The following is a 115,343-nucleotide window of genomic DNA, read 5'->3' as shown; positions in this document are numbered from 1 at the left end:
AAAGTTAATTATTTAAATATCCTAAAATATATTTACAATAAAATTTTTTATTTACTAATCAAGCCTCACTCTATTAACTATTTCCCTAAATATTGCCATCATTTTCTCTTTATCTTTTATCACAATATCTATTCCCTTTTGAATATCTGCATCATTATTCATTTTATCAAAAATCTTATAAAAATCTTCTGCTGTAATTTCATCTCCCTCATGTACACTCTGAATTACCTCATACACATTAGAGGTCACAACACTTACAACATTCTTCATTTTGTTCATATATTGCACAAAATGCTTATTTAATTCGCTCAAATCCTCAAGTGTTGCTTTAGTTTCAAAATTTTTTTTATCTATCTTACTACCATTGCTATAAGGCAAATCATGATTAAAATTTAAATAATAATAACTACCGGTTGTCATATCCGATAATCTATCTACAAATTTTTTACAAGCTTCTTTATATTCATAATATTTATGATACTTTGATTCTTTATAAACACTATATATTTTATGTGCCGCCAATGCCAACCAATACATCCTATCACCATTATACCACAAAGCCAAATAAACATATCTAATTGGATGACGAAGATTAAATAGATTAGGGTTTATAAGAAAAAATCTCAGAAAAAACTAAATTGGGAAAAGACATGCCATAATTATAAGGTTTAGAATCAAAATCTTTATTGTAATAAAATTCATGAAAAAGCGATTTTATGTCTTTAAATTTTTTCAAAGCATCTTCCCGTGTTTTTAATTCCTCATATACAAATTCCTCCCGATCAACAATAGTAAAATCAAATTTATTCTCATATTTCCCGTCTTGTTCATAATATTTTTTTACACGTTTTTTTACATGTGTCTCTTCTGGTTGAACAACTTCTTCTGCTGCAGGAACTTCTGGTTGAATAATACCTTCTGCTACCTCAGGAACTGCTGGTTGAATAACAACTTCTTCTGCTGCAGGAACTGCTGGTTGAATAACACCCAACAAATCTTGTGGTTTATTTCTTGTGTCTAAAACACCTTCTTCTAAACTACCCGATGGTCTAGAGACTTCCTCAGAAGAACCACCTAATAGTAAAGTAGCACCCAATAAAGCTGCTGATGTTTTACCTATAATAACTCTTGGTTTTTGATTATATTTTAATTTTGATAATGTTCGAATACCACTTTCTGTAAAACGTGATTGCCTGCAACTAAAAAACAATACACTCAATACACAATATGTTGCACATATCCTCATACCTAATTTCATCATAAATTCTCCCTTTTTATAAATCATATCATCAAGATCACTCAATATCAAATATAAATTAAACTACTAAGCTCAAATGTCAATTGTACTTATCTTATATTTGACATATCACTTGAATTAAAAATTCAAATACATAAACAGATAAAATACACAACTTATCAAGAAACAAATTCATCTAATGATAGTTATTATATATAACAAGTTATAATAAATGTTTTTAACAGTTTCGCATAATCCTATATACGAAGTCCTTAAAATCAATATAATAATAAAAAGAACATCAAATTCATCATCACTATATGTCTTACAACCTTAAGTCTTAACAATTTCAGGATCAATTACTACGGATTTTATATAATCAAACCCTTTCTACACATTATCAGAAAGGGTTAAATAATAATTTATTGGATGCTCAGTTCCTAGAATACTTGCTTAATGCATCAATTTTCATATTAATAAAATCATCAATATAAGAACTATCATAACTGATAATTTGATTATATAGCTCATCAAGAACAGATGCACTAAATACTTTTTTTAGATCTAATTTATAAGCTTTATTTTTAAGATCAAATCTAATTTGCATTTCTCTCTTTAAATCTCCATCACTAACTTTACTAATAGCAAGTTCAGCTTCTCTCAATGCATTAAAAGTTCCAAGCAAATGGTTCACAATTTCAATGATTTTATCTGCTCCCAAATTATTTAATAACTCATAAAACTGAATATAGTCATATATCTCACACTGACCCTGCGCATCTACAATATCAGAATCACACAATGCTTCTTTTATATAAAAAATTAACATTTTGCCATTTTTTGACACCCCAAATAAATCAAGTAACTCATAAAGTTCAAGGTCTATAGAATCAATACCACCCTCTTCATACTTTTCTAATAATCTACTTCCTTTGTCTAATGTTTGATCAATCAAAGAATTCACAACAAGTGAAGTACCATCAAAATCAGAAACATCTTTAGATGTTAAGTTACAATTCATTATCAATACTAATAATAACAATAAAGCATAAAATACTTGCCTAATCACTAAATATCTCCTCTTACAATTTAAATATATTTTTTATATTTTTTACTTAATAGTTGTTACCTATACCTAAATTCTTGTTAAATTAACAATATTATAAATATAGTACAAACCATATTATAACAGAAATTATATTAATAACCATTATTAATATCAATTAATTAAAAAAGAGTTTAATAATAATTAAACTATTTACTTATAAAGTAAATATATTTTTATACAAATTACAAATAATGTATAATAAAAAATAAAGCCTCAAGAACACCTTGAAAGCTTTATTTAATCATTCTGATTTATTAAATGGAAACTATAAAATATCTCTCAATTACAAACCTTCAACAGCAATATTATCAAAAAAGCTTTCAAAATCAAGTTGAATGTCCCATACTTCACTATAATTTTTCCGTGAAGAATCATCAAATTCAAAAGTAGCCTCATTAACACCATGAAAGAATTTTTTCAAACTAACATGATATTTTTTTACTAGCTCATCTCTCTTTTGTAAAAGTTTGTTCTTTCTAACAGGGTTTTCCTTAATCTCATTAATATACTCTTCAATATAAGATTGACAAGTAGCAAAGTTCAATTGACGCTGTACTAGTTCTGAAAAATAATAATCACTGCTTGCAAAGATAAGATAAAATTTATAATCATCTGTATATGTTTTATAACCCTTATCGGCAGCAATATTAGCATTAAATACTATGTTTCTTATAAATTCAACTGCTACTTTTTCTGCATAAGATAATTTATTATACTTGGAAATAAATTCGTTACGAATAGAATAATATCTATCAATATCCAAAAAATATGCATCATTAAAAGGAAAATAAAAGTTATAATCATTAATATCATACTTTGAAGAAAATGGAATATTGTCATAAATTTCAACAGCAGTAGACTTGTTAAATATTTGTTTTAAATACTCTGGATAACCGCTGTCTTTTTGAGACAATGTATCTTCTAATTTTAGCTTCCATGTTGTCAAACTCGTAACTAGTCTATATTTTAACTCTGTTCTGATATCTATATTTTTCATATCATCAAAATAACCAATTTGAACTTTAACATCTCTTGCCCTTCTCATATATCCCAAATGCATTCTAACAACTCTTTTAAGTTGATAATTACTCCAACTACTAAATAAAATATCAAACTCATCATCACTATATGTCTTCAAATTTTGACCTCTAGCAATATTAGCAGAAGTTAATATGTTTCTTATCTCTTGAATTCTTTTTTGGTCATCATCAACAAATGCCGAATAACGATCTCTCACATCTGTTAAATCTTTAAAATTTGATGCATCAATTTCAATAAGTCCGAATTTTCCATAATAAGGATTGTGATACTCAAGAGAAACTTTAATAATCGAAAAATCAGAACTATCAAATACTTTCTTAAGATAACGTTCATACTCTTTCTTTACAAACATCAATCTATTCAATAAACCTTGCTTAAGAATATTGTTCCTACAATCACCAATCAATACCCGTAATGCTTTTAATGAAGTAAAAACTCTAATTAACTTTGACCTAATAACTGAAACTTGCCCTGCTCCCCAACTATCCAACAAATCATGAAACTCAGAAACTGTATATGTCTTATAAACACCTTGATCATCCGTAATAGTAGGATCACATAATACTTTTTTTAGATAAACAAATACATCTCTATCTTCTTTTTGTATATTAAGTCTAGTAAGCAAATTATCAAGCTCAACATCCATATCACCAATATCTATACCCATACCCATTTCTTCAACACCCTTTCTTACAGCTGGTGTATCATATTCCACTCTTGGACTAAAAGGCTCATCTACAAACCTATTAACTTCATATAAAGGACCAACAACAACAGATTTACCAAAAGAATTTTCCAATCCCTTACCATCTTTAGCAAGATCCGAAGATTTTAAATTACAACTTATTATTAATACCAATGATACTAATAAAACACAAATTTTTTCCCCAAACATAAATATCTCCTTTTACATTTATATCAAATATTAACTAATTTTTATTGTTCACTACAAATCATGATCCAGATTTTTTCAATTCCTAAGCCTTTTTAATATTATAAATTTCCCCAATTTTATTCATAATTTTCTCAAATTCATTCTTATAATCATGTTGATACAAATTACTATCAGTAAAGTCAAAAAAATTTTTACTATCTTTTTTTAATCGCAAAAACAATTGTTTCAAATATGCAGGATAATTAAGTACAAACTTATCAAAATCATCACTTATTATTGATAACATATCAAAATCTTTAAGCTCAATGTTAATCATATCTACAAAATCATCTTTCTCTCTAATAATCTTCATAACTTTAATATGAGCATAAAGTGCTGGAAGAAAAAATCTACCATCACCTAATAAAGAATAAAATTCATAATCAACAACAGTATTTTCAGATGATAAATTATTAACAGAAGAATCAACTACTTTTAATCTCATATCCTCAACTTCTTTTTTTTCTGAATCAGACAACTTATTATATATAACTGGAAAGTCCTGCATAGCATTATAATAATAATTCATTACATAATTAAAAATTAAAAAATCTTTTGTAAACTTAGGATCAAAAAGAAAATCGAGAGATGGAATACTCTCATAAACTTCAGCAGCAGTAGACTTACTAAATAAACTTTGTAAATATTGTGGATACTTATCCTTAAAAATAGACCAAGAAAAAATAAAAGAATCCTTTAATAAAGTTAAAACCGATTTTATTCTATCTTGCACCTCTTTAGTAGCTTCTATTTCTTCTATCTTATCAAGATTATTAATTTTATATTCAATATCATCTCTCATTTCAAGATATTTTAAACACATTCTTGCAAGTCTCTGAATTTGACTGAAAGTCCAATTGCCTAGCAAAGCATCAAAACCATCATCACTATATTCAATACAAAATTGACATGCACTAGTATTAGAATCAACTATTATTTGTTTGATATACTTAATTGCCTTCTGTTCATCAACAGAAAGCCCCTCTGCAAGTTTTACAAAAGATTTTACATCAGGATTTACATCAGGATTTACATCAGGATTTACATCAGGATTTACATCAGGATTTACATCAGGATTTACATCAGGATTTACATCAGGATTTACATCAGGATTTTCGGAATCAATCATCCCCAATGCACTTTGTTGAATATCAACAAAACTCTTAACAAAACGATTTTCATAATTGACAATGTTGTCATATATATCGCCAATATTTGATTCACTAAATATTTTTCCTAAATCTAAATGATAAGCATTTTTGTTAAGATCTAATTTCAATTATAATTCTGCTCTTTTTACATTGTTATTAATACCTTTAACAGCTGCCTCTGCTTTTTTTAACAAACTATAAGACCACCATAAATGCTTCCTTAATTCATAAACCCCATCAGACCCCAAATTATTTAACAAATTACAAAATTCAGATTTTGTATATATCTTATAATCACTTTTATTATCTACAACATCAGGATCACACAATATTTTTTTTATATACGAAACTAATTCTTTGCCTTCATCTGAAATTTTAAATTTATTAAGTAACTTATTAACATCAATATCTCTAATCTCAACACTATTTTCCAAAAAGTCTTCAAACGTATTAAATAAACTATTTTGTTCCAATGATTTTCTAGACACAAAGCCCATATTTGATGGTATTTCAGAATTCAAAACTTTTGGAGATTTTAAATTACAATCTATTACCATTAACACTAGTAATAACAATAAAAAAAAATCTTTTCCCCTAACCATTAAACATCTCCAAGTTAAATTCAAACTTTATTATATCATAATATAATAATGTATCTTAAATATTTTAATTTATGCTATGCATCATAATTATAAATATCATCTTATCATTTCTCATCACCATTCATATAATCAAAATGCCTTTTAAGAGAAATAAATTGAACACTATAAGGATTATTATACTGCAAAGAACTATTATATATATCTGCAAAACAAGGCTTATTAAACATACTCTTCAAATCCCTTGCAAATCCATTATATGCCATATTAAAAGTCATTTGAAAATGATTTTTATTCCTCTCTTTAAGCTTATCAAAAGCAATCTGAGCATTATTTAATACAATAAAAGTTGGTTTTAAGGATTTAACAATCCTTTTCACAAAAGTTGCACCCAGCTTTTCCAACAAATTATAAAATTCACTATTACTATATGTTTTATAACCCATATTTAATCCAACATTAACATCGGTTACAAATTTTTTTATAATTCCAATAAACATTTTCTCATCATCAGACAAACCAAATCTATTGATCAAAGAAAAAAACCTTGCTTCCTCTTTTTCTGGAGATTCTTCAACTTCTACAACTTTATCTTTTAATGTAGAAATTGAACTATCGTCACATGTTATTCCAGAAGCCTCAGAATCATCGGGTTTCAAATCTTCTTCTCTTCCTTCATAATTCACAGGTTTGTGCTCCCTATTTTCTGTTGTCGGGGAAGCTACTGATTGCTCAAATCTAGTTAAGGATGTAAAATTAGTATCCGGTTGTTTTGCAACAACTTTACTAGGAATATATACCCCACTATCAGTTGCCAAACCTTGCTTTTTTTGAGTATCTACTCCACAACCCCCAAATAATAATAATAATAAAAACAATACATCACAACTTTTTTTCTCATTCATTATTCAAATCTCCTTTTTCTTAAAAATTAAAGCAATAAAAATTAAATTAATAAAAAAATATCAAATAATAAATAATATTAATTAACCAATATAAATCTTTTATAGCCAAAACAAAATTTATAAGCTCTAATAATTAAATTTTTTAAGAAATTAACTAAAAAAAGCCTTGGATTATACTAATCCAAGGCTTAATACCATCTAAAAATGAATAAATTTATATTAATTTGGAGGGAAACATCCTTTTAATTCTATCTAGCATATTATTAAGTCTACTTACAAATGAATTATCAATTTTAAGTACAGGGGGTATGTATATTATCAGCATTAATCATATGAAACAACCCCTTTAAATGAACTTTATACTCTAATACAAGCTTATCAAACTGCCCTTTAAAATACTGCTTTTGATCTTCATTATCAATTTTATTAATTTCTATTTCAACTTCTTTTTGTAAATCACTAAACTGCAAATGCATATTTATAGATTTAACAATCTCAAAACGATCATCACCAAATAAACTATAAACCTCATAATCTTTATATGTTTTATAACCTTCAGTAACACCAATATGAAGATTAGTAATTATAGCTGAAATTTCCATAAACATCTCATGTTCCTTTACTGATAATTTTTCTTGCATTTTTTTTACAAATTCCAAATGCGTAATATTAGATTTCAAATTGACAAAACGTTCTGCATAGTCATGATTTATATTATTAACAAGAACAAAGATGGGATCAAAGTTATGAAATAACCCTCGCAAGTATTTTGGATAATTTCTCACAAGAACATCAAAATCTTTCTGTACTGCCTCTTTTTTAGATATATATCTCTAATACCCTCAATCAACTCCCCAGTTTCATCTCTCTCTTTCAAAGTATCTATATGAGCATCTAAAAAAGATTGAAAATCAAAGTTTGCATTACCAAATAAAGCTTCAAACTCATAAACTTCATATCTTTTATAAGAATCAATACCATTTGACTGAGTTAATATACCTTTCAGATAATCAATGGCATTACGATACTGAGGTTTACACATGTTATACACAAACCTGTAGGCATTAATATAAAAAGCATAGTTACTAACTGAATTAAACAAATCATATACTGCAACATTAGAATTAGAATCAAGCTCAGTAATAGACATAGATTTAAATTTAGAATAAATATCATCAACAATATCCGAATTAAATACCTTTTTAATAGTTAAATAATAATTAGATTTATAAGCATTCAACTTTTGTTGTAAAATGCCTCTTCTATCTGACATATGAATAAGGTCAATGTTAATTTGAGCAGTTTCAATTATTTGTAAATTTTTCAAAAATATTTCTACAATATCTTTAATTGTAGTGTTACCCAATTTTCCAAATAAAACATCAAATTCATAATTATCATATGTCCTATAACCCTCAGTACGACCAATATCAGCATCAGTTAGTATTTTACGCATATCATCAATCATTTTTTGCCTCTCACTAGGCAATTTCTCATAACAAGATTCAAAAATTAAAATATATCTGGCTTCCTTATAAAGGGTATCAAAATTAAAAGTATGATCACCAACTATACTACCATTGTATATTTCATTATCATCAACAAATGCATTAAAAGCTTTTCTCAAATCAATAAAATAGAGACGCTTATAATTATCCAACTGAGATCGTAATTTTTCTAAAGCATAAACACTCTTTACAGACTTAATAGCTGCTCTAACTCTAGAGAAAGCACTAAAATTTGACTTGGGTCCTATTAATTTTCGAACATTTACTACTCCCAAATTTTTCAAAATATCACGAAAATCATCTTGACTCCATGTCTTGTTAGTGTCAGAAGTCATATCAGAATTAGTTACAGCTCCTTTTATCAAAAAAACAAATTCCTTTTCCGATTCATCCATTTCAAACGTATTTAAGAGCTCATTGAGTTGCTTATCATACAAAGCAAAATCAACACCTGTTTGCAAAGGAATGTCTACTTCTTCAAACTCTTTGTCCACAAATACTTCTTCAAGTGATTTTTTGTAAAGCACAACATCATGTCGTGGAGATTTTAAATTACAACCTATTATTAATATCAATATAATCATGGCATTAACAAACAATATCAATAATAAATTAAATTTCTTTCCTTTAACCATCAAAATATCTCCTCAAATATATTTATTTAAATTTAGTACAATTACTATTTAATTTATGATAAATTATTATATCATTTTAAATATTATATGATAATTAAAATTATATAATAACAATATTATTATATAATTTTAAATTTAATACAACTTAATATCTATTTTAGATTGAAATTATTTATTACATTTTAAGGTAAATAACTAATGAAATATAAAGAAAATAAAGTATAATAAAAAGCACTGGTGAATTATTATTATATTGTATTATACTGAATATAACGCTAATTCATTAAAATTTATACATAATTAGCAACAACTATTCTAATCAAACAATATAATTTACAATTATTTATTACAAATAATTTATCGATAAATAAAAATTAAGCCTTAAATCATAATAATCTAAGGCTTAATTATCATTTTTATTAACTAAAATCAACTAAAATCTATTTTACCTAACTAATCAAATTCCGATTTAGTACCAAACCACTATCTTTTGTAGATTTTAATATTACAACCTATAACAACTACAAATAAAAAATACATTTACCAACTCTAACCATTAAATATCTCCTCTCATAATAAAAATTAAATACTTAATCTCTATCTTGAATAACAACTTAAATCCAAATTAAATTAAGTCAAATATAAATATTCTCTATACAATACCCATATCTCTAAGAAAATACCATATCCTATCTTCAAATCCTTCCATATAAATACTAAAAGAGGTAGAAAGTTTCATAATACTAGAATATATATCATCAATATCATCAGAATTAAACACACTTTTAATATTAAAAAAATATACTAATTTTACATCACGATGAAATGAATACAAAAACTCACTTTTAGCATTTCGAAAATTCTCTTTCCTCTTATCATCTTTCTCTGCGGCTATATAACCATCAAAAGCATTAATTGAATCAAATAGCAAGTCCATTTTTTTATTTAAATCTGCAAAAATCCCTGCCACTTTCACCATCCTATCAGCACCAAGCTTACCTAATATACGATAAAATTCATAATCATCATATATCTTATAATCTTTAACATTAAAAACACTAGGAGGATCCATTAGCATATCTTGTACCAGTAAATCTCTAACACAAAGAATTGCATCTCTATCATCTTCGCACAGTTTGTCATAACAACGATCAAAAGCTCTAATATACAAAATCTCTACTGAAACACTACTCAGTTCATAAATATACGCTACAATTAAATTAGGACTAAAAACCTTATCTTTATCTTTAACAACAACAAATTCATTGAAACTTCTCTTTAAAAATTGAAAATAACTAAAAACTGCAACACAAAAATTGGATTTTAATTCAAACAGTACATCATCAAACTTAATCTTTGGATTAACAACTCTAAAATAAGATATCATTTCGTTGTAAGCTTTCCAAACTTCAATAAATACTGACAATTTGCGAATATTATCAGCACCCAAATTTTTTAAGAGATTATAAAATTCATCTTTTGTATATGTCTCATTATATTCAGAAATCTCTATATTAGAAGAAGTCATAATACTCTCTAGATGCAAAATAAACTTTATAAACTCTTTATCACCTGAAGACATTCCAAATTCACTTAAAAGCTTGACAAGTGGCAAATTTCAATCTAAACCATCAACTTTGCCATTAGCAGAAAGTTTTACAGAAGACACACTTGACTCAATATCTTGTTTTACTTTATCAAAATGTTCTACATTATCAAAACGTCCCACTCTAGCAAAATGTTTTACTTTATCAATAGTTTCCACTCTTTTAACACTTTTCATTTTGCCAAAATGTTTTGATTTATCAATACTTTCTGTGGATTCTAAATCACAACTTATAACAACGATAAATAAAAAAAACAACAAGAAACCTTTTCTTACTCTAAACACTAAATATCTCCTTTTCAAATAACATAATATTAACTTAAATAAGCTATTAATATCAATTAATATTAATACATTTATAACCAATACTTCAAAATAAATAAAGAGCTTAGATAAAAATCTGCAGCCCAAAATTGAATCCTCAAATTAATTTTGATCTATTTTATATCAAATTGTAATTTAAAATTATCAATAAAAACAAAAATATCAGCTTTAAGTTGATCTAAATGACTGAAAGCAACAATATTAAAATTTACAAGACTATTATATATGGCATTAATGTCTTTATTATTAAAAATAATCTTTAAAGATAAATCATATGTAGTTTTCATGGTATTAAATGTTCTACGCAAAGAATATTTTGCATTTCGAAAAGCAAATGTCTCCTTTTGATCCATAATGTTATCATAAAGATAATCAGAATATAATTTTTCAATTTCAAATATCTTGCCAATAATATCTAAATGGATTTTTATTATATTTTTAATCCCATTACTACCAAAGTTTCCTAACATTGAATAAAACTCATAACCACAATGTAAAACAGGCTTATCAAAAGCAAGACTCATATTGCTCATAAGATTACACATATAATAAATAACTCTTTTCTCATTATCACACAACTCTATAAAACAAGAATCAAAAACTTTAATATTCTCTACATCTTTAACAAATTTATTCAAAATCAAAGAATGATGCTCAAGCATATCATTAGGATGAATTATATTTTTACCAGCACTAAACATACCAAAGATTCTCTTTAAAGATAAAAAATAAATATTTTTATAATTTTGAAAATTAAAATTCAAATTATATCTTAACTTATACCATTTAAGATCAAAAATCATTTTTTCAACTTTCTTTAAATCCTTATAAATCACATTAAATTCCATAATTTTGTCAATATCATCTCTATTCATATTTTTTAATAAATGATAAAATTCATCTTTTGTATATGTTCTATCTGTCTTAGAAACCATTATATCAGGATCTCCTACAACTCTCTCCAAACACATAACAAATTCCTGATTTTCACTAGATATTTTAAATTCATTTAAATCATCAAAAATAAAATTTACAAAACCTATTCTATCTTCAAAAGAAATCTTCTTGGACAAACCTTGTTTATACATTTCACTATTTTTGATAGATTTAAAATTACAACCTATTATTAATATTAAAAATAATAATAAAATAAAACCTCTTCCTTTAACCACTAAATATTCCTCTGTGAACTGCTATTTCTAAATCAAAGATTATAGAAATAGCTTCTTGTTTCATCCCATGATAGCTTTTTAGGTTCTATAAGAACGGTCATCCACTAGAGCATGGTCCACAAGCTTTACTTCAGGCAGTTCCTGCCTTAGTTTTTATTTCCTTATAATAATAAGCTTTAAGATTTAGAGCTGCATTTATATCTCTATCGTGCAAAATATTACAACCGCTACAAGTCCACCTAATATCACTTAATTTTAGAGTTGTATTTTTAATACTACAATTGTTGCATAGCTTGCTTGATGGAAAATATCTATCAACTTTATGCAAATAGACTCCGCACCACTCTGATTTATATGATAATTGTTTTACAAACTCATGCCATCCTAAATCATTAACACTTTTGCCAAACATTCCTTTTTGCATGCCTTTAATTGATAAGTTTTCTATTGCTATATTTTTATAATTAGCTACAAAATAATAAGATAATTTATGTAAAAAATCTTTTCTTTGATTTTAAATTTTCCTATGCAACTTGGCAACTCTTAATCTAGATTTAGCTCTATTCCTAGAGCCCTTTTGTTTTTTTGATAGTTTTATTTGGCATTTCTTAAGTTTGCGTTCATTTTTTAGTAAATATTTGGGATGATTGATTTTCTCACCTTCACTACTTACTAAAAAATGCCTCATGCTCATATCAATACCAACTATCTCTTTTTTATTGCATTTAGTTTTATCGTTATTTTTAACATCTAAGCACTCAACTGCTACTGAAATATAATATTTATCATCAGTATCTTTTTCTACTACTACATTTTTAATAAGTTCATTGCTTTTAATTTTCCTATGTAGAGCTAATTTTACAAATCCTATTTTAGGTAGCTTTATATAATCATTTTCTATTCTTATTGAGTTTTTTTGATTATTAGTTCTAAAAGTTTGCCTATTTTTCTTACTTTTATATTTAGGAAATCCTTGAGTTCTATTTCCTTTTTTAATTTCCCTAAAAAAATTACTATACGCAGAATTTAAGTCAATCCATGCGCTACAAAGAGCCAAACTATCAACTTCCTTTAAGAATGGAAATTCTTCTTTATATTTGCTTGGATAAGTAATAAGACTTTGTTTATTTTTTTCATAATAATCTTTCTTATCACTTAACATTTTGTTATACAAAAATCTTACACATGCAAATACTTTTGAAAAATATTTCTTTTGATTGGCGTTGGGATATATTCTGTACTTATAAGCTTTATTAACACTCATTATTTTTTAAAATTATTATATTATATTTTAACTTACGTTACAAATTCATCTCCACCTAAATTTCATAGAAATTATAGGTGGAGTATTCTTTTTAATTTTTTGACAAAATCAAACAATCCTCAAATTTTCTTATTGAATATTTTAAACTATCTTTTATTGCATGATAATTTAATATCCAAAATCCATTAATATCTAAATATTAATGTTACAACTCAATAGTCCATTACCCTTGCTTTCAAATTTTCAAAATCGGTTTCATAACTATCCAAACCTTCAAAAGACATATCATCAGAAACAATCCTAGGAAACACTTCTTTTAAATATAATTTAAACCTATCTTCAAGCTCATTAAAAACTTCAGTAAATTGACTTACTACAGCATCATCTTCAATCTCAAACTTAATTTCTTCTCGAAGTGACGACATTAATTCAAAAATCGGCTCAAATTTTTCAACAAATTGCAAATAGCGATTATTACCAGTCTCATCTCCAAACAAAACACAAAAGTCATAATAAAAATACATCTTAGATTGTGACTCATCTTCAACATTAAAGTCAGTTAACTCATTGCTTATATAATCAAAAGATGAACGTAATTTTACAGAAAAACCAGAATGTATACGTTTAAAAATTCTAAGACGTTCATAATCACTCTCAAAAACATCTAAATTCTCCTCATAAGCCTTCATCACAGAAACAATACCATCATAGATTGTATTAAAATCATCTTTTTGAAAAGCACCTCTAAATTCTAATGCATAATTACGATCGCAATCATTTAACTTATTATTAAAATGTTCTTTTATCTTTCTAATATCAAAATTCATCATCATCCATTGAATGTCACTTCTTTTCTTATTAAGACGAGAATATTCTGACATAATATGTGAAAGTTTATTAATACCCAAATTACCCCATACACGATAAAATCTAGGTTGATCATCTTTATATTCCTCACTATCACTATAACCCTCAAAACCACTGGCCATTTTTTGCACAGAATGAAATACTACCTTATCATTATACATAAGAGCTGAATAAAAATTTTTAATTGACTCAATCTCTTCTGGTTTCTCTTCTCGTATCCCTCCTTGCCTTCCCCCTGCTTCCACTCTTCTTTCTTTCAAATCAAATTTTGATTCTAAATCTTGACTATTAAAACCTGGTTTCGCAGCATCTACATTCTCACTAGTAAACTTTTTTAAAGGCAATTTTTCATCGGGGAATTTAGAACTACTTGTAGAAGTACTTAAACCACAACTCATATCTGTAAGTAACAATAAAAACAAAACTGAATTATAAAAATCCTTTTCCATAAATATATCTCCTTCTAGATTAAAATTAATCCACTACCACATGCCAATATTACCACACAATAGAGAGTATAATTAACATTCTATATAAAAACAATTTAACCCACAAATTATTTACTCGAAAGTACTCAATATATCAACACTAATTAATATTGATTTTATAATCATAGAATTACTTGTATTTCACAAGTTTAACTCCCTTAAAATTGATTTTTATCATTGTATATCTATCTTTAAAGATTACAATTATCTTTTAATTAATATTATTAAATTTTAATAAATTAAAATTTTTATATTAAATTAATGCAAATATAAACTGAACTTTAAATTTTGATTTTATCTTTAGAAAAATTACTTTTAACAAATTACCAGGAAATACTTATTTCCTGGTAATTCACTTATAAAATTTACAATGAATAGTAATAAATAATCTAATAGATAATCTATACAGGTTACCATTCCAAAAAATCAACCATCACATCTAAACAAATGTTAACTTTCAGGCTGTTCTTCGCTCAACTCTTCACTTTGCTCACTTTGAAGTTCTGAAGAAGAATCTTGAGATTTCTGTTTTTCAGGCATAAAAAGCGACATTAAAACCTCTATAGTTGCTTCCAATTTCAAACAATAATCATCGGCTTTCTTTACAATCCTCACGAGTCCTCTCTTCCTCTGCAACAGCTTTTTGATAATCATCCCATTTCCTATCAACTTCCTTTGTAAGTTCAAAATGTTTATTATCGGTATCACTAATGCCATTTTTACCATTTTCATCTTTAGCATTAACAAATTCACCCAATGCAACAAGAGCCTTACTATAAAATTCATAAGCAACATTCCTTGCAGAACAAGCTTTATCCCAAATATCATATGCATACTGAACTCTTTGCTGTGCTTTGTCTAATTTTTTAAACAAAATGCGAAAAGATTTAGGACTACTATCCCAAGGGTAGGTATAATCATTAATTTTATCAACATCAATATTATCAATATCATTAATATCAATATCACCTGGCTCCAAATATTTTTCCTCAGCAACATTAGGTACAAGCCCTTCAACATTAGGTACAAGCTCTTCTCTTTTTACTAAATTTCCTTTATCTTTTCCATTAATTACATTAATATCATCATTCTTAAAATCAATCATTCCATCACTACTTATAGACTTTCCATCCAATTTATCAAGAACACCTCTTAACAAACCAATACCAGAATCTAAATCACAACCTATAAATAGCATTAAAATAACAGCTAATAATATATTATTTCTCTGCATTCTTCACCTCGCATTTTTCCCAACAAGAATACTACAAACATATCACTAATTTTATTATTTACAATGTTAATTTATAATTTCTATTTTAAAACCACAATGTCAACAAAACAAAATCTAAACATCACAAAAAAATAAATAATAAAACAAAAATGCTTTTTAATACTACTTATTATCTCATCATATAAATATTGGGCATAAATATTTAAACAAAAAACTTTAAACTCTAGACTTTCATAATACATTTTGATAGCATTTAAATTGTACTAAATATATCTTGATATTTGGTATAAATTCAAAATAGAGGATAAAAGATGAAAAAATATTTATTTATGTTGTTACTCACTATGCTTTCATGTTCATCTTTAGATGAAGAAGATTCCAGCAACAATGAATATTACCAAGATGAGTATAATAGAGAAGAGGAATGGTAAGCTTTATAATCAATATGTGAAAGCAATAATAAAATTAAAAATTATAATCATTAGCAACCTTTTTAAAGTTTTTGCAACTTCTTTTTAGAACTTATATATTAACAATATCACTAGCTATTTGCTAGTGATTATATTAGCAATATGTATTTTTATACATATTGCTAAAAGAAATTATAATTCTATTTAACTATAAATACTCAAAATTGCAATTATGAAAATTAAAGTGCCAATGATATGCTCCAATGATTTTTAAAATTTATGACAAGCAAATCTCACTATCAATTATTAACAATTAGATTAAAATCATTAATTTGGTTTTATATAAAAATTAATAAGTTTTCAATCAAAATAATTTATACTTTATAAGTTAAACCAAATAATAAAAAATATAAAAAAACCATCAATTTTTATATTCTTCTTATTGAAGATCATTAATTAAAAATGTATAATACAAGACATATAATAAAAACAATTATATAAGGTTAAAGTGTTATAAAGTGTATGAAATAATATTATCTTCGTTTATTCTCTTAAAATTTTTCTGTGATGCACTTACAAAAGAAAAGTACTACAGAAAATTTCAACTAAAAAATGTCAACAACTACAGATATCAATTTACATCACAAGAAAAAGAATTATTTCTTATTTAAAGATTGTGTGCTCTAAATGAAGAAATTAAAGCAAGAAAATTAAATTTTATTTAAAATATCAACGAATCTCATTTTTATATTCTTCTCACCTTGGAGACTCTTTAAAGTAAAGAGTCTCTTTTTTATACCAAATCTAAATTAATATTTAAATTTGTTTAAATAAAATGTTTAAATAAATTGATTTTTTTTAAATAAAAAATATATTATTTTTGCTAAAAATGTTATAATTATTACCTAGGCAGTAACCTAAGGTAATTAAAAATGGATATTAAAATAGATAATGAATTTAAAATAATTTTTAATAACGATTTAAAAATAGTAGATGGCCTTGATGAGCGAAAACAAAGACTGCTTTTATATCTAAAAACACCTATTGGCAGTCTTTATGACAAAAATTATGGTCTTGATTTTAATTTCTTCATAAAACTTTTAAAGAACCAAAAAGAAGAAGAAATTAAAATCTTTTTTGCAAATGCACTAAAAACCCTAGACATAGACATATTAAATATCAAGATAAAAAAAAAGAATAATATTACAATTTTTTTTAGCTGGAGATACTGTAAATATGGAATATAACTTATGAGAATAGTATTTGACAAAGAAACTGGAATCATTACAAAATCAATAGAAGAAATACAAAATATAAAAAAAGAAATACTAAAGAGAGAATATAATATTCTTATCAAAGACAATTCCATTTTTGACATAATCAATTACCCAAGTTCTGCCATTGACATGGAAATAATTCAAGCATTAAATGAATTATTTGAAACACTCAAAGAAGGAGGAAAATATTTCAAAAAACTACAACATTCCCTAAGTATATACAAAAGCTCAACTTACAAGGCAGTCAAACAAACATTACTAGCAATTCCACAAATAGAATACGCAAATATTATAAGTTCTGCAGGAACAATACAAATTTACATAATATTTACGAAAGAATATAGAACACTATCAGCCATTACACAAGATATAAAAATACAAATTTGGAAAGCAATATATAATACTGCTCCATGTGGAACAGCATTTAGAGGAAAAATAAAACTTGAATTTTTCAATAAAAACGGACAACAAAAAACATATAAGTTTAGCTTGGGAATAATTAAATATGCATATTTAAAAGTATTATATAAAACCGAAACAGAATCTATCCACAAAGAAATAGATGAAAACATAAGAGAAATTTATAAAAAAATATTTCAAAACAAATACAAAGATATGGGTATCTCTTTTTGCTATCAAGACTTGTTAGGTCCTGTAAGTTTACTACAAGGAATTAGAAAAATGAAAATTGGTATTCATACAAAAGAAAATTTAAATACCAAAATAACAGAAATCAAAGAAAGTGAATTTCAATTCAACAATGACATTGAAATTAAAGCAAACGAACTTATTTCTTTTGATGAAAATTCAAGGCTCATAATAGAAAGAGAATAAGAAATGAAAACAATTCCACACTTTTTACAAAATACACAGATTGCAAAAATTATACAAAGCGAACTTGATTTTAAAAAATAATTATTAAAAGAGCTTAATCAATTACTTGAGAATTTTGCTTCTATTAATGTAGATGAAAGTATCAATTCAAGATACATTGCATTACTAATGCTATCACTATTTAATGCATCTCATTTAAAAAAAAGGACTTAAAAAAGATCTAATCAATTATATCAAAGCATTAACATTTGCAATAAAATCAATAGGCACAGATGAAAGTTTTCATTTAATATTTAAAGCATTTTTACATGCAAGAATCGAAATTAATGTTAATCCAAATATACCTGGCGAGATTATCATAAAATTACTTGAACATATAAGATCACCAATTAAATTTAAAATAGCCGGTAAAATTAAAGGAAAATTAAAAACTATTATGATTAAACATAAAGGCAAACTTAAAAAACTTGTATCCAACTATATTCCAAAGGATTTTCAAAATTCAACTTATGGATTTATAAAATCTCTAATTCCTGCAGGGAGAACCATTAAAATTTTTGATATTAATAACAAAGAAATAAAATAAATTCATGTCATAAAAAACAAAATAACAAGGAGGGTATATGGAAAATGAACAAGACAATACAGAAGAAAGCATACAAATAAAAGATTTTAACAGAAAAATCAGAGTCAATGAAAATGATTTAATTCCCATTGACGATATTGTTGAAGAGACTTATGCAATTATATATAAAAATTTACTTATACAAATTCAAGAAGATACCTTTTATAGAGGTATTGAATATTTTAAACAAGTAATTAGAGAAATAATATCTAAAGAATTACTTGAATACGAATCTCATGTAGACGAAATGTATATAAAAACAATATCTAAACTAATAGGCCTTAAGAACGAAACAAACAAAATTACACTTGATGATGTTTTAAAAAAAATCAAGGAAATATTGATTCAAAATATAAATCAAGCTGGAGATAACATAAATTCAAGCAAAATATCAATCTACAATCCACAAAGACAGGATTTTGAATTAATTGGATTTCAAACATTTATAGACAAATTAAAACAAATTTTTGCAGAAATCACTAATTTAAACAACCTAAAAAACCAGACAGACAAAATTCTTGAACAAATAAAACAAATTACAAGCATTACTAACAATATCAATACTTCTTATCTCAAAAATCACGAACTAGAGTCAAAATTAAAATCTATAATACCAGAAATGCCAGAATACAAATATCCTAACATGGAATTAGAATTTCTTGCTTTTCATCCTACAAACAAACAACTATATAGATTAGGAATAGAATATCGTTATTTAAAAGGAATTCCTAATGATTTTCAATATTGGAACATACAACCTACACACGATGCTTATTATACTTTAAAAGAATTTTATGACAAATTATTAAAAATAGAGATAACAGGCGAAAAAGTAGAGTTAAGGTTTCCAAGAAATTATAAAGAACAAAATATATATCTTCAAATAATGCTTGCCCTTACAAGGGATAAATATCCAAATAATACCATGACTAAAATAATTTACTTGAGATTTTCAGAGAATAGTAATGCATCACAATACAATATTATATATTCCTACACCGGGAAACAACATAACACAACTATCACTCTTCTTGACGGATGGTACAAACTAAAGAGCTATATATATAACAACGATGAAAATCAAGATGTTCCTCATCTTCTTAAATCATAATTTTTGCATATATTTAATTTTTGTTAAAAATATGTTAACATATAAACATAACAAAATTGATGGTTTACTCTTTCTAAAAAAAATACATCTAACTTAAATTTAAAATGGAGGAAAATATGAATACAGTATTTGACTTTTTATCAAATATTGCCGAGACAAAACTCATAATTATTGGAATCATTACGTTATTTATACTAATCCCTTTGGCTTTATTCTTAAAACCTGTATTAGCTGAAATAGTTAAAATTATTAAGCATTTACTCAAGTATTTAATTGATAAACAAAGTAAAAATAAAAAGTAAAAAATTTATTTAAATAAGAAGATTTAAGGAATATTTATGTTAAATAAAACTAATACCGAACTTGGACTAATTGTCTTAAAAAACCTAATAGAATTTTTTGTATACAGTGATACACAAGATGACGAACTTTTTCAAACTGGTATCAAAAAAGTAATCGATATTTACAAATATATGAATAATATTTACACGAGATCGCTACAAAAAATGGAAATGAAAGAAAGTAAACAAATTGTACTAGAGCTTGAAACTATATTAAGCAAAATAGCAAAACTCATAGATGCAATTAACACCGATGCTGATACAACTTTAATTGAAGACTTGCGATTTGAACGCAATAATCTTATTGAAATTAAAACAAAATTGCTACAAGAAGAATTGGACAAAATAAACAGTAAAAATAAAAAAGGAGGGCAAAAATGAATAAGAAATCAATAGTAAACCTAATCATTTTATTACAATTTATTACATTTAGTTGCAAATCAATAGCATCGCTTACAAATGAACCTGAGCCACCTATTGAACCTACACTTAAAAACTTAAGCATATATGAAACACAACTAACAAGTTATGTATTATATTTTGAAACTTTTTTAATTAGAGCTAAACAAAAATTTCCAAATTATAATTTCCCACCATTTACACTATTTGATCCGAAAAATTTAAAAGAAGAACATACATTGCAAACAATAAAAGAAAATATCAAACATTTAAAGCATTATATCAACACAACAAAACCCATAGCTATTGATGTATATAAAAAATGTAGCAAGTTAAAAAAGTAAATTTAAAAATACACTAATATCCTTCTTACTCTTTTTTTAAAATCCCACATTGGGACTTTAAATTATATTAATTATATTTCTAAGCTTTATTGCAAATAATATAATTAATTTAAATACTGAAGGATAAAGGTTAATTCAAAATTTAATAAAACACAAAATTGATGATTTCATCCATGAAATTTTTTTACATGACTTGCCTTAACAAGGCTCGTCCATTTCTCATTAATTTTAAATAAAAAATTATTAGTACTTATTTGCTCTTAATACAAGTGTTTAATTCTATAATATAGCAAAAACACAAGTTTGTAAAGCATTTTTTAAAGGAATAAAGCACAATTAAAAAAATATAAACAATATTTAATCTTATAAAAAAATAAATATTAATTTATTTTCATATTTGCTAAAACAAGTATTTACTTTTAAGATAAATTGTATTATTAATTAACTTAAGACTTATAAATACTTATATTAGGAGTAAACAATGGAAATCAAAAAAATAAAAGGCAAAACCAACAGATACCAATACAACTTGATTGTACTTATATCAACACTTAATTTTATGAATTTAAAATTAAAGCAATATACACAAACAAACATTTTATATTTTTTTAATGGAAACTTAACTAGAAACAAACAACAAAAAGTCAAGATAAAAACACTACAAAATTATCTATATGAACTTGAGAAAAAATACAAAATCACACTCAACTATTGCAAACATCTAGGTAAGCAATGCGGCAGCGAAATTTATTATAAGCTAAAATATCCAAAAAAAACATGTCATACCAAGATAAATCAATATTTCCGAAACATAAAAAAAGAAAAGATAGACAAATTCACAAAGAGGATAGAAACTTATATTCAAGAAAATGGGAGTCCAAAATGGGAGTGTATTAATAATATAAATAATAATAAAAAGATAGAAGAGAGAATACTAAAAAAGTATATAAGCAAATGCCACTTTAAAATTGATCTTCCTCTTGTTTTATTAAATTCAAAAATAGAAAAAGATTTAAAGATAGAACTTATAAAGGAAATCAAAAAGTATGAAAGAGCCATAGAAGCACTATCTTTAGACGAAATAAATTTACTCAAAGGAAAGTTAATAGAGGGTACTCCCAACTGCGTTAAGGGCTTTTTAGAAGGGATGGGATATTTGAAAAATATTGAAAGCAAAATTAAAAGACAGGAGATTAAGCAAAAGGAACTTAAAGAAATATTGGACTTAAAACGAAAGGAGCTGGAAAGTCAAAATTATAAAGAAGATGTCCTAAATCAAGAAATAAACAAAATATATGAAAGATACAAAAATAAGCCCCATTTTATTATAGAACAAGACAAATATAGGGATCTAGATTTGTTAATTCAAAAAATAAAAAAGAATACTGAAAAATGCAAATCAAAAACAAAAGAAAGAGATGATATAAAAAACAATATTTTTAGTATATTATTAGAACAGTTGAGGCATAAATTTGATATTGGCATATTGGTACCAACTTTAAAGAAATTTATTAATGCTCAAGACGAATTGAAATATAGTAAAGTAGTTGATAATACGTATTATTACGAACTGCTTGATACAATAAAGTAAAATTTATTATACCAAGGAAAAGAAAGGATGGTGGCTTTACTAGAGTTATTGAAGCAGAAGAAAAAGGAAATAGATCCCAAGAATCAAAAAAAGGGTAAAAATATCTTTTCTAAAGTAGAAGAGATTAATAATCGTAAGATATATCATACTAAAATATTTAATGATTTTTATGCGTTTGGAATAAGCAAGAACGAACCTACTAAATTTTTTATATCCCTTAGGGGAATTTTTAACATAGAAGATATCAGTATGTTTCATTTATTTTCCATACGAGATGATGATAATTTTTTGGGTATTTACTATGGGATTAAAAAATTAGACAAAGCATTTTTGGTAAAAAACTTCAATAAAAGAGAAACTTATACTTTAAGAAAGTGTGAATATATTGAATTCAGATTTAAGAAAGGTGGTGTTTTTTGTTATCTAAGTGGGCTACATAATTTATTAAAAAAGGGTAAGATTGGAAGTTCCTATTATCAGACTTTACTGAGTATACTCCTAGAATTAGAGAGGAAACTTTATGCGTTTTATGGAAAAAAATTACCGGAAGGGGGTATTGTTCCGAGATGGATAGAAAAGAGACAAAAGTAATTACAGTGGCATCAATTAAGGGTGGAGTAGGCAAGAGCACAACTAGTTTAATATTTGCTACTCTCCTATCTCAATCTTTTAAGGTATTAATTATTGATATAGATACCCAAGCATCGACCACTAGTTATTATTTTAAGATAATAAAGGAAAGAGGAGTAGATTTATTTAATCGAAATATATATGAGGTTTTAATATCTAATTTGCATATTGATAATGCTGTTGTAAATGTTAATAGCAACTTGGATTTGATACCAAGTTATTTAACTTTGCATAAATTTAATTCTGAATCTATTCCGTATAAAGAATTTAGATTAAAAGAACAATTAAAATTATTAGAATTTGAATACGATTATATAATACTTGATACTAATCCTAGTTTAGATTTTACGCTAACTAATGCTTTAGTATGTAGCAGTTACATTATAGTGCCAATTACAGCAGAAAAGTGGGCAGTTGAAAGTTTGGATTTGTTTAATTTTTTTATAGACAAGTTATCCATCAAAGCTCCTATTTATTTGATTAATACTAAATTCAAAAGAAATAATACGCATAAAGAGTTATTAAATATTTTAAAGGAAAATGACAATTTTTTGGGTACAATATCAGAGAGGGAAGATTTAAATAGAAAAATAGCTAGGAATGATGTTTTTGATTTAAATAAAGATTATATAAGAGAGTATCAAAACACACTCTCAGTTTTGATGGACAAGATTAAGAATTTTGTTGTTTAAGCTTACATTATAACTTACGTACACTTAGTGTACGTAAAAGCAAAGGAGGGTTGGAAATGGGAATAGAGGTTAATAAGAGGAATTTAACTCAAAATATTTCGTCAGAAGAACAAGTATCTATTCACTATAATAAGCTTAAAGAGAGATTGAAAATTAACTTTCAAAAAGAAATTTTTTGTAAAATTGAAGCGATGAAAGTATTAAAAGAAATTAAAGATAATGAATATTATAAACTTGATAATTATGCTAGTTTTGATGATTTTGCAAAAGATTATAGACTTGCTAGAACTCAGACATATAAATATTTAAAAATAGCCACTGCTATTGAAGAAGGAATTGTTGAAGAGAAGTATGTTATTAACAATGGTATTAATGGGACTATGTTTTTGCTAAGAAATAAAGAGGGCGTTAATATAAAACGATCTAAGCAGAATCCATTGCGACCTTTAAGATTTCAGCTTAAATGTCCTGATGCTTATGCATTTTATAAAAAAAATGCCAAACTTACGAGTTTTCTTTTAGAGAGAGTTTTCTCAGATGAAAAAGAATTTTTAGCAAAAATAGTGACTCAGTTTGAATCTTCAAAAAGAGTGAAAAATTAATTGATTGTATTTTGATGGGATTATATTTAGATTTATTTTTAAAAGTCTTTGAATTTTATATAAATAAATTTATTACATATTTATTATATGGATAGAGCAGAGATTTTAGAAATAAATCTAATAAATTATAAAAATTATTAAGATGGAATTTATATTTTTTGTAATAAATTAGATTTTTTGTATTATTTATCAATAAATTAGATTGTTTTGCTTTTTTTTTGATGAAAATAAAGAGTTTTTTTGTTTTTTTTTCAATTTTTTTAAAAAAATTGAAAAAATTTTAAGAAAATGTTTGCAAAATGTTTTAAATTGTTATATATTATAGTTAGTATAGATTGACATGCAATGTGTCACTCTTAATATAAGGACCTGTTACCTTAAAGGGTTTATTGGGGTACTTTGAGGCCAGAGTTTCCAATAAACCCTTTAATATTTAAGAGTTGTTATGAATATTTTTGTGAGTTCTCTCACGTCAAGACAAAAATTCTTGACGTGAAAGGATTGTGATTAATGTTTTTGTATGTTTTTTTGACTTTATAATTTAATACATTATTATATTAATATATCAAAAAATATTAAATTTTGTTTATTTAAATTGTTTTTTATGTTAGACTGTATTTAAAGTTGAGTTGTTTGTTAATGATGAAGCTTGGCATTAGAATGATTTTTAACTATGCTTTTCTCCTTTTCTTAAGATATTGGACTAATCCAATATCTATTTTGTGATTTTATTTTTTTTGATAAAGTTAGTGTTTTGATGTATTAGAATTAAATTACTCTTGTTTTTTTTATAAAAATTTGTTTACAATTTATTTAAATGGTATTTAAAAATAAAGAATTAAAATATAGTATTTTGTTTAAATCAAATTTAAGTATATCTGATATAGCAAAGGTTTTAGGGGTTAGAGAATCTACTGTTTTAAAAGCTAAGATTAATATTTTGGGTGAAGTTGCAAGTGATTTAAATAATTTTGATACTAATGCTTGCGTGAATTTTGATTTAGATGCTCTTGCTCGTGATGCAACATGTCAAGCTTATATGCTTGAGAAGGAACGTGATAGTTTTTATAAATCATTTTATAAAGTTGCAAATTCTTATATAAATTCTCATTTTAAATATAAGCAAATTATTATTAATTCTGATTTAAAAAGGCTTATTACTCTCAATGAAGAGATTTTAAAATTAACTAAAGATATCAATAATAATGATAAAGACTTATGTAAAAAATTGAAGTTAGATTTAAGATATAAGATTTATAAAAAAAATCGACTATCTAAAAAGATTATCTTAAATGAAATGAAAGAAGATTATGGATGTTTACTTAAATTAAAGAAAATTTTTAATTCCAAGGGATTAAAGTTGGAGTAGTTGTACAATTAAATAATTTGCCTGTTTTTATTAAATTACAAAAAAAATTTAAACAAAAAATTTAATATTGATATTAGTTCTTTTTTACAAAATAAAGATAATAAAATTGATTTTAAGTTGTTTGAAAATAAATATTTAACCTTAAAACAAAAAGAAGTGCTTAGAGATATTGATAATAATTTTTGTTCCAAAATAATCTTTAATGGAGGAATATCTAGTGGTAAGACATTCTTGGCATCATATTTGCTTATTAAGCTTTTAATTATTAATAGAGATAATTATCACAAAGATACTAATAATTTTATTTTTGGAAGTTCAATTGGTACTTTACTTGCAAATACATTAAAACAGATAGAAAAAATATGTAGTCTTTTAAATATAGAATATCTTTTAAAAGATTCAAGACAAGTTACATGTACTATTGCAGGTCTTACACTTAATATTTATGGTGGTAAAAATATTGATTCTTTTACAAAAATTAGGGGTAGTAATTCTGCTTTGGTTTATGTTAATGAAGCAACTTTAATGCATAAAGAAACTTTGCTTGAGATTATGAAAAGACTAAGACAAAAACCAGGTATAATTATTTTTGATACAAATCCAGATCATCCTGCGCATTACTTTAAGGTTGATTATATTGATAATAGAGATGTGTATAGGACATATAATTTTAGTATTTATGATAATCCTTTAAATTCAAAAGATTTTATTAAAACACAAGAGGCAATTTATAAAAATTTGTCCGCATATAAGGCTCGTGTGCTTCTTGGGGAATGGACTGCCAGTATTGATTCATGTTTTAATGAAGTAATTTTAAATTGTGAATATACATTTAAAAGTCCAATTATGTATATTGATCCTGCATTTTCTGTTGGTATGGATAATACTGCTATTTGTGTGTTTGAGAAGATGGGTGATAAATATTATGCTTATATTTATCAAGATAAAAAGCCAATAAGTGATGAATCAATTCTTCATGCAATTAGTGTGTTTGCAGAGGATTTTAATATCAATACCCTTTATATTGAAGATAGGGATAATACTGATAGGTATGAATTTTTAACAAAAATTATGACGTCTTTAAGACTAAATATGAATCATTATTTTAAAATATCAGCCGTTAAACCTTTAAGTAATAAATTTGTAAGAATATGTACTCTCATACCCTTATTTAATGCCCGTAGTATCGAGTTTTTAAAAATAACAGATAAAAATGTAATAAATGATATTTATAGTTATAATGGCCTCTCTAGATGCAGAGATGATGCTCTTGATGCACTTAGTGCTTGTTATTTGCTCTTAAGTCTTAAATATCATGATAAAATTAAGCATTTTAGTATGAGCAGATATATTTAATATTTGTATTATATGTTATATACAATTAAGTATTATGTGAAGCAATGTAAAAACATTAAAATAAAAGCTAGAGTACAATGACTTTAGCTTTTATTATTTAAAGTAATTTAATGGAATAACCATTGTGAACACAACCTATAACATTATAGTTCAGTCTTTTTAAGATTTCTATATTTTTATTATATTTTTAATTGTTAATAATTGTTTAAGTTTTATGGATGTTATTAATATATTTAAGTGTGTCAATAGAGTTTAAAATAAATCAGATGTACTACTGGTAGTACATCTGTTATTAATCTATCTGAAGTGTTATAGATTATATTTTGTTACAAATAAATTAATAATTTATTTGTAAAGCAAAAACTTTGCTTAGAATTTTATTTTACTAATTCATCTGTAAATTTTTTCATGACACTTGCGTAACTTCCATCTACATTAGCATCACCCTTAGCAAACTTTAAATTCTCTGTCAAGTATGTTTCAAATTCTTTGTCTATTTCTGTTGAGTTTGCATTTTCATTTTCTTTTGCACTTTTCCTTGCTTTTTCTAGAGCTAATGCTTTTAGGAATTTAGCTTCATGTGCAGAAATGGCAGTAAATGCTGCAGTTAAGTTTGCTTCTTTGTAAGGTTTATCTGTTGTTTCTTTAGGCAATGCATCTTTAATATCATTAAAGTTTTTAGCAAGAGCTACTACTTTGTCTGGATCTTGTATAAACTTAACATAATTAATACCTGTTCCTGTGCCGTATTTTGATGGGTCTACTTTTTTGTCACCACAACTGATTAAAGTGAATAATGCCACGAAGGCGCTTAAAATAATTTTTTTCATTAAACATTCTCCTTTTACCGATTTTGACGGTAATGTTATTTTATAATTCATGTTATCATTTTTGACTAAAAAGTACAAGCCATTGATATTTGATGTAGTTGGTTAGGTATATTTGTTTAAATTTTATTGTTTTTATTTTCAGTAATACTTGTTTTATTTGAATATTGCTATATGCTTCTTTAGAGAAAATAAGATAATGCATGGGTTAAGAAATGTGCAGGTATAATCTAATCTTTTATTTCTTTTTCACATTATGTGAAAAAACCTAAGTACTTAAGGGAGTAGGGACTATGATATTAATCTTGGACATTTTGAGAATTAACTTCTTGACTTGTGTTGAGGTAGGTGCATATATCTTATTTAAGATTTTTGTTTGTTGTGTTTGTTGTAGACTTATAAATTAATTAAGGATGTTTGAAGGGTTTAAAAGATTTTGCTTTGTTCTTAAATTATAATGATTTAAGCGAATGGTAACTTTGTTTTATGATTAAGTTAATGCTATAACGTTATTATGATACAAGATCCTACACTATTGTTTGCTTAAGCTGTAGTGTAGAATCTTGTTTTTAAATAATTAATTTAATGATTGACTTTTTAATTCACTTAAGGTTAAAATTAGGCGCTACTTTGCTTAACCCTGGATTCTTTTGTAGTACGTCTGTTATTAGTAATATCAAATACTGTGTGTCTAGTTCTATATTGTATTCCTCAGCAAATCTAGTTTTAGGATTTTTAACTTTTATTTTAGCTCTAATTAATCTACTTTGTGTTAGTGCTTTTATTACTTCATTATTTTTATTTGCTATCCAGAATGGATATGCATTAACATATCCACTCTCTTGTGATTTTTCAGTTTTTGGTGGCGTGTAGAAAAGAGAAGATACTGCTGAATATTTTCTTGTATTAAAGTCTAAATTTGGTGCATCTATTAAAGTGAAGCTTGTAACCTCAAAATCTTGCCCATTTTGTGTTGTTTCAAATAGAACAATAGGCATAATTTTATTACTTAATGCTCCATCTTCTTTAATAGGTGATATTGAATAGGAATATCTTATTTTATTTTGAAGTTCGCTTATGGGTTTGCTGTCTAGTCCGTTAATAGTTAATGCTTTGTTTTTAATCCATGTTATATTTATTGTTTTATGCATGAAAAGGATAGGAATTGTAATTGATTTATTTCCCTCAATTGTTTCATATGGTTCTTTGAGAGTTTTATTTAATTCTTCTGTGGGATTTGTTGTTCTACTTTGAAGGTCTTCAAATTTTTCAATGTATTCTTTACGTCTACTAATAATTTCTCTTGATAAATTCTCTTCATATTGTAATTTTTCATTTGTTGTATTATTGCATTGAGTGCAAATTACAACTGTAGGTATTGATAATAAAATTTTTGTGTTCATAAGGTTTTTCTCCTTAGTTTTTATTTATAAATTACTTTATGTCATCCATCAAACGAATTGATTTTTCATGAGTTTTCATTATCGCATAAGTTTAAAATTTTATCACCTTAGTAATTATGAATGTTGTAATTTATTATGATATTGGTAATTATGTAATAGTAGATAAAAATTAATAGGTATAAATAATATTATTATTTATACGTTCAATATTATTTATGTAATCATTTTATATAATATTTGTTTTTTAAAAATTTTTTAAAACTTTATAAAAGTTTAAATTTCGGAGCAATAGTATTTATTTCTGGATATTTTTGAAGTGTATCTTTTATTAATTGAGACAGATAATGGCTTTCTAGCATTATATTGTATTTTGTAGTGACTTTACTATTTTTATTTTGAACTTTTATTTTAGCTTTGATTGATTGATTTTTTGTTAGTGCTTTTATTACTTCGTTATTTTTATTTGCTATCCAGAATGGATGTGCATTAACATATCCACTCTCTTGTGATGTTTCAGTTTTTGGTGGGGTGTAGAAAAGAGAAGTTAGTGATGAATATTGTCTTGTATTAAAGTCTAAATTTGGTTCATCTGTTAAAGTAAAACTTGTAACTTCTAGATCCTGACCATTTTGTGTTGTTTCAAATAGAACAATAGGCATAATATTACTACTTAATTTTTCATTTTCTTTAATAGGTGATATTGAATAGGAATATCTTATTTTATTGATAAGTTCATTTAAAGGTTTCCCATCTTCTCCTTTAATACTTATGGCTTTGTTTTTAATCCATGTTACTGTGAGTTTTGTACTTAAGAAGAGAAGAGGAATTGTAATTAATTTATTTCTTTCCAATGTTTCATATGGTTTTTGAATAAGTTGTGTTAATATTGATTTAGAGTTTATTTGTTTATTGCTTGTGTTTGAAGTGAGATTGTTAATGTTGCTTAAAAATTTATCATGTATAGTATTAGACTCTTTTGGTATTTTTATTTTATATTGTATTTGTTCATCTGTTGCGTTATTGCATTGAATGAAGAACATAGTGGTAATTATTGGTAATAATGTTTTTGTATGCATAAAGTATTTCCTTTATTAAATTGATTTGTTTTTCATAAGTGTTTATTATCGCATAAGTTTAAAATTTTATCATCTTGATTGTTATAATGTTAATTATGACGTACTATTAGTCATAGTATAATAAGTTAATACGTATAATAATCCTATCTATTTTATATATTATCTATTTATTTTTTTGGATTTAAAAATATTGTAAAAGTTTAATCGCTATTTTATAATGGAGGGCAGATAATTTATGATATTAAATATTATTTTGATGTTAACAACATTTGTTTTTAGTTGTTCACGTTTATCCGCTTCAGAGAAAATTACTATTCATCATAATGTTGATGATAGCACTGTTAAGGTAGAGATGGTTTTAGGGAATGATTTAGGTGGTGTTCATGTTGTATATCCTTATGTGAGTGATAAATATAAGGGTAATTATATTCTTTTTAATTTTGACATTAAGACTAAAAAAGCTCTTAATCTTTTAAGGGTTTCTTTTAATGGCATTGAAGTTGCTAGCAAAAATTTGTGGAGATTTTATGATGCTCCATTAGAATTAACCGGTAAAGAGTATTTGTTGCCTTTTGATGATTCAATAGAGCTTACAGGATTTTATATTTATTTTGATCCTGCATTGGGAGAGCATTTACAACTTGGTGACATGTCAAGAACTTAAGGTCTTAAATTTAATGTTGAGTGTGTTGAACGTGGTAGTCATGGAAAGAATAAGGTTGACTTTAGTTTTAATTTTAGTGTTGATAGTTCTAAGCAATTTTTTGATCTTTTTGATAAGTTTTTAGTCAATTAGAAATTTTGTTTTATATTTTTAGGTAAATATTTAGTGAGGAAATATAATGAGTAAGGTTAAGGTAATTATATTTAAAGTATATGTTGTTATAGTTATATGTTTTTTTATAGCATTTTTGTTTTTTTTTTTTTTTTTTGAATGTTTATTAGAAGTAAAATGTTAAATGAAGTTTTGAAAAAAAAGAGCGGACGTTATTATCATAGTGGTTCTGATAGGGATATGGTGAGAAAGATTACTTATTATGAAAATCTTAATTTAAATAGAGTACAGAAGTTTTCGTTTGCTGCTTATTATATTAATGAAGATTCTGATGAATTTAAGTCTTTGCAAAACGAAGAGAGAGAAAAAATACTAGCTCCCTATCCATATTTTGAGTTTCATTTTGCTGTAGCTGATAATGGATATTTGATGGATTTTAAAGATGTTTTTTTTAGTTGGCTTGATGGTGATAGGGTTTTTATGTATGACAACAAATTAGATGTAGATTTTAAATCGTCTGATGTTCCGTATTTTAAGTTTAATAAAAGTAATGACTTAGATAGTAAAATTGTGGGAGAATATCCTGTTAATGTAATTAATTATTTTTCTATTTCAATTAATGAGGCTTTATTTAAATTGTTACTTAAGCAAAAAACATTAACAATTACTTTGATATCTGCTGATGATGCAAAATATAACATTTCAGTTACTAACTTTTTATCTTCTGATGATTTTAGTGTATTCAATAAAGATGAAGATAAAGTTGAAGATATAGGTATAGATGAGTTTTAGATTTATTTTAATTTATGTTATTTTATAATTTATATTTAAAATATGTTTAACTTTTAATTTTGGTCAAATCACAAAATAGCCGTTGATATATTATTTACTTTAGTTTTTATAAGTTTTTTATTTTATTTTGATTTTATTGTTATACACTTTTTTTATTTACAAGCTAATTTTTAACTTTGGATTATAGAAAAATGTGAAATTACAAATTTATTTGGAGGTAAGAATGGGATTTATTAATAAAATCGGTGTTTTAAATATTTTTTTTATATTTTTGAATGTTTTGCCATTTAGTTATCAGTTTTGTGGTGCTATGGTATTGGGTGATTTTTCCCCTAATAATAAAATCTGTAATTTAATTGATTCTGTTTTTAAAAGTGCAACAACTACTGGTGCAGATAGGATGGTAATGTCGTCTGTTGTGAATTTTGGCTTTAAAATTAAAGGGGCAATTTATTATTTGGGTAGTGATGATGTTGCAGAAGTAATTTCAGATATTGATGTTAATACAAATAGAGAAGTTGTTGGAGAAGTTGTTGGTTCTGGTGTTGTAGGTATGCAAGATGAAAATGGTGTTTTTAATTTTAAAGATTATGGAATAGATATTGATGAAGTTACTAGTGAGAAGAGTAATTCTGATGTAATACAAAATTCTAATATTATTAAGCCTAAACTTGTTAAGAAAACGCAGAACAATAAGGACTTAGGTGATGATGCAAATGATACTGATGAGAGTTTTGGGAATATATCTGATAATATTGTTAAATTTAGTAGTAGAGTTGATAAATTTTTGGGTTGGATGAGAGATGATTCTGTTAAGTGGAAAGAGCTGATAACATTGATGCAAAAATTTTATAATAAAAAGAGACAAGAGATTAGAAAAAAAATGGCAGGTTGGCATTTAAGAGAGCCTTTTTTTGTAGATCAAAATAAAGGTACAGTACATCTTTGTGATACTTATGTTGTAGATATGAAAGGCGATAATATTAAAATCTTTTTAGATGATTATTCTGAAGAAAATTCTAGTGATTGGAGTTGGGCTTGCATTAGATTTTTTGCAAGAGAATTTTTATTTGCATTAACTGCATTTGGTAATAATTATGATAAGATTTATGAACATTTAAAAACTTTTTTTGAAGGAAGTATTTTAGAGAGTGCATTAAAAGATTCTTTTAAAAAATGAGATTATTGATGTGGTTATATTTTAAATACTGCTTTTGATACTTAGGTTGATTATATAGTGTTAATTTATGATTTCAAAAATTGATATTTGTCATTTAAAGGGTTATCTTTAAGATTATAGAAATTTTAAAGATAACCCTTTTATTATTTATTTTCCTTGTTTTAAGGTATCTAATGATTTTGGAGAGAATTGCTTTGTAAATTTCATTTATTGCTGTATATTTTTATTTCAATGTCTATAAATCTTTTAAGGAGGTTAGATATGAGGTATTTTGGTATTATTGTTTTATTTTTAAGTATCTCTATACTTTGTTGTAAGTTTTATGATATTGGAGATCAAAAATCATTATGGAATGATAATACTGGGCGTGCTCAAGATGTTAAGGATTTCTTTTCTTCTGATGTTGGCAAAATGAGTAGTGATATTGTTGGTATGAAATTTGATAATAAGAGGGCAAATAAAGGTGATATGGGTAAGGTGCAAGATTCTCTTAATGGAGTTGTTGGAAAAAGTAAAGGGGATGATAAGAAGGAAAAGGTAGATGGAGATGCAGCAGGAAGAGAGGCTGGTAAGCAAGATGCAGTAGCTGATGGTCAACAAAAAGATGAACAAAAAAAAGATGATCAAAAGGGTGATAAGGAGCAAGTAGCATCAGTTGATGAACAGCAAAAAGTGAATGTTGAGAAAATACAAGATGATAGTCAAGGTGTAGAAGCTAGAGAAGAAGGTAAACAAGTATTAAATAGTGAAGGTTTAAGTAGTGAAGGTCAAAATTTAGATGGTGCTGAACAAGTAAAAGATGGTAAGCAAGTAGAAGATAGTAAAGAAGAATTACAACCTAATAATAGTAATGATAGTTCTGTTGATAGTTCGGGTAGTGGCAGTTCTAATGGTGGATCTGGTGGTGATGTTGGTTCTGGTACTTTGTTGGGAAGTGCTGCTGAGGGAAGTGTTGATGTGCAAGGTTTAGATGTTGTTTCTAGTGAACAGCAGCAAAATCAGGTGCAAGAACAAATTCAACCTCAGACTCAAAGTCAGAATGATTTAACTGCTGATTTGGTAACTACTGATTTGGTAACTGATTCTTTAGAGAAATTAAGTTTAAGTGGTGTAGAAGATGGGTCTAGAAAAGTATTATCTGTAAGTATGCCTGAAGTTACATCTAATTTAGGTCTTAAAGATAATTCTATATCTACTGAATCTATTGATAAGGATGAGCATAGAGATGTAAAAGGTGTTAACTTGGGTTCTTCTTTAATAGATAATAGAGTGACAGAAGGTATTGTATCTGGTGAGAGTTTACATTTTAATTTGGTTTCTCAGTCTAATATGCTTGATAGTAATGTGGTTGAAGAGGAGAGAAAGATTAATGTTCCTACTTCTAATCCTACTTCTAATATTCCTGTTGCTAAGGAAAATAAGCCTGTTGTGTCATTGAAGGAAACATCAGCTTCTAAGGTACAAGATATAGAAGTTAAAGGAGGACAAGTTTCAACTTCTAAATCATCAACTTCTAAATCATCAACTTCTAAAGCATCAACTTCTCAAACACAAAATGTAAAAACACAAAATGTAAAAACACAAAATGTAAAAACACGAAGTGGAAAAGCACGAAGTAATGTCGAATCCAATAGTAACTTTAAGTCTGCAGATAAATCTTTGGGTAAATCTGTTTCAGTATCAGGAAATAAAATTGTTGATAATGTTGTTGATGGAATTGTTCATGGAATTGGCGATGGAGTTGAAGCTGTTATTAATAAAGCAGATACTTTAGTGACAGCTGCTGTACAAGGTGCAGAAGCTGCTATTGGTGTTATTCACGATGCTGGAACTTTTGTTATAGATACTCTGCAAAATATGGGTTCTAGTATACTTGTTGGCATTGATCCTACTTCTTATTTTTCAAATTCAGGAAACGGCATGTATTTAGGTTTAACTTCTAGTGAGTCACAGGCATTTGCTCGTTTGGAAGGATATTTAAAGAGTGCTATTAAAGTTAATGGAAGAGCAGAGGATGAGAGTAAATTAGAAGCTGGTCATAAAAAGTTATTTGATTGGTTAAAGAAAAATGATTCTGATTTTGTAAAGCGAAAAGAATTGGTACGAGCTATTGAGGGAATATATCAGTTTATTAGAGAGAAAATTTCTTATTCTTTTGAGCTTCGAAATTGGGTTGAAAATATTATTTGGGATATGAAAGCTAGAAATATTATTTTTGATATTAATATTAAAGATCAGTTAAATAACGATGAGATTGACGTTTTAATAAGCAATACTCTTAGATCTGATAAATATAGAGGAACTATTGTGAGTTTGTTGTTTCAGGCACTAACCGATACTCTTTATGATAGTGTTGGGGATAATTATAAATCTGAATTACAGATGTTTGAAGATTTAAAAGATGCATTTTCTGATAGTTCTCCTAAAGGAAAAAATGTTAGAGAATTAAAGTCTGTAATTGAGTCTAGGACACAAATTGTGAATTAATATTTAAAAATTGATAAGCATATAATAAAAATTTACCCTGTAATATAAATAAGGACTTGCCTGAGGTTTGCATATTAGGTAGGTTCTTATTTTATTTATTCTATTTTATTTAAAATTAAATGAGAATCTCCATCTTATATAAAACTAAATGGAGATTTTATTTTTGTATTATTTATTGAAGCTTATAAAAGTTGCTAAGAGCAAATTGTTAGTAGTTTTGTTTTATATTTAAATTTATGGATTAGTTGTATCATCTTTTTTATCCTATGGATTTTGTGTTGCGGATTGTTCATCTTTAATCTTTTTTGCTTGAGCTTTAATTTTTTGCAATTCGTTATTAGGGTTGGTGTTTGTAATGTATTTTTGTGTCTCATCAAAATCATGCAGAGTAATAATAGGTTTGTCAAATGTAGCTAAATAATTTTTAATATAAGCAGTTTGTACTTGAGCTTGTATTTGTTCTACTTTTTTCTTATCTTGGATTTGTGTTATGAGTATATCTATCTCTGCTTTAAGTTGCATTGCTTGTGCAAGATTTTTTATCATATCTCTAGTTCCCTGTAGCTTTATATTTATTATAAATTTCATAAAATCCTCATGTGTATAATAAGCCATCGCTTTTAAAAGGGTTTGCAATAATGAGAGTGCCTTTTTTTCCTGGAGAGTTAGATGTTGTATTATGTCTTTTACAATAGTTGTAAGAAGATATAATTGGTCTTGTATTTCTTTGATACTATTATTTGATATTTTTTTTAATATCATGTCTTATGGCATTATTAGATGAATTTTCAACAATAGCTTTTGCAATTTCTTTATGGTAATTATTTATTGTGACTGTTAATTGTGTTTCGAGATTTTTTGTTATTTCCTCTGTCCAAGACTTTATTTGATAACAATTCTCTTTTATCTTGTTATTTTGAGTAAGTAGATTGTCTATGTTTTTTTTGATTTTTAATATTGTTATTATATTTTTAAGCATTGTGCTAATTTGTTGTTGGTTTAAGTCTTTGGTCAATCCATTAATTTTTGCATCTGCATCAATTTTGCGATTTTGACTTGTAGCTTGATTTAAAGCTTCTTTTATAAAATTTAATGCCTCCTCAATGTCTTGAGGTCCTCTGGTATTAGTGTTTATAATAGCACTAGGTTTTATAATCGTTCTTCTCTCTTGTGGAGTTTCTTCGAATTCTGTTAGAGTTGACATTAAATGTTTCTTAATCTCGGTACTAGTAATTTTTGGACTTGTTTGCGTTTTATAGCTTATTAAAAAGCATAAAGCCATAAATATTTTTAATGTTTTTTGCATAAATATTCTCCATTATAAATATCGTTAATTTTTTTTAATATGTTTTATGATATATCACAATTACGAATATATAACAATATTATTATTATTTAAATTTACTTTTGCCTAAGAAGTTGTCTATTTTTTAATCTGTGAATTTTCCTCTCTGTAAATTTGGAGTACTTTAGTTTTTATTTCTTCAAATTTGTGAAAATTAACATTTTGAAAGTTTTGTTTAATAGTATCTAAAGGAGGTGTACCATTACCAAAAGCTGTTCTCATTGATTGTTGTAAATCTTTGAGGGCTTGTTGTATAACAAAATTTAATTTAGATTTGTGTGAAGTATTTTTAATACGATTAACTATCTTTACTGTATTGTTTATCATAGTAAATTCTTTTGTGAAATGTGTAAGTAGGTATTTAGCTTTATCTAAATGTATATTTAGTATAAATTTGTTAAATGTATCATATGTATAAGAGTTTCCTTCTGGAAAAATTTCCTTTAAGTAAAATATTGTATCCTCATATTGTAAATCAGGACCAGGAAGATGTGCTATTATTGTATTTTGAACATCAACAGCGCGTTTTGCTTCATCTTTAATTTTTGTAATGTTGGTGATAGGTATGTTTTGAATGTTGATTTTTGTAACATCAAAAGACTTATGATCAGCAGCTATTTTAATAGCTATTTTGTAATTATTTATTTCTTTTTCTAATTTGTGAAATAATTCATATGAGTGATTTTGCTGGCTCATATAGACAATCATTTTGATATTGGCTTTTGCATTTTCTATCTCTTCTAATGCTTTTAGAGTATTTGCGACCATTTCTTTAATTTGTTGCTCTCTTAAATAGTTTATAAACTTATAAATTTTATTATTTGTATAGATTGTGTTATTTGTGTTTATAGTTGTATCTTGTAGAGTTTTTTTTATAAACTGTAATGCATTTCTTTCGCTAGGATCTAGATTGTTTTCTATAATTTGTGCATTCGTAATCATTGTAATTTCATTTTTTAAATCAACAGCGCGTTTTGATTCATCTTGGATTTCTATAATTTTAGTGATAGATATGTTTTGAATATTAATTTTTGCAACATCAAAGGACTCGTGGTTAGCAGCTATTTTAATAGCTAGTTTGTAATTGTTTATTTCTTTTTCTAATTTTTCATTTAATTGATTTATTAATGACATTTTGAGATGTGTTGGCATATGATTATCATCATTATTTAGTATTTTGATATTGTCTTTTATATTTTTTTTAATTTCTATTACTTTTATAATATTTGTAACCATTTCATCAATTTGTTGCGGGGTAAAATACATTATAAACGCATTAATTTTTTCATCTGTATAAATTTTAATATTGTTGGCTACAGTATTTTCTGTTAAAATGTTGATTAAAAAAATTAATGCTTCACTTGCATCAATATGGAAATTTTCTGTTTTTATTTTGTCTTTTATGTTTAACTTCATTGAATTGAAGTTAGTTATATTAGTTGGTTTATTTCCTTGTGTATTACAGCTTATAAGTGAACATAAAATAATTATTGACTTTAACCATTTTTGCATAAATACTTTTTCTTCTCAATCTTATTTGCGTGTAACACATTTATCATGTTATCACAGATGAGCAAACATTCCAAATTTATAGATTTGAGATATAGGACAATTGTTTATTTTATTGACACAAATAATATTGATTTTTAGTATTTGTTATGGAAATTGATTTTTAAGTATTAGGTCTGCTTGAGCTTTTATTTCTTCAAATTTGTGAAAATTGATTTTTTTAAAGTTTTGTTTAATAGCGTCCAAAGGCAGTGTACCATTGCTAAAAGCTGTTCTAATTGATTTTTGTAAATCTTTGTGGGCTTCTTGTAGATCAGCATTTAATTTAGACTTCTGTGAAATATCTTTAATATAACTCATAACAGCGTTTTCTGTAGTTGATACCTTAGGAAATTCTTTTGCAAGATGTGTAAGCATGTCTTTAGTTTTATCTAAACCTATGTTTAATATAAATATGTTAAATTTATCATATGTGTAAGAGTTTCCTTCTGGCAAAGTTTTAGTTAAATAAATTAATGCATATGCATACTTTTCATTATTGTTAGGAAGATGTGCTGTTATTGTATTTTGAACATCAACAGCGCGTTTTGCTTCATCTTTAATTTTTGTAATGTTGGTGATAGGTATGTTTTGAATGTTGATTTTTGTAATATCAAAAGACTCATGATCAGCAGCTATTTTAATAGCTATTTTGTAATTATTTATTTCTTCTGTTAATTGCTTACTTAATTCAGCTTTCTGTTGTTTATAGTCATGTAGTATTTTGATGTTGGCTTTTGCATTTTCTATTTCTTCTAATGCTTTTAGAGTATTTTCGACCATTTCTTTAATTTGTTGCTCTCTTAAATAGTTTATAAATTTATTAATTTGAGTATCTGTATAGATTGTGTTATTTTTGTTTATAGTTGTATCTTGTAGAGTTTCTATTATAAACTTTAATGCATCTTTTTCGCTAGGATTTAGCTTTGCTTCTATAGCTTTTGCATTTGCCTTTATTATAATTGTATTTTGAACATCAACAGCGCGTTTTGCTTCATCTTTAATTTTTGTAATGTTGGTGATAGGTATGTTTTGAATGTTGATTTTTGTAATATCAAAAGACTCATGATCAGCAGCTATTTTAATAGCTATTTTGTAATTATTTATTTCTTCTGTTAATTGCTTACTTAATTCAGCTTTCTGTTGTTTATAGTCATGTAGTATTTTGATGTTGGCTTTTGCATTTTCTATTTCTTCTAATGCTTTTAGAGTATTTTCGACCATTTCTTTAATTTGTTGCTCTCTTAAATAGTTTATAAATTTATTAATTTGAGTATCTGTATAGATTGTGTTATTTTTGTTTATAGTTGTATCTTGTAGAGTTTCTGTTATAAACTTTAATGCATCTTTTTCGCTAGGATTTAGCTTTGCTTCTATAGCTTTTGCATTTGCCTTTATTATAATTGTATTTTGAACATCAACAGCGCGTTTTGCTTCATCTTTAATTTTTGTAATGTTGGTGATAGGTATGTTTTGAATATTGATTTTTGCAACATCAAAGGACTCGTGGTTAGCAGCTATTTTAATAGCTATTTTGTAATTATTTATTTCTTTTTCTAATTTTTCATTTAATTGATTTATTAATGACATTTTGAGATGTGTTGGCATATGATTATCATCATCATTTAGTATTTTGATATTGTCTTTTATATTTTTTTTAATTTCTATTACTTTTATAATATTTGTAACCATTTCATCAATTTGTTGCGGGGTAAAATACATTATAAACGCATTAATTTTTTCATCTGTATAAATTTTGATATTGTTGGCTATAGTATTGTTTGTTAAAATATTTATTAAAAAAATTAATGCTTCATTTACATCAAGATTGAGTTTTTTTGTTGTTGCTTTAGCTTTTGTATTTGGCATTATTAAATTGAAGTTAGTTTTATTATCTGGCTTATTTCCTTGTGTATTACAGCTTAGAAGTGAACATAAAATAATTATTGACTTTAACCATTTTTGCATAAATATTCTCTCATCTTTAAATTTATTATATACTATACTAAAGTTTATTTAAAATTTGATTGAATGTAAATTTAATTAGATAAGATAATTAAAATCCCTATTTTGTATAATCAGGTAGGGATTTTAATTTTACATTGTGTCAATTGGATATGCTTATATATTTGTTTTTGGCAATTTTAAGCATATTGATCATATAGTATTTGTTATCCTGTTTGACTTCTATAAATTTGGAGTGCTTGTTCATCGATTTTTTTAAATATATCAAAAGAAATTGCTTGGAGTTTTTGATTAATATTATTAAAATAAGGCTTATTATCTTGAAAGATATTTTTAATTGACTTTTTTAGGATTTGATGGGCGTTTTCTAATTCGCTTTTTAACCTGTCTTTTGTATTTCGATCTCTTATATGGTTAATATATATTTTTGTATATCCTATTGCTTTCATTTTTTTTGCAAAGGGTATAATTAGTTCTTTGGTTTTTTCTGGACCTATTTGCAATATAAATTGATTAAATTCGTCATGTCTAGAATTATTTTGTTCTGCTACGGCGTTTTTTAGGTAATTAAATGTATTTTGAGCATACTCATCATAAGGAGTTATATGATCTACTATTGTATTTTGAATTTCTGCAGCCCGTCTTATTTCTATAATATAAGTAATAGGTATGTTTTGAATATTAATTTTTGCAAGATCATAAGACATATAATTGGCAGCTTCTTTAATATCTTGTTGATAATTTTTTATTTCTTCATTTAATTGTTTGTTTAATTGAATTTTTTGTGGATTATTATCATTGATTTTTTGAATATTGAGCTCTGCCTTTTCTATTTCTTCTAATGCTTTTACAGTATTTACGACCATTTCTTTAATTTGTTGCTCTCCTAAATATATTATCAAGTTATCAGTTTCTTCACTTGTATAAGTTTTTTGATATGGGTATATTTTTTCGTTTTGTAAGATGTCTATTATAAATTCTAGTGCTTTCTTTTGTTGAGTGTCTAGTAATTTTGTTATTGCAGATAGAGAGCCTTGATTATCTATGGCCTGTTTTGCTTTGTTTTTGATTGCTATAAAGTTATTAGGAGGAATTTTTTTAATGTTTTGTTTAGTAACATGAGGAGAAGGTATGCAATAATTAAAGGCTATTTTAAGTAAGTCTTTGAAATTTTTGTCAGCGTTTTCTATTTCATTATTTAAGTTAGTTTTTTGTGTAGTATCATTAATTTGAGTAATATAATTTATTGCATTTATTTTATGTTCAAGTTCCATTGCAATATTTGTAAGCATGTCTTTAATTTCATCTAGAACGAGATTTGATATTAAGTAATTAAATTGTTTGTGTGTATAAGCATTGTTTTCTGTTAAGGCACTTCGCAAATAACGTAATGCATTTTTATGATCGTCTTTTAGGGCATTTTCTTTTGTTTGAGCATCTATGGCTTGTGTTGCTTCATTTTGTATGTCTATTATTTCAATAATGTCAATAGTTGCGTTTTGAGTGTCGTCTTTTGTAATATCAAAAGATTTGTAATTAACAGCATTTTTAATGATTACTTTATGTTTATTTATTTCTTTTTCCAATCGATTATTTAATTCAGTTTTATGGGGATTATTGTCATTAATTTCTTGAATTTTGATTTTTGCGTTTTTGATGGCTTTTAATACTTGGTTAATATTTCCTACCATATCTTTAATTTTTTGTGTTCCTAAATATATTATCATGTCATTAATTTTTTGATCTGTATGAATTTCAATGTTTTTGGCTATGGTGTCATCTTGTAAAATATCTATCATAAAATCCAATGTTTCATTTTCTTCAATAGTTAGATGTTTTGTTATTTTTTGAGCTTCTGTATTTAGTATTGTTTTTAACTTTCTTTTTGTGCGTGTTGTTTGTATTAAATCCTGGTCATCTTTGTCTTGAGCAAGAGTGGGAGTTTTAGTTTGTTGATTGCAGCTTGTGATTAAATGAGAAATAATTAGTATCAGTAGTAGTTTTTGCATAAATAAATATCCTCCTGTTTTTAAACGCATTTTATTTTGTGCGCAGTATCCAACAATATATAACAATATTTTTAATTTAAAATTTTAAAAAATTTATTTTGGTTAAATAAAAAAAACTTTAATTTTAATCTACAATCATAGTTAAAATTAAAGTTTAAAAATTTTACACTTAAATAAATAATATATTAAAAATCAATCTTAACGGAGTCATAATCGATTTTCATGGGGGTAGATGTTAATAGGCTGTTGAAAATTCTTTTTGCCTCAGTTTCTATTTGCTCAAATTCATCTAGATAAGAAACATTATTAATGCTTTGCTCAATAATATCAAAATCATCATGCTCAAAAGCTTCTCTTAGTGATTTTTTGAAATTTGTGTGAATTTTTGATAGTTGATTATTTAAGTTAGTTTTGTGTGTTTCATCTTTGATGATACCAGATTTTCTTGCTGCACTTTCTGCACAGATAATATGTTTTTTAATGTTTATAAGCATGTCTGATACTTTCTTTACGCCTATATATAATAAGAATTTATTAAATTTATTATAGTTATCATATTTATTAGTGTTTTCATTTATTATAGCTTTTATTAAGTAATTTAATGGTCTATGTTTATACTCTGCAAGCTTTTTTATTATTTTTTCTTGAGCATCTATAGCTCGTTTTACTTTTTTTGCATATCTATAATTTCAGTAATAGGTGTGTTTTGAATGTTGATTTTTGCAATATCAAAAAATTCTTGATTGGCAACTCTTTTAAGAGCTATTTTGTACTTATTTATTTCATTTTTTAGCTCATCAATTAATACATTTTTGTTTAGATTATTTACATTTATTTCTTGAATTTTGGCTTCTATATTTTTTATGATTTTTAATGCTAGTACAATATTTATAACCATATCTTTAATTTTTTGTGGTCCTAAATGTATGATGAAATTGTTCATTTTCTCATCTGTGTAGATGCTGATGTTTGGTTCTATAGTGTTATTATTTAAAATGTTTGTTAAAAAGATTAGTGCTTCCTGTGTTTCAAGAGGCAATTGTTTTGTTATTTTTGCAACTTCTTCATTTACTTTTGTTTGATCCTTTGCTGGGGCTAATCTGGAATCTTTATTATTGGTCTTTTTATTATTGGTATTTTGTCCTGCCTGTGGATTACAGCTCATTAGTAAGTATGAAATAATTGTTAAGAGTAATAATTTTTGCATAAATAAATATCTTCCAGTTTTAAAATTATTTTTGTGTTTGCTACTTTAAATATATATCAATATTTTTTAAATAAAAAAAATATCAAAAAATTGATATTTTTAAAATAATATAATCAATTTTTTAAGTCTATAATGGTAATTACTTTTAATTTAAGAATAATAAATTTATATTTTATTATTTATATAGTTGGTTTTTGATAATACCTATTGCTTTCTGTCTGATTTTGTCAAACTTATCAAAAGAGATTTTTTTAATGTTTTGTCTAATAACATCAGGAGAAATTGTACTATTGTCAAAAGCTTCTAGAAGCAATCTTTTGTAATCTTGTTTGATGAATTCTAAGTAATTATTCAAATTATTTTTGGGGTTTCTATTCTTGATGATTTTCTTAATGTAGTATGTTACAGCTTTTTCTTTATGAAATTCTTTTACAATATTTTTAAGCATATCTTTAACTTTATCTATTCCTAAATATAATATAAATTGATTAAATTGGTCATATGTATAATGTTTATTAGATGTTTTGTAATTTATTTCTTGTAAAGGTTCTACGAAGAAAAATAATGCACAAAGTTCATCATCAGTTAGATTTAAAGATATCTCTTGAACGTCAATAGCTCGTTTTGCTTCATTTTGTATATTTGTAATTTCGGTTAGATTAATAGATGTATTTTGAATATTGGTCTTTATAGTATCGAAAGATTCTTGATTGGCAGCTAGTTTAAGGGCTATTTTATAATTATTTATTTCGTCTTTTAATCGATTATTTAGTTCGGTTTTTTTTATAATCATAGACCTTTTTTATATTGCTTTCTATATTTTCTATCTCTTTTAATGCTTGTTGAATATTTGCAATCATTTTTTTAATTTGTTGTGGTTTTAAATATATTATAAAATCATTAATTTCTTTATCCATATAAGTTTTGCTATTTTTAGCTATATTATTGTCTTTTAAAGTTTCTGTTAAAAAATTTAATGCTTCATTTTCTTCAGGATTTAGTTGTGCTGTTGAATTTGATATAAAATCTGGTGTTAAAGATTGAGAGTCTGCAATTTGTTTTGCAGTGGTCTTATGAATATTTTTGTTTGCAATATTTTGGTTGTCAAATTTTTTTACAATATTTTTAAATGTATATTTAGTTTTTTTTTGAGTTGTATTTAATATCAATTTATTGAATTGACTATTTTGATCATAAATGTTGTTTGCTATTTGGTCTTTGTTTGTTGTTTTTGGTTTTGTCGTTGATATTGCTGTTTGTTTTAAATGATAATCATTGTTGGATGTGGCAATTTTTGTATTCTTTTGGGGATTATTACAACTTATTAATAAATATGAAATAATAAATAATATTAACCATTTTTGCATTATGCATCCTCGCTTTTAATTTATTTTATCATGTATAGAAATATTCAAGATGTACATAAATGTAAAATATAATTTATGTATTGTTTTTTAGTTTAATTTTTAAGTTGGGTAGTCAAGAAGATTATAAATTAAATAGTTGTTTAAGCAGTATGATTTTCTTTTTTTAGACTTAATTAGTTTATTTAGAGTTTGTTTTTAGATTTAATTAAATATGAATTAATATTAATCTCCATCGTATATTGATGGAGATTGTTTCTTTTAATTTTGTATTATATGTATAGCTTTGCTAAAGCTTGCTAAGCATGATTTTTATTGGTTTTATTCATTTAGTTTCTTCTTTTTGATCTTTTAAAATATCTTTTGCTTGTTTTTGAAGTGCTTTAATTTGATCTAAGTAAGAAGGAAGTTGCATCAAATTTGCCTCAATTTGATCAAAGTCAAGATTACCATTAGCAATAGCTTGTATCATTGCTTTGCGTGAATTTATAGCATATGAGCATAGTGTCGAATATAGTTTATCTTGTTGACACTTATCAGCAATTTGGAAAATCGTTTTCTTTGCACTTTTTTCAGCTTTTAGAGCTGGTGTCAATTTTTTAAATATGGTTTTTATTTTATTTGGTCCCCTATTTAATATAAACTGGTTGAATTGGTCATGTGTGCAACTTTTTTCAGGTATTATTACAAAATGTAGGAAGGCATAATATGGATACCATGAATCTTTGTCTTCTTTTTTTGCTCTGTCGTGCATTTTTTGAACCTCTATGGCTCGGTTTTCCTCATCATATATTTTTTTTATTTCATCATTATCTATAAGTGTGTTTTGGATATTAATTTTTGCAATATCAAAAGAAACTTGATTAGCAGCTTGTTGAATATCTTCCATATATTTATTTATTATTTTCTTTAGTCGTTTATTTAGCTCTTTGCCGTGGGGGTAATGCCTAATGCTTTCAAATCCTTCATTTGTCTCTTTTTTATCTTTTAATACTTTTATATTTGTTTCTTTTAATACTTTTATAGTATTTGCAATCATCTCTCTAATTTGTTCTGCATCCAAATGTATTATAAAGTCATTAATTTGTTTAATTGTATAAGCTTTGTTGTCTTTATCTGTTTTTTTATTGTATAAAGCATTGATTACAAACATTAATGCTTCATTCTCTTCAGGATTTAGTTTTTGTATTATTTTTTGAGCTTCTTGATTAAATGTTATTTCTGGATCTGTTGGCTCTGTTTGTTGTTGTGTTGATTTAGGATTTTGCTCATCAACCCCCCTATCATCAACCCTTTGTTTTGTTTTAAGATCGCAGTTTGTTAATAAACATAAAATAATAAATATTTGTGATAATTTTTGCATAAACATTCTCCATTTATTTAAACGTATTTTAAAAACTAACATAATTAAATTAATATAACAATATTGTTTTAATTATATTGGGATAAATATATTTATATTTTTATCTGTATTTGCGATTGGCATTAATTGAAATGTAGAGCATGTTTGCTTTTATGTAAACAGTTTCAAAATAATTGTTATAGTGGATTGCTGACAATCATTTTTACATATTTGTTCTTTAAATTTTAATTTATTGGTGTATATTTGTTAAACTTAGTATTTAAAAATTTATTTAACTTATGTAAGGAGGAAAATAATGAAGATTTATAAAATTTTTATTACTCTCTTAATCATCTTATCATTTGGTTGTGATTTGACTGGATTGCTTGGTAAAGATGATGAAGGGAAAGATAGGTTGCAAACTATTATTGAAGGTGCAGAACGTTTCTTGGGTGATCTTGTCGAGGAACATGTTGAATATGAATATTATTATGTTGATGATCAGGGTAATTATTTTGATGAACATGGTAATGTTGTTGTTCTAAATGAAGATGGTACTTTTGTTTATAAAGATAAAGATGTTGTTATTGGTGCTGAAGGTAAAGGCTCAATTTCTGTTAATGTTGATAGAGATGGTAAGATTGATGTTTCTGCTGTTGGGGAGGCAATGGTTGTTGCTCTTGATGGTGCTAAGAAATTGGTTGCTGATGTTAAGGCAGAAGTTTTTGGTAAGCCAGGTGAGGTGCAAGGAGATTTAGTTGCTAAAGTATCAGATGTTGTTGCTAAGGGTTCAGATTTTAAATCTTTGGTTGCTAAATTAGAAGGAGATGTTAATGGTGAAATTAAACAAGTAGTTGCTTCTCCTGTTGTAAAAACCAGAAAACCTGTTTCTGTTTCTACTAAGCAAAATACATATAAAAAGCCTACAAATTATTCTGGACACAAAATGAGTAATGAATCACGTTCTAAAGTTTACTGTCAAACTTACAAGGTTCGTCCAGGAGAAAGAGCTACAAAAGTGTATATTTCTGATGATGAGAAAAAGATGTTTAATTTTTTAGAAAAACATCTTAAAGATGTTATTTCTCTTATAGATAAAAATTCCTATTCTAGTAGACTTAAAAATCGTCACGATTATAAAGAGAAAATTAAAACAAAATATGAAAAATTAATGGGTATGTCCAAAGAAGATACTGTTGCTGGTGATATAAGAAGATTGGAACTTGGACGCTCTGTGAAAAAATTTTATGACTTTATGAAGGAAAATGCTGCAAATTCAGCAGAAGTTAAATCTTTAATTGAGAATGGTGTCAGAGATAAAAGTGATATTTTAGAGAAAGCTGGAATTAAGTCTTCTAGTGATATTAAAAATTATTATCATGTTGCAGCTTTGATTGATTTAGCTCTTTGTTATAAGGATTATTCTAGTTCTATAAGAGTATTCTTTGAAAATGTGGCAGATACTTTGTGGTACTATGCTGATTCTTCTGATAAATCTGCAGATACTCAAGACTTAATATGGATGATGGAAGCTAAATTTCACGCTTCTAATAGTTCTGATTTGGCTCAACTAAAACAAGGTATTCTTGGACAATAATAAATAAGAGCAGTTATTTTGGTTATTGTTTAGATTTATAAATATTTATAAATTTAGTTACTTACCTTAAGACTTTTGGGTCTTAAGGTAAATTTATTTATATTTTTGATAATGTTTATTGTTGATAAATTTTATTTAAAGTCTTAAATAAATTAAGACTCAAAAAATAGATGTATATGTATAATTATTTGTAAATTTGATTGATATTTTTGATATTTAATTTACAAAGTTAAATATCAATGATATAATTAATTTATGATATTTAAAAAACCCATGAATGATTTTGAACATGCGTTATTTAAAAGATATTCAATAGATCCATTAAAGCTTTATAAATATTCGTTATTTTTTAGGAATTATATAGAAAATTCAGCAGAAGATGCATTGAAGTGTGGAATTAAATTAGAATATTTGAAAGATTCTTTTGATTATAGTAGTTTAAAATTTTTAAATTTAGAACTTTCAAATGCACTTCTTGAAGCAATTATAAGTTATAGATTTAATGGTGCTGGATATATTTTAATTAGACCTAAAGATTTGTATGAAGATTTAAGTAAAAGTGTTAATGATGAATTGCCATTTGGATTTAAGTATTTAGATTATAATCGAATAAAAGATGATCACAATAGTGATTATTTAAAGTATTTTCAAGATGATGGTACTTTTATTATTGTGCATAAAAGTAGAGTTGTAATTTATGAGAATTTTGATTATGTATTGAATGAACATACACTAGTTTACACTCAAAGTTTACTTTTAGATATTTGTTTGTTAGAGCAGATATATACAAAAATAGAAAAACGTATTGGGCAATATAATTTTTTATTTTACAAGGACGAACAATTGGTTGGTCTTATGGATGCTTTACAGGATGCTAAGAATCAAATAAGTCATTTTAGTAGTAAGGGCAGAGGTTTATTTTCTACATTTTTTAAAAATGATGATAATCAAAAAAATTTGGAAACAGTCGATTATGAGCTTAGCCGTATGATTGAGAGATTAAAGAGTGGATTGAGTAATGATGGAGTATTTTATAGTGCTGATGAGGGAGCAAGTTTGCAGGTTATAAAATATGATCTCTCTTTTTTAAAGGATGCATTTGAACTTGTAAAAGCAAAAATAGGTGCTGATAGTAAAGAACCATTGACGAGAAATTTTATGAGTAGGTAAAGGGTTTGGGGAGTGATGGTAAGGGAGATAGGACTAACTATATTGACTTTTTACATACCGTTCAGGAAGCAGCAGCACTCTCAGTTAATATTAAGCTTAATAAGTATTACAGGCTTAATATGTATTTTAATGATCTAATTGTACTTAGTGATAAAGAAAGATTGGAGGAAGATAAGATGTTTCTTGATGTTTATTCTAAGTATTTAGATATTGTAAGATCAAATTCTTTAAGTGATGATGAGATAGAAATATTAAATAGTAAATTACATTTTAATTTTAGGTGGTTTAGTGAATGATAAAGGCTTCTGGTGTTAATCTAAAGAATGACATTGAAGATGGTGATAAAACTGTTGATGTAAATCAAGATTTAAATTAAATTTGAGCATAATATCAGTAATGATATTAATAATAATGAATTGTTAACTAGAGCTGTTTGGATTACTAGGCTTGCTGATGATAACTTGAGTTTAAGTTATAATACAAAAGAACTTATTAATTCAGGTCATGCACTTGGTGAAGTTTTAGATATTCAAGTGTGTGAACTCATTAAAAAATATGTTGATGAGAAGCAAATATTGGCAGTTGCAGGTAGTCTTGATATTTTAAATTTAAATAGTCAGATTAAAGATATATTGCTAAGACTTGCAAGTGTGAGTATTGATTCATTTAAAAATAGTAATAATTCATATGGTCTTATGACTTTTACTAAAGGCAATGTTCAGGAGGTGTTAAATTTAAGAAATGCAAGTCATAAAATAAAAGATTATAAAGATTTAAAACAGGCAATGCTTAATGAGTGGATGCAAATTAGGTAAGATTTTTATAATGTTTAAATCTTTAAGTTAAGTTAATTTAAGTTTAATATAAATTTAAAATAGGAGAGTATTTATGGCAGATAAGAGTGCATTAGAGGCCAGTGTCGAGAGACTTACTAGGGAAAAGGATAGACTTGAGAGTGAACTTGCATATTTAAAATTGGGCAAGCAATCAGAAGTTTTGATGCGACTAAAAGATCATACCACATATCCAGCAGTTTTTGATAGAGAGGTTCAGTTTGGATCTCTAGATATTTATTTTGCTCATAGAGGGGGCTTGCAGTATTCTTTGGCAGATAAATTTGAAAATTATCAAGATATTGGGTTTTGCTATAAACGTGGAGTTAAACTTGTTGTGCAAAATGGTATGTCAACTTGCGTGACACGTGGTGGTGGGAGTGATCTTTATGGAATTTGCATAGATTATGATGATTTGACACGAACAGCAACAGTCATCTCAATTGCAAATAGTTTTGAATGTATTTTGTTGTGAGATATGAATGTTAAGTCTGGTGATAAATTGGTTTTTGATGATATGGGAGTACTTTCAAAGGTGAAGGCCAATGGTACTTATATGCAAGCTTTGGCTTTAAGTGATGCTTTAGAGTTTAAAGATAAGTCAGGATTTTATGGTGCAAAGGTAATGCTTATCAGTAAGCCTTTATAAGTAAATGATATGGTAATTTAAATAGTAATTGAATTAATAATTCAATTTTAAAAATAAATTTGAAAAAATTAGTTAAAATTAAGGAGATATTAAACATTGAGTGAAAGTTTATTTAATAATGAAGAATTTGTAAATACTCTTAGAGATTCTCTTTTTGTTGATAGGCCAATCCCTGAATATTATCATTTTTTTGATAATGAACAAATAGAAACTAATGATGCATCACTTACAAGTGAGCGAGTTATTAAATGGAATTCTAGTATCGTGGATTTACCAACACTGAAAGTAAATGATTTTAGTACGGTTGCTACTATTAAGTTTAAAAGACAAGTTGTTCTTGTTAATTATTTACCTTTTCAATATGCATTTACATATTATGCACCTGATGGCAGATTGGATATTCAAGCAGTTAATAATATTAATATGAGAGAAGGACTTAGGTATTCCTTATCACAAATACATAAACTTTTAAGTTCACATTATTTAAGGGGTGGTTTGTGTTTTTCTGGTTCTAAAGAGAGAACACTTTTGGTTGATGATTCTAATAGAGAAACTATGTATGGATTACTTAATATTCCAGGACAAATAGATAAAAATATTAAAATTACTAAAGCTTCTGATTTAATAAAGGCTTGTAATGATGAGATTGGTAATATTAATGTAGAAGATGAGCGAGGAGTGCCTTTTAGAGTACTTACAACTCCTAAAATTAAAGCGATATTGCTTGAGAGATTGAGTAATAATAATTATTCATATAAAGATGTGTTGTTTGATTCTCTAAGAGCAATAAATAATGATGCTGATATTGAGTTTGAGACTACCAATTTATTGGATGATGAGATGTTAATTTATCCAAAAAGTTCTAAGCTTTTATTGCTAAAAGATGGACATCCTCCAATTTTAAATGCATATACACAAATGTCAAGTAGTAATTTTAGAACTAGTTTTTTGGATTTTTCTATTGGAAGCATTCTTGCAAGTGAAAAATCAATACTTAGATTTAAGATAAGTTGGACATAATAATGGATAGTAATGAGGATTTAGATAAAATTTATTCTAAAATATTGAATTTACTTATGATTAAGAGTTTAGATTTTAATTTTGAAGAATTTAATTTGTATATAGGGTTACTTGAGGATGTTTTACTTAGCAGAGGTTTAGGACTTAAAGATTTAAATTCAAGTAATGTGTTTTTGCTTATTTATTATTTTATTGGATGTGAACTTAAAAAGCGAGGAAAACTTTTGTATTTTGATTTGGGTAAAATTAAATCAGAAAGATTAGGTGAAGTATCAGTTGAGTATTTTGATGATGCATTGCATGGTGAAGTTTTGGTTAATGATTTTTGTTCTGCTTTTAATAATCTTGTAGAGGATATTAAGACTAATAGGAAAGTTTTAATAGGGGTTGTATGATGGATGCTATTAATTTAGCCATAGTTCGAAATATGAAAAGGTATACACAACCAATGTTTTTATTTAAGAAAAATTTAATTAAAAACAGGACCAATTTTTCTTATGAAATTAAGATTGATAAGACAACTCCTATTAAATTTGATGGAGTGTTTTTACCAAGTGGTGAGAGTAATATTGAGCTTTTTGATTCTAATATATTTGTTAAAGAAATTCATGCAAAGACTTATACTTTAGATATTCTTGATTTTAATTCAGGAGAGCAATTATTAGTGGGTAATGATATTATGGAAATTTTAAGTGTAAGTAGGCATTTAAATTTTTCTTTAAATCAAAGATTTAGATATATTGTTTTGATGCTTAGAAAACTTTAACTTAAATTTTTACGTTTATTTGGAGAATATTTGTGTTACTGAGTTTATATGAATCTCAAACTTTTTTAGTAAAAATATTGTTTGAGTTTAAAGATTATTTAAAGAAACATTCTTTAAAAGTGAAGATTATCAATTCTTATAATCCTTTATATTTAAATGATCTAGAAATTAATGGTTCTTATCTTTTAGTAATAAGGCCTGAAGGTTTTGATTCTTTGGATGTTAGGAATTTTAGAAGTGGGAGTTTTTATGAGAATGTTAATGAGTTTGGATTTAAATTTATACTTTTCTTTTTGGGATTTGTGGGAGAGGTTGGGGAACTTAAGATATATGTTGGATTGCATACTATTTATGAATATTTTTTAGAATTTTTGCATGAGAATGCATTTAAATTTAAGTTTTTAAAACAAAATCCTTTAGAAAAGGAATATGATTTATCTTTGAATTATTATTTAAAATCCACAAGTGATTTAAGAAATGGAGGGTTTGTTAAGACTTCTTGTAATGGATTAAAAGGTGTTTTGGGACTTAGTCAGAATTACAGGGCAAATATACAAATTGTTGAAAATAAAATAGATTAAAAAATAAATTAAACTTAAAAGTTAAATTTAAAAATAGGAGATAATATGCCACAAGATACAATTAATGTCAATTTAATTGAAGATAAAGTGAAGTTGAATAATATTGGTTATTATAATCCTTTGCTTATTTATAAGAGTGATGTTTTAGAAAAAGGGCATTTCGTCTTGACTAGTGGAAGTTTTAGAGATTTTTTAACTTCTATGAGTGTAAGAGATGATGTTAAAACAGATGTAGGAAAGGTTAAATTAGCTGCCGATCAGATTGAGTTTTTAATAAAGAGTAGCAATGATTTTTTTAATGAGGAGGGGCTTAGGTCTTTTGATTTTTATATCTACGAAAATATAGAAGATGTTGTTAAGTTTTTAAAGAAAAATATACATGTAGTTGTTATATTTGTTGCTAATCTAGAAGAAAATTTTGGAGCAGAATGGAATATGATTAAAGGTCTTGTTAAATTTGTAGTATTCTCAACAAATCTTAATAGACTGCCTGAATTTTTGGAAGCGTTAGCAGTAAGTCAGAGGGATGGTGTTATTTTGGTTTATGATAATGGTGCTGATAATTTACATCTTAAATTTGTAGCTAAATATTTATATGAAGCTAGCATGTTTCATTCTGTAAATCCTTATGGAATTACATTACGAGCAAGTCCAATTTATGATGCAACTTTGATTAATAATTTAAGACGTAATAATATTAATTTTTATTCGCTTTTAAATGAAACCGGTAGAGATGGTGTTTTGGCATTTAAGGAAGCGGTAGATTGTTCATCAATGCCAATTGATGAGGCATTCACTTATTGTCTTTTAAAGAATGAATCAACACATGAACTTATTCGTATTTGGAATCGAAATCATAGGCAAAATAGTAAGCTTAGTGAATTAAAATTTGCTGATGGGAAACCAAATGCTTATACAGCAGGACTTGAGTGTTTATTTAAAGAATTTAAAGAGAGGGGACTTATTGTGTCTTTTGGTGATATTAAGTTTGGACTTAAGAGAGATAATATTTTGGGTTTAGATTTGTCTATTCGTGTTAAATATAATGATAGTTTTAAGAGTGTTGTGTTAAACATAAGTAGTGATGATATTAATGATTATTTAAGACGGGAGGTTGATTGATGAAGGATTATTATTCATTAGATTTAGTGTTCTTTAGTTTCTCAGGTGTGCTTATTGATAGGGGCAAATTGCAATATTCAACTTCTCCAAATGTTATGGCAACTGCCAGTACTGAGGAGCGAAATGTTCCAATTCCAAGTTTTAGAGATCCTAGAACTATTATTCACATATTTAATTTAGAGATTACCAAAGGATCATTTGATTATAAGGTGTTAACTAAACTTAGTAATGAGCAATTTTATGGTTCTAGCTATAAGAGAGACAAATTAAAATCATTGGTTTTTAATGACCAGATGGGACTTAAGATTATTTCTAATAGTGCATTTTTTTCTGAAATTCCAAGTAGAACTTATGCAAGTGGCAGTGATACTGTAAATTTTGTAATTCATGCAATTAATTGTGAAGTTGAGAGGAGTTGATGAATGAGATATAAACTTAAAATTTTAACTAAGCATAAAGCTTATGAATATGTTATAAGAGATATTCCTATGTATGATTGGGATTCTATTTTAGGTTTTGATTCAAGTCAAGAAACTTTAAGACGAGAATTAAATAATTTATCTACTTTGAAAAAAATAAGCTCTTTAATGATATCTGCATCTTTTTTTGATGAATTTTATGACATTATTAATGATAATAAAGAGTATTCATTTTTGTATAAATATCCACTTCCTACTATTTTGTTTGCTATTGAGTATTCTTTAGTTGAAAAAATATCGGGATTGCAAAAGCCTAGTCTGGTTTATATTGAGAGTTTTCAAGATTCTGATGGGACTTTTGTTAAGTATTCATATATTGATGAGAGGTGGAATTATGATGATTTAGTGTTAAGAGAAGTTGGTTAGATTTAAAAAATTTAAGGAAAATTTATGAATCGCAGTGAAATTTTAAATGAATATTTAAATTATTTAAAGTATTTAAGAAGTGAAACTTGTAAGTATTATTTCCCCGTTTTAATGGAGGTTTGTACATTTAATGATGTTAAGAAGTTTAAATATGATGAACTTATGGAAATTAACAAAATTGCTAATTTTAAACTTAAGAAAAAAGTGTATGAAAAATTTTTGGTTTCAAAGTTATTAGGTTAATGGGAGATTTTTTATGGGTTTGGGCATTGATGCTACAAAGAAAGATTTAACCTATCTTTCTAATTTTAATATTGAGTTAGATGAATATTTAAAATCAAAATTTAAATCAAAGTTTATGGGTAGTAATGATTTTTTTAAAAAACAAATAGCTTCTCTTTTTTCTATATCTAACTCTAATGATTTTAAATCTAAAGATTTTGGTAAAGTCTTTGCCAAAGATTTTAGTGATGATTTTATAAGTTATTTGCCCAAATTATCAAAATCTAAATTACCAAATATTGATTTTGACTTAATTGAATCACCAAAATCTATGAAAAATTTAAATTTTAAAGATTTAAGTATGAAACCTTTTAGGTCTAGAGAAAAGAATGACAATCAAGAAAATAATTTTAATTTAATTAAACCTTTAGTTTCAAATTCTTTTTTAATACCTTTAGTACCTATGGAGTCTAATAATTTATATGATAATTTGCCACGCTTAAATTCAAATTTAGATTTGGTTTCAAATGCAAATATAAAGTCAAATATGTTATATTCAGATATTTTTAAATATTTAAATGTAAATGCAGCTTCTAAGACACGTTTAAATATGCTTCCTGGTGATTTTGATTTTAAAACCAAAGGTGGTTCTGTATTGGGAATTAATGATGTGACTTATAACAAATCTGAAACTCAAAAAATTAAAAGCATGCTTGCAAGTACGGGCAAATTTGATACTCAGGTGGATATTAATGATTTTATTCGCAAAACGGCTGGTTTTAAATCTCTATTGTTTAATGATCAACAGAAAAGTGTAACAGATATACCCAAAATGTTTTTTGAAATGGTTAATTTGGCAAGTAATTTTAAGGGTAAACAGAAACCAAATGATAATGATGATGCTGTTTCTGTTGTTTATAAATTATTTAATGATAATATTTTGTCTCCTTTTAAGAATCAATTAACAAAAAGTTTTGCTACTATTAAAGAAAAGAGAACAGATTATATCAAAGGTTCTCTTGGTAATTCTCTTGGAGCACCTTTGGGAGGTTTAGCCTCAGATCTTTTTTCTAATTTGATGTCACAATTTGGTACGAAGTTAGATGTAATGTTAAAAGATTTCAATTTAAAGAAAATTATTGGTTGGAATAGTGATGAAGAGAAATCTGAAGATGCAGAGCAAGATGTAGTGGATAAAACCAGTTTAAAAATAGAACCAGAAGCTAATTTGGGAACCAATTTAGACTTGGATAGTTTAAAATTTAATGATGTTTGTAATGATTTAAATGTAATTTTAATAGAAATTAGAGATTCAATAAAGCAGGTTTGTGGTATGGATTTTGAGAGGAATGTTTTAGATCCTTTAAGTGTTTATTTTAATAATGTTGAGAATGCTATTAATGCTTTGTCGGATGCAATAACTCGTAATTCTCAAGGTGGGTCTTTTGGGAGTAATATAAATGATAGTAAGATTGGTAATGCAATCTCGCGTATTCCTTAAAATTTTATTTATGAGGATATTTATATGTTAGATAAAAAAAATGTAACATCAATGATTTTGGATATTGTAAATCATATTTTAAGTCTCTCAGCTTCATCTAATTTTATTGTCCTTTTTCCTCGTCCCGATTTTAAGGGATTTGTGTATGTGCCACAGTTGTTTTTTATATTTCCAAAATCAAAACCAACCGAGGAGAGTTTTAGCAATGCCAGTAGTGAGCAGGGAACTGTTAATGTTAATTTAAAGGAAGGTGAAATTTTAAGTTATAATGTTGTGTCAAATCCAGAGATAATTAATGTTTCTAATGGAATTTTGTCTTCCATACATGATAAGTTTTTGATCGAACATTTTAAAAAAACATCTTATGCAAATAGTGTTTTAGAGTTTAATGTTAATTTTGTTAAAGTGCACTTTAGAGAACGATTTAAGATGGGTTCTTATTATTCTGTTTATGGTCCTATGATTGGATTTCATGAATTGGCTATTATTAATTCTTTAAAATTTAGAGATGCTGCATTTATTGAAGAGATTAATGTTAGTTTGCAAATTAAAATATTAAAAACTTTTAATATTTCTACTTATAAAGGTTAAAATATAATTATATAATATAATTATATTTATTTAGGAGAATGTTTATGGTTAAAGTTCGGTATATTGTATTTTTATTCATTTTATTTTCAAATCTTAATTCAGTTGTAAGTCCATCATCACCTTTAGTTAGACCTTTTGATTTTAGTAGTTGGAATTTTGAACGAGATATTGAGGAAGCTTATGAGGCAAGTTATAAAGTTGTAGATGGTATTTTGGTAAATGTTGATGATCCAAATAAAAATGTTAAATCAAAGCATATTTTATCTAGAATATCAGAGCTTGAAGGTTATTATAAATGTCTTGTAAATGTGATACGAGATAATATTTTTTTACAAGTAGAAGATGAGTTTTTAAGAGAATATGGTCAATATTTTGATGATGATGTTTTTACAGAAACTGATAATAGATTTAAGCAATTGATAGAAATTCCTATGGAAGATACATTTGGGATGTATAGACATAGAGTTTTAACTTTTAGCAATAAAACTTGGATTAAAAATCCAGACTATACCAAGTTATTTATTAAATTGCAACTTAAAGAGATTGAGTTTGTTGAAGATTATATTAAACAAAGACTTGGTATTAAATTGGGTGCAAATGGTCAGAAGGTAAATCATCAATTAAATGATCAAAGATATGGTAATAATTCTATGGAAAATGAATATGATGATGCTTCGCAGGAAAGAAGAGGTGCGGTAGTGCCAGGTTATGATCGTGGAAGTCGTCCTGTAAGTAGAGTACAAAGACCAAATTATGATCGTGAAAGTCGTGTGCAACAATCTGTTCCAAGACAAGAAATGCCAAGATCTGTTGTTTCAAGACAGTCAAGTGGAAGGCCAAATGTTTCAGGGTCAAAAGTTGTAAAACCAAGTAGTATTAAGAGAGGCAACCTTAGACCAAGTAGCATAAGACCTAGTCTTAGGAGACCTGGTAGTGATATTAGACCAAATTTTGTAAGACCTATTGTAAGGCCACTTGGTGAGAAACCTGTGACTTATAAGAGAGGCAGTAAAGATAGTGGTGATGAGTAATTGCAATTTGGCGATTGATTTGGATGTTGAATTTTTTAGTTAAATTGAATTTTTAAATTTTGTAGGTCTTTGTAAGTATTGATTTAATTGGAGATTAATTATAGGTTGTAATTGATAATTTTGGTTGCAATGATAAGGAATTGTATGTTGTTATTTCAGTATGACTTTAAAATAGAATTTTATGATGATGTTGCATTTAGAGATCAAAGACCTAAATTGGTAGTAGAAACAAAAAATGGAGGGCCTGTTGTTAATATTATAATTAGTAATGAATATTCTTGTGTAGGTTCTTTGCAGTGGGAAAAAGCACAAATTAGATTGTTTAATGTACCTTTGAATTTTAGCAAATCTTTAGGACAGGGAGGGAGATATTGTTAGAATATATTATAAGAAATTTGCTAGTGATGATGATTTAGGTTATAAATTTATTATTTCTGGGTATTTAGGTGCTCCTGTTGATTTTGAGTGTCAGAATGGCGATTTTATTTCTCAATATGAAGTTTATCTTTTATCTCAAGATACGTTTTTCAATAAAAAACTTGATATTAAAGATTATACTGGTAAATCTCTTAAAGATGCAATTAATTTGGCATGTCCAGGGCAAGCAATTATTTATATGAGTGAACAAGATAGGGAGAGTATCATATATCAGAGTTTTTATGCCTCTACTTTAAGAGAATTTATAGAAAGACTTATTGGGAAATATGTTCAATTAATTTTTGTTGATATTGGGGATTTAGATTATAAAGTTGATACTAAATTTGTATTTATTAATTTTAATGGATTTAGCAGTAATCAAAATTATAACAAACTTGAAAATTTTGTACCTCTCTCTAGTCCTCAAAGAGAGGTTAGGTTTGTGGGTAAATCTACTATTAATTTTTGGGATGCTACACTTCTCTTTACAGATAAAATTAAGGTAGGAGATCCGTTTCAGTTTATTGATAGGTATGGTAATATTGTTAAGACTGTTGTTCACAGAACCAGTGCTGAGTTAAATAATGTAGGTAAGTGTGTATTAAGGTTAAGTCTTTATGACAAATCTAATGTTTTATAAGTATTTGTAATTTATATTTTATAGGTAGGATTTATGCAAAGCAATTATGAAATTTCAAGAAGGCTTGGAAATTTGAGTGAAGGTTTGGCATTTGAGGATGCTAAGAGATATTTGCAAGATAATGTATTTATCTGTAGGATTGGAATTGTTAAGAAATTTGATTTTGAAAAACAAGAGGGAATTGTTGTAATTGAAGAATATGAAGATTTAAATATTATAAGTCGTAATATTTCAAATTTAAAACTTGAGCTTGTAGAAGGTGATAGGGTGGTTTTGCTTCAAAGCAGCATAAATATTTTTAATGAGAGTGATAATAATTATTTTGATAAGCATTATTTTTATATTTTAAATGCTCTAACTCTTAGAAATGTGGGAATAAGTGTAGAGAAATTTAAAATTGATACAAAGGAACTTGATGTTACTAGTGAGGATTCTTCTTTGAATTTAAAGAACATAATTTGTGATGGTGAACATTCCAAAATTTCTCTTAAGTCTTTAGTTATTGAAGCTGGTAATATTGAACTTAAAGGTAATGTGTATATTAATGGCAAATTGTTTGAAAGTCATACACATTCTTCTGGAACCATAACTTATATAAATGCCAGTGGAGCTCCTACTCTTGCAAGTGGCAGTACTGCAGGTGTATCTTGAGTATTATAGATAGTATTTAATTAGGTATTATATTGTATTATTTTCTTTCCTGAATTTAATTTGTAGTCAAAGTTATCTAAAATTAAGTCTTTTTATTGTCAGTTTACATATTTATACATTATATATTGAAGTTTAATTAATTAATTTTATTAAATTTTGTTTAAATGAATATTAATGAGATATCTTTTTCAATTAGAAGGAGATATTAAAAATATGAAAGTTCTTGGTAATTTGCTCTTGTTTTTTGTTTTATTTTTTTGTTGTAAGGATGAAAAGTATTCTGGTAATTTTGATTTAGTTTATGATTCTGATGATGTTGCTTTTCGTGATATTATTGATAGTGATTTTGATATTGGTGTTAATTTTGATAATGTTTCATTAGAAAAGTTAATTTCAGATTTTGACTTATCAAATGAAGAAAAGCAGGCAGTTAGATTTTTAAGGAGTGCATTAACAGATTCTACTATTTTAGACGATATGTCTCATATACGTACTTATAGTGATGATGAGTTTTATGAATTTTTAGTTATTCTTAATGCTGATAAGGTAAAAGAGGCAGTTGCTGATATAGTTTTGACATTAAAAGTTAGAGATGAAATACTTGATGCTATATATGAATTTGCAGATGGTAAAATCCTAAAAAAGATACATTTGAAATACAACTTAATGTAAAAGAAAAAGAATATCTAAAAACTTTAAAAGTTGCTTGTTGTGGTGATAGTGGTTATAATGGGGCTTATTTAGCGCTTAAATTGGCCAATCATGCAGGGATATTTGCGTCATTAAAGAGGCAGGTGTATGATGTTTTGCATTCGTATTAGTTTGGATATTTCATTTTAAAGTTTTTAAAAACTGTTGATATTTAAAATCTGATCATTAGGAATGATCAGATTAATCAACAGGTGCCCTAAATTGATTATTTGCCTCTTTTATGTCAGGATGCTTTTTTATAACTAATTTTAAAAATTCGTTAAACATTATGCTGTCTAAAAGTATTGATTGAGTGGTTGTTTTGTGATCAAGTGTGTCTTTAATGGTTATTTCTGCTTCCATAAAGCTCCAATTACCATTTTTATACTGACTTTTAAATGCATTTATTAAGTCTTTTCCACCTTCTGGGTAGAGCATATTTATTGTTCCATAAAGATATGCTTTTTTATAACCTTGGGCTTTAACTGCTTTATTTACTTGATCAGCTACCCGATTTCTAAGATTTTGCATGGAACCTTTTTCAAAATCCAGATTTAAATTTGGACGACATTTTAATTTAAATGAAATTATTTCAATGTAGTCAACCAGGCTTGCAAATAATATTAAAGGCATAACATATTTAGTATATTCATTATGGCTTTTAATTGGTGCTACTATATATGTGTAATGCAATTTACCTTGCAATAGTTTTGATTCTTTTTGTGTATCTGTTTCAATAATTTTTTGAAAATTGTTTTTTATCCAAGTAATTTTGCAATTGTTTGAAGAAAAAGGCCACCACGAATGAGGTGTTACTTGTAGGCATACATCTAAGCTTCCTTCTTCTATTTGTAATTGTTCTGATTGATATTTAGTTATATCGTTGTCAGGGTCTATGTTTCCTGGAGTTCTCTTGTGTTTAAATTTGTTATATGTAGGCTGAATAAATCGTTTATGTTGTTTTTCTAAGTTGTGGTTTTGTTGGACACTGCATGATACGATGGCTAATAATGCTATTATGATTCTTATCACTTTTTACCCCCTTTAATTGTTTGTTTTTTTAAATTTTGTATTTGATATAGTGGTTTTTTTAATTAGTATAATATAAATTATATCAATAAAAATTTTTTTCATTGTTTAAGTATATTAAATATTATGAATTGAAATATAAATTAAGGGTCATTATCAAAATGATACTTTAAAAAAATGTTGAGAATTGTGTATCTAGGGTTATTTGCTTTTGTTTGAGGTTGTTTAATAAGTCTGAGTAATTCTACAATTAATATAAGAATTACTGAAATTTTAAGTATTAATTGTATAATTTTTTATATTTTTAATTGTTAATGGGAACTTGGAATTTGGTATTTGCAGTAGTTGTGCCTTGATGGTTATTTATTACTGTTTTTATAAATTCATTAAATAATTTCCCATCAAGCAGTATATTATGTGTTGATTCTTGATTCTTTGTCTTGTCTTTTACTTTAATTTCTGCCTTCATGAAATCCCATTTTCCGTTTTTGTATAGAGATTTAAAAGCAGATATCAATTCTTCCCCACCAGTTGGAGCTGTTGCATTTAGTATTCCATAAGGGTATACATTTTGATATCCTTCTTCAGATGATTTTTCTACCTTTGGTATTCCTTGAATCAAACCACCAAGAACTCTCTTATTATTAAAGTCTAAGTTTTTATGGTCTGTTAAATTAAATGATGTAACTTCAATATTTTCGTCCATACTTTCAAATAGGATTAAAGGCATAACGTATTTGCTGTAATCATTATTATATTTGATGGGCGATACTGAATATGAATATCTAAGTTTGTCTTTAAGCGCTGCTATTACCTTTTTATCCTGGTCAACAATTTCTTTGGCTTTAATTTTCATCCAAGTAATATAACATTTAGGTTTTGGGCAACTACACCAGAACCAACAGCCTATGCACATGCATTGTTCTTTTTGCCCTTCAATCACTTCAAATGTGGTTTGTTCTTCTTCTTCAACCTTTTCTTTTTGTAAATCTTTTAATTTATTATGATTGTATTTATTTATAATATTACTTAATGCTTGATCAAGTTGAACTTTTGAGTAATCTATTTGATCATCTAAAAAACAAGATGCCATAGATAGTATTATTATAAATAAAGCTAATAAAATAATTATTTTTTTCAATTTTTAATCCTCCCAAAAATTGTATTGTATCATAAAAATATGGTTTTATAGCAATTTTATTATTTTTAAATTTAATTTATATTTTATATGTTATTATTTTCAAGTTTATTCTTGTCTTAATTGTGTATAAATTAAATGTGCGTTTTTGGGCAAAATAGCTTGTTTAATATTGAATAGTTTTGTGTTAACATTTATTTATTAATTTTTACTTTGATTGTAGTGATTAAGTTTTTTATAAATCGTTAAGGTGTTTGGGGTGTATTGTGGTATTTAAAGGTAAGATATATCGTGTGATGGGTGATTCATAAGGTGTTTGTAGAGTCATTTATTAGTTTTTTTATATTTTGATGTTTGTTTTTGTGGCTTTGATACGCAGACGATAATTTGTTTTTTGAAAAAAATTTTTAATTAAGTAGGATGGTTTTATGCATGATCATGTAGATGCAGCAGAAGAAGTATTGGACAGAGAATATAAAGTATTAGATAAAGGGTTCTTGAGACTTATTGATTATATGGGCAGTGATGAGAGAATAGTTAATTCTGCTAGAGTTTCTTATAGAGATTCTAAAGCAAAAAGAGATAGTGCTGCTCTTATTGACTATTTAATCAGGAATGAGCATACAAGTCCTTTTGAGCAAGTGGTTTTTACTTTTCATGTTAAGGCTCCAATATTTGTTGCAAGACAGTGGATGAGACATAGAACTTCAAGAATTAATGAAGTCTCAGGACGTTATAGTCTTATGAGAGAAGAGTTTTATGTGCCTTTAAGAGAAGATATTAAGACACAAAGTTTGATAAATAAACAGGGTAGATCGGATGAGGAGATTGACATTGATGTTGCTATATCTTTTTTAGATGGTCTTGATGAGAGTTATAAAAATGCTTATAAAATTTATGATGATATGATTAAAAAAGATGTCTCCAGGGAGCTTGCAAGAATAACTTTGCCTTTAAGTTTATATACCGAATGGTATTGGCAGATTGATCTTAATAATTTATTTCGTTTCATTAAACTAAGATCATCAGGCCATGCACAAAAAGAGATAAGAGAATATGCTAATGTTTTATTGGATATTGTTAATTTGGTGGTACCATTGGCAACTAGTAGTTTTAAAAAGCATGTTTTAGAAGGTGTAATGCTTTCAAGTGAAGAGGTATGTGAGATTAGAAAGGCATTAGATTTAACAAAACTTAATTTATCACAAAAAAGTTTAGATAGGTTAAAAGAAAAACTTAATTTATAGTTAATTTGGTTATAATATTTATGAATTATTTTTTTATCAATATTGTAATCTTTACAAAGAGGTGAGTATATTTTAGTGGTTTATGCTTCAAAAACAGGAAACATAGGGCGTTTTATCTCAAAGACAGGACTTGGTAATATTTTTCGTATTGTTACAGGTGATGAGATTGTTGAGGAACCTTATGTTTTGCTTACTTATACTATTGCATTTGGGAAAGTGCCATCTGAAGTTGATAAATTTTTAGAGCATAATTTTAAATTGATGATTGGTGTTGCTGGTAGTGGAAATAAAAATTGGGGTGATTCATTTTGCAATGCTGTTAATTTAATAAAAGATAAATATGGTGTTCCTGAAATATTGAAATTTGAGTTATCTGGAACATCACATGATGTTAAGAATTTTATGGAAAGGATTAGTGATGAGACACTTAGAGTTAAATAATGAGATGATGGTTTTAAGAGACGGGTTTTATAGGTTAGAGAAAGATCTTGAGGCTTTGAGTGTTTTTTTGGAAGAAATTAAAAGTAAATCTTTAAAATTTGAAAATCCAAATAAAAGAATGCATTATTTGATTGATAACAATTTATATGAAGATTTTTATCAAAAATATTCTGAAGATCAAATACTTGAAATATATAAAGCTGTTGAGGGAGAGGAATTTAAATTTAAGTCTTATATGAGTGCTTCAAAATTTTATAAGGATTATGCACTTAAAGTAAAAGATACTTATTTTGAGTCTTATGAAGATAGAATTATTGCAGTTAGTTTGTTTCTTGCTGATGGATGTTTTGATTTTGCATTGAGACTTGCTTTAGATATGATAAAACAGCGATATCAGCCTGCAACCCCCACTTTTTTAAATGCTGGTAAGTATGTTAGAGGTGAACTTGTATCTTGTTTTTTATTAGAGGTAGGTGATTCATTAAATAGCATTACTTTTAATATTTCTTCTGCTATGCAGCTTTCTAAAATTGGTGGAGGTGTTGCTTTAAATCTTTCAAATATTAGAGCTAGGGGTGAAGAGATACGGGGAATTTGTAATGTTGCAAAAGGTGTTATTCCCGTTATGAAGCTTTTAGAAGATGGGTTTAATTATGCAGATCAGATGGGGCAGAGAAAGGGTGCTGGTGCTGTATATTTAAATATTTTTCATTATGATATAGAAGATTTTTTGGATACAAAAAAGATTAATGCTGATGAGAAGAGTCGTGTTCAGACATTGTCATTGGGAGTAATAATTCCAGATAAATTTTTTGAACTTGCAAAGCAAGATAAAAATTATTATGCATTAGCCCCATATTCAGTTTATAAAGAGACTGGGCTTATGATGAATGATATTGATTTTGATAAAGATTATGATTTACTTGCAAGTAATCCTCGTATTATAAAAAAAGAAATATCGGCTAGAGATATGCTTGTTCGTATTGCAAAGCTTCAGTTTGAATCAGGATACCCTTATATTATGTATCAAACTTCATGTAATTTAAATCATCCATTAAAAGAAGTTGGACGTGTTAAGATGTCTAATCTTTGTACAGAAATTTTTCAGATTCAAACACCTTCTGTTATTGGCAATTATGGTGAGGGTGATGTTATTGGATATGATGTTAGTTGTATTTTGGGTTCATTAAATATTGTTAATGTCATTAATAGTGATTTTGAATTTATTGTTGACTTGGCTATGAGAGCTTTGACATCTGTTGTTGACAAGTCTTGTATTAATAATGCTCCAAGTGTACGTAAAGCTAATGATGATTATCGTGCTGTTGGTCTTGGTGTTATGAATTTGCATGGTTTTTTAATTAAAAATAAAATTCCTTATGAGAGTGATGAGGCTTTGGATTTTGTTCGCACATTTTTTATGTTGTTAAATTTTTATTCTCTAAAGAGCAGCATGAATATAGCAAAAGAGAGAAATTCTGTTTTTAAAGATTTTAAGCAGAGTGAATATTATAATGGTAATTATTTTAATATGTATCTTAATGAAGATTTCTCTCCAAGAAGTGAAGTTGTAAGGGAAATATTTAGCTGTCTTCAAATTCCTTCTAAGAGTGATTGGAACAATCTGAAAGGAGATATTCAACGATATGGACTTTACCATGCTTATAGACTAGCTGTAGCTCCAACTCAGAGTATATCTTATATTCAGAATGCGACAACATCTCTTATGCCTATTGTTGAGCCTGTTGAGGCTAGAGTTTATGGAAATTCTACAACTTATTATCCAATGCCATATCTTAGCAGAGAAAATGCTATTTTCTTTAAGTCTGCATATTATATGGATATGAGAAAATTGATTGATCTTGTAAGTGAAGCACAAAGACATGTTGATCAAGGAATTAGTACTTTGCTTTATGTTACAAATGAAACTAGTACTAGAGAACTTGTAAAACTTTATATTTATGCAAAGAATAAGGGGCTTAAAAGCTTGTATTATACACGTAATAAAAATCTCTCAGTAGATGAGTGTATTCTTTGTGCAATATAGATGTTTAACTTTTTAAGTGTACTTTAAGTTGAGGAGTATTATTAATGAGAAAAAATAGAGAAGCCATCAATTGGAATAGGCTTAATAATGGCTATACTAAGATGTTTTGGGATCAAAATATAAGACAATTTTGGGTAGATGAGGAGATTCCAATTTCTGATGATAAGTTGGTTTGGAATACATTGTCTGTTGATGAGAGAGATGTTTATGAGAAGGTTTTAGGTGGACTTACATTATTAGACACAGAACAAGGTTCTGTTGGTATGCCACGTATAGCTTTAGCTATAGATAATCTAGATTATAAGCCAATTCTTGGATTTATGGGTGCTATGGAGCATATGCATGCTAAGAGCTATAGTAGCATTTTCTCAAGTCTTTCTAATATCGATCGCATAGATTATATATTTGATTGGGTTAAAACTTATAGAAATTATCAAGAAAAGTTAGAATTGATTTTGGGTAAATATAATAACATACACGATAGAATGAGTTTATATCAAGCATTGTGTACTTCCGTATTTCTTGAGACATTTTTATTTTATTCAGGCTTTTTTTATCCATTGTATCTTGCAGGACAAGGTAAGATGGTTAATAGTGGTGAGATTATTAATTTAATATTGCGTGATGAATCTGTTCATGGTGTATTTGTGGGTCTTTTGGCTCAAGAAGAATTTGATAAAATGACAATGAAAGAACAAGAGCTTGCATATAAAGAAATGTTATTAATTTTAGAAAAACTTTATTCTCTTGAGAGAGAATATACTAAAGAGCTTTATTCTTGTGTGGGGCTTGAATCTGCTGTTGATGTTTTTGTGAGGTATAATGCTGATAAAGCATTGATGAATTTGGGTTTTGATACTAAATTTAATATTAAAGATACTGATGTTAATCCTTTAGTTTTAAATGGTCTTAGAACTGATACTAAAACTCATGATTTTTTCTCTACTAAAGGTAATGGTTATATAAAGCCTATGCGTGTTGAGCCTTTGCATGATGATGATTTTATGTGAATATTTTGATAATTCTATTGATTGTTTATATAAATTTATATAAACAATTGTTTATTTTTTTTAAAATTTTTTAATTTATTTTATTTTTTTTTCAATTTGTTTGGTAATTTTTTTTATTTTTTCGTTATTAAAAATTTCTTTAAAATATTGCTTTTTTGAAGTTTTATTAATATGTTAAAAAATAATAGCATTATATTTTATTTTTTAATAATATTTTTAAATTAAATTGATTTATCAATATAATTTTATTATATAATAATAGATATTAATATTGAATAATATTTTAAGTAATATTAATGTTTGTATTTTAATTGATCTTGGGGAAGGGGGATTTTTTTGAAAAGAATAGCTTTAATGTTTAGTATGTGTGTTATGTCCCTTATTTTTATTATCTTAGCTTGTGATCCAATGGTGTTTATTAAAGAGATGGAGTCAAGGGATAGGGCTTATGCAATTTTGAGAGACACTGTACTAACATATAAAAAAAGAGTTATTAGTTTATTTGATGATTTTCAAAAATTAAGTTATGAATTTAATATTCCTTTTGAGAAATTTATTCCAGTTTTTTCTCTTCCGGATTCTCGCAATAATGTTTATGCTGCTTTTGAGTATGATGTTGCATCTCTAGAAAGATTGGTCAAGATTTGTGAAAAGTTTGATATCACTTCTGATATGATGGATGCAGATACAAAACTTATTTATGATTTATTGTATCTTTTAAAAGAGATTGCAGAGCCAATTGATGAAATTATTAATGTACATCTGCGAGATGAACATTTAAGTAGAATTAGCACCACTAGGAGTGCAAGTTCTATTTCTGTAATTACCGTTGCTTTACGAGATTCAATAACTAAGGAGAGAGAACTTGTATTTAAGATTAAGGAACGAATATTGGCAATAGATCCAGCTGGTATAAAGCAAGTGATTGTGATACAGATAAGGGATATTCTTGATGATGGAAATATTAATGCAAATATTCGCTTTATAAAAGAAATGGCTAGAAGAATTTCAAGGGCAGTTAGATGATTTTGATTTGATTATTAAGAAAATCTAACTCTTTGATGTTTTATAAAGTCCTTTCAAGCACATTAGTGTTTGATTGAAGTACTTTGTCCTTTACTTTGTTGTTTTCCTTTAGTTTATATATGCCTAGAAGAAGCATACTAAAATTTGTATCTTTTAGGTATTTTTTTAGGCATATTTTTTCCAAAATTTACATTCTAATTTTTTTCAAGTTTTTTGTTTAGAGATATTGAAAAAATGTAATTTTTATTGTATAAAATATATTATCAAAATATAATTATTCTTATTTGAGATTCAGAGATTTTGAGAAATTTTTAAAAGGTGAGAAATTATATGAGAAAAAGTAATTTTATATTTTATGTGTTGTTGTTTGGTGTTATGTCTTGTAATTTAGATTCTAAAGTTGATTTAAGTCAGCTACAGGCTTCTTTGAAAACTTTAATGCCTCAAGATGCTAGTTTTGTTGAGGATGGTAAAAATTTAAGTGATTTTAAGGTTTTATTACAAGAATATAAAGATAAAGTTAAAGATTCAAAAGATAAGTTTGAAAAATCTGGGCATAAATTTGATTTTTGTAATAAAGTAGTTGAAGGTTTAGAGATAGAAAATGAGTTTAATGAAGATTATGTTTATGAGGCAGTGAGTTATAATGTTGATGTTTTAAAACATATAGATGCTATTGTAAAGAAGTTTGATGCAAAAGTTGTTCCTAAGGAAGATGTTGTTCAGAATAATGATAAAGATGCTGATAAAGATGATAAGGGTGATGATAAAAAGTATTTACTATCTGTTTATTTGTTATTATATAATCTAAATTCAGATGCAAGATTTTTGAGTGATTTTGTAAAGCAAAATTTTAGTGATGAGAATTTAGATAAACTTGCAAAAATAGAGGATGTTGAGAAATTTACTTCTTCTTTAAGGGAATTTTTAGATTCAAAAGAAAAACTAATGTCTGTTAACAATAAGGTTATATTAGAGATTGATTTAAATGGCAATAATGATGAAATTTTAGATCAATTGAATAAGATTAATGAGAAAAATTTTGTTGATAAAAATGAAGTTGAACGTTCTTTAAATAATGGAACATATATTAACGATGTCGTAAAAAATTTATAGATTAAAGGACCTTTATGGGCCTTTAATTGTTATTAAAAGGTATAAGTGTATGTGTAAATACAGTTTTGAATTGGGTAATGTGTATTTTATTAAATATTTCTTTGTTTCTTTGATGCATATAACTTGAATTTTGGGAAAGGAGAATATTTATGAGAATAGTTTTTATTTTGTGTGTGCTTTTTAGCATACTTTCTTGCTATTCGGGAGATTTTGGACAAGTTGAGACTTTAACAAAGTTTGAAGTTGTCTTGAGAGAGCCTCTCTATAGTCAGTTGTCAGAAAAAGTGGCTAAGTATAAAATGTCGTTATCTGATAAAGAGATTAAGTTTCAAAAGGCTGCTTATCAATTTAATATTCCTTTTTTTAAAGTATCTGCAGCTTTTGATAGTGAAAATGGAGATGTACAAGATAGTATTTATGCAAGCCTTGGGTATGATTTTGATACTATTAAGATATTAGAAATGTTATTTGGTAAATTGCTATTAGAAGATCCTCCTGCTGAGAATGAGGATACTGCTGTTGCTATTTATTTGTTGGCGCTCTTAAGGGATACTACAGATTCAGTTAAAGTAATATTAAATGAGTATTTAAATGAAGCATTTTTTGCAAGACTTGGAAGGAGCAAAAAGGGGATAAATATTGTTTTTAAGATTGAATTACTCTTAGATAATGTGATGAGGATGAGAAAGGATGTGATTTTAAAGATTATGAAAGCGATGAAAAAGATTCAATCAGAAATAAATAATGATCCAGATATACTAAGTAGACTTAGTGATATTTTTGATGAGAATAGAGATATTAAACGATCAGTTAATCTGATCAGTAATATATCTAAGCAAATTGAAATATTATCTAGTCAATTTGCTTAAATTGAGTTTTGATATTAATAATATTTAATTTTAAATATTAATTTAATCATATTTATATAATTATATTGATTAATATAATAGTTGTGTTATAATTTCTAATTGTCGAATTTCAATAATTCTTGAAATTTCAAAAGTTTGGTTAATAGAATATTGATTTTTTTAATTTTTTTAAATAAAGAAGATATAGCGTGCAAAAAATGGGATTTAATATTTTTAATATTGTTGTTGCTGTCGGTTTGATATCTTGTAATCATTCAGGTAAGACTGGTCTTGCAGAAGGAGGAGGGAGATATAGTTCTGATTGCAAGAGCGGTTTTCCTTTGAATGAATTGTTTAGATCTGTTCATGGTGCAGGGGCTAAGAAAGGTTTTTCTGGAATATCAGATATATTATTGATATTAGAAAATTATAAAATGGATGATAGAAATCGTAAATTAAATTTGAAGAGGCTAGTTAAAAATATAGATGTTTTTAAGTTTCCTTTTCATAAAATGTCTTTGTTAAAAGATAGTATAGCTACACGTGATAATGTTATTGCTTCCTTGCAATATAAACGTAAACTTTTATATTCCTTGATAGATATATTAAAGATGTTAAATTTAGATGATTCTAGTTCTAATGAAGCAATGCTTGCAAACAACTTTGTATTGCTTTTAGAGAAAGTATCAGATCTGACTTTGCAATTGATTTATGAAGATTTTAATGGAGCTTGCTTAGACAGACTTAAGAATTCTACAGACCGAGAATTAGTTTTTGTTATTTATAAGCGTTTAATGAGTAGAAAACTGCTTTTAAATTCATTTGAATTTATTATTAATGATCTTGTAGAAAATATGGATAGTCTTAAAGCTAAGTCTGTAGATAAAGAATATGTTTTAAATACATTTAATAAGCTTGTTGGAAATGATAATGTACTTTTGAGTGTTTTTGAAGGCATGCAAGATCGTGTATAAAATCTTAGAAGTTTGTTAAAGGCCCTTTAAGTATTAATTGAAATAGATAGAAATAGAGACTTGTTAAGTCTTTATTTCTCATTTGTATTTTATATTTAACTGTTTTTGAGTGTTGTAGTTTTGCATGTATAATTGCTCTTGTGGTTTTAGGAAAGGAGATAGCATAGAAAATAAAAATACAATTATTATAAATAATAATCTTAATTTGTTGTTTAGTATAAATAATCTATATTCTCTTTTGTGTTTTACAATGCAGCTTGCTTTAACTTATGTTATTGTGGTTGCATTTTTTATATATGTATTGTTTATTTTAGTTTTGTTTTAAGATAGATGTTTGTTTATTAAATTATAATTTTCTTAAATTAATTTTATTATTTGTATATAAGCATTATTTATTAGTATAATTATTGTTAATAGAAATAAACATTAATTTTTTATACAAGGAGGTATATTTAAAAAGTCATATTTTAATGCCTTTGTTATTTGATTGATCGTATTGATGAATGATTTGTAATCATTTAGTTACAAGTGGTCAATAAGAAACAATAATTGGTTTTGATTCAATTAGATGGTTTTTAAAAGCAAAATAGCATGTGGGGATGTTTGTTTTTGCTTAAGAGGCAAGTTATAAATTTAGGTGACTTAATTTTTAAATAAAATACTTTTGTTAGTAAATAGTTAGTCATATATCGAAATATTATTCAAAATTTTTTATAACTTGATGAATATTTAGTAATATTAAATAATTTCTTAAATATAAACCTTATTAATTAATTCAACTTGATTTTTGATTTCTCTTTTACGTGATAGAAAATGTTATAAAGTTTTTTGTGGTAATGGTTGTTGGGTTATTAAAAAATGTTTAGATAAAAAATTGACGATTTGCAAATAAAGAATGAAAAAATTTATTTTAATAGTAGATAGAAGTTTTTTATTTTTCTTTTGGTTGTTCTTTATTTAGTTTAGAAATTGTATTAATATTTTTGCATTTAAAATATTACTTAAAAATAAATATTTTTAAGTAATCATATTTTTAAATATATGATGGGTAAATATTGATTTGCATGCATGGAGTACAAAATAAAGCTTGTGTAATAAATTTATTTTTAATTTTTTAGAGGAGAATGTATGAAAAATTTTAGCATGACATTGGTATGTGTATTATGTTTATTATTGATTTTGTTCATAATGTTTGGTTGGGATTCAGGAGTTAAGTATCATTCAGAATTTCAAAGAGAATTAGAACGTTCAGGAATACGTCCCCTAAATCCAGGTGAGATAAAAGATTCATCTATAGAAGATAAAATTTCAAAGTATGAGCGATCAACTGTGCAAGATAATAGCGATGAGACTTTGGATGATGAAAATTTGTTGTCGGAAGTGCCAGATTCTCATGAAACGAGAGAACAAGCTTATGATGAACTTGAAAATAAAGTTAGAGAGTTTAAGAATGAGTTTTTAGATAGAAGTTTACGTTTTGCTAGTGGTAAGCATCAATTTAGTATGCCTTTTTTTGAACGATTTGCTAAATTTGATGGTGATGATAAAAAGGATATCGTTTATTCATCTTTGGGGTATGATGTTGATGTTATTAGAAAATTAGAAACATTGATAAATAAGGTAGATCCAAATGTTCCATCTTATTTAAGTCGACTAGATAAGGGAATTGCTTCTGGATTATTGGATGTTTTATATAATGTTACTTATTATGTTAGAGAAGTTGTGATAAATAATCATTTAAATTTGTTTAATTTAGGTAATATTAAGACTAGTAGTTTAATAACAGCAGATGATATTGCTTCTATTAATGTTCTTATTGATACGTTAATGCATCTGAGGAGAAATTTAACATTGAAATTGGGTAGATATATTGTATTAGCAGAATCAAAAACAGATAAATTGGAAATGGAAGCTGTACTGAGAAAAATTATTGAGCAAAATGGAGATATTAGGAGATTGATTGCAAAAATAATGTTTATTTCACAATCAATTGGAAATTTGGTTAATGTGCAAACTAATCCGTAATATTTTAATAATTTCAGTATTCTAAGAAAAAGTTATGGAGTATTTACTTTAAATGTAGCATCTTGTATAGAAATTGTGGTTTTGTTATTATGATGTAACAAATAATAACAAAGAATTCTCCACCTATAATTTCTATGAGATTTAGGTGGAGATGAATTTGTTAATAAATGGATTTATTTTGATTTTGAATATATTTTTTGATGATATCAATAGAGGCTCCTCCAGTAGAAATAAGACAATAACTTCTAGACCAAAAATAAGGTTTCCAATAATATTTATCTAAATGAGTAGAATATTTTTTCCTTATAAGCCTTGAAGATACTGTTTTTAGATTATTGATAAATGTAGAAGGTTGAATATTGGGGATAAATTCTAGTAATAAATGAATATGATCCTTGTCATGGTTGAATTCATTAAGGGTTATTTTCCATAAAGAACATATATTAAGTATTATTTGGTAAAAAGAAGATGAAAGCTCGGCATTTATGCATTTATGCCTATATTTAGTAACTAATACTAGGTGATAATTAATAGAATATACGCAGTGATTATTAAAAGTTAGCTTGTGTGACATATACACTTAAGTATAAAATATTATAAAATAATAAAACATATGAGTGCTAATAAAGCTTATAAGTACAGAATATATCCTGACGCTAATCAAAAGAAATATTTTTCAAAAGTATTTGGGTGCGTAAGATTTTTGTATAACAAAATGTTAAGTGATAAGAAAGATTATTATGAAAAAAATAAACAAAGTCTTATTACTTATCCAAGCAAATATAAAGAAGAATTTCTATTCTTAAAGGAAGTTGATAGTTTAGCTCTTTGCAATGCCCAACTTGACTTAAATTCTGCGTATAGTAATTTTTTTAGAGAAATTAAAAAAGGAAATAGAACACAAGGATTTCCTAAATATAAAAGTAAGAAAAATAGACAAACCTTTAGAACTAATAATCAAAAAAACTCAATAAGAATAGAAAATGATTATATAAAGCTACCTAAAATAGGATTTGTAAAGTTGGCTCTACATAGGAAAATTAAAAGCAATGAACTTATTAAAAATGTAGTAGTAGAAAAAGATACTGATGATAAATATTACATTTCAGTAGCAGTTGAGTGCTTAGATGTTAAAAATAACGATAAAACTAAATGCAATAAAAAAGAGATAGTTGGTATTGATATGAGTATGAGGCATTTTCTAGTAAGTAGTGAAGATGAGAAAATCAATTATCCTAAATATTTACTAAAAAATGAACGCAAACTTAAGAAATGCCAAAGAAAACTATCAAAAAAACAAAAGGGCTCTAGGAATAGAGCTAAATCTAGATTAAGAGTTACCAAGTTGCATAGGAAAATTTCAAATCAAAGAAAAGATTTTTTACATAAATTATCTTATTATTTTGTAGCTAATTATAAAAATATAGCAATAGAAAACTTATCAATTAAAGGCATGCAAAAAGGAATGTTTGGCAAAAGTGTTAATGATTTGGGATGGCATGAGTTTGTAAGACAATTATCATATAAATCAGAGTGGTCTAAATCTTATTTGCATAAAGTTGATAGATATTTTCCATCAAGCAAGCTATGCAACAATTGCGGTATTAAAAATACAACTCTGAAATTAAGTAATACTAGGTGGACTTGTAGCGGTTGTAATATTTTGCATGATAGAGATATAAATGCAGCTCTAAATCTTAAAGCTTATTATTATAAGGAAATAAAAACTAAGGCAGGAACTGCCTGAAGTAAAGCTTGTGGACCATGCTCTAGTGGATGACCGTTCTTATAGAACCTAAAAAGCTATCATGGGATGAAACAAGAAGCTATTTTTATAATCTTTGATTTAGAAATAGCAGTTCACTTTTTACTTGAGTTAAATATATTAGTTGTAGTAGTATTATCTTATTTAACTTTTATGTAAGTGTTGCTTTATTGTAAAAAGGGGAATATATGAAGAGAGTTATTATGGTATTTTTAAGGGTGAATATTGTATTTTTGCTTTTAATGATATTCATATCTTGTGTATCAGAATATTCGGGATTCTTAGATCCAGACGCAAGAAAAGTTTATAAGGCTTTTAAAAATAAGGTTGAAAATTATAAAATAATATTTTTATCGAGATCTGATAGTCTTCTCAATTTTATTGATTCAAAAATTTCTTTTTTTACTGGTGATAAAGAAGCTTATTCAGATAAATTGTTGTACTTTAATGAAGATACTACCAAACGTGTTATTTTTGCTACATTGGGAGATGATTTGGGAGTTGTTAAAAGACTTATAGATATATTACATCAGATTTACGTTTTAATAAGGATGTTGGTAATTTAAATGATAATGATGTTAATGTTGCTATTAGGTTTTTAAAAGAATTGGAAAATGTTACAAAATACGGAATTATATTATTAAATAGGCATTTAAACAATGAGAATCTGGCTAAAATTAAAGACTATTTTAAGTTTGAAGAAGGTTTAGTGACTTTTATTGATAATATTATGTTTCATTTAGATTACTTTATGAAGGCAAGGGAAGAGTTAATCTCAGATATTAAGCATTTTGTTAATGAGGCAGCTGCAAGAAGAGGTGATAAATTGATGATGATAAATTATTTAGAGAGTTTAATTGATGATGGTATTTTGTTAAATAGAATTTTGATTGGCATTGTAGATAATGTGTTTAAAATTGAAGATAAACTGAATGAAATATTTAAATCATAATTTTAATTTGAAAAATTTCATTTTTTAAAGTCAATTTCATTTTATTTTTAATATAAGCTAAAGAGTAAAAATTTTTTTAATAAATTAGTGATATTGTTATTATATTATATTGTTTTTACAATGTGATTGGTAGTATAATGTATGCGTTCTAATAATAGATAGCTTGCACAAAGGAGTATAAATATATGGATTTAAGGGAGCAAAATTTTGATGAGCTTAAAGAAATATTGATTGGTTTTAGAGAAGAACTTGAAAATGAACGTTATGCATTTATTTCTAAACAGTCTCAATTGGATATTAATTTTAAGGGGGTATTAGATGATATTATTTATTATCAATCAGATAGAGATAAAATTTATACTATGTTAGGGTATGATGTTGAAATTATTGGTAGGTTAGGTTTGATTTTTAGTAAATTGAATTTTAAGCATGTTTATGATAGAGACACAAGACTTGTGATGAATTTATTAAATGGTTTAATGCGGGTCGCACATTCAATTCAGACTCTCTTTAAAGATATTTTTAATCAAACAAAATTGGATTTGCTCCAGTTAAGAGATAATGAGGATATTAAAAAAATTGTTATTTATCTAGAACAGTTTATAGAAATAATAAAAGATTTGATGTTGCAAGTTAAGGCTATCATTGTATCTGTTGCATCAAAAATTAATGAAGATAGCATATTAAAAGAGTTGAGTAGAGTGGTTGCTAAGTTAGATTCAAAATTTAATAAAGGTGTTCGTAATATTCATTATCTTTTATTTGATATTATAGAGTTAGTTGATTTTTTGTAAAAGTAGTAAATTATTAAATAATATTGTGTTTTTTTGTTTTGAATATGAAATTAAAAAATTTTAAATAATAGTTATTTATTAATTCATCTTAATTAATTGATGTTTATGTATGTATACTGTAAATATTGGTAAATAGTGTTATAAAAGGAGTAATATATAGATGAAATGAAATCTTCTTTTGGTATTTTGAGTAACTTATTGATGAAATTTAAGCAAGAGCTTGAAAGTAAGCGAGTTGCATTTTTTTCCAAAGAAGAGAGGATAAGTATTAATTTTAAAGGGATTTTAAATGACATTTATTATCCTTCAGATTTGGATGAGGTTTATGAAGCATTAAGATATGATATTGAGATTATTCTTAGTTTGGGTAGAGTATTTCAAATGTTGAATTTTAAGAATATGGGAGATAGAGATACAAGAATTGTTACTAATTTGCTAAATGGTTTAATGTACGTTGCTCATTCAATTCAAATTTTCTTTGAAGATGTTTTAAATAAAGCTAAATTAGAAATGCTTAAATTTAGAGATGAAGATGATCTTGAAAAAATTACTAAGTATTTAGTTCAATTTATAGATGCTGTTAAAGATTTAATGTCTAAGTTTAGAGATGTTATTGTTGTTGTTGCATCAAAGACCAATGAGGATGATATATTAAATGAACTACAGAAAGTTATAGCTAGTTCAGATTCAAATTTTAATAAGGAAATGCGCAATATCCATTATATTTTATTTGATATTATAGAGTTGGTTGATCTTTTATAATTGGTTTGATGTTATAAATTTAGGTATTTCTAATCTATATATTTATATATATAGTAATTTGACATATCGTTATAGAGTATATTACTATTTGTTAAAATATTGATAATATTAGGGGAGAAATTTATGATAAGGTTTTTTATTTTCTTATGTGTGTTAAATTTTGTATTAGGATGCAGATCTGATGCTGTTTTGAATGATGGAGAGAAGATTAATAATGATAAATTCGCATTTTCAACATTTGAATTGATTCCATTTTTTAGAAGTTCAGTAAGTAGAACTTATAATGATTTAGAATCTTTAGTTTCTTTTTTTAAATTGTTGATTGATTATGAATATAGAAATAGTGGTTTGAGCAAGAGTTCTATTTCTGTTATTGATCAATATAGCAAGGATATTGTTAAAGAGTTGTCATGTTATGGTAAGATGTCAGCTCTTCAAAAGGGAAATTTGGAATTTGATACTTATTGTGATGGAGTTAATAAGAGTCGCAATATTTATATGGTTTTAGGATATGATCTTGATTGCATTAATGCATTAAGAGAGATACTCAATACATTAAATGTGGGATTAACTTTTATTGATATACCGCTTTCAGAGAGAAATATAGATAAGGTGGATGTAAGAATTGCATCTCTTTTTTATTATTTAATTTAGAGCAACTTGCATATCATATTAATTTTGTTGTTAATCTCTTTAGTGATGAAGTATTAGAAAAAATTAAGATGAGTAAAGAGATTACAGTGGAAAATGTTTCGAGTATCACCAATTTATTATTATTGTTTATGCAATTAAGAGATGAATTGATAGCGGATTTTAAAAATGTTATAAATAGTGTGGCAAACTTAAAACGTTACAGAAGGTTAATGGAGGCGGAACTTGGTAAGATTATTAGAGATGGAGGGATTCAGAAGAAAATTGCTGATAGTTCTGATTTTGCAAAAACTATTCAAGAATTAGTTATTGGAATCATAAAGGATTTGCCCAAGGTAGATATGTATATAAATGCAAGGAGAATATGATTGTTTATTCAAATATAATTATATTTTTTGAATATTATTGTTGAAATTTGTGTATATATATTTATATATGAAAAAGGGAATATTTATGAGAAGAATTAATATTATATTATGTATATTGTTCATCTTATCTTGTAGTGAAAAGAATGTTGATAAGTCAAGTGAAAATGTGAATGATGCAGATGATAAAGATGTGTGTTCTAATTTATCATTTATAAGACTTGTTGGCATTGATCCTCGTTATGTGACTTTTTATAAGATTCATAGGTTAGTCAAAGAGTATAGAAATAAACTTAATGGTAGGACATTTAAATTAAAAGAGGGTGAGTCTAAGCCTGAGTTTAAGTTTCCCTTATCAAAGATATTTCCAGTTTATAGTGATGCAAATTTTATTTTTGAAAGTTTAAACTATAATGTTAAAGCTATTTATGGTTTGGAATATATGTTTCATACATTAATATTACCGACTTATAGTAGTATTTTGGGAGATGCATCGCGTTTTTCTATTTTTTTATCTTATTTAGACGAAAATTCAAAAGTTTTAAAAAGGCTTGTTAATGATGATTTTAATGATGAAACTTTAGAGCGACTTAAGACTACTAAGACAGATAAAGAACTTGCTTTAATTTATTATTATTTAGTTGATTTTATAAAGAAAAAAGCAAGTTTGGATCAGGATCTTGAAGCCATATTAATTAAATTGGTAGCTGAAGGAGCTGATAGAGAGACTATGTTAAATGTTTTTAATAATAGTATTGTGAATATTTTTTTAAAATTTCCTAACGGTGAATTAACGATAGGTCTATCAAATACTAGACTTATTAGAGATTTTGAGGACCTAAAAAGTGGACCATTAACCATAATTAAATGTTTGATTAAATAAATGTGATTTATTCTTTACTATAGGTATTGTCTTTAATTATCAAACTTATTTAATAACATTTGAAATTTTGTAATAATAAGTAATTTTTAAATATTTTTACATGAGAGAGACTATTTTTTGTTTACATGTTGGTTAATATTTGAGTTTTTATTTGTCTTAGTGTTATTAACTTGGTGTGATTTTAATTCATTTGATAAGAATGTTTTAAAGTTGTGATGTGATTTATAACATCTTCTTGAATAAATATAATTATATTATATAATAATAAGTATTAAATTGTATTGGTATTATTAAATATTGAGTTTAAAGATATACAATCTTAAGGAAGGAGAAGCATATGAAAATATTAGGTTTAATATTTTATTTGTTGTGTGTAATGAATATGATTTCTTGTAGATATTGGTCTTTAGAGGAGAGAATGGATAAAGATTTTAACCAAAAAGATGAGGTTGGTGGTACACGTAATTTAAAAAAATTGGATAAATTAAACCAGTCAGAAGTGACAAATCTGTCATTTATAAGTTCAGATTTATGGGATGAAATTTTTAATCATCCGGAAGATAGTGTTAAGAGTAGTGATTATGGGGAGCAGATAGTATTTCCAGAAAATGAATTTGATTTTCAGTTAGATATAGAAAAACAACAAAGGATAGATGATTTTCAAACTAATGATGCTAGAGAGGGTGTTAATGGTGGAGATGAAATTGATAAAGATAATTTAGAGAAGACAGATAGGGTTGATGGAAATAAAATTTTGGAAGAAAGGGAAGTTGAATTTAGAGATAATTTTGAGAATGATGATAGCGATTTGGGTGGTGAGGGAAAAGTTTATGATTTTCTTTTGGAGAAGGTACAAACTTACAAGGCAAAGTTTTTAAATGAACGTGATCAGTTTTATTTAACTAAATTATTTTTTAATATTCCTTTTGATAAAATCTCTTCAGATTTTAGTTTTGAGGAGGAACAGGATAAAGTTTATTCAGGATTAAGATATAATGTTGGTCTTATTGCAAGGTTGGGTAACTTATTTGATAAGTTATTGTTAACAAATATTTCTAATGGAATTTTAGAGGTCTTTGATGATGTGTTATCAGTTTTAAGTGAACTATCACAATATCCCAAAGATTCTTTAGAGCTTTTAAATGAAGAAATTCTAGCAAATATTAGAGAACGAGATATTGACATTAAGCGTATTAGTGATGCTTTGGATAATATTGTTCAATTAAAAGAAGAACTTGTTGAGGATATTAGGGATAATATAGAATCATTGGGCTCTATTGATGATGAGAGTGAAATAATATCTTTATTACAAAAGGATTTTGGTGAGGGTAAATATAAGATGAAAATTAGTGTTTTAAGAGAGTTTGCTATGCTAATTTCAAATTTGGTTATAAATTAAACATTAAATGGGCTTATAAGCCCATTTAATGTTTTTGTTTGTTATTTATTATTTAAGGAATGTTAAAAATTTTCTTTAGTTTTTTACATTAAAAGTGAATAGTATTCCTTGAATTGTGATGAAATTATGCATGAACTGAGTTGTTACAATATTGTTTTATATATAAATATATATTGTGTATTTTATTATATTGATTACTATATAGTATATTAATTGTAATAGGGAGAAGAGACTTATGAAATTATTTGGTTTATTGACAGGTACTTTGGTTTATAGTGTGGGAAGTATTGTAAAAAATCGACCTGTTAGAAAGGTATTTGATTTAAAACGTAATACAAGTAGTGGTAATGTACGTGTACAAGGGTCTTTTAATATTAGTGATAAAGAGCAGGTTTTTTATACTCTAAAGACAAGAGTGATTGCTTACAGAGAAGAAATTAATGGTTTATATTCTCAATTTAATTCAGGTAAATTTTTGTTAAATATTCCTTTTAAGAAAATCTCATCAGATTTTGCCGATTCAGATAAGCAGTATAAAATTTATTCTAGTTTGGGATACGATATGGAGGTTATTAAACAATTAGGAAATGTATTAAATAAGCTTGATTTTAATAGTCCTCATTTCATTAATATTGATGCTGATGTTGCTTATAAATTATTAAAATTTTTAAATAATATTACAGATTATGCTAAGACACTTGTTAATTATTATTTGAGTGATGAAACTTTACTTCATATTAAATCTAGCAAAGATAAATTGCGCATTACTGAGATTTATAATCATTTGGAGGACTTTATTACTTTAAGGGAAAATTGTATGTCTAAAATCAAGTTACAAATAACATACTTAGAATCAAAAATTACTAGAGAGTCCGTATTGACAGGGATGAAGGAAATGGTTGCTTATGAGGGTGAAATTGGGCAGGATATAAATTTAATGAGCACAATTGCAATTACGATTTGGAGTCTTAGTTAAAACTTTTATTTGTTGATATTTAAAGTTAGTATTTATTTAATATAAATTTTATGTAATGAATATCGTGTATATCATACATTTTATTTGTTATTCTGTTAATTTTTAATCTTTTTTTGTTATTATGTGATAATTTTATACTTATTATTTTTTTTGTAATTTATGTTATATTGTAGATGATGTTATATTATATTAATTACAATATAATAATCCTTAAGAAAAGGGGGATGATTTATGAGAGTAATAAGAATTTATTTTTTGTTTTGCTTTATTATGGTATCTTGTGGTAAAGATCTCTTAGATACTTTAAGGAAAAATCCGGGGGTTGAGGGGCAATTGAATGTTGGAGGTAGATCTGTTTATGTTTTGGGGAAAGTAGATAATAACGGTAGTGTTGCTAGATCAGGTAGTACAACAGTTAATGGGTCAACAAATGGTGGCAATCCTGGTCCAGTAGAGGTTACGATTAATGGTTCAGAACAAAGCGTAATAGATGAGCTTTATAATGTGCTTGTAAATAAAACGGATCGTTATAAAGCTACACTTGTAGATGAGGCTTCTTTAAGTAATTTAGCTGGTAATCCATACAATATTCCTTTTAGAAAAATAGATTTACAATATGATAATTTGAAACGACAATCAAATTTTTATGCTGGATTAGGATATGATGTTCAGGCTATTAAGGATGTGGGTTTGATATTCAATAATTTGAATTTAGAAAAAGCAATGCCTTCGCATGACAGATCTGCTGAAGGTAAAAATGATGAGTGGATGCTTGCTAATAATTTACTTATTCTTGTGTGGCAAGTTGGGCATTATTCTGAAAAATTTATGAATCATTTAGATAATGCAAGTCTTAGTAAAATTTATAGGGATAAAAATAAAGAAAAGCTTTTGTCAATTAGTAAGTGTTTCGATGAGTTTGTTAAAGTTAGATCTCGTGCTGTAGAAACTATGAAAAAAGAATTGACATTATTAAAATCATTAGTGAAGACAGAAAAATTTTTAAATAAATTGCGAGCAACACTTGGTTTAGTTGACGGTTATGACAACAATATTAAGTCATTATCTTATGAAATCGTCTCATTAGAAGAACAATTATTAAGATTGAAGAATAGTTAAATTAAAGAAAAATCTTGAGGTTTTGAATTGGAATCTCAAGATTTTTTTAAATATTATAATTAAAAACCATATAACAAAAAGAAAAAAAATATTAGCAAAATTTTCTTTTTTTATATAAATCATTTAGTAAATATCATTATATTGCATTATATTGAGTTTAAATATTGGTTGGTGTAAACGCTAAGATAAAGGAGAAGTTTATGCAAGGATTGGGCATAATTTTATATGCATTTGGTATGATATCTTGTAAGCAGCTTAAATTGTCAGAAATTACTAATTTTTTAGATATGCATCAATCAAAAGATAATTTAAAGAATTATTCACGTAAAAAAACACTTAAACAAACAGAAATACTTGAACAAACGGATTTAAAGGATCAAAAATCTTTAATTTTGGATAAAGTAAAACTTGAATCAAAAGAGATTGTAGCAAAAGATAGAGATTTAACCAAAGTTGTTGCTAAATCTCTAGATTTAGGTAAGGGGGTTTTAGAGAAGGATGTTTCAAACAAGAGAGTTGGGGATAGAGTGTTTGGAGATAATAAATCTGCAAAAAATGAAAAGAGTGATGCTAGGCAACTTGAAAGTAAAAGTAAGTTTAGGTCAAATTTAAAGATTGATGGAAAAGTTAAGTTATTAATTCCTAAAAAAACAGCACAAGAAGTTTATGCTGCATTTGAATCTAGAGTATTAAAGTATAAATCAAAACTTATACATGAACGCAGACGATTTAATCCAAGGCATTATTCATTAAGTATTCCTTTTAAAAAGGTGTCACCAATTTTTACTTCTGCAGAGTAACAATCAGATATTTATGCTGCTTTGGGGAGTGATGTTAAAGTTATTACGGGATTAGAGAAAATATTAAATAATTTGGATTTAAAATATCCTGCTCTTTATTCTTATGGTGATACAAGAGTTGCAGCTCATTTATTTAATCTATTATTAAATATTTCAAATTATACAAGAAAACTTATCAATAATCATTTAAATACTGCAAATTTAGATCGAATTAAAAATGGTAAGAGCGTGGAAGATATAATTGCACTTAATGATCTCTTAGAAAAATTTATGATCGAAAGAGACAATGCAGTAAAGATAATTCAAGAATAAATACTCTCATTAGCATCGAAAAATAAAAAAGAAGTGTTGAGGGGGTTAAAACAAACTATTGGGCTTGAGAATAATTCTAGTAGAGAGATTCAGCATGCATCTTATTCTATTATAGGAATGGTAACTCGCATAGCATATTTAGTAAAATAATTCTTCAATATTCTATATAAATAATAGCTACTTCTAATTTAGAGGTAGTTATTATTAACTTATTAAGTTTATGAATTTTTTTTGTTAAAATTTATAATTAATTATATTTTTAAAATAAGTATCCTGTTGTCTGCTTTTTTTGATATATATTGTCTTTTATATTAGATTGATATCTATAAAATTTATTTTTTTAAAGTTTAAATTGTTTTTTTATTTGTGATAATATTTTATATTATAATCAATATTAAAACTTATTAATTATATAGTATTACTATTATTATTATCATGTAATTTTAGAAAAGGAGAATTGTGTGAAAGGAATAGGCGTTTTGTTATTTATAATATGTGTACTGTATGTGTTATGTATGCTAAGTATTTTGTCTTGTAAGCAGGATGTTGCTGAGAACTTACAACAGGAACATATTGAGATTAAACAAAATGAATTTAAATTTAACTAACAATAAGAAGCGTTCTTATGAGTTATCTTAAAATTAGAATATAAGACATTTATTTAGATATTCTAAAGTTTGAAATCCTATTTGATTATATCTATTACTACTTATTTATATTGAGGGTATGGTATTAAAGATAGGCCAATTGATCATTATGTATATTAATATTGATTATAGTAAAAAATATACATAAATGTCATTTAATATATTGTTTTAATTATTTTAATAATTTGTGTTATAATTATTATAAACTAATACTTCTTATTGTTTGAAACTAATTATACTTAGATAATAAGTATTGATATCTTAATGTATTTTTAGTTATGAAGGAGAAGTGAGGAGTGGTTGAATGAAATTTATATGTATGGTAATGAGTATTACATTTGGTGTTTTGTTATTTACGGGTTGTGATGCTAAAGGCCCTTCAGGTCGGATGGGGCTTGCAGGAAGTGATGGGGTTGATGGAAAACCGGGTAAGGCTGGACGAGGTGATCTTGCGATTTTGTATATGAATTTTTTTAATCTTTATAGGTCGTATACTGCTAATAGAGAAAAATTTGATTCTGAAGTTAATAATTTTGATGCTGAAGCTTTTTTCTCTCATAGTGTATTTAAAGATGAATTTTCGGGTAGCAATGTTGAGCAAAGAAATGATTTTTATGCTAGCTTAAAATATAACATTGAGGATATTAAGGTAGTAGAAAAGGTTGTAGAGATATTGGTGGATAATAAGGATGAAATAATTAGGAGTAATGCTTTACATGTATTGAATGTTTTAGTTGATAGTGCTCGACATGTAAAATTAGTTTTGTCTGCATTGGAGCCTAGTTTAGATGTATTAAATGAAATTGATGATGTTGAAGGTATTAGTGACCTTAATGTTATGTTAATGATGATGTGGATGGGGAGAGAAAAGATAATAGATGATATTAGATTGTTGTTTAGTATGTTAAAGGGATATATCGATGTTGGAAACCCAAGTATGCGTAATATTATGAATTCATTAAATGTAATTATTACTTCATCAGGAAATATTTATAAACAAGTTAATTTAGGTGTTGATAGTTTGTTTAGTTTAAAAGAGGCAATTTTAAATAAAATAAAAAATTTAAAACGAAGAGTTTAGTTTTTATAGATTCTTAGAATGGGAGTTTTTATGAAAAGAATGAATGTATTAATATGTGTTGTAAATTTTTTAGTGATATTGGGATGTGTTGGGCCTACTGGGATACAGGGTCTTAGGGGTCCTGATGGAAGAGATGGAGAGAAGGGACAAGATCATCATGGTGATGTTGAATTGTTAATGTCAGCCTTTTTAGTCCTTAAGAGTTCTTATAATTATAATCTTGGTGATGTTAAGAAAATTAAGGATTCTATTGAAAAGTCTTCTATATTCTCACATGTTGCATTTGAGGATAAATTCCAATCAGATAAAAATAAAGATTATATTTGTATTGCAGTAAAGAGTAATGAATTGGTTTTTGAGGATGTATTGCATATTTTGCGATTATTGGTAGGAGGTCGTAGTTCTACTTCGCAAGATCATAATGTTGCTAAAAATTTTTTGAATTCTCTATTAGATAGTGCCAGTTATATTGATGAGGTTATAAACTTAAATTTATTTACTCCTGATTTTGACTTGGATAGGTTGCGTAGTTTTGACAGGTCTGTTGTTTTTGAACTTAATTTTCTTTTGATGGGTATGTTAGGTTTAAGAGAAAGTATTGTTAATGATATTAAAGTATTACTGAAAAATCCAAATTTGGCAATATTGGGTTCATCAAGTCCTTCAAATCTTAAAGTTGAGTTAGCTCCAATTATTGATGTTGGTGGTAATATTTATGAAAAAATTTATGGAGATAATGATAGCTTGAAAAGTTTGAGAGATCTAATTATTAAGAAAATAAATACCAATGTCTAGTATGTTGAGGCTCTAAAAGGAGTTTTTATGAAAAAAATTTATGTAGTAATTTTTATTTTAATGTTGTTAGTATTTGGATGTAAAATAGGGGAGCGTGGTTTAGCTGGATTTGTGGGTCATAATGGTAAAGATGGACTTAGTGGTTATGATGGAAGAAGTGATGTTGAGTTACTTAAAGTAAATTACTTAAAATTTAAAAGAATGTTTCATTCCAATTATGAGTCATTTAAATTAAAAAAGGAAGATTTTGATAAAGAAATTCCATTTGACAATATTATATTTGATAATGAATTTAAAACTGAAAGTCAAAGAAATAGTGTTTATGCTAGTTTAGATTATAATGTTGAAGATATTGAGATTTTAAAAAATCTCATAGCTAGATTATTTGGCTTTATTGATGAGGATAGGAAACAAAATATTAAAGCTTTATTATTTTCTTTAAGAGATATTGATCAATATGTTTCTGCTGTTATAACAGCAAGTGATGTTGTTATTAGTGATTTTAATCTTGTTAATATTAAGAAGGGGAATAATATGCATATTGTTAGTTCACTTAATGCTATGTTTGGTGAATTATTATATAGAAGGGCAAGTGTAATTAAAGATATTAGGAATATTTTTAGTAGCATAAAAAAATTCATGGAAGTTGCTTCTGCTGATCGTATATCAAGTATTAATGGTAATATAAGGATAATTGGTTCGAATACGGGAATTATTTATAAAAAAATTCATGTGGGTGATGAGAGTCTTTTAGGGTTAAAGAATGATATTATAAAAAAATTAGAGGAATTAAAAGAAACATTATGGCTACAATGAGTTTGAATTACAGTAAATTATTGTTCTTTATTCTAGATGTATTTATATATTTGGGATATTCTCTTTAAAAGTAGTATAATTACATTTAATGGCTTTTCTATATGATTTAGAAGAAATGCTAAGGGAGGGTATTTAATGATAAGAATTTATATATTAATTTTTATGTTTTATATCCTAAATTTATTTTTGGCGTGTAAAGTACATAATGATTCAGCAGATGATATTGTTGTGATGAATTTTGATGATTTATCACAAAGTGGCAATACGTTAGCTCCATCACAATTACCTCCGATTAGATATAAATATCCTCAAGCAAATGTGGTTTATGATCAATTAATGAAAAGTTTGTATGCTCTTAAGTCTTCTTATAGTGAAAATCGTGATGCTTTTTTGTCAGTTAAATTGCAGTTTGACAATGGTATTTTTGGTATATATGATATGGATTTTAGTGATGATGAGGCAAAAGATGATGTTTATGGTAGTTTAAAGTATAATTCTTTGATTATTGCAAATTTGAAAAGGTTGATAGAAACTTTAATATCTGCTAATCATAAAGATATTGCTTTAATATTATTGTATCGCTTGAGCGCTAGTGCTATTTATGTAAGAGAAGTTATAGATGAAGATTATGGAATTTTTAGTCAGGATAATTTGAGTATGATGCGATGTAGTAATAATATAACAGGTATTAATTTAATTAAGTCTTATTTAGATGAAATGCTGAAACTACAAAATACTATTGTGGATGAAGTTAAAAATATGCTAAGTGGTGCAATAGATGTTATTAATGATAATGATAAATTTTTACTTAAGTTAAATTTGATTACTGGTTCGCAAGGATATATTAGAGAAATGATTAATGGTTTAAAAAGTCTTAGATATTTAAGAGTTGCACTTGAAGAAGAATTTGATAATTTAAAATTGTGTTTATGAATGTCAAAATAATTGTTTTTTAAATGTTTTTTTAAAGTTGTGTATTTGATGTTACTCTTTTGATTAAAAGAGATTAATATCTTTAATTAAATTAAAAATATTTATTATTATTAATTTAATATTTGTTAATTAATAATAATGAAATATAATGTTTTAATATATTTCATTACATATGTCAGGGTATTGTTTTGTAATATTTCTATGTTAGAGGAGCTATTTGATGAAAATAATATGTCTAATATTTTTTATTTTGAGTTGTTTGATGATCATAGGGTGTTCATTTGATGGGCAGTTATCAAGTGGTGAAAGTTACCCATATTTGAGGTATGCTAAGAGTAAGAGTAATAAGGGGGGAACTGCTGCTTTATCAAGTTTTGGTATAGATATAATATTGCAAAAGCAAGGCCAAGGCAATAAAGGTTCTCTAGCTTATTCTGAGTTACTTCAAAGTATTAACAATATTAAAAAGACATTAAAGTTTGATTGTATGGAATTTGATGAAGCTCAGTTTGATGATATGTTTCAAATTTGTTCTTCATATGGTTATAAAATTGGGTATGATGTAAAAGTTAAAAGAGAAATTTATGCTAGTTTAAATTATGATGTTGATTCTTTAGGTAATTTAAAGACAATAATAAAAAGTTTAGTAAATTCAGGTGAAAAGAAGGGTTGTGATTTAGTTGTTAATTTGCTTAGATATTTAAGTATTAGTACTCAATATATAAGTGATATTGTGGATGAGAAAGGGGTTATTTTAAATGTAGCCAATTTAAATATATTAAAAAGGAGAGATAATGTGGCTAGTTTAAGAGATCTTAAATCTAAATTGGATAGTGTTTTATTGCAACATAATGTTTTAGTAAGTAAATTAAGTGCAATTTTGGAACGTTCAATGGGAATATATTCTGATTTAGCAGACCCTCAGAGTAAGGCTAGAGCAATAAGCGTTTATCTTAGCAGTATGATTAGTAGGGATAGTGATATTTATAATAGGATTTTTAATCCTTTTGATGCTCCTGTTGGTGCTAATAAATTGAGTTTACAGAGCTTAAACTTTGCAATTATTAAGAAAGTTGAAGAATTGACCAAATAGTTTTATATATATTTTTTTGCTAATTTAAAATGTTTAAGTATTTATTGTGTTGATATAAGATTAGTAGGTGTTATTTTGAATGTTAATTTTTTAGTTTTGTTATTCTTGAGTAGAGGGATGTTATAATTGATTAAGTTTTAATAAGGAGAATATATGTCAAGAATAGGTATGGGAGTATTGATAATTGTTGCTTTAAATTTATTCATTAGTTGTTCAGTTGTTAGAAAAGATAATTTTGGTGATGTACACAAAGTTGTTCTTTCAAAACATTTAGATAATTTTGACCTACTAAATTTAGATTCATATACAACAGAAAGTTTAGATCTATATAGAGATCTTCCCTTGCCAATAACACCTTATGAATCATTAAAAAGAAAAGTTCAGGAATTTAGGATTTCATTAGATGTTGGTTCTAAAGGTTTTGATAAATCCAAATTTGATGGCATGTTTCATGGTTTTAATCATTATTTTAAAGATGATTATTCCAAAAATTGTGTTTATATTGCTATGAAATATAATGTAGAATATCTTGAAAAAGTAAAGAGTATTGTAAATAAATTGATTTCTGTTAAGATTGATGATCCTAGAATAGTTTCTGAATATGAGAATACAGCTTTGAATTTGTTGATAGTTTTACAAGATATTGGGATATATGCTTTGGATGTTGTAGAAGAGAATGGTGAAATTTTGAGTAACTCTAATTTAGATATGTTGCAGGAGGATAATGACTTAGATTCTATTAATTCTATTAGTGTTGCTTTAGATAACTTGTTTAAACAAAAGGAATATGTTTTTAATTTATTTATAGATAATATAGAAAATATAGTGAATTTAAAAAAATTGCCTCCATTAAATATGAGTTGGATCTTATTATTGGTAATGATGGAGATATTTTTAATAAAGTTGATACTAAGAGTGGTTTGTTTGGTTTTAAAGAAATAATTAAAGAAAAAATTGTTGATCTGAAGGAACAAAGGGCTCGTAAGTTCCGTATTTATTCAAAATTAAAAGGAGATTCAGATAAACAAAAGTCAAAGAAAGAAAATTAATAATATAAAAAGTAATTAATTAAAAGGTTGATATACAAATTATTTATTTTATATATGTATATCATTAATATGTATACAATCTTTATTGATTCTTTTATATCTTTATTGTCAATATATTAAATAACCTTGTAGGTAAGTTGATATATTTTAATAGTTTTATTTTTATGAAAAAATTTTTTGATTATTGTGATTAATTTATGATATTATTTTTAATAATTATTAAAATATAAAAATTATTAAAATATAAAAAAATAATATAAAAAATAAACAATTTATATTATTGTTGTGGTTTGTTACGTTTAGGTTAAAGGTTAATAAACATAAAAAATATATTTATATATATAGGAGTATATTTAATGAATGTGATATATAAAATAATATTTATACTAGGTGTATTGTTTGTGTGTTCTTGTAAACAGGATGGTGAGCAAGATATAAGTGGTGATTTTACGGAAGCTTATATTGTATTGCTTAATAGTTATAATAGATTTAAAAGTTTAATTAATGGGCCAAAAGGATTTAGTAATTCCTTTTTTGACGATATAAAGAGATTATTTAATGCTTATGTTGAAGAATATGCTCAAAATGATTTTTATGCTAGTTTAGGGTTTGATGCTGTTGCTATTGATAATTTAAAACGTATAATAACTACTTTTAATCTTAATAGATATTATTATAATACAGAGGTTGGTAATTCGTTTGTTCATAGGTTAAGACAGTTTAGTCTAAAGCTTATTGTTCCGATTAATAATTTGCTTCAGAAAAATGATAATATAGGTGTTCTTAAGGATAGTAATAATATGGAAGGTTTAAAGGAGCTTGCTTTGATGTTAGATGATGTGTGTGTCAAATGGGGTATGTTTGTAGGTCAAGTAAAAAATGCGATTAATGAAGCATCAAATTTAACCGTTAAAAATGCTGTTATAAATAAATTAGAAATTTTGGATAATTTGGAGATTGAGAATCCTAATCAACAATGTGTTGATGTTCAAGGTATTAATAATAAGCTTTGTGATCTTAAGCATGAATTGTTGCAGTTGTTTATTTCTATTAAGGACAAAGTGTTAGAGTTGGTAAAAAATGTAGGTAAGGAGTAGGGATTTGCGATCTTTTGATGTTATTTATAATAAAAATTAATAATTAAACAGAGTAAAATTAGTTATTAGTTAAGTCCACAAATATGTGGACTTTTTTATTTTTCGAATTGTTTGAGACTTACGGTTTTTATGCATATCACATAAACTGTGGTTTAAGTTTGTTGATAACTTAAATGCAATATGCATATGAGCTCAGAAGCACATTAAATATAAAACTTATGGTGCTGGATTTATTTCGTTAAGTAGTTCTTGCACTTGATCTATCACTTTAGAACATAATGTTTTAAAGTGATTTTTGAGTTTGCAAAGTTTAAGATCACCGTTTTCCTGAGCACTATATACTTGATCGTCTTTAAGAGTCTCTAGTGTGAGTATTGGTTTTAATTCCTCAATAATATTATCTTTGCTGTCATGTTGTGCAGCCTTTTCGATTATATCTTGTATTGATTTCACAATTTCTTGCCATTGTGAATGCATATTATCTAACATATCTTTAAGTGTGTTGATACCTTGTATATTTTGGCTTTGTTGTAGTTGTTCTAATTTGCCCTTTCCAAATTTATTGTCATCCTTTAATATTATATTAATAGAGTGTTTTGCAATATCACTTAATTTATAAATTAAAGGCTTAGCGTTTTGTTCTTTCATATACTCATCTTTATTGGTAATTGAGGAATGTAGTACTATTTTTTTAAATTCTCTAAACAATTGATATTTCCAGATATACTGTAGGTAACTTTATCTTGAACATCTTGAATGTGAAGCCTGTGACTATCTTTATTAAATTTTTTGTTAATCTCTTCAAATAGTGAAGATATATCAAATCCTTCATCTTTATGATGATACAATGTTTCAAGCGCATTAAAGCTAGCAGTTAATGCATCATAAGCCACTTCCTTTAGTGTTTTAACTTTTCTTAGTGTATCTGTTAGTATTTCTTCTTCCTCTTCTTCCTCTTCTGGGCTTGAACTTAATTGATTAAATGGAGCACTGGCTCTAGTATCATCTGTAGGGTTTTTCGTGTTTTGACTACAGCAATATATAAGAAATGCACTTAGTATAAATATTATTTTATATATTAATTTCATTAAATATCCTCCGTTATTTTTTTAAAATTTAATTTTTATATCATATATTGCAAAAATATTACAAATATATAATTAACTATGTTATTTTATATTGTTAATAGTATATACATTATTGTAATAAAAATCAAAAAATTTATATTATTAATTAAGTTTAGTAATTAAAATAAATTATGTATTAAAATGGAAGTTTTTTAATTTTTGGTATTTAATTTGTTTATTTGCTTTACATATATTTATATATATAAATATTGATATTAAATATTACAGTATTGAATTTATATCTTAAATTAAGCTTTTAATTTTATTTGTAGTTTTTAAATATGAATTTAAAAATTCATTCTTAAGATTACAAAGTTTATCATCATATTTGCATTGTTGATTAGGATTATTTAAATCTAAGTCGTAAAATTGTATTAATTTATGTATAACATTACTTTTTATGTTTAAATTTGATGCTTCATTAATTATATTTTTTACTTGCTCTACAAACATATCCCATTTGACACATACGTTATCTAACATCACAGCAAGCTCCTTTAAATCTTTTTCATCTTTACTATATTGAAGCTTAAGCATATTGGTATTTTTAAAAACACCATTGTTTATATCTATGGTATTAAAAATAATATTAAAAGCAAGTAGACTTAATCTATCAATTAATTTATCACCAATCATTGAGGTATAATATTCTGCAGGAGTATTGAATTTTATTATTATTTTTTTTAAGTTGTGAAGTGTATTAGTATCTCCTTTAACCAAAGAATAGATAGGGTTTTTATGATCTCTGTTATTGTAAGTAACATTAAATTTTTTATTAATATCAAAAAATAAAGGATCATGAAATTTTGTGGGCATGCAATTATATAGTGCCTTAAATTTATTAAGGCTTTTTATGAGTGTGGTATATTCTGTCTCTTTTGTTAATTTTGATGTTTGTAACTTATTTTTATTTAAATTTCTTTTGTTGATTGAATTTGTTTTAATTGCTAAAGGAGTGCTTGTATTTATCAGATCGTTACTTACCTGTTTGCAACACAGTAATAATATATTTAAAATAAATATTAAAAAATATACTTTGAACATTAAATATCCTCCTCTAAATTACAATTTTAATACCATTAATGAAAATATCTTGTTAATATAAATCCTTTATATTTATCTCAATATAGTTATTTATCAATATCATATTTAATTAGAGAATTAAAAAAATAGATTTGCAGATTCAATTTTAATATTTGACTTTTATCCGTTAGTTAGACGATGTTGGCAAACTAAGTCCACATATTTATGGACTTAGTTTAATAATTTTATATTAGTTACTATATTTTATTATCACTCGCACCAAATTATTTATAAAAATTTAATGTAAACATAAAATTTTTTGGAATCTTTACTTTAATTTTTTCCAGTTATTAATGCTGTACTTTTTCAGTTATCAATTCTGTAATCTTATTTTCAATATTTGTAGATAATACTATCAGTTTATTTTTAAGTTTACAAATTTCAGCGTTATTGGTAGAACATGTTTCAGTTTTATAAGACTTCAACTCATTTAACATTTTGAATATATGTATAACATCTTGTTTATTCGTTAAGCTTGCTGCATTGTTAATTGTCTTTTGAATTAGGCTGACAAACATATTCCATTTTATATATGCATCATCTAGCATTTTTGCAATTTCATTTAGACTTTCTAAATTTTTAGTGTTCTTAAGTTTATTCATACGATTATCTCTGTTAAATGAATTATCAATCTTACGCATAATATTTATTATTAGATAACTTAAATTTCGGACTAATGATTCACCAATTGCTGGATTAGGATAATCATTCTTTGAACCAAAAGTAGTTATTATTTTTTTTAAATTATCAATAGTAGTAGTGTCAAAATTTAGCGTATAGTACAAATTGTCATTAACACTATGTTTATAGTCTGTATTAAAGAAACCTTCAATTTCTTCAATACAAGAACTTTGAAATCCTTCTGGTTTTTTAAATAAAGCTTGAATTTTATTATACTTTTCAAGTAATTGCTTATGAGATTTATTTGGGATATTGTCAGTTTCTTCAAAACTTTCTGTTTCTTCATTTGTAGCAGTGTGACCAGATGCAAAATTCTTGGTTTCATCTTGAATTTTAGGTTTTTCACCCTTATCTTGTTTGCAACAGCATATAAAAAATGTACTTAGCACAAATATTGTTTTATATATTATTTTCATTAAATATACTCCTTCATATTAAATATTTTTCGTAATATTTAAATTTCAACTTTCATACTCTACATCACACAAGTGTAATAATTTGTATCATTAATAATTAATGTTTTTAAATTCTTGTAACTTTTTTGTCAAATTACTCATCATAATAATCAATATTTGACATACAATACCCTAAGTTAAAAATTACTGCAAAAAAATTAGAAAACATTATTAATAAATAATAAATAAACAATTTATTTATTTTTTAATGTTAGATTTTTTAAAGATATTAATTATTTTGATTCAAATCAGGTAACTTTTAATTTAACAATTTTAGGAAAAAAGAAACCCACACCTTTGTGGGCTTTTATTTTTATGAAGTTTTGTATTGATTGTAACTGTAAATGATATCAAATTATGTATAGAAATATAAAATTATAAATATCTCGAAATTTCTACCTTAATTGTCAACCAAGCTTTCAATCAAGCTTTCAATTTTGTTTTTAATATTTTTAGATAATTTGCCCATTTCATTTTTAAGTTCACAAACTTCATTATTAACACCATTTTCATTACATATTTGATTAAAATTACCAAGATGTAAATCATTTAACAGTTTGAATTTTTTTGTAACATCATCTTTCTTATTTAATTTTGCTGCTTCGTTTATTGTAGTTTGAATCAGGCTTACAATTGTATCCCATTTTTCGTATAAATTATCCAACATATTTATAAGCTCGTTTAAAGTTTTTACATCATTACTATTTTTAAGAATATTTATTTGATTGTTTTCTTTGAAAGCATTATCAATTGGACGAATAAGTTCTTTGGTAAAAAGACTTAATTGATGGATAGACGCAACATCAAGCCCTGGAATATCAGGTTTTTTAGTTGGATTAAAAGTCGTTATCATCTTTTTCAAATTATTAATAGTAGTAATATCAAATCCTACACTAGGATAAAAATTATTTTTTACAAATAGTTCATAATCTACCCCAAAGAAATTTCCAATTTCTGTAATAAAAGAACTATTGAATTCTTTTGGGGTATTAAGTAAAACTTGAAGTTCATTATAGTTTTCAATTAATGCATCATAAGCTTCTTCTGGTGTTTTTGGTATTTGTTTTGCTTTTTTTAATTTCATTTTTTCTTTCCATGCATCAGTATGCCTAGATTTGTTGCTGTCGGTTTTAATGGTGCTTGCATTTTGTTCACCTTTGTCTTGTTTGCAACAACATATAAAAAATGTGCTTAGTATCAATATTGTTTTATATATTAATCTCATCAAATATACTCCTTTACGTAGATATTTTTTTAATGTTTCTTAAATTTGTGATTTTTCATACCATATATTACCTAAATGTTATAATTGCAGTTTAATATTGTTAATTGCAATATTAAAAATCAAAATAAAAATATAACAATTTTAATTGTGTTTAATTATTTATAAATTCCATATTAAAATAAATTTTAAATTGTGGTGATTTATAACATTGTCTATCCTATTTATTTGGTTTAAGTTAGCCTAAAAATAATTTTAATTTACCAATTAACCTATTAATAGTTGACACATGATATTTTAACTTAAAATTTAATGCAAGAAATTAGAAAAACATCATTAATATATTTAACGGTTTAATTTATCTACAATATTAGATTTTTTGTATCAAGTTATGATGTATGTGATTGATATGGTTTTGAAATAAAAGGATATAGATTCGATAAATTTTTGTTATATGGGGTTGTGCTGAATGTTTAATTCATTATTAATTAATAATCTTAATAATTAATGTATTGTTTTGTGATAATAGATGTAGAATGCATTACGTTTTATATGTCACCACAGTATTTTTAGTTGTGTGATATGGAATATAAAGGAGGATATTAATGCAGCGAATTTATATTTTAGTATTTTTATTTGGTATGTTAATGTTATGTTGTAAACAATGGAGAAATGATAGACATAACATTAAAGGGACTGAAGAGACGAAGAATAAATTGGGAAGTGTGTCAAATTTTCCATTCTCACCAGTTGTATCTGATATAAGAACAGAAAAAACAGATGGGTTAAAACCAACAGGTGTTAAAGATTTTCAAGGAAATGGGGAAGATGGGCATGTTGAAGATGAAGAGACAGAAACATTTGATTCATTGAGAACAAAAGCTTATATTGCATTAAGAACAAATTTATCTAAGCTTGTGGATTTATATCATTATAGGACCTAGCGAATTTAGTGATTTTTTGTTTGAAAACATTAAGACTAAATTTGGGGTTGATAAGAAGCAAAACTTTAGGGACAGTGTTTATGCTATGGTGAAGGGAGATGTTGCTGTTTTAAAGAATTTGGAAAAAATAGTAATGCATTCTTTTGGAAAAAATGAGGTAGTAAGTCAAGATTATCTTTTTGAGAGTAATGCTTATTTTTTGCTTTTTCATTTTAGTAAGATGGCAAATTATCTTTTAGGTATAGTTATGCATAAAAATGGTTATATTTTAAATGATGATAATTTGTTAAAACTTCAAGATAGTAAAGATATAGAAGGTTTAAATGAACTTGCAAGTATTTTAGAGCATATTTGTTTGAAATGGGAAAATATGGTGAGTTTAGTTAAAGGTATTATTAACGATGCTTCAAGATTTACTACTAAAGATGAAATTATGGAAAGATTGAAACCAATTACTGATTTGGAGGTTATTAAATATAATCAGAATTGTGATTGTAATTTGCCAGATGATGATATGCATATTTGCAAACTAAAGAATAATCTAAGGGTATTATGCAGACAGCTTAAGGAGAAAATGAATAAGTTGATAAGATATAAAGATTACTAATGAAATTATTTGTAAGTGTTTAGTATTTATATTTGTTATTTTTTTTATTTTTGTGTAGAGAGAATGTGAACTATTAATTGAATAATTAATAGGTTTATTTGAAGGAAATGTTGGTATTATTATTAATTTTTTTTAATTAATTTAATAATAATAATATTGTTTTATTTTAAATAATGATTATATTGTACATATATAGTTTTTATTATATAAGCATGCTTTGTAGTACTTATTTTTATATGGTATTGAATTTGTAATAAATGTGTTTTTAATTTAATCATAGAGGAGAAAAGATGACAAAAGTGGGTTTGATGTTATGTTTCTTTGCTGTTTTATTTCTATGTTGTAGACAAGGAAATATTATGACAGAAGATTTGGAAGATTCAAATTTCGAAGAAACAAAAGAAAGAAAGAAAAATAAAAGAGGAAGGTTTGGTTATTATGACTTGAATTCTTTAGAGCAGGCTTATGATGAATTGAGTACAAGTTTAAATAATCTTCGATCGTTATATTATTATAGAGATGATGGGTTTAACATATCTTTGTTTTCGGATATTGATGATGAATTTAGGATTAAAGATAATATATTCATTATGGATGACAATGTTTATGCTGTCTTACATGGGAGTATTGATGTTGTTGGAAATTTAAAAAAGATAGTGATAGATCTTAATGAAGATCAATCTTCATATATGTACAAGAATTTCAATGGTCATTCTTTGGTTGCTAAACTGGATCATATTTCACAGTTTACTATTTTTGCTATTATGAAAGCATATTATGATGTTAAAGGTAATCAGCTTTTAGAGAAGCTTAAATATAGTAAAGATATAGAAGGGCTTAAAAAAATTAAATTGATGATCGATGATTTTTGTGTTGAGTGGGCAAAGTTAGTCGCAGAAGTTCAAAAAATAATAAATGATGTTGCAGTATTTGCTGATGCATATATTAAGATCAAAAATGATCGTTTTAAAGATAATGAGAAAATTTCTTATATGAAAAGTATTGAAGATGGATTACGACCAATTGCTGTTTTAGATATAAACAATTTTAATCAGGTATGTTCGGATAGTTTGATTTGTAAACTTAAGAATGAGTTGGTGAGGTTAGCTAATCAAATTTTGGATAAAGGTGATGATTTATTGAATGCATTGCAACCACAAAATTCAACACCATAATGTTAGATGTGTTGTTATATTTATTTAATTTTTGCTGATATCAGGATATAGTAATATTCATTCACTGAAAAACGAAGCCCATGTTTGGATTTTGTTTTTTATATGTTTTAAAGTATGTGATATTGCAATTAAAAAAACGATAATAAATTTAAAGAATATCTGTTGTATTATTTTATTTGTTATATTCATCTTTGTAAGTTAAATGTGTGAATGTCGTACCTTGGTAGAGGTCTATCTTAAAAAATCCAAAATCTTAATTTTTATAATTATAATATAGTTTTCATTTAGCCATTATGATATTTATGTATAGTTGATAATGACAAAGTTTACATATAAAGTCTTTATTGTAGATTTTATATTATATAAACGTTTTTATTATTTAAATGTTTAACTTAAGTAATAATTCTATTGCCATTATTTAAAATAATTATTATATTATATTGGGCACAAATTAATATTGAATCAATTTATGTCATGCTACATTGCATAAATATGTTTTATAGTGTGATGTAAAGTTTGAATTAAATAGATATTGTGTAACTAAAGAAAAAGGAGATATTAATGAAAAGAATATTTATGGTAGTTTTTGCATCTAGTATACTATTACTATCATGTAAGGAAAAGGAGGATAATGTGATAAATGATCAAGCAGGTGATTACATGGATATGAAATCATTGACATCTGAACAACAGCAAATTTATTCTGCATTAATTGCAAGTTTTAATGATCTAAAAGCCTTATATGATTATAAACCGGAAGGGTTTAATATTTCTCTGTTTGATGACATTAAGAATAAATTTGGAAATACCTATTATGAAAATTTTAAGGAAACCATTTATGCTGCATTTAAAGGAGATGTTGCAACTATTGATAACTTAAAAAAGATAGTTGCAGATTCAATTGAAACTAAGGACGAATATATGTCTGCACTTAATGGTAGGCCTTTGCTTTATAGGTTAAATGAACTGGGAAATATTCTTTTTTTATTTTTGAATAATGATAGTGTTTTTGGAAATGATGGTTTAATTAAAATTAGAGATAGGCAAGATATTGCACTATTTAATGAAGTTAAGTACATGTTAGATGATATGGGTGTCAAATGGGATGAGTTGGTGAGCTTGCTTCAAAATACAATTAATAATGTTTCTGTATTTGCTTCTAAATATATTGAAACTAGAAATGTTGCTGATAAAGAGGCAATGATAGCACAATTAGAACCAATTGTCGAATTAAAGTCATTAGATGCGAATCAGTCATGTAAAGGTGTAATTTGTAAGCTTAAGAATGAATTTATGGATTTATATTCTCAAATTAAAGAAAAAAGTGTTGAATGAAATTTGTTTAAAATTTTAAATTAGTTGCTTTTTAATTAATTAATCGTTGATGAAGTTCATATAAATTTGGACTTCATCAATTTTATTATATAGAGTAATTAAGAGTTGCGAATAATTTAAAATTATGGGAGTGAACTGCTATTTCTAAATCAAAGATTATAAAAATAGCTTCTTGTTTCATCCCATGATAGCTTTTTAGGTTCTATAAGAACGGTCATCCACTAGAGCATGGTCCACAAGCTTTACTTCAGGCAGTTCCTGCCTTAGTTTTTATTTCCTTATAATAATAAGCTTTAAGATTTAGAGCTGCATTTATATCTCTATCCTGCAAAGTGTTACAACTCCTACAACTCCACCTAATATCACTTAATTTTATTAGGGTTGTATTTTTAATACCGTAATTGTTGCATAGCTTGCTTGATGGAAAATATCTATCAACTTTATGTAAATAGGCTCCACACCACTCTGATTTATATGATAATTGTCTTACAAACTTATGCCATCCCAAATCATTAACACTTTTGCCAAACATTCCTTTTTGCATACTTTTAATTGATAGACTTTCTATTACTATATTTTTATAATTAACTACAAAATAATAAGATAATTTATGTAAAAAATCTTTTCTTTGATTTGAAATTTTCCTATGCAATTTGGCAACTCTTAATCTAGATTTAGCTCTATTTCTAGAGCCCTTTTGTTTTTTTGATAGTTTTCTTTGGCATTTCTTGAGTTTACATTCATTTTTTAGTAAACATTTGGAATGATTGATTTTTTCACCCCCACTACTTACTAAAAAATGCCTCATACTCATATCAATACCAACTATCTCTTTTTTATTGCATTTAGTTTTATCGTTATTTTTAACATCTAAGCACTCAACCGCTACTGAAATGTAATATTTATCATCAGTATCTTTTTCTACTACTACATTTTTAATAAGTTCATTGCTTTTAATTTTCCTATGTAGAGCTAATTTTACAAATCCTATTTTAGGTAGCTTTATATAATCATTTTCTATTCTTATTGAGTTTTTTTGATTATTAGTTCTAAAGGTTTGTCTATTTTTCTTACTTTTATATTTAGGAAATCCTTGTGTTCTATTTCCTTTTTTAATTTCTCTAAAAAAATTACTATACGCAGAATTTAAGTCAAGTTGGGCATTGCAAAGAGCCAAACTATCAACTTCCTTTAAGAATAGAAATTCTTCTTTATATTTGCTTGGATAAGAATAAGACTTTGTTTATTTTTTTCATAATAATCTTTCTTATCACTTAACATTTTGTTATACAAAAATCTTACGCACCCAAATACTTTTGAAAAATATTTCTTTTGATTAGCGTCAGGATATATTCTGTACTTATAAGCTTTATTAGCACTCATATGTTTTATTATTTTATAATATTTTATACTTAAGTGTATATGTCACACAAGCTAACTTTTAATAATCACTGCGTATATTCTATTAATTATCACCTAGTATTAGTTACTAAATATAGGCATAAAAGCCGAGCTTTCATCTTCTTTTTACCAAATAATACTTAATATATGTTCTTTATGGAAAATAACCCTTAATGAATTCAACCATGACAAGGATCATATTCATTTATTACTTATTACTAGAATTTACCCCCAATATTGAACCTTCTAAATTTATCAATATTCTAAAAACAGTATCTTCAAGGCTTATAAGGAAAAAATATTCTACTCATTTAGATAAATATTATTGGAAACCTTATTTTTGGTCTAGAAGTTATTGTCTGATTTCTACTGGAGGAGCCTCTATTGATATCATCAAAAATATATTCAAAATCAAAATAAATGTTAAATTTTCTAAAAAATCATGTAGTTAGATAAGGTTTTTATTGCAAACATATTAATTAGATTGATTAATTATATTATATTATATTTTGTATAATAAAAAAACATATTACATTTATGTATTGAATACAATTAGCATATTGAATGATTTACATATGTAGTAATACATGTTTTATTAGTATGTGATATTAGATTTGTAATGTAAAAATTTATTGTATGTTTAAAAGAAAGGAGAAATAAATGATAGTATGTGCGATAATATTTGCACTTAATATATTATCGTTTTCTTGTGCTCAATCTGTAACTAATTTGGCAAATGTAAGAGAAGGAATAGTTACAGGCGTATCAAAATCGTTAACTGAGTTTGAATTAAAAAAACAAGCTTATTCTGAATTAGAACATAGCTTTAATAAGCTTAAATCCTTATATCATGATAGTTTTAAAATTTTAAATATTCCTTTTCTTAATGATTTTAAAAGTAAATTTAATATTACTAATAGACAATTTCATATTGATTTGATTTATGCTATTTTAAGAAAAAATTATTTCCTTTTTAATGCTTGGAATGGTCCTGATGTTATTTTTGTTGATGGAGATAGTAAAAATCATATTTTAAGTGATAGTGTGTTGTTACTTTTAGGTATATATACTTTAGTAATAAACACCTTGTCTGCGATTTTAGAGCAAAATGATGTTTTTGGAAATTATAAATTGAACAAGCTTAAATATAGTCGAGATATAACGGGTATAAATGAGATTAAGAATATGTTATATGATATGCATTTGAAATGGACAGAGTTTTCGATTTTATTAAAAAATTTCATTAATAATTTATCAAAATTTTTTTATAATGATATTCAAAATTATAATGATTTTTTTAGAGAAGAGATTTTGTTGCAATTGAGAAAAATTAGAGATATAAATTTTATAGATAAGAATCAATTTTATAAAGACAATTATAAAATTTGTGAACTTAAAAATGATTTGATAAATTTGCGTTATCAAATTGAAGTTAAAAGTAATGAATTGATTCGAGTTATATATTAACGTTATATTATGATAAATCTTTAGTATATTAATCTTTTGTTCTAATTTAATAATGTATTTTGTTTTTGTTGTTAACTTAATTAGCTTAAAAAATGGTATTTAAATTAAATTGAAATTGAATATAAGTATTTACATAAGTTATTGTGTAATAAGTTTAATTTTATGAAAATGCATATAGAATGTATTTATGCATTGTTTTTTGATAATATTTTATTCATAAAAATTGTTTTTTGAATAAATAAAAGGAGGATATTGATGCAACAAATATGTGTGGTAATTTTTTCATTTGTATTGGTATTATCTTGCAGACAAGGGAGTAGTGAGAATGTTAGTAGTTCGATTGTAAGAAAAAGTAAAATCAAACCAAATCAAGTTGTAACAGGTGTTGCAGAATATAAAGAAAAAGGTTTTGACGTAGGTAAAGTCTTGTTTATTGAAGATAATGTGGATAGGAAAAAAATTTTATTAACTCCTGATCAAGCTTATGAGGCACTTGTGGTAAATCTTGAAAAACTTAAAGCTTTATATAAGAAACCCAAAGGATTTTATGTATCTTTTTTTGATGATTTTGAAGAGGCTTTTGGGGTTGAGGAAATGCAAGCTTTGAAGGATAGTCTTTATGCTGTATTAAATTGGGATGTTAATATTATTAATAAGTTAAAAAAATAGTACTGTTTTCTGTTGAAAACAAATCTGATTATTTGTATGAAAAAAATGCTGAACCTTTGATTGATACATTAAGGAAGATTTTTTGGCGTACCATTTATGCAGTTATAGTTGAATATAATGAATCTGAAATTTTCAATGTTGCTAATTTGGCAAAAATTAAATCTATTGGGAATGTGGAAAATTTGAATGAAATTTCTGTTATGTTGAGTGATATGTATAATAAATTTAATGATATTATGAAGTTGATAGAATATGTTATTAATGATGTAGCAAAACTTAATGCTAAAAATCTTATTATCAAAGGATTAGGACCAATTATTAATTTAGATTGTATATATGAACAAAAGTGTGTGACAGGTGGAGCTGATGTTTTAGGAATTGGCTTTAAAATGTGTAAACTTAAAAATGATTTGATAAATTTAAGAACAAGAATTACAGAGAAAGTTTTTAAAATAATATATCCCGAGAAAGAGACAACATCAGAGTTTTAATCTGTTGAGTAACAAATTAAATTAATTAAATTTATTAAAATAATTAGTAGTTTTTGTGTTATTTGGTTATAGTGGGTGTAAAATGTATGTCATTCTATGTAGTGTATCAGCATGTTTTATAGTGTTATAAACATAGAAGTTGAAATTACATTACATATTATTGTGTAGGTTGAATCACAAAAGGAGGATATTAATGCAGAGAATGCGCGTTATAATCTTATTGTTTAGTGTATGCGTGTTATCTTGTGGTCAAGATAGAGTTATAACTCCTGATAAATATGGAATGCGAAAAATACGTTCATTCCCAACAATTACGCCAGATGTTAAAGTGAAATCAGGTAATTCAGGTTTAACATCAGATGCTCAGGTAGAAGTTATAGAGAGATTTAATAATCGAACCAAAAGAGTACCAAAAACCCCAAAGAAGGCTTATGCCAAATTTAAGCGAAGTTATGACAAACTTAAAAGATTTTATAATCGTAGACCTAAGAATTTTAATGTGTCTTTATTTGATAGCATAAGGAAAAAATTTGGTGTTGATGAGAAACAAGGTTTTAAGGATAGTGTTTATGAAAGTTTAAATGGAGATATTATTTCTCTTAATAACTTAGAAAAAATATTAATGCTTACAAAAGGGTCTGGGGATGCATATAGTGTTGAACTTAATTCTAGACCTTTGCTTATTAAGTTGTGTGGTATTGTAGGGAGCTCTATTTTTTCAATTATGAATGAAACAGGTGCTATTTTGAGTAAGGATCATTTAGCTTTAATGCAAGATAGTCAGGATGTAGATGGTATTAATAATCTTGGAAATAAGATGGATGATATTCGAGAAAAATGGAGGGAAATGGTGAAGTTGCTTCAAAATATAATTAACAATGCAGCAAGGTTTGCAACCCAAGAGGATGTTATTCAAAATTTACAACCTATTATTGATTTAGATACTCTAAGAGGTGATCAGAAATCTACTAGTCAATTATGTTCACTTAAAAATGAGTTGCTAGATTTGTGCTATCAGATTGAAGAGCAAGTTAGAAAACTAAGGCTTGGGCTTGTGAAATCAAATTGATAATAGTAGATAATAGTATTTGTTTATTAAGGACTTGTATTCGTTTCAAAGAGTGCAAGTAGACGTATAAATATTCTCTGAGCCTGCTTAAGTGCAGGCTTAGTTTTATTTTATGAATGAAAAAATAGGATTTATATAGACAAGATAAATATAATTAATTTGTTTAAAATTATGTTTTATAGAGCAATTTCATTAATCAATAAATTTTTAATTAAATAAATTAATAATTTCATGTTATTTGATAATAATGGGTGTAGACTGTAGTGGGTTTTATATGTCATCAATATTTTTTTTGATGCTTATATGTAAATTATGATGTAAATAGAAAAAGGAGGATTTAATGCATCAAATGTATAGAGTAATATTTGTATTTAGTGTATTTATATTATGTTGTAGGCAGGATAGAGGCGATATTAGTAATGGTCAATTAATGAATAGAGATAGGAAGATCTATGGATCAATGCCAGCTACTGTGTTAAATAATACTCACTTGGAAGAAACAAAGACTTCAGGTACAGGTGATTTACGACATAATAAGTTAGGTGTAGATTTGTCAATTAACATAAAACCAGTGGGTGATTTATCAGCATCAAGACGAACAGAAAATGCTGAGGATGCAAATACTTTAACCCCACCACCTAATGTGTTAAGTAATGGTTTACCTGATATGCCAAGTAATAGGGAGAAGACACCTGATGTTGTTGATGAGGAGAAGGGATCTGATTATACAGAACAAAAACAAAGGACATTTGAGAAATCTTATGATGCATTAATGACAAGCATTGACAATCTTAAAACATTGTATTATTACAGATCTGATAAATTTAGCGAATATACACTTGATAAAATTATGAGTGATGTCAAGCTGCATTATAGTAGGACTTCTAACAATAATGTTTATGCTGTATTAAAGGGCGATATGCATATTTTAAGTAGATTGGAAATTATAATGAGATATTCAGTTGGATCTTGGAGTTCAGAATATAATTACCCCCATTATTTTTTTAGAATTTTAAACAATCTTGGGGGTCTTATCTTTAAAATTATAGATGAGAAGGGTGAGATATTTAGTGATGAGAATTTAAGTAAATTGAAGAATAGTCAAGATTTTGGGTGTATTGATGTTATGACAGATACTTTAAGTGTTGTGCATAAAAAGTGGAGTGAGTTGGTAAAGATAGTTCAAGATCGAATTGTTGAAGCATCCAATCTTGATTCTGTATTTTTTATTGTAGAATACTTGTCGTTAATTGTTGATGTATATGATACTCCTAAGAATTTTGAAGAAGTAAAAATACGTATTCTTAAGGATGAGTTGACAAATTTGCGTTCTTCTCTTAGAGATAAGGTTTATGAATTAACTAGGAGACAACACTGAGAATTTAATATAATTTTATAGTTATTGTATCTGCTTGTTTGTAAATAATTTATAAATAACTTGTAAATAAGTTTGCATTTAAATGTAGACTTATTATGTTTTTTATTTTGTAGTAGTTATTATTTTAAGGAGTTTTTGATAGTAAAAATTGGGAATAATTTGATATGAGATAGAGAGTTTTTATTAAATAATATTGTTGATAATTTAATTTTTAATTAAATAAATTAATAATTGCATGTTATTTAATTCTAATTGATATAGAGTTTATTGAGATCTATATCTCATAAATATATTTTTAATGCTTATGTGATAATTATGATATAAAAAAAGGAGGGTATTAATGCAACGAGTTTATAGGTTAATATTTTTACTTAGTATATTGATATTTAGTGTGTTGATATTATGTTGTAAACATTGGGGGGATGAGACTCATGGTACTAACCATGTATTGCATTCGAGTTTGGTTAGGGCTAGGCCTGAGTCAATCTCGTCGTCAACTGTAAAAAATGTTCAATCAAAATTTGCAGTGGATGATTTTGAAAATAAAAAGTTGAACTTGGATTTAGAAGTTGGATTAACTCCAAGTGGTCATTTCGTCATAAATCAAGTAAGAACAACAGATTCAAATAAACCAAATTTAAAGACCAATGTGGTTGATTCATTGGGTAGTGATGTTTTAGACAAAGATGTTGAGAATCCTTCACAAGATAAGGAAGTTAATAAAGAAGAAGAGTTGGTTCAAGTAGAAGAAGAAACAGAAATATTGAAGAAAAATTATGCTATGTTGCAGGCAAAAATTGAAGAGCTTAAGACCTTGTATTATTCTAGGCCTAGAATGTTTGATGAGAATATATTAAATAATATTGAACGTAAGTTAGATGCTAGTTATAGTGAATTATATAAAAATAATATTTATGCTGTTATTAAAGGCGATATGGAGATTTTAAGTAAACTGGATTTAATGCTCATATATTTGTTTTTAGTTTGGGATGGTAGTTATACTTATTTTCGTGATTTACTTAATGTTTTGCAACATATTTCGATGTCTCTTATTTTTAGGATTATAAATGAGAATGGTTCTATTTTTGATAAATCTAATTTAGTTGCACTTCAGTCTAGTAAAGATGTATTGGGTCTTAAGGAGCTTGTTAGTAATTTAGATTCTATATGTTTAAAATGGAATAGGTTAGTAGGGCTTATTAAAGATCAAATTGTGCAAGCATCAATATTTTATCATAAAGACGAACTTATTAAACACTTGTCTCCTATTATTAATTTATTTGTGCGTTCTGATAATTATAAAAATGATCCAATACGTTTGCTTAAAGATGAGATTTTAGATTTAATCAAACAGGTTGAGACTCAAGTTTATAAATTAAAAGCCGAGGAGTAATTCACTATTATAATAGTTATAATTATTGTATGTGTTAATTTATTAATTAGTCTGCACTTAAGGCAGGCTTTTTTATTAGATATATTAGATTATAATTTTAATTAATAAAATTTAATTAAAATTGTTAATGATTTATGTGTTGTTTTGTAATAGTGGGGTAGAATATATTACGTTAGAATATAGAGATATTTTCTAATTTTTAAAGGTTGATGGAGTAAAGACACAAAGGAGGATATTGATTTATGCAGCGAATTTATATGTTGGCATTTCTATTTGCTTTATTAATATTGTGTTGTAAGCAAGGTGGAGGAAAAATTGATAATACTGGAAGTAAAAGAGATGTCTCTAAGGACAGATCTGTAAGGACAATTAATTCTGATAGAATAGGAAAAACAGATGATTCATTGGTGGGGTCTACATTAGATAATCAAGGAGGTGGGGCTACATTAGGAAAAGATTTGCCAGGTGGTGGTGTTCAAGATAATGTAGTTGATCAAGGTATTGTAGTTGTGGGTGATAAGGGAGATGGTCAGGATAAAAAAAGAAAAACACTAGAAGAGGAATCTTATGATGCCTTTAAGACAAGCTTTGATAGGGTTAAAGCTTTGTATTATTATAGACCTGAGGGATTTAATGATTATATGCTAAGTGATATTGAGAGTGAATTTAATTTTGAGTATAGTTTACCTTTTAAAAATAATGTTTATGCTATTTTAAAAGGTGATATTAAAACTTTGCATAATCTACAAAAAATAGTGGTTAATAGTCATCCAGAGAAGGTTTTGGAAGAATATTTATCTAAAAATGAATCTCATGCTTTAATTTCTAAATTAAAAGATATTTCGGATCATATTATCCATAAACTTATAAATGGGCATTGGGGTGACTTTAGTAATTATAATTTATCTAAACTGGCAATTAGTAAAGATATTGCAGGTTTTAATTTTCTTAAAAATGGGCTAGATGAGTTTTGTGCAAAATGGGGAGAAATGACAAAATTAGTACAAGATGTCATTAATGATATGGCAAAATCAAAAGATAAAAATGATATTTTGCAAAGAGTAGGAACAATTACTAGCCTTATACCTTTAAATTCTAATCAACAATGTAATACTAGAATTTGTGCTGTTAAGAATGATTTGAATGTATTGCGAGTCAAGCTTGGTCGTAAGGTTGAGCAATTGATACGTGAAATATATTTATGGTTATAGTCTTGATGTATTTGTAAATCCTTTTGGATTTGAATTTATTAAATAACAAATAATTAAATAAATTGATAAAAATTAATAGTAAACTTATAATATGTAGGTTTACTATTAAAGTGATCTTTTAGTTTTGACTTTAGATAGATATTAGAAATTATTATCAATTTTTATATTATGTATAAATTTATAATAAAACTATATTATATTATTGTAATATAGTTTTATTATTATAATATAATAGATATGAAAATATATTACTTTAAGTAGTATGATGATGCTTAATCAGTATTGTAATTCAAAAATATAAAGGGGGAATGTTAGTGAAATGGAAATATTTTATATGTGTAGTGATATTGGTGCTTAGTATTGTAATTTTAAAATGTCCATTGGGAAAGATAATAAATAATAATGATTTTTTATTAAATGGTGATTTAGATTCGTTTGATAATTTGAATGAAAAAAATAGATTGAATACTTTGGATGCTTATTCTGCATTACAGGTAAGTTTTGTGAAACTTAGAGATTCTTATATTTATATACCTGTAGGATTTGATGAGGCACAGTTTGATAGCATATTTCAATGGAATTCTACTATTAAAAGAGTTAAATATGGAATTTATTCTGTATTAAAGCGAGATATTGGAACTTTAAATAACTTAAATACAATAGTAACAAATTTGTCAAGTTCTTTTGATAAGAATTTAAAGTCGGTTGTTTCGGATTTGTTTATAGGGTTATGGGATATTGCAAGTAGTATCGATAGTGTTTTGGCTAGAAGAGGTTATATTTTAAGTGATGCTAATTTAATTATGATTAAGAGTAGTTCAAATACAGAAATTATTAATGATATTAGGGTTTCTTTAGAGCATATGCTTGAACTTAGAGAAGAGCTTGTAAGATTACTTCAAAATATAATAAATTCAGCAGCAATATTTGGTATTAATGCTTTAGATAGAATTGAAGAGAATTTGAGACCAATTATCACTTTGGCATTAGGTTCTACTGGTCTTGCATGTAGTACTAATCGAATTTGTGTGATTAATAATGAACTTAAAAGTTTAAGTAATCAAATTGAGGATAATGTGAGTAAATTAAAAAAAGAGAAGTGATTTTTATAATATTACTAATGTAAAAGCTACTTATGTAATGCGTTATATATAAACATTTAATTATATATTGGAATTACATTTAGGCCTACAGTAAAGTTGTGGGCTTTTTAATTACGAAATTTATGCATTTTATATGTGAGGCATTTATGCTTTAAACTATTGTAATAAATCAATATATAAAATACAATAAAATTGAAATGGAAAATCTTAAAATATCTTTATTGATTATTTTATATATGACATCTTTAATTCATTTATTTGCACAAGATAAAGTAAAGATAAAATTACCAATAGTGACAGAATGGGAAAATAAATTAAATGAATTAAAAGGTGATCCAGAATTTATAAAAGAAGTCGAATATGTTAAATCTCTACCTGAAGGAATATATACCCCTTCACGTGATATATATGCTGAGGCAGATTTTAGAGTTTATTGTGAAGTTATTTTTGATACTACTAAATGTTATCCACCAGATGGTTATTTTGGAAAAGAATATGAACCTTTGTTTGCAAAAACATATAACTTTCTTAAAGTGCTCAAAAGGAAAGATCCAGCCAAAGTAATATATCTCATACGTACAATGAAGGATGTGGCTGGGAGTTTTGGAGATATACAAGAATATGATAATTGGTACATATACAATACTAAAGGTGTACAAGTTCTTGATAAACGTATGAAGGATATAGGCGAGGTATTAAAGATATATAGAAAAACCAAAAAACAATATTTTTCCTCAATGGACATGCTTGATATTAATGATATGGATAATAGTATTGCTGAACTTATTATTCAACTTGAAGAAATACGCAAATCAATTGAATATGTAACTAAAAAAATGAGTTAAAAATAACAATATTTCTGCATTTAGCATTCAACACTAAGAACTGCTTAAATCGATTGAACATATAACCGATGAGATTATTGTATTATATGAATTTGAATAACAAATTGATTTATACCAATGTAATAGATTTTAATAATATCATTAACTTTGTAAAGCATAAGTGATAAACTCTTATAATACAAATAAAAAAGTCAGATACACCAGCATTTAGCTTTGATGTATCGACTTTATTTTTTTAATAATTATTTAAAACATCAATTATGAAGAAGTAATAATGTTGTTAAAAGCGTTTTTATGCAGCAGAATACGCTCTTGTAGTCCCAAAAATTGTGACCACTCTGGGCGATCTTTCATATGATCAAAATTCATATATATGTTTACTACATCAGACTCATATTGTTCCTTAGCGTTATTAAATTGAGTCTCGATCTCTTGTTTCTTATTTGTATCTTGTTCATTATCAATTACTAACATAACCGAATCTATTATTTTACGAAGTTCTGAAATCTTTTTACTAAAAGATGTTAAAAAATCTTCATTCAGATAAACGGATTCAATTATTTTGAATATAAGTCGAGTATAATGTCTATCTTTGTTTATTTGAGCAGTTTCCTCAGAAGGCTGGGTATTATCAATGATTTCTTTTATATATCGTATAAGTTCTTTATTCTCTCTTGTAGATGCAAAATCTACTGCTCTTATACGTTGATATTTAAATGTCTCAAACTTATTTTTTTGAATTAGGTTGTAAATCTTTATAATTTCAGCTCTATTAATTACAGGTCTACTATAAGAATCCCTTATTATTGACATATAATCATCTTCGATTTGTTTAAATTCTAGAAATAATTCTTGTTTTTTCTTGTCATTTTTTACAGCCCCAATAAATTTAATCACTTCTTTTATTTCATTCATAATATATAAAATGTTATCAGCTAAGTCTTTTAGCTCTAATCCTTTAAGACAGTCTATAAATTGATAAAATTCATTATTAGTATATTTATCTTCTTTATCAAAATCAACTACTATTCTGCGTAAATGTTGAATTGCTTTTATTTGTTGAGCTGACAATCCAAATTTGTTAACCAACAAATTTGTAAGTTCTTCGTTATTATTATTTGAATTTTGATCAAATTCATTACTTTCTTTGAAGCGAATTTTAAATTTTATATCTTCTCCATCTTCTTCGGTACTTATATCCACTAATCCTTTTAAATGACAGCTCCCAAACAGTCCCATTAATAATAGTACTAATATCTTTATCATCATGTTTTTCAAGATTAATTCCTCCTTTTTCTACTATAAAGACCTAATTTCATTACCCAATACTTAAAATTAGACAAACATTGCTTATACTTTATGCCATCTATATGTCATAAATTATCTCACCATCTAAATTAATTAAAATTAATTAAAAGACTACCTCCTTAATTACAAATTAAAACTATCAATAATTTACAATAGAAAATTATATATCACAATTAATTAATATCATAAATTAAATAATATTTTTTAATTAATGATATTAATATCGGATAATATATTACTGATTGCTTTTTTAATACAGTTTAATTAATTTGATTTTTATAGATACTATTTGATATAACAGTACAAAAGAATTTGTACTGTTATATTTTGTTCATAATTTATTCATTATATTATGTTATCTTTGTAAAAGGTATTTATAGCATTTCTGTAGTTTAACTTTCTTGAGGGATTACTCTTTTTATTATTGACCTAACATATGCCATACATTCACTAAAATAATCATTTGTAGTCTTAATTTCTTGTTGAAGGTCATCATCATTGATACTTTTAAAGACTTTATAATATTCTTCTGTTTCTGGTAATACATTAAACTGTTGAAATCTCACAGAATTTACACGTCTATGTATTTTATTTGCTGTTTCAAGTAATTTTTGTATATATTTCTTAAACTGATCCTTTATATTTGAAAGTTCTTCTATTGTTGCATTTATTTTTACTTTGTGAATATTGCGATATATATCATCTAACATATTTTGATAATTAAGGCTTGGTATCATTGAATTTATGTTATATAGGAAATTACTAGTAACATCTGAATATTCTTTCATTTTTTTATAATTTTCATCCTGCTTAGTATAATAGTCTTTTTGCTTTAATTTTTGATAAGCATCATATATTCTAGTTACACCCAATAATATTGGATATATTCTATCTTTATTATATTTAAAAGTAGCAGCAATAGCTTGGTCATTGAAATATTGAGTAAAGAAATGGCGATCTACTTCCATTAAAATGGAGAATGAAACCAAAGGTATTCCCAGCCCATGACCATAGGAGGCAGGAAACTTTTCATACCTATTAGAGTTTGTGATACTGTTGTTTGGGTTATTATCACTACTAATTTGTGAAGTTAATTGAAAAAGTTCATTCAAAATTGTCTCTTTTTCCTTTATTTTGTCTTGTAATATTCCTGATTGTGCATATAATAATTTTGCTTGTTCACTTTTTAATGTTTTTTTTGTATCTTTTAATTCTTGCTCTATTGTAGATTTTGCATGTTGCATCTCCTCGTATTTTAATAATGCTAGTTCTTCTTCTTGTTGTGCTTGTTGTATTTTTTCTTCTTCGTTTTCTGTCTGTTCTGCTTCTTCTAATTCTTCTAATTTATCATATGCCTTATTATATGCCTCTTCTGCTAATGCTTCTTCTTCTTGAGCTTTTAATAATTTTGATTCTAGTTCTTCTATTTTTTCTTCTATTGCTATTATTCCCCTTTCTGCTATTTGTTCCTCTAACTCTAATTGTTTTTTTCTTTTTTGTTCTGCTTCTTGTGCTTTTGCTACCCTTATTTCTTCTTGTTTTTTTCTTGCTAATTCTAGTTCTGATTCTAGTTCTGATGTTAATCGTTGTGCTTCTTGTTCTTTTTCTTTTTGTAATTTTGTTTCCCTTATTTCTTCTTGTTTTTTTCTTGCTGATTCTAGTTCTGATTCTAATTGTTGTGCTTCTTGTGCTTTTTTGTCTTGTTTCTTTGCTTCTTGTATTTTCTTTTCTAATTCTAATGGTTTTTCTTTTATTTTTTCTGTCGTATTTCTTGTTCCTTTTCTTAGTTTGTTTAATTTATCCTGTTTACTTTTTAAACTATAGGTGCTGTTTGTTGATTTTTGTATACCAAACGCCTTCTTCCAAGCTAAATTTTCTTGAGTAGCTTG

Annotated in this window: 117 protein-coding genes and 6 pseudogenes; 83 read left to right on the top strand and 40 right to left on the bottom strand. The window is 26.1% G+C overall.

Features of this window, described 5'->3' with window-relative positions; translation table 11 throughout:
* Positions 1-54: 54 nt before the first annotated feature.
* The 16 genes and pseudogenes from BRE_RS06565 to BRE_RS04800 form a co-directional block, all read right to left on the bottom strand.
* Entirely contained in the window at positions 55-564 is a 510-nt protein-coding gene (locus tag BRE_RS06565) for a hypothetical protein (RefSeq protein WP_232212747.1), read from the bottom strand.
* Positions 565-601: 37 nt separating this feature from the next.
* Positions 602-1,258, bottom strand: a complete 657-nt coding sequence (locus tag BRE_RS06560) for a hypothetical protein (RefSeq protein WP_232212746.1) — start codon at positions 1,256-1,258, stop codon at positions 602-604.
* A gap of 412 nt (positions 1,259-1,670) precedes the next feature.
* Positions 1,671-2,306, bottom strand: a complete 636-nt coding sequence (locus tag BRE_RS04850) for a BTA121 domain-containing protein surface lipoprotein (protein ID WP_012539338.1) — start codon at positions 2,304-2,306, stop codon at positions 1,671-1,673.
* 322 nt (positions 2,307-2,628) lie between these two features.
* Complete coding sequence (locus tag BRE_RS04845; protein ID WP_012539337.1) at positions 2,629-4,281, bottom strand: BTA121 domain-containing protein surface lipoprotein; 1,653 nt, start codon at positions 4,279-4,281, stop codon at positions 2,629-2,631.
* Positions 4,282-4,363: 82 nt separating this feature from the next.
* Positions 4,364-5,599 (bottom strand): BTA121 domain-containing protein surface lipoprotein, encoded by a 1,236-nt coding sequence (locus BRE_RS04840; protein ID WP_232212745.1) that lies wholly within the window; start codon positions 5,597-5,599, stop codon positions 4,364-4,366.
* A complete protein-coding gene (locus tag BRE_RS06555) occupies positions 5,600-6,073 on the bottom strand; it encodes a BTA121 domain-containing protein surface lipoprotein (RefSeq protein ID WP_232212744.1) in 474 nt (157 codons plus the stop codon).
* Between the two features lie 104 nt (positions 6,074-6,177).
* Positions 6,178-6,975 carry a BTA121 domain-containing protein surface lipoprotein gene (locus BRE_RS04835; protein WP_012539336.1) on the bottom strand — a complete coding sequence of 266 codons (798 nt, stop codon included), beginning with the start codon at positions 6,973-6,975 and terminating at the stop codon, positions 6,178-6,180.
* A 293-nt stretch (positions 6,976-7,268) separates the two neighbouring features.
* Positions 7,269-7,760, bottom strand: a complete 492-nt coding sequence (locus tag BRE_RS06550) for a BTA121 domain-containing protein surface lipoprotein (RefSeq protein ID WP_232212743.1) — start codon at positions 7,758-7,760, stop codon at positions 7,269-7,271.
* The gene (locus BRE_RS04830; protein ID WP_232212742.1) at positions 7,757-9,118 is read right to left on the bottom strand and encodes a BTA121 domain-containing protein surface lipoprotein; all 1,362 of its coding nucleotides are present in this window, start codon (positions 9,116-9,118) and stop codon (positions 7,757-7,759) included. Before BRE_RS04830 ends, BRE_RS06550 begins: the two co-directional genes overlap by 4 nt.
* 652 nt (positions 9,119-9,770) lie before the next feature.
* Positions 9,771-10,733 (bottom strand): BTA121 domain-containing protein surface lipoprotein, encoded by a 963-nt coding sequence (locus tag BRE_RS04825; protein WP_041178221.1) that lies wholly within the window; start codon positions 10,731-10,733, stop codon positions 9,771-9,773.
* Positions 10,734-10,736: 3 nt separating this feature from the next.
* Complete coding sequence (locus BRE_RS06545; protein WP_041178220.1) at positions 10,737-11,009, bottom strand: hypothetical protein; 273 nt, start codon at positions 11,007-11,009, stop codon at positions 10,737-10,739.
* Positions 11,010-11,161: 152 nt separating this feature from the next.
* Positions 11,162-12,220, bottom strand: coding sequence for a BTA121 domain-containing protein surface lipoprotein (locus BRE_RS04815; protein ID WP_012539335.1), 1,059 nt, complete (start codon positions 12,218-12,220; stop codon positions 11,162-11,164).
* Between the two features lie 130 nt (positions 12,221-12,350).
* A pseudogene (locus BRE_RS04810) lies at positions 12,351-13,484 on the bottom strand (RNA-guided endonuclease TnpB family protein).
* 212 nt (positions 13,485-13,696) lie between these two features.
* The gene (locus tag BRE_RS04805; protein WP_012539334.1) at positions 13,697-14,800 is read right to left on the bottom strand and encodes a BTA121 domain-containing protein surface lipoprotein; all 1,104 of its coding nucleotides are present in this window, start codon (positions 14,798-14,800) and stop codon (positions 13,697-13,699) included.
* Positions 14,801-15,289: 489 nt separating this feature from the next.
* Positions 15,290-15,454 (bottom strand): hypothetical protein, encoded by a 165-nt coding sequence (locus BRE_RS06540; protein ID WP_232212741.1) that lies wholly within the window; start codon positions 15,452-15,454, stop codon positions 15,290-15,292.
* Positions 15,429-16,073 (bottom strand): hypothetical protein, encoded by a 645-nt coding sequence (locus BRE_RS04800; RefSeq protein ID WP_012539333.1) that lies wholly within the window; start codon positions 16,071-16,073, stop codon positions 15,429-15,431. The genes BRE_RS06540 and BRE_RS04800 overlap by 26 nt, the downstream gene beginning before the upstream one ends.
* Before the next feature lie 366 nt (positions 16,074-16,439).
* On the opposite strand from BRE_RS04800, the gene BRE_RS06370 reads away from it, so the two are divergent.
* From BRE_RS06370 to BRE_RS04735, 15 genes and pseudogenes are all read left to right on the top strand, one after another.
* Positions 16,440-16,592: a hypothetical protein gene (locus BRE_RS06370; RefSeq protein ID WP_198004640.1), complete on the top strand. Its 153-nt coding sequence runs from the start codon at positions 16,440-16,442 to the stop codon at positions 16,590-16,592.
* Positions 16,593-17,415: 823 nt separating this feature from the next.
* Positions 17,416-17,730 (top strand): contractile injection system sheath initiator, encoded by a 315-nt coding sequence (locus tag BRE_RS04795; protein ID WP_012539332.1) that lies wholly within the window; start codon positions 17,416-17,418, stop codon positions 17,728-17,730.
* A 3-nt stretch (positions 17,731-17,733) separates the two neighbouring features.
* On the top strand, positions 17,734-18,594 hold the full coding sequence (locus tag BRE_RS04790; RefSeq protein ID WP_012539331.1) for a DUF276 domain-containing protein: 861 nt from the start codon (positions 17,734-17,736) through the stop codon (positions 18,592-18,594).
* Positions 18,595-18,717: 123 nt separating this feature from the next.
* Positions 18,718-18,807: a DUF735 family protein gene (locus BRE_RS06535; RefSeq protein WP_332248264.1), complete on the top strand. Its 90-nt coding sequence runs from the start codon at positions 18,718-18,720 to the stop codon at positions 18,805-18,807.
* 10 nt (positions 18,808-18,817) lie between these two features.
* Positions 18,818-19,180: a DUF735 family protein gene (locus tag BRE_RS06530; protein WP_332248263.1), complete on the top strand. Its 363-nt coding sequence runs from the start codon at positions 18,818-18,820 to the stop codon at positions 19,178-19,180.
* A gap of 37 nt (positions 19,181-19,217) precedes the next feature.
* Positions 19,218-20,330 (top strand): DUF685 domain-containing protein, encoded by a 1,113-nt coding sequence (locus BRE_RS04780; protein ID WP_012539330.1) that lies wholly within the window; start codon positions 19,218-19,220, stop codon positions 20,328-20,330.
* Positions 20,331-20,446: 116 nt separating this feature from the next.
* Positions 20,447-20,632, top strand: a complete 186-nt coding sequence (locus BRE_RS04775; protein ID WP_041177821.1) for a BlyA family holin — start codon at positions 20,447-20,449, stop codon at positions 20,630-20,632.
* 36 nt (positions 20,633-20,668) lie between these two features.
* Positions 20,669-21,052 carry a BlyB family putative holin accessory protein gene (locus BRE_RS04770; RefSeq protein ID WP_012539329.1) on the top strand — a complete coding sequence of 128 codons (384 nt, stop codon included), beginning with the start codon at positions 20,669-20,671 and terminating at the stop codon, positions 21,050-21,052.
* Positions 21,049-21,414, top strand: a complete 366-nt coding sequence (locus tag BRE_RS04765; protein WP_012539328.1) for a BBA14 family lipoprotein — start codon at positions 21,049-21,051, stop codon at positions 21,412-21,414. The genes BRE_RS04770 and BRE_RS04765 overlap by 4 nt, the downstream gene beginning before the upstream one ends.
* A 481-nt stretch (positions 21,415-21,895) precedes the next feature.
* Positions 21,896-23,005: a plasmid maintenance protein gene (locus BRE_RS04760; RefSeq protein ID WP_012539327.1), complete on the top strand. Its 1,110-nt coding sequence runs from the start codon at positions 21,896-21,898 to the stop codon at positions 23,003-23,005.
* A gap of 27 nt (positions 23,006-23,032) precedes the next feature.
* On the top strand, positions 23,033-23,596 hold the full coding sequence (locus BRE_RS04755) for a DUF226 domain-containing protein (RefSeq protein WP_012539326.1): 564 nt from the start codon (positions 23,033-23,035) through the stop codon (positions 23,594-23,596).
* Complete coding sequence (locus BRE_RS04750) at positions 23,572-24,327, top strand: ParA family protein (protein WP_012539325.1); 756 nt, start codon at positions 23,572-23,574, stop codon at positions 24,325-24,327. The genes BRE_RS04755 and BRE_RS04750 overlap by 25 nt, the downstream gene beginning before the upstream one ends.
* Positions 24,328-24,383: 56 nt before the next feature.
* Positions 24,384-24,929 carry a chromosome replication/partitioning protein gene (locus BRE_RS04745; RefSeq protein ID WP_041178219.1) on the top strand — a complete coding sequence of 182 codons (546 nt, stop codon included), beginning with the start codon at positions 24,384-24,386 and terminating at the stop codon, positions 24,927-24,929.
* Between the two features lie 817 nt (positions 24,930-25,746).
* Positions 25,747-26,298, top strand: coding sequence for a hypothetical protein (locus BRE_RS04740; RefSeq protein WP_012539323.1), 552 nt, complete (start codon positions 25,747-25,749; stop codon positions 26,296-26,298).
* A pseudogene (locus tag BRE_RS04735) lies at positions 26,283-27,654 on the top strand (PBSX family phage terminase large subunit). Before BRE_RS04740 ends, BRE_RS04735 begins: the two are co-directional and overlap by 16 nt.
* 377 nt (positions 27,655-28,031) lie before the next feature.
* On the opposite strand, the gene BRE_RS04730 reads toward BRE_RS04735, so the two are convergent.
* The 3 genes from BRE_RS04730 to BRE_RS04720 form a co-directional block, all read right to left on the bottom strand.
* A complete protein-coding gene (locus tag BRE_RS04730) occupies positions 28,032-28,484 on the bottom strand; it encodes a hypothetical protein (protein WP_232212740.1) in 453 nt (150 codons plus the stop codon).
* Between the two features lie 599 nt (positions 28,485-29,083).
* Positions 29,084-29,884 carry a S2/P23 family protein gene (locus BRE_RS04725; protein ID WP_012539320.1) on the bottom strand — a complete coding sequence of 267 codons (801 nt, stop codon included), beginning with the start codon at positions 29,882-29,884 and terminating at the stop codon, positions 29,084-29,086.
* Positions 29,885-30,147: 263 nt separating this feature from the next.
* Entirely contained in the window at positions 30,148-30,960 is an 813-nt protein-coding gene (locus BRE_RS04720) for a S2/P23 family protein (protein ID WP_012539319.1), read from the bottom strand.
* A gap of 235 nt (positions 30,961-31,195) precedes the next feature.
* Here BRE_RS04720 and BRE_RS04715 point away from each other — a divergent pair, with 235 nt between their 5' ends.
* The 4 genes from BRE_RS04715 (at position 31,196) to BRE_RS04700 (ending at position 36,194) form a co-directional block, all read left to right on the top strand.
* A complete protein-coding gene (locus BRE_RS04715; RefSeq protein ID WP_012539318.1) occupies positions 31,196-31,624 on the top strand; it encodes a hypothetical protein in 429 nt (142 codons plus the stop codon).
* A 303-nt stretch (positions 31,625-31,927) separates the two neighbouring features.
* A complete protein-coding gene (locus BRE_RS04710) occupies positions 31,928-32,527 on the top strand; it encodes a hypothetical protein (protein ID WP_232212739.1) in 600 nt (199 codons plus the stop codon).
* Between the two features lie 223 nt (positions 32,528-32,750).
* On the top strand, positions 32,751-33,707 hold the full coding sequence (locus BRE_RS04705) for a hypothetical protein (protein ID WP_232212738.1): 957 nt from the start codon (positions 32,751-32,753) through the stop codon (positions 33,705-33,707).
* A gap of 261 nt (positions 33,708-33,968) precedes the next feature.
* A complete protein-coding gene (locus BRE_RS04700) occupies positions 33,969-36,194 on the top strand; it encodes a hypothetical protein (protein WP_232212737.1) in 2,226 nt (741 codons plus the stop codon).
* A gap of 264 nt (positions 36,195-36,458) precedes the next feature.
* On the opposite strand, the gene BRE_RS04695 is transcribed toward BRE_RS04700, so the two are convergent.
* The 10 genes from BRE_RS04695 to BRE_RS06510 form a co-directional block, all read right to left on the bottom strand.
* Positions 36,459-36,782: a hypothetical protein gene (locus BRE_RS04695; protein ID WP_156768697.1), complete on the bottom strand. Its 324-nt coding sequence runs from the start codon at positions 36,780-36,782 to the stop codon at positions 36,459-36,461.
* A 148-nt stretch (positions 36,783-36,930) separates the two neighbouring features.
* Positions 36,931-37,500, bottom strand: a complete 570-nt coding sequence (locus BRE_RS04690; protein WP_041178216.1) for a hypothetical protein — start codon at positions 37,498-37,500, stop codon at positions 36,931-36,933.
* Between the two features lie 117 nt (positions 37,501-37,617).
* A complete protein-coding gene (locus BRE_RS04685) occupies positions 37,618-39,051 on the bottom strand; it encodes a BTA121 domain-containing protein surface lipoprotein (RefSeq protein WP_012539314.1) in 1,434 nt (477 codons plus the stop codon).
* A 144-nt stretch (positions 39,052-39,195) separates the two neighbouring features.
* Positions 39,196-41,055 (bottom strand): BTA121 domain-containing protein surface lipoprotein, encoded by a 1,860-nt coding sequence (locus BRE_RS06525; RefSeq protein ID WP_012539313.1) that lies wholly within the window; start codon positions 41,053-41,055, stop codon positions 39,196-39,198.
* A 203-nt stretch (positions 41,056-41,258) separates the two neighbouring features.
* Positions 41,259-43,061 carry a BTA121 domain-containing protein surface lipoprotein gene (locus BRE_RS04675; protein ID WP_156768696.1) on the bottom strand — a complete coding sequence of 601 codons (1,803 nt, stop codon included), beginning with the start codon at positions 43,059-43,061 and terminating at the stop codon, positions 41,259-41,261.
* 185 nt (positions 43,062-43,246) lie between these two features.
* Positions 43,247-43,555, bottom strand: coding sequence for a hypothetical protein (locus BRE_RS06520; RefSeq protein ID WP_232212736.1), 309 nt, complete (start codon positions 43,553-43,555; stop codon positions 43,247-43,249).
* Between the two features lie 170 nt (positions 43,556-43,725).
* The gene (locus BRE_RS06515) at positions 43,726-44,226 is read right to left on the bottom strand and encodes a hypothetical protein (RefSeq protein WP_232212735.1); all 501 of its coding nucleotides are present in this window, start codon (positions 44,224-44,226) and stop codon (positions 43,726-43,728) included.
* A 217-nt stretch (positions 44,227-44,443) separates the two neighbouring features.
* Positions 44,444-45,061 (bottom strand): BTA121 domain-containing protein surface lipoprotein, encoded by a 618-nt coding sequence (locus BRE_RS04665; protein WP_041178215.1) that lies wholly within the window; start codon positions 45,059-45,061, stop codon positions 44,444-44,446.
* Positions 45,033-45,635, bottom strand: coding sequence for a hypothetical protein (locus BRE_RS04660; protein ID WP_012539311.1), 603 nt, complete (start codon positions 45,633-45,635; stop codon positions 45,033-45,035). The genes BRE_RS04665 and BRE_RS04660 overlap by 29 nt, the downstream gene beginning before the upstream one ends.
* 322 nt (positions 45,636-45,957) lie before the next feature.
* Positions 45,958-46,995, bottom strand: coding sequence for a hypothetical protein (locus tag BRE_RS06510; protein WP_041178214.1), 1,038 nt, complete (start codon positions 46,993-46,995; stop codon positions 45,958-45,960).
* Between the two features lie 295 nt (positions 46,996-47,290).
* Here BRE_RS06510 and BRE_RS04650 point away from each other — a divergent pair, with 295 nt between their 5' ends.
* The 19 genes and pseudogenes from BRE_RS04650 (at position 47,291) to BRE_RS04565 (ending at position 61,282) form a co-directional block, all read left to right on the top strand.
* Positions 47,291-48,571 (top strand): hypothetical protein, encoded by a 1,281-nt coding sequence (locus tag BRE_RS04650; protein WP_012539309.1) that lies wholly within the window; start codon positions 47,291-47,293, stop codon positions 48,569-48,571.
* Between the two features lie 255 nt (positions 48,572-48,826).
* Positions 48,827-50,037: pseudogene (locus BRE_RS04645) on the top strand (anti-CBASS protein Acb1 family protein).
* A gap of 120 nt (positions 50,038-50,157) precedes the next feature.
* Positions 50,158-50,556, top strand: coding sequence for a DUF1357 family protein (locus BRE_RS04640; protein ID WP_232212734.1), 399 nt, complete (start codon positions 50,158-50,160; stop codon positions 50,554-50,556).
* A gap of 73 nt (positions 50,557-50,629) precedes the next feature.
* Positions 50,630-51,223: pseudogene (locus BRE_RS04635) on the top strand (DUF228 domain-containing protein).
* 96 nt (positions 51,224-51,319) lie between these two features.
* Positions 51,320-52,243, top strand: coding sequence for a hypothetical protein (locus tag BRE_RS04630; RefSeq protein ID WP_012539308.1), 924 nt, complete (start codon positions 51,320-51,322; stop codon positions 52,241-52,243).
* A gap of 2 nt (positions 52,244-52,245) precedes the next feature.
* Complete coding sequence (locus BRE_RS04625) at positions 52,246-52,638, top strand: DUF3890 domain-containing protein (RefSeq protein WP_232212733.1); 393 nt, start codon at positions 52,246-52,248, stop codon at positions 52,636-52,638.
* Positions 52,638-53,009, top strand: a complete 372-nt coding sequence (locus tag BRE_RS04620; RefSeq protein ID WP_232212732.1) for a hypothetical protein — start codon at positions 52,638-52,640, stop codon at positions 53,007-53,009. The genes BRE_RS04625 and BRE_RS04620 overlap by 1 nt, the downstream gene beginning before the upstream one ends.
* Before the next feature lie 32 nt (positions 53,010-53,041).
* Complete coding sequence (locus tag BRE_RS04615) at positions 53,042-53,590, top strand: DUF764 family protein (protein WP_012539305.1); 549 nt, start codon at positions 53,042-53,044, stop codon at positions 53,588-53,590.
* A gap of 45 nt (positions 53,591-53,635) precedes the next feature.
* Positions 53,636-54,712 (top strand): DUF787 family protein, encoded by a 1,077-nt coding sequence (locus BRE_RS04610; protein ID WP_012539304.1) that lies wholly within the window; start codon positions 53,636-53,638, stop codon positions 54,710-54,712.
* Entirely contained in the window at positions 54,712-55,131 is a 420-nt protein-coding gene (locus tag BRE_RS04605; RefSeq protein ID WP_014683171.1) for a DUF1463 family protein, read from the top strand. Before BRE_RS04610 ends, BRE_RS04605 begins: the two co-directional genes overlap by 1 nt.
* A gap of 3 nt (positions 55,132-55,134) precedes the next feature.
* Complete coding sequence (locus BRE_RS04600; RefSeq protein WP_012539302.1) at positions 55,135-55,557, top strand: DUF1473 family protein; 423 nt, start codon at positions 55,135-55,137, stop codon at positions 55,555-55,557.
* A 24-nt stretch (positions 55,558-55,581) separates the two neighbouring features.
* Positions 55,582-55,800, top strand: a complete 219-nt coding sequence (locus BRE_RS04595) for a DUF1322 family protein (protein ID WP_012539301.1) — start codon at positions 55,582-55,584, stop codon at positions 55,798-55,800.
* A gap of 13 nt (positions 55,801-55,813) precedes the next feature.
* Positions 55,814-57,280: a hypothetical protein gene (locus BRE_RS04590; protein WP_012539300.1), complete on the top strand. Its 1,467-nt coding sequence runs from the start codon at positions 55,814-55,816 to the stop codon at positions 57,278-57,280.
* A gap of 24 nt (positions 57,281-57,304) precedes the next feature.
* Entirely contained in the window at positions 57,305-57,871 is a 567-nt protein-coding gene (locus tag BRE_RS04585) for a DUF792 family protein (protein WP_012539299.1), read from the top strand.
* 44 nt (positions 57,872-57,915) lie between these two features.
* Positions 57,916-58,902 (top strand): hypothetical protein, encoded by a 987-nt coding sequence (locus BRE_RS04580; protein WP_232212731.1) that lies wholly within the window; start codon positions 57,916-57,918, stop codon positions 58,900-58,902.
* 129 nt (positions 58,903-59,031) lie between these two features.
* Entirely contained in the window at positions 59,032-59,280 is a 249-nt protein-coding gene (locus tag BRE_RS06790; RefSeq protein ID WP_269516813.1) for a DUF693 family protein, read from the top strand.
* Positions 59,273-59,959 carry a DUF693 family protein gene (locus BRE_RS04575; RefSeq protein WP_332248262.1) on the top strand — a complete coding sequence of 229 codons (687 nt, stop codon included), beginning with the start codon at positions 59,273-59,275 and terminating at the stop codon, positions 59,957-59,959. The genes BRE_RS06790 and BRE_RS04575 overlap by 8 nt, the downstream gene beginning before the upstream one ends.
* 33 nt (positions 59,960-59,992) lie before the next feature.
* Positions 59,993-60,610, top strand: coding sequence for a DUF777 family protein (locus BRE_RS04570; protein ID WP_012539297.1), 618 nt, complete (start codon positions 59,993-59,995; stop codon positions 60,608-60,610).
* 174 nt (positions 60,611-60,784) lie between these two features.
* Positions 60,785-61,282, top strand: a complete 498-nt coding sequence (locus BRE_RS04565; RefSeq protein ID WP_012539296.1) for a BTA121 domain-containing protein surface lipoprotein — start codon at positions 60,785-60,787, stop codon at positions 61,280-61,282.
* A gap of 219 nt (positions 61,283-61,501) precedes the next feature.
* On the opposite strand, the gene BRE_RS04560 is transcribed toward BRE_RS04565, so the two are convergent.
* A complete protein-coding gene (locus BRE_RS04560; RefSeq protein ID WP_012539295.1) occupies positions 61,502-62,332 on the bottom strand; it encodes a S2/P23 family protein in 831 nt (276 codons plus the stop codon).
* A gap of 301 nt (positions 62,333-62,633) precedes the next feature.
* Positions 62,634-63,470, bottom strand: coding sequence for a S2/P23 family protein (locus BRE_RS04555; RefSeq protein ID WP_012539294.1), 837 nt, complete (start codon positions 63,468-63,470; stop codon positions 62,634-62,636).
* A gap of 425 nt (positions 63,471-63,895) precedes the next feature.
* Here BRE_RS04555 and thyX point away from each other — a divergent pair, with 425 nt between their 5' ends.
* The 9 genes from thyX (at position 63,896) to BRE_RS04505 (ending at position 74,201) form a co-directional block, all read left to right on the top strand.
* Complete coding sequence (gene thyX / locus BRE_RS04550; RefSeq protein ID WP_012539293.1) at positions 63,896-64,714, top strand: FAD-dependent thymidylate synthase; 819 nt, start codon at positions 63,896-63,898, stop codon at positions 64,712-64,714.
* A 75-nt stretch (positions 64,715-64,789) separates the two neighbouring features.
* Entirely contained in the window at positions 64,790-65,155 is a 366-nt protein-coding gene (gene nrdI / locus BRE_RS04545; protein ID WP_012539292.1) for a class Ib ribonucleoside-diphosphate reductase assembly flavoprotein NrdI, read from the top strand.
* Entirely contained in the window at positions 65,133-67,202 is a 2,070-nt protein-coding gene (gene nrdE / locus BRE_RS04540; RefSeq protein WP_041178213.1) for a class 1b ribonucleoside-diphosphate reductase subunit alpha, read from the top strand. The genes nrdI and nrdE overlap by 23 nt, the downstream gene beginning before the upstream one ends.
* Before the next feature lie 44 nt (positions 67,203-67,246).
* Positions 67,247-68,212 carry a class 1b ribonucleoside-diphosphate reductase subunit beta gene (gene nrdF, locus BRE_RS04535; RefSeq protein ID WP_012539290.1) on the top strand — a complete coding sequence of 322 codons (966 nt, stop codon included), beginning with the start codon at positions 67,247-67,249 and terminating at the stop codon, positions 68,210-68,212.
* Positions 68,213-68,548: 336 nt separating this feature from the next.
* Positions 68,549-69,238 carry a hypothetical protein gene (locus BRE_RS04530; protein WP_012539289.1) on the top strand — a complete coding sequence of 230 codons (690 nt, stop codon included), beginning with the start codon at positions 68,549-68,551 and terminating at the stop codon, positions 69,236-69,238.
* Between the two features lie 330 nt (positions 69,239-69,568).
* Positions 69,569-70,354 (top strand): hypothetical protein, encoded by a 786-nt coding sequence (locus tag BRE_RS04525; protein WP_232212730.1) that lies wholly within the window; start codon positions 69,569-69,571, stop codon positions 70,352-70,354.
* A 149-nt stretch (positions 70,355-70,503) separates the two neighbouring features.
* A complete protein-coding gene (locus BRE_RS04520) occupies positions 70,504-71,223 on the top strand; it encodes a hypothetical protein (RefSeq protein ID WP_012539287.1) in 720 nt (239 codons plus the stop codon).
* A 197-nt stretch (positions 71,224-71,420) separates the two neighbouring features.
* Entirely contained in the window at positions 71,421-72,176 is a 756-nt protein-coding gene (locus BRE_RS04515) for a hypothetical protein (protein ID WP_232212750.1), read from the top strand.
* 1,128 nt (positions 72,177-73,304) lie between these two features.
* On the top strand, positions 73,305-74,201 hold the full coding sequence (locus tag BRE_RS04505) for a hypothetical protein (RefSeq protein ID WP_012539285.1): 897 nt from the start codon (positions 73,305-73,307) through the stop codon (positions 74,199-74,201).
* A gap of 160 nt (positions 74,202-74,361) precedes the next feature.
* On the opposite strand, the gene tnpA (BRE_RS06010) is transcribed toward BRE_RS04505, so the two are convergent.
* A complete protein-coding gene (gene tnpA / locus BRE_RS06010; protein ID WP_083764321.1) occupies positions 74,362-74,775 on the bottom strand; it encodes an IS200/IS605 family transposase in 414 nt (137 codons plus the stop codon).
* Between the two features lie 39 nt (positions 74,776-74,814).
* Here tnpA (BRE_RS06010) and BRE_RS04500 point away from each other — a divergent pair, with 39 nt between their 5' ends.
* The 22 genes from BRE_RS04500 (at position 74,815) to BRE_RS04415 (ending at position 92,490) form a co-directional block, all read left to right on the top strand.
* Complete coding sequence (locus tag BRE_RS04500) at positions 74,815-75,948, top strand: RNA-guided endonuclease TnpB family protein (RefSeq protein ID WP_012539283.1); 1,134 nt, start codon at positions 74,815-74,817, stop codon at positions 75,946-75,948.
* Between the two features lie 206 nt (positions 75,949-76,154).
* The gene (locus BRE_RS06505; protein WP_012539282.1) at positions 76,155-76,532 is read left to right on the top strand and encodes a hypothetical protein; all 378 of its coding nucleotides are present in this window, start codon (positions 76,155-76,157) and stop codon (positions 76,530-76,532) included.
* Between the two features lie 41 nt (positions 76,533-76,573).
* Positions 76,574-76,918, top strand: a complete 345-nt coding sequence (locus BRE_RS06500; protein WP_012539281.1) for a hypothetical protein — start codon at positions 76,574-76,576, stop codon at positions 76,916-76,918.
* 185 nt (positions 76,919-77,103) lie between these two features.
* The gene (locus BRE_RS04485) at positions 77,104-77,712 is read left to right on the top strand and encodes a hypothetical protein (RefSeq protein ID WP_012539280.1); all 609 of its coding nucleotides are present in this window, start codon (positions 77,104-77,106) and stop codon (positions 77,710-77,712) included.
* A gap of 165 nt (positions 77,713-77,877) precedes the next feature.
* Entirely contained in the window at positions 77,878-78,474 is a 597-nt protein-coding gene (locus BRE_RS04480) for a hypothetical protein (protein ID WP_012539279.1), read from the top strand.
* A gap of 123 nt (positions 78,475-78,597) precedes the next feature.
* Positions 78,598-79,128: a hypothetical protein gene (locus tag BRE_RS06495; protein WP_232212729.1), complete on the top strand. Its 531-nt coding sequence runs from the start codon at positions 78,598-78,600 to the stop codon at positions 79,126-79,128.
* 68 nt (positions 79,129-79,196) lie between these two features.
* Complete coding sequence (locus BRE_RS06490) at positions 79,197-79,493, top strand: hypothetical protein (protein WP_232212728.1); 297 nt, start codon at positions 79,197-79,199, stop codon at positions 79,491-79,493.
* 85 nt (positions 79,494-79,578) lie between these two features.
* Positions 79,579-80,373: a hypothetical protein gene (locus tag BRE_RS04470; RefSeq protein WP_232212727.1), complete on the top strand. Its 795-nt coding sequence runs from the start codon at positions 79,579-79,581 to the stop codon at positions 80,371-80,373.
* Positions 80,374-80,710: 337 nt separating this feature from the next.
* Positions 80,711-81,772 (top strand): hypothetical protein, encoded by a 1,062-nt coding sequence (locus tag BRE_RS04465; protein WP_012539277.1) that lies wholly within the window; start codon positions 80,711-80,713, stop codon positions 81,770-81,772.
* 235 nt (positions 81,773-82,007) lie between these two features.
* On the top strand, positions 82,008-82,748 hold the full coding sequence (locus tag BRE_RS04460) for a hypothetical protein (protein ID WP_012539276.1): 741 nt from the start codon (positions 82,008-82,010) through the stop codon (positions 82,746-82,748).
* Between the two features lie 231 nt (positions 82,749-82,979).
* Complete coding sequence (locus tag BRE_RS04455; RefSeq protein WP_012539275.1) at positions 82,980-83,867, top strand: hypothetical protein; 888 nt, start codon at positions 82,980-82,982, stop codon at positions 83,865-83,867.
* Between the two features lie 200 nt (positions 83,868-84,067).
* Positions 84,068-84,667, top strand: coding sequence for a hypothetical protein (locus BRE_RS06485; RefSeq protein ID WP_232212726.1), 600 nt, complete (start codon positions 84,068-84,070; stop codon positions 84,665-84,667).
* Positions 84,668-84,688: 21 nt separating this feature from the next.
* Positions 84,689-84,979 (top strand): metal-sensitive transcriptional regulator, encoded by a 291-nt coding sequence (locus tag BRE_RS06480; protein WP_232212725.1) that lies wholly within the window; start codon positions 84,689-84,691, stop codon positions 84,977-84,979.
* Positions 84,980-85,440: 461 nt separating this feature from the next.
* Complete coding sequence (locus BRE_RS06365) at positions 85,441-85,587, top strand: hypothetical protein (RefSeq protein WP_198004639.1); 147 nt, start codon at positions 85,441-85,443, stop codon at positions 85,585-85,587.
* A 343-nt stretch (positions 85,588-85,930) separates the two neighbouring features.
* Positions 85,931-86,707, top strand: coding sequence for a hypothetical protein (locus BRE_RS04445; RefSeq protein WP_012539274.1), 777 nt, complete (start codon positions 85,931-85,933; stop codon positions 86,705-86,707).
* A gap of 30 nt (positions 86,708-86,737) precedes the next feature.
* Positions 86,738-87,502, top strand: a complete 765-nt coding sequence (locus BRE_RS04440; protein WP_232212724.1) for a hypothetical protein — start codon at positions 86,738-86,740, stop codon at positions 87,500-87,502.
* A 27-nt stretch (positions 87,503-87,529) separates the two neighbouring features.
* On the top strand, positions 87,530-88,318 hold the full coding sequence (locus BRE_RS04435) for a hypothetical protein (protein ID WP_012539272.1): 789 nt from the start codon (positions 87,530-87,532) through the stop codon (positions 88,316-88,318).
* Between the two features lie 135 nt (positions 88,319-88,453).
* Positions 88,454-89,251, top strand: a complete 798-nt coding sequence (locus BRE_RS04430) for a hypothetical protein (protein WP_012539271.1) — start codon at positions 88,454-88,456, stop codon at positions 89,249-89,251.
* Between the two features lie 220 nt (positions 89,252-89,471).
* Positions 89,472-90,344 carry a complement regulator-acquiring protein gene (locus BRE_RS04425; protein ID WP_156768695.1) on the top strand — a complete coding sequence of 291 codons (873 nt, stop codon included), beginning with the start codon at positions 89,472-89,474 and terminating at the stop codon, positions 90,342-90,344.
* A 153-nt stretch (positions 90,345-90,497) separates the two neighbouring features.
* A complete protein-coding gene (locus BRE_RS04420) occupies positions 90,498-91,286 on the top strand; it encodes a hypothetical protein (protein WP_232212723.1) in 789 nt (262 codons plus the stop codon).
* Positions 91,265-91,393: a hypothetical protein gene (locus tag BRE_RS06785; RefSeq protein WP_269516809.1), complete on the top strand. Its 129-nt coding sequence runs from the start codon at positions 91,265-91,267 to the stop codon at positions 91,391-91,393. Before BRE_RS04420 ends, BRE_RS06785 begins: the two co-directional genes overlap by 22 nt.
* A gap of 356 nt (positions 91,394-91,749) precedes the next feature.
* Positions 91,750-92,490: a hypothetical protein gene (locus BRE_RS04415; RefSeq protein ID WP_012539269.1), complete on the top strand. Its 741-nt coding sequence runs from the start codon at positions 91,750-91,752 to the stop codon at positions 92,488-92,490.
* A 216-nt stretch (positions 92,491-92,706) separates the two neighbouring features.
* On the opposite strand, the gene BRE_RS06475 is transcribed toward BRE_RS04415, so the two are convergent.
* The 5 genes from BRE_RS06475 to BRE_RS04395 form a co-directional block, all read right to left on the bottom strand.
* Entirely contained in the window at positions 92,707-93,198 is a 492-nt protein-coding gene (locus BRE_RS06475) for a hypothetical protein (protein ID WP_232212722.1), read from the bottom strand.
* Positions 93,174-93,578 carry a hypothetical protein gene (locus BRE_RS06470; RefSeq protein ID WP_232212721.1) on the bottom strand — a complete coding sequence of 135 codons (405 nt, stop codon included), beginning with the start codon at positions 93,576-93,578 and terminating at the stop codon, positions 93,174-93,176. The genes BRE_RS06475 and BRE_RS06470 overlap by 25 nt, the downstream gene beginning before the upstream one ends.
* A gap of 282 nt (positions 93,579-93,860) precedes the next feature.
* Positions 93,861-94,661 carry a hypothetical protein gene (locus tag BRE_RS04405; protein WP_012539268.1) on the bottom strand — a complete coding sequence of 267 codons (801 nt, stop codon included), beginning with the start codon at positions 94,659-94,661 and terminating at the stop codon, positions 93,861-93,863.
* 329 nt (positions 94,662-94,990) lie between these two features.
* On the bottom strand, positions 94,991-95,797 hold the full coding sequence (locus BRE_RS04400) for a hypothetical protein (protein ID WP_012539267.1): 807 nt from the start codon (positions 95,795-95,797) through the stop codon (positions 94,991-94,993).
* A gap of 439 nt (positions 95,798-96,236) precedes the next feature.
* Positions 96,237-97,061 carry a hypothetical protein gene (locus BRE_RS04395; RefSeq protein WP_041178211.1) on the bottom strand — a complete coding sequence of 275 codons (825 nt, stop codon included), beginning with the start codon at positions 97,059-97,061 and terminating at the stop codon, positions 96,237-96,239.
* Between the two features lie 602 nt (positions 97,062-97,663).
* Here BRE_RS04395 and BRE_RS06465 point away from each other — a divergent pair.
* The 4 genes from BRE_RS06465 to BRE_RS04380 all read left to right on the top strand — a co-directional run bounded on the left by BRE_RS06465 (position 97,664) and on the right by BRE_RS04380 (position 101,119).
* Positions 97,664-98,002 carry a hypothetical protein gene (locus tag BRE_RS06465; protein WP_232212720.1) on the top strand — a complete coding sequence of 113 codons (339 nt, stop codon included), beginning with the start codon at positions 97,664-97,666 and terminating at the stop codon, positions 98,000-98,002.
* Complete coding sequence (locus BRE_RS04390) at positions 97,974-98,609, top strand: hypothetical protein (RefSeq protein ID WP_232212719.1); 636 nt, start codon at positions 97,974-97,976, stop codon at positions 98,607-98,609. Before BRE_RS06465 ends, BRE_RS04390 begins: the two co-directional genes overlap by 29 nt.
* A gap of 290 nt (positions 98,610-98,899) precedes the next feature.
* Complete coding sequence (locus BRE_RS04385; protein WP_012539265.1) at positions 98,900-99,784, top strand: hypothetical protein; 885 nt, start codon at positions 98,900-98,902, stop codon at positions 99,782-99,784.
* A 561-nt stretch (positions 99,785-100,345) separates the two neighbouring features.
* A complete protein-coding gene (locus BRE_RS04380) occupies positions 100,346-101,119 on the top strand; it encodes a hypothetical protein (protein WP_012539264.1) in 774 nt (257 codons plus the stop codon).
* A 247-nt stretch (positions 101,120-101,366) separates the two neighbouring features.
* Here the strand turns inward: BRE_RS04380 and BRE_RS04375 are convergent.
* Positions 101,367-102,502: pseudogene (locus BRE_RS04375) on the bottom strand (RNA-guided endonuclease TnpB family protein).
* Between the two features lie 39 nt (positions 102,503-102,541).
* Between BRE_RS04375 and tnpA (BRE_RS06945) the strand changes: the two are divergent.
* From tnpA (BRE_RS06945) to BRE_RS04330, 10 genes and pseudogenes are all read left to right on the top strand, one after another.
* A pseudogene (tnpA, locus tag BRE_RS06945) lies at positions 102,542-102,972 on the top strand (IS200/IS605 family transposase).
* A 208-nt stretch (positions 102,973-103,180) separates the two neighbouring features.
* The gene (locus BRE_RS04370; protein WP_012539263.1) at positions 103,181-103,987 is read left to right on the top strand and encodes a hypothetical protein; all 807 of its coding nucleotides are present in this window, start codon (positions 103,181-103,183) and stop codon (positions 103,985-103,987) included.
* A 255-nt stretch (positions 103,988-104,242) separates the two neighbouring features.
* Positions 104,243-104,656, top strand: coding sequence for a hypothetical protein (locus tag BRE_RS04365; RefSeq protein WP_041178210.1), 414 nt, complete (start codon positions 104,243-104,245; stop codon positions 104,654-104,656).
* A gap of 32 nt (positions 104,657-104,688) precedes the next feature.
* Positions 104,689-105,147, top strand: a complete 459-nt coding sequence (locus BRE_RS04360; protein WP_041178209.1) for a hypothetical protein — start codon at positions 104,689-104,691, stop codon at positions 105,145-105,147.
* Positions 105,148-105,340: 193 nt separating this feature from the next.
* Entirely contained in the window at positions 105,341-106,216 is an 876-nt protein-coding gene (locus BRE_RS04355; RefSeq protein ID WP_232212717.1) for a hypothetical protein, read from the top strand.
* 349 nt (positions 106,217-106,565) lie between these two features.
* Positions 106,566-107,594, top strand: a complete 1,029-nt coding sequence (locus BRE_RS04350; RefSeq protein ID WP_232212716.1) for a hypothetical protein — start codon at positions 106,566-106,568, stop codon at positions 107,592-107,594.
* Between the two features lie 340 nt (positions 107,595-107,934).
* Positions 107,935-108,987, top strand: coding sequence for a hypothetical protein (locus BRE_RS04345; protein ID WP_012539260.1), 1,053 nt, complete (start codon positions 107,935-107,937; stop codon positions 108,985-108,987).
* 242 nt (positions 108,988-109,229) lie between these two features.
* Positions 109,230-110,198 (top strand): hypothetical protein, encoded by a 969-nt coding sequence (locus BRE_RS04340; protein WP_012539259.1) that lies wholly within the window; start codon positions 109,230-109,232, stop codon positions 110,196-110,198.
* A gap of 308 nt (positions 110,199-110,506) precedes the next feature.
* Positions 110,507-111,301: a hypothetical protein gene (locus BRE_RS04335; RefSeq protein ID WP_012539258.1), complete on the top strand. Its 795-nt coding sequence runs from the start codon at positions 110,507-110,509 to the stop codon at positions 111,299-111,301.
* Positions 111,302-111,498: 197 nt separating this feature from the next.
* Positions 111,499-112,146, top strand: a complete 648-nt coding sequence (locus BRE_RS04330) for a hypothetical protein (RefSeq protein WP_012539257.1) — start codon at positions 111,499-111,501, stop codon at positions 112,144-112,146.
* Between the two features lie 258 nt (positions 112,147-112,404).
* Here the strand turns inward: BRE_RS04330 and BRE_RS04325 are convergent, their stop codons facing one another.
* Both BRE_RS04325 and BRE_RS06455 read right to left on the bottom strand, forming a co-directional pair.
* Complete coding sequence (locus BRE_RS04325; protein WP_232212749.1) at positions 112,405-113,415, bottom strand: BTA121 domain-containing protein surface lipoprotein; 1,011 nt, start codon at positions 113,413-113,415, stop codon at positions 112,405-112,407.
* A 431-nt stretch (positions 113,416-113,846) separates the two neighbouring features.
* A partial coding sequence (locus BRE_RS06455; RefSeq protein WP_232212715.1) for a coiled-coil domain-containing protein occupies positions 113,847-115,343 on the bottom strand: 1,497 nt, incomplete at its 5' end.

This window comes from Borrelia recurrentis A1, from assembly GCF_000019705.1.
Taxonomy (GTDB): Bacteria; Spirochaetota; Spirochaetia; order Borreliales; family Borreliaceae; genus Borrelia; species Borrelia duttonii.
This window is presented reverse-complemented; position numbering and strand designations above follow the sequence as displayed.

Bases quoted from the DNA above. Each gene is read 5' to 3' on its own strand.
- BRE_RS04460 (WP_012539276.1), top strand. From the start codon at position 82,008: ATGAAATTATTTGGTTTATTGACAGGTACTTTGGTTTATAGTGTGGGA.
- BRE_RS06505 (WP_012539282.1), top strand. From the start codon at position 76,155: ATGAAGAGAGTTATTATGGTATTTTTAAGGGTGAATATTGTATTTTTG.
- BRE_RS04480 (WP_012539279.1), top strand. From the start codon at position 77,878: ATGAAATCTTCTTTTGGTATTTTGAGTAACTTATTGATGAAATTTAAG.
- BRE_RS04650 (WP_012539309.1), top strand. From the start codon at position 47,291: ATGAAGATTTATAAAATTTTTATTACTCTCTTAATCATCTTATCATTT.
- BRE_RS04675 (WP_156768696.1), bottom strand. From the start codon at position 43,061: ATGCAAAAACTACTACTGATACTAATTATTTCTCATTTAATCACAAGC.
- BRE_RS04605 (WP_014683171.1), top strand. From the start codon at position 54,712: ATGAAGGATTATTATTCATTAGATTTAGTGTTCTTTAGTTTCTCAGGT.
- BRE_RS04610 (WP_012539304.1), top strand. From the start codon at position 53,636: ATGCCACAAGATACAATTAATGTCAATTTAATTGAAGATAAAGTGAAG.
- BRE_RS04690 (WP_041178216.1), bottom strand. From the start codon at position 37,500: ATGCAAAAAACATTAAAAATATTTATGGCTTTATGCTTTTTAATAAGC.
- BRE_RS04355 (WP_232212717.1), top strand. From the start codon at position 105,341: ATGCAGAGAATGCGCGTTATAATCTTATTGTTTAGTGTATGCGTGTTA.
- BRE_RS04440 (WP_232212724.1), top strand. From the start codon at position 86,738: ATGAAAAGAATGAATGTATTAATATGTGTTGTAAATTTTTTAGTGATA.
- BRE_RS04775 (WP_041177821.1), top strand. From the start codon at position 20,447: ATGAATACAGTATTTGACTTTTTATCAAATATTGCCGAGACAAAACTC.
- BRE_RS04455 (WP_012539275.1), top strand. From the start codon at position 82,980: ATGAGAGTAATAAGAATTTATTTTTTGTTTTGCTTTATTATGGTATCT.
- BRE_RS04625 (WP_232212733.1), top strand. From the start codon at position 52,246: ATGGATAGTAATGAGGATTTAGATAAAATTTATTCTAAAATATTGAAT.
- BRE_RS04805 (WP_012539334.1), bottom strand. From the start codon at position 14,800: ATGGAAAAGGATTTTTATAATTCAGTTTTGTTTTTATTGTTACTTACA.
- BRE_RS04565 (WP_012539296.1), top strand. From the start codon at position 60,785: ATGAGATATCTTTTTCAATTAGAAGGAGATATTAAAAATATGAAAGTT.
- BRE_RS04760 (WP_012539327.1), top strand. From the start codon at position 21,896: ATGGAAATCAAAAAAATAAAAGGCAAAACCAACAGATACCAATACAAC.
- BRE_RS04430 (WP_012539271.1), top strand. From the start codon at position 88,454: ATGATAAGAATTTATATATTAATTTTTATGTTTTATATCCTAAATTTA.
- BRE_RS04750 (WP_012539325.1), top strand. From the start codon at position 23,572: ATGGATAGAAAAGAGACAAAAGTAATTACAGTGGCATCAATTAAGGGT.
- BRE_RS04700 (WP_232212737.1), top strand. From the start codon at position 33,969: ATGAGGTATTTTGGTATTATTGTTTTATTTTTAAGTATCTCTATACTT.
- BRE_RS06520 (WP_232212736.1), bottom strand. From the start codon at position 43,555: ATGCTTATAAACATTAAAAAACATATTATCTGTGCAGAAAGTGCAGCA.
- BRE_RS06495 (WP_232212729.1), top strand. From the start codon at position 78,598: ATGATAAGGTTTTTTATTTTCTTATGTGTGTTAAATTTTGTATTAGGA.
- BRE_RS04720 (WP_012539319.1), bottom strand. From the start codon at position 30,960: ATGCATACAAAAACATTATTACCAATAATTACCACTATGTTCTTCATT.
- BRE_RS04730 (WP_232212740.1), bottom strand. From the start codon at position 28,484: ATGAAAAAAATTATTTTAAGCGCCTTCGTGGCATTATTCACTTTAATC.
- BRE_RS06370 (WP_198004640.1), top strand. From the start codon at position 16,440: ATGAAGAAGATTCCAGCAACAATGAATATTACCAAGATGAGTATAATA.
- BRE_RS04660 (WP_012539311.1), bottom strand. From the start codon at position 45,635: ATGCAAAAATGGTTAATATTATTTATTATTTCATATTTATTAATAAGT.
- BRE_RS04420 (WP_232212723.1), top strand. From the start codon at position 90,498: ATGTCAAGAATAGGTATGGGAGTATTGATAATTGTTGCTTTAAATTTA.
- BRE_RS06490 (WP_232212728.1), top strand. From the start codon at position 79,197: ATGAGTAAAGAGATTACAGTGGAAAATGTTTCGAGTATCACCAATTTA.
- BRE_RS04405 (WP_012539268.1), bottom strand. From the start codon at position 94,661: ATGTTCAAAGTATATTTTTTAATATTTATTTTAAATATATTATTACTG.
- BRE_RS04485 (WP_012539280.1), top strand. From the start codon at position 77,104: ATGGATTTAAGGGAGCAAAATTTTGATGAGCTTAAAGAAATATTGATT.
- BRE_RS04755 (WP_012539326.1), top strand. From the start codon at position 23,033: ATGGTGGCTTTACTAGAGTTATTGAAGCAGAAGAAAAAGGAAATAGAT.
- tnpA (WP_083764321.1), bottom strand. From the start codon at position 74,775: ATGTCACACAAGCTAACTTTTAATAATCACTGCGTATATTCTATTAAT.
- BRE_RS04695 (WP_156768697.1), bottom strand. From the start codon at position 36,782: ATGAAATTTATAATAAATATAAAGCTACAGGGAACTAGAGATATGATA.
- BRE_RS06790 (WP_269516813.1), top strand. From the start codon at position 59,032: ATGATAAGGAATTGTATGTTGTTATTTCAGTATGACTTTAAAATAGAA.
- thyX (WP_012539293.1), top strand. From the start codon at position 63,896: ATGCATGATCATGTAGATGCAGCAGAAGAAGTATTGGACAGAGAATAT.
- BRE_RS04665 (WP_041178215.1), bottom strand. From the start codon at position 45,061: ATGATTATAAAAAAAACCGAACTAAATAATCGATTAAAAGACGAAATA.
- BRE_RS04505 (WP_012539285.1), top strand. From the start codon at position 73,305: ATGAAAAATTTTAGCATGACATTGGTATGTGTATTATGTTTATTATTG.
- BRE_RS06470 (WP_232212721.1), bottom strand. From the start codon at position 93,578: ATGAAATTAATATATAAAATAATATTTATACTAAGTGCATTTCTTATA.
- BRE_RS04795 (WP_012539332.1), top strand. From the start codon at position 17,416: ATGGATATTAAAATAGATAATGAATTTAAAATAATTTTTAATAACGAT.
- BRE_RS04740 (WP_012539323.1), top strand. From the start codon at position 25,747: ATGGTATTTAAAAATAAAGAATTAAAATATAGTATTTTGTTTAAATCA.
- BRE_RS04845 (WP_012539337.1), bottom strand. From the start codon at position 4,281: ATGTTTGGGGAAAAAATTTGTGTTTTATTAGTATCATTGGTATTAATA.
- BRE_RS04790 (WP_012539331.1), top strand. From the start codon at position 17,734: ATGAGAATAGTATTTGACAAAGAAACTGGAATCATTACAAAATCAATA.
- BRE_RS04590 (WP_012539300.1), top strand. From the start codon at position 55,814: ATGGGTTTGGGCATTGATGCTACAAAGAAAGATTTAACCTATCTTTCT.
- BRE_RS04470 (WP_232212727.1), top strand. From the start codon at position 79,579: ATGAGAAGAATTAATATTATATTATGTATATTGTTCATCTTATCTTGT.
- BRE_RS04520 (WP_012539287.1), top strand. From the start codon at position 70,504: ATGAGAATAGTTTTTATTTTGTGTGTGCTTTTTAGCATACTTTCTTGC.
- BRE_RS04330 (WP_012539257.1), top strand. From the start codon at position 111,499: ATGGAAAATCTTAAAATATCTTTATTGATTATTTTATATATGACATCT.
- BRE_RS04515 (WP_232212750.1), top strand. From the start codon at position 71,421: ATGGGATTTAATATTTTTAATATTGTTGTTGCTGTCGGTTTGATATCT.
- BRE_RS04500 (WP_012539283.1), top strand. From the start codon at position 74,815: ATGAGTGCTAATAAAGCTTATAAGTACAGAATATATCCTGACGCTAAT.
- BRE_RS04585 (WP_012539299.1), top strand. From the start codon at position 57,305: ATGTTAGATAAAAAAAATGTAACATCAATGATTTTGGATATTGTAAAT.
- BRE_RS04365 (WP_041178210.1), top strand. From the start codon at position 104,243: ATGCAACAAATATGTGTGGTAATTTTTTCATTTGTATTGGTATTATCT.
- BRE_RS04685 (WP_012539314.1), bottom strand. From the start codon at position 39,051: ATGCAAAAATGGTTAAAGTCAATAATTATTTTATGTTCACTTATAAGC.
- BRE_RS04770 (WP_012539329.1), top strand. From the start codon at position 20,669: ATGTTAAATAAAACTAATACCGAACTTGGACTAATTGTCTTAAAAAAC.
- BRE_RS06485 (WP_232212726.1), top strand. From the start codon at position 84,068: ATGCAAGGATTGGGCATAATTTTATATGCATTTGGTATGATATCTTGT.
- BRE_RS04335 (WP_012539258.1), top strand. From the start codon at position 110,507: ATGTTAGTGAAATGGAAATATTTTATATGTGTAGTGATATTGGTGCTT.
- BRE_RS04715 (WP_012539318.1), top strand. From the start codon at position 31,196: ATGATATTAAATATTATTTTGATGTTAACAACATTTGTTTTTAGTTGT.
- BRE_RS04435 (WP_012539272.1), top strand. From the start codon at position 87,530: ATGAAAAAAATTTATGTAGTAATTTTTATTTTAATGTTGTTAGTATTT.
- BRE_RS06555 (WP_232212744.1), bottom strand. From the start codon at position 6,073: ATGGTTAGGGGAAAAGATTTTTTTTTATTGTTATTACTAGTGTTAATG.
- nrdF (WP_012539290.1), top strand. From the start codon at position 67,247: ATGAGAAAAAATAGAGAAGCCATCAATTGGAATAGGCTTAATAATGGC.
- BRE_RS04835 (WP_012539336.1), bottom strand. From the start codon at position 6,975: ATGAATGAGAAAAAAAGTTGTGATGTATTGTTTTTATTATTATTATTA.
- BRE_RS04340 (WP_012539259.1), top strand. From the start codon at position 109,230: ATGCAGCGAATTTATATGTTGGCATTTCTATTTGCTTTATTAATATTG.
- BRE_RS06525 (WP_012539313.1), bottom strand. From the start codon at position 41,055: ATGCAAAAATGGTTAAAGTCAATAATTATTTTATGTTCACTTCTAAGC.
- nrdE (WP_041178213.1), top strand. From the start codon at position 65,133: ATGAGACACTTAGAGTTAAATAATGAGATGATGGTTTTAAGAGACGGG.
- BRE_RS06465 (WP_232212720.1), top strand. From the start codon at position 97,664: ATGCAGCGAATTTATATTTTAGTATTTTTATTTGGTATGTTAATGTTA.
- BRE_RS04595 (WP_012539301.1), top strand. From the start codon at position 55,582: ATGAATCGCAGTGAAATTTTAAATGAATATTTAAATTATTTAAAGTAT.
- BRE_RS04350 (WP_232212716.1), top strand. From the start codon at position 106,566: ATGTATAGAGTAATATTTGTATTTAGTGTATTTATATTATGTTGTAGG.
- BRE_RS04745 (WP_041178219.1), top strand. From the start codon at position 24,384: ATGGGAATAGAGGTTAATAAGAGGAATTTAACTCAAAATATTTCGTCA.
- BRE_RS04380 (WP_012539264.1), top strand. From the start codon at position 100,346: ATGAAAAGAATATTTATGGTAGTTTTTGCATCTAGTATACTATTACTA.
- BRE_RS04725 (WP_012539320.1), bottom strand. From the start codon at position 29,884: ATGAACACAAAAATTTTATTATCAATACCTACAGTTGTAATTTGCACT.
- BRE_RS06560 (WP_232212746.1), bottom strand. From the start codon at position 1,258: ATGAAATTAGGTATGAGGATATGTGCAACATATTGTGTATTGAGTGTA.
- BRE_RS04570 (WP_012539297.1), top strand. From the start codon at position 59,993: ATGCAAAGCAATTATGAAATTTCAAGAAGGCTTGGAAATTTGAGTGAA.
- BRE_RS06510 (WP_041178214.1), bottom strand. From the start codon at position 46,995: ATGCAAAAATTATCACAAATATTTATTATTTTATGTTTATTAACAAAC.
- BRE_RS04580 (WP_232212731.1), top strand. From the start codon at position 57,916: ATGGTTAAAGTTCGGTATATTGTATTTTTATTCATTTTATTTTCAAAT.
- BRE_RS04445 (WP_012539274.1), top strand. From the start codon at position 85,931: ATGAAATTTATATGTATGGTAATGAGTATTACATTTGGTGTTTTGTTA.
- BRE_RS04620 (WP_232212732.1), top strand. From the start codon at position 52,638: ATGGATGCTATTAATTTAGCCATAGTTCGAAATATGAAAAGGTATACA.
- BRE_RS04385 (WP_012539265.1), top strand. From the start codon at position 98,900: ATGACAAAAGTGGGTTTGATGTTATGTTTCTTTGCTGTTTTATTTCTA.
- BRE_RS04765 (WP_012539328.1), top strand. From the start codon at position 21,049: ATGAATAAGAAATCAATAGTAAACCTAATCATTTTATTACAATTTATT.
- BRE_RS06515 (WP_232212735.1), bottom strand. From the start codon at position 44,226: ATGAGCTGTAATCCACAGGCAGGACAAAATACCAATAATAAAAAGACC.
- BRE_RS04345 (WP_012539260.1), top strand. From the start codon at position 107,935: ATGCAACGAGTTTATAGGTTAATATTTTTACTTAGTATATTGATATTT.
- BRE_RS04800 (WP_012539333.1), bottom strand. From the start codon at position 16,073: ATGCAGAGAAATAATATATTATTAGCTGTTATTTTAATGCTATTTATA.
- BRE_RS04325 (WP_232212749.1), bottom strand. From the start codon at position 113,415: ATGATGATAAAGATATTAGTACTATTATTAATGGGACTGTTTGGGAGC.
- BRE_RS04780 (WP_012539330.1), top strand. From the start codon at position 19,218: ATGGAAAATGAACAAGACAATACAGAAGAAAGCATACAAATAAAAGAT.
- BRE_RS04425 (WP_156768695.1), top strand. From the start codon at position 89,472: ATGAAAATAATATGTCTAATATTTTTTATTTTGAGTTGTTTGATGATC.
- BRE_RS04400 (WP_012539267.1), bottom strand. From the start codon at position 95,797: ATGAAAATAATATATAAAACAATATTTGTGCTAAGTACATTTTTTATA.
- BRE_RS04370 (WP_012539263.1), top strand. From the start codon at position 103,181: ATGATAGTATGTGCGATAATATTTGCACTTAATATATTATCGTTTTCT.
- BRE_RS04600 (WP_012539302.1), top strand. From the start codon at position 55,135: ATGAGATATAAACTTAAAATTTTAACTAAGCATAAAGCTTATGAATAT.
- BRE_RS04525 (WP_232212730.1), top strand. From the start codon at position 69,569: ATGAGAAAAAGTAATTTTATATTTTATGTGTTGTTGTTTGGTGTTATG.
- BRE_RS04395 (WP_041178211.1), bottom strand. From the start codon at position 97,061: ATGAGATTAATATATAAAACAATATTGATACTAAGCACATTTTTTATA.
- BRE_RS04415 (WP_012539269.1), top strand. From the start codon at position 91,750: ATGAATGTGATATATAAAATAATATTTATACTAGGTGTATTGTTTGTG.
- BRE_RS04465 (WP_012539277.1), top strand. From the start codon at position 80,711: ATGAAAATATTAGGTTTAATATTTTATTTGTTGTGTGTAATGAATATG.
- BRE_RS04705 (WP_232212738.1), top strand. From the start codon at position 32,751: ATGGGATTTATTAATAAAATCGGTGTTTTAAATATTTTTTTTATATTT.
- BRE_RS04830 (WP_232212742.1), bottom strand. From the start codon at position 9,118: ATGGTTAAAGGAAAGAAATTTAATTTATTATTGATATTGTTTGTTAAT.